Origin of the sequence: Rhodococcus pyridinivorans (genome assembly GCF_900105195.1) — a bacterium.
Classification (GTDB): Bacteria; Actinomycetota; Actinomycetes; order Mycobacteriales; family Mycobacteriaceae; genus Rhodococcus; species Rhodococcus pyridinivorans.
Genome location: NZ_FNRX01000002.1, coordinates 3,210,069 through 3,323,380, shown reverse-complemented (window position 1 = coordinate 3,323,380; position 113,312 = coordinate 3,210,069). Strand labels below are relative to the sequence as shown.

Sequence of the window (113,312 nt, the reverse complement as noted above, 5' to 3'; positions counted from 1 at the left end):
ACCGCGTCGACGGGGTCGCGGTCGACCAGCGTGTCGCCCACCTCGACGGTCAGCGGCCGGTAACGCACCTCGACGGGATAGGTGCGGCCGGAGACCTCCACGATGGGGGCAGGCGTGCCGTTCGCGCCGGCGAAGTGGCGCGCGAAACGTTCGGGATCGATCGTCGCCGAGGTGATGATCACCTTCAGGTCGGGGCGACGCGGAAGCAGCTGCGCGAGGTAGCCGAGCAGGAAGTCGATGTTGAGGCTGCGCTCGTGCGCCTCGTCGATGATGAGCGTGTCGTACTGGCGCAGCAGGCGGTCGCGCTGGATCTCGGCGAGGAGGATGCCGTCGGTCATCAGCTTGACGAGTGTCGACTCGGTGACCTGATCGTTGAAGCGCACCGTGTATCCGACGGCGTCGCCGAGCTCGGTGTCCAGTTCCTCCGCGAGTCGCTCGGCGACGGCGCGCGCGGCGATACGGCGCGGCTGGGTGTGGCCGATCAGGCCGCGAACCCCGCGCCCGAGTTCGAGGCAGATCTTCGGGATCTGCGTCGTCTTGCCCGAACCGGTCTCACCGGCGACCACTACGACCTGGTGGTCGCGGATCGCGGCGGCGATGTCGTCCTTGCGCTGCGAGACCGGTAGGTCCTCGGGATAATGGATCTCCGGGACCGACGCCGCACGGGACGCGAGCCGGGCGCGGGCGGTCTCGATCTCGGCGGCGACCTCGGTCAGCGCCTCGCCGCCCCGCGCCCGGTCGAGCCTGCGACGGAGGCGGTTCTCGTCGCGGAGGGAGACCTCGGACAGGGCAGCGCGCAGTTCGCGACGATTCGGGGCGGGGGAGATGGACATGCTGATCACACAGCCTAGCGAAACGACCCGGTCGGGGCCGGTCGGGGAGGGTAGGCAGGCCAGGTGGTCGGCCCGCCAGAGCACGCACCCGGCCGATCACTTCACCGAAGGTCTCCCGGTACGGGGCGTGGACCGTGAAGTGGGTGAACGCGTAGCGCTCCCGGCTGTGCAGGATCTGCCCGGCCATCTCGTCGACCGTGCCGATCAGCACGAACGGCGAGTCGAGCAGGTCGTCGGCCTCGGCCGCGGTGGCGATGCGGAACGTCCCCGGTGGCCTCCCCGGCAGCAGGACGGCACCCGCGACACTCACGATGTCGGCGTGGGCGGCGACGACGGAAAAGATCCGGTCGCGGTGCCTCCGACGATCAGGGGCGGACCGTAGCCGCCGAATCCGCGCCGTTGCACCGGACGGAGCACGGGCAGGTCGAATGCTTCGCGCAACGCCGCCTGCTCGTCGAAACCGGGCCCGGTGAACGATCGCTGCAGTTCCTGCACGGTGGATTCGAGACGCTCGGCGCGCTCGTCGAAGCGCTCCCACTCGATCCCGGCCGCCTCGAACTCCCATCTCATGTGGCCTGCGCCGAGGCCGACCTCGAGCCGGCCGCCGGTGAGCACATCGGTGGTCGCGATCTCGCGGGCGAGCAGTGCCGGATTCCAGAAACCGGCATCGAGCACCATCGTGCCGACCCGCAGACGCTCGGTGGCACCGGCGGCGGCGACCAGGACGGGGAACGGCGCGGGGACACCGAGATGGTCGGCCGCGTACACCGCGTCGAAACCCGCGTCCTCGACGGCGCGGCACCAGCGAACGAACACATCGGGAGACCCGACCTCGAAGATGTTGACGGAGAAGCGGAACTCGGTCATGGCACCAGGGTGGCGGGTACGGGCCTCCGGCGCCAGAGTCGTTTCCTCCGCATACGATGGCGGGTGTCGTGATCGTCGTGGACGGGAGTTGGTCGTGGGTGCGTTGTGGCACGGATTCGCCGATATGGGCGCGATCGAACGGGACGGCGCATTCGTCGTGTCGCGCGGGGAAGGCGCGTACATCTGGGACGACGCCGGCAACCGTTACCTCGATGCCACCGCCGGACTGTGGTTCACCAATGTCGGTCACGGCCGCACCGAGATCGGCGACGCGATCGCAGCGCAGGTCGCCAAGCTCGCCCACTACTCGAACTTCGGCGATCTGACCTCCGAACCCGCCGTCGAACTCGCCGAGCGTCTCGCGGGGATCGCCCCGGTCCCGGGCAGCAAGATCTTCTTCACCTCCGGTGGATCCGACTCCGTCGACTCGGCGGCCAAGCTCGCGCGGCGGTACTGGCAGGAGGTCGGGAAGCCCGGCAAGCGGCTGCTGGTCTCGCGCGAGAAGGCGTACCACGGCATGCACGTCGGCGGCACCTCGCTCGCCGGTATCCCCGTCAACGGTGAGGGCTACGGCCGCCTGTGGGAGGACACCGCGCGGGTTGCGTGGGACGACGCCAAGGCGCTGCTCGAACTCATCGATTCGGTCGGTGCCGACTCCATCGCGGCCTTCTTCTGCGAACCCGTCATCGGTGCGGGCGGGGTGTACCTGCCGCCGGACGGCTATCTCGCCGAGATCCGCGACATCTGCCGCGACCACGACATCCTGTTCGTCGTCGACGAGGTGGTCACCGGCTTCGGTCGTATCGGTGGTTCGTGGTTCGCGTCGTCGCGATTCGACCTGGAGCCCGACATGGTCACCACCGCCAAGGGACTCACCTCCGGTTACCTGCCGATGGGCGCCCTGTTCGTCGCTCCGCGCGTCGCCGAACCGTTCTTCGCCGGAGACGTGTGGTGGCGCCACGGCTACACCTACGGTGGGCACGCCGCTGCTGCGGCGGCCGCGCTCGCCAACCTCGACATCATCGAGCGTGAGAATCTGCTCGCCGAGGCGGCGCGGATCGAGCGGACTCTGCACGAGAAGCTCGCTCCGCTGGCGGACCACCCGCGGGTGGCCGAGGTGCGCAGCGGCCTCGGTGCGGTGGCGGCCGTGCAGCTCGCCGATCCGTCCGAAGCTCTCGGTTTCGTCAAAACCCTGCGGCAGCATGGGATCTCGGGACGCGCGGCCGGTCAGGGCGCGATGCAGATCTCCCCGTCGTTCGTGATGACCGACGAGCAGATCACCGATCTCGCCGACGGAATCGCCGCAGCACTCGGCTGATCCGTTCCTTCGGCCCGATCGGTACCTCGGCGAGGGGGAGTTCGGCGCTGCCGTCGCGTGCGGCGAGTGAACGGGCATAGCGCTCGTGCAACACCGAACGCACCTCGTCGGGGCTGTAGTTCCGTCGCTGTCGCTCGTTGCGGGCGGCGACAGCACCGGTCGCCGCGACTCCCACGATCCCAGCGAGTCCGACGAGCTTCCACCACTTGCCACCGCGCAGTGCCATGGGGCGACCCTAGCGGTCCGTCGGGGTCATGGGGACGACCCCAGCGGCCGTCGGGCATGGCAGGCTGACGGCATGGACACTTCGTCGGCAGATCGGTCCGCCGGTGCGCGTTCGCGTCTCACCCTCGACGAGGCCGTGGCGACGACCCGCACGGGGGACCTGTGGATCTTCCGCGGCGCCACCCCGGCCGACCGAGCAATCCAGACGCTGACCAACGCGCCGGTGAACCACGTGGGGATGACGGTCGCGCTCGAGGACCTGCCGCCGCTGATGTGGCACGCCGAGCTCGGACGCAGTCTCCCGGACATGTGGACCGGGCGGCACCAGCGCGGCGTGCAGTTGCACGACCTGCGCAGTGCGGTGCAGGTGTGGGCCGCGCGTTACGGCCAGCGCGGCTGGCTGCGGCAGGTCTCGGTGGCGGTCACCCCGGACCAGGAGGACCAGCTGCTGCGCACGATCGCGCGGCTCGACGGCACACCGTTCCCGTCGACGACGAAACTCACGGGGCGATGGTTCGCGGGCCGGCTCCCGCGCCGTCGCCGGGCGGCCGTACCGTCCGGTGGGCTCGAGAGCGCGTACTGCGCCGAAGTGGTGGGGCTGACGCTGGAGGAGATGGGGCTGCTGCGGCAACGGCACCGGGGGAGCAACTGGTACGACCCCGGCCGGTTCTGGAGCGGCGATCGGCTGCCGCTCGCTCCCGGTGTGGAGTTCGGTGGCGAGATCGAGGTCGTGCTGGACGAGGACGACCTCGCTGCCGGAAGAGCGGCGGGCTCGGCGTCGTAGGACCTGGCAGTCGGCGCAGCGAGCGCCCGTCTCGTGGTCGACGCACGACCGTCCGATAGCTGCGAAAGGTAGAGACGATAGGTCGCACTACACTGATAGGCGTGACCGATCAGAGCTACCAGCCCACCCTCTCGCAGCTGCGTGCCTTCGTCGCGGTGGCCACCTACCGCCACTTCGGCACGGCAGCAGCGCGACTCGAGGTCAGCCAGCCCACCCTGTCCCAGGGGCTGGCGGCTCTCGAGAACGGCCTCGGCGTCCAGCTCATCGAGCGGAGCACCCGCCGCGTGCTCGTGACACCGGTGGGAGCGCGCCTGCTTCCCTACGCGGAGGTGGTACTCGACGCCGCCGACGGCTTCGTCGACGCGGCTGCAGGAGTGTCCGACGGACTCTCGGGCCCGCTGCGGGTGGGCCTGATCCCCACCGTCGCGCCCTACGTCCTGCCCGAGATCCTGCCCGCACTCGACCGGGCGATGCCGGCGCTGTCGCTGCAGGTCGTCGAGGACCAGACCGCGCGTCTCCTCGACGCCCTGCGCGCCGGAACCCTCGACGTCGCCGTCCTCGCCCTGCCCGCAGACGTCTCGGGTGTCATCGAAGTGCCGCTGTACGACGAGGATTTCGTCCTCGTCCTGCCGACCGGACACGAACTCGCCGGGCGCACCGACCTCTCGGTCTCCGCGCTCGACGACGCACAACTGCTGCTGCTCGACGAAGGCCACTGCCTGCGCGACCAGACACTCGACCTGTGCCGGTCCATCGACGCGCGACCGGCACTCGGCGACACCCGCGCGACCTCCCTGTCCACCGTGGTGCGCTGCGTCGCAGGACGATTGGGCATCACCCTCGTCCCGGCCTCCGCGGTCGCCGTCGAAACTGCCCGGGGAGACCTCGAGGTCGCGCACTTCGCGGACCCGGCACCCGGCCGCCGCATCGGACTGGTGTTCCGCTCGTCGTCCCCGCGCGGAGTCGACTACCGCATCCTCGCCGAGACCATCCGCGGCTGCGTCCCGCCGACCTGCCGCCCCGTCTCCTGACGAAGACCCCCTCAGCGCCGACCACGCCGAGGCTTCCCGGGGCGCTTCCGCGCGGACGTCCCCGCCCGGCGGGACGTCTTGGGCTCGGGCGCGCGGCGCTTCGGGGTCGAGCCCTTGCGTTCGCCACGACGCGAGGTGCCGCCCGACCCGGCGTCCGGCTCGGAATCGCTGCGGCCACGGGAACTGTTGGCCGTCCGTCCCCGGACGATGCCCACGAACTCGTCGACGTGATCGGTCGTCCGGTCGGTGACCCACACGAGACCCACCTGGGACGCGGGCGCGTCGACGACGGGACGGTAGGTCAGGTCGCGGCGGTGGTACAGGCGGGCGAGCGACTGCGGCGTGACGAGCACACCCACCTCCGAGGCGACGTGCGAGATCGCGTCCTCGGTGGTCGCGGGCCGCTCGAACGCCTCCTCACCGGGTAGGGCGACCCAGTCGAGCACGTCGTCGAGCGGATGCAGCACCGTCTCGTCGGCGAGGTCGGACACCGACACCTCGTCGACCGCCGCGAACACGTGCTCCTTGGGCACCACTACGACGGAGACCTCGGTGTAGAGCGGGATGACCGACAGGCCGTCCCGCTGCAGCGGCAGGCGCAGCAGCGCGATGTCGGCGACGTCCTCGCGTAGCGGATCCGCACCGGCCGTGGGTTCGACGGGGACCAGTTCGATCGGGACGTCCGGCATCCGCTCGTTCCACACCCGCACCCACTTCGCGGGGGTGACACCCGGGACGTAGGCCAAGCGGAAGGGTTGCACGGTCGGTTCGCTCACCGAGTCAGGCTACCGCTCCCGAGGTCCGCCGCCTGCGACGATCAGCCCTCGACGATCTCGAACTCGTCGAACACCACTTCACCGGCCGCATCGGACTCGCGGAGGTTCACCTCGCCGATCAACGCCCAGCCGTGATCGCCCTGCGGATCGTGCAGGGTCTGACGCACCCGCCACAACTCGGGACCCATCTCGACGGTGAACAGCAGCGGTCCACGCGCATCGGGGCCGGTACCGATCTCGTCGTACTCGTCGAAGTACAGCTCGAGCAGGTCTTCCCAGTCCTCGGCGTCGAGACCGTCGCCGAGGGCCGCGAGTTCGTCCCAGCGTCGACGCGAGGCCAGTTCGACCCGCTTGAACATCGCGTTGCGGACCATGACCTTGAACGCGCGGACGTTCGCGGACAACGGGCGAGGGGAGTCGACGCCGAACGCGATCTGCTGGTCGTCGGATTCCACCCCGGGATGGGTGAGGGACTCCCACTCGTCGAGCAACGATGAGTCGACCTGCCGGATCAGCTCGCCGAGCCACTCGATGATGTCCTCGAGTTCCTCCGTGCGCGCGGCGTCCGGCACCGTCTGCCGCAGCGCGCGGTAGGCGTCGGCGAGATAGCGCAGGACCAGCCCCTCGGAGCGGGCCAGGCCGTAGTGCGAGACCATCTCGGAGAAGGTCATGCTGCGCTCGATCATGTCGCGCACCACCGACTTCGGGGAGAGGGGGAACTCCGACACCCAGGGATGCCCACCCCGGTACGTCTCGAAGGCCGGCTCGAGCAGCTCCACGAGCGGCTTGGGCCAGGTGATCTCCTCGAGCAGTTCCATCCGCTCGTCGTACTCGATGCCGTCGGCCTTCATCTGTGCGACGGCCTCACCGCGTGCGGCATGCTGCTGCGCCATGAGCACCTGACGGGGATCGTCGAGGGTCGATTCGATGACCGACACCACATCGAGCGCGTAGGTGGGGGAGTCGACGTCGAGCAGTTCGATCGCTGCGAGGGCGAACGGCGACAGCGGCTGGTTGAGCGCGAAGTCGCGCTGCAGGTCGACGGTGAGGCGGGCCCGGCGCCCGAACTCGTCGGGCTCGTCGAGTTGCTGCACCACACCCGCTTGGAGCAGGCCCCGGTACAGCGAGATCGCCTTGAGGATGTGCTTGCGCTGCGCCGGACGGGGTTCGTGGTTGTCCTCGAGCAGATGCCGCATCGCGTCGAAGCAGTTGCCCGGTCGCGCAATGACGTTGAGCAGCATCGAGTTGCTCACCGAGAACCGTGACTGCAGCGGTTCGGGCGACGCCGCGATCAGCTTGTCGAAGGTGCCCTCGCCCCACGAGACGAACCCTTCGGGTGCCTTCTTGCGCTGCACCTTCCGGCGCTTCTTCGGGTCGTCCCCGGCCTTGGCGAGGGCCCGGACGTTCTCGATCTCGTGCTCGGGGGCCTGTACGACGACGGTGCCCATCGTGTCGTATCCCGCGCGGCCTGCGCGACCGGCGATCTGGTGGAACTCGCGCGCCTTGAGCTGCCGGGTGCGGGTGCCGTCGAACTTCGTCAGGCCCGTGAGCAACACGGTGCGGATCGGCACGTTGATGCCGACGCCGAGCGTGTCGGTTCCGCAGATGACCTTCAGGAGCCCGTCCTGCGCGAGCTTCTCGATCAGGCGCCGGTACTTCGGCAGCATGCCCGCATGGTGCACACCGATACCGTGCCGGACGAGACGCGAGAGGGTCTTGCCGAAGCCGGTGGAGAACCGGAAGTCGCCCAGCGCGGTGGCGATCGCCTCCTTCTCGGCCTTCGTGCACATGTTCACGCTGGTCAGGGCCTGGGCGCGCTCGAGGGCCGCGGCCTGGGTGAAGTGCACGACGTAGACGGGTGCCTGATGGGTGGTGACAAGTTCTTCGATCGCTTCACCGATGGGTGCCTGCGAGTACGAGAAGGTCAACGGGACGGGTCGTTCGGAGCCCGAGACCTCCACCGTCGGCCGTCCGGTGCGGCGGGTCAGATCCTTCTGTAGGAAGGTCACGTCGCCGAGCGTCGCGGACATGAGCAGGAACTGCGCGTGCGGCAACTCGATGAGCGGAACCTGCCACGCCCACCCGCGGTCGGGTTCGGAGTAGAAGTGGAACTCGTCCATCACGACCTGGCCGATGTCGGAGTCCGGTCCCTCGCGCAACGCGAGATTCGCGACGATCTCGGCGGTCGCGCAGATGATCGGCGCTCCGGCGTTGACCGATGCGTCGCCGGTCATCATGCCGACCTTGTCGGCACCGAAGACGTCACACAGGGCGAAGAACTTCTCGCTCACGAGCGCCTTGATCGGGGCGGTGTAGAAGGTTCGCTTCCCGGCAGCGAGCGCGAAGAAGTGCGCGCCGAGCGCTACCATCGACTTTCCCGAGCCGGTGGGCGTGGCGAGGATGACGTTGGAGCCGGCGACGAGCTCCATGAGCGCTTCCTCCTGCGCCGGATACAGCGAGATGCCACGATCCGTCGTCCAGGTGGTGAACGCGTCGAACAGCGCGTCGTCGTCGACGGGGTCGGGTATCAGATCGGGAAGCAGCACTTCTCCAGGCTAGTCGGAAGGACCCGACCCACCGCCGCGGGTCGCGTGGCCCGGCGTGTAGTGCAGGTCAGGTGGCGCTGCGCTCGTCCGAACCCATCGCGCCGAGCACCGCCATGCGGGTCTCCGGGCCACCGCTGATCTGCGACTCGCTCACACCCGACACGAGGAGCCGGCGCCAGCGGTCGAGGTCGAACTCCAGAGGAGCGGTGGTCTCCAGGAAGTTCTCGACCACCCGCAGGAAGCGCAGCGGGTCGTCGCGGAACGGGAAGTGGCCGGAGCCCCGGAAGATCTCGAGACGTGAACCGGGCATGGCCGAATGCGCGAGATAGGCGTGGGCGATGGGGATGACGCTGTCGTGATCGCCCCAGATGAGCTGGACGGGAAGGTTCTCCGTCAGATAACAGCGGTCGAGCATGGTCACCACCTGACCGCGCCAGTCGACCACCGCGCGCAGCGTGCGCAAATACGCTTCGTAGGCCGTGGGGTCGGGGAGGTTCCCCAGTACGCGCACCAGATCCGAGGTGTCGTGCAGCAGGGCACCGGGCCTCAGTGGCGATCCGTTGACCCGGTTCAGCATCGCGCCGGCAGCGCGCAGGACGGGCATCGCCCCGGGCAGTCGCAGGACCCGCAGCGCTTCGCTGACGATCGGCACCGAGATCAGCCGCAGGGCAAGATGGACGTCCTTGGTGACCCCGCCGGACGCGACGAGCACCAGACGCTCGACCATGTGCGGGAACTGGTAGGCGAACTGCATCGCCACCCCGCCGCCGAGCGAATGGCCGATCACCGTGACCGATTCGATCCCGAGGACCGACAGCAGGTCGCGCATACCGTTCGCGTAGGCGGCCACCGAGTAGTCGGCCCGCGGCTTGTCGGATCGACCGTGCCCGAGCAGGTCGGGGGCGATCACGGTGTACTTCTCCGCCAGGTGCGGGATCACGTCCTGCCAGGTCGACGAGTCGTCACCGATTCCGTGTACGAGCAGCAGTGCGGGACCGCTTCCGGCCAGGCGGAACGCGCGTCGGTAACCGTGGATCGTGCGGAACACGATGCGGGGTTCGTTGTCCGGAACCGGGCGGAGCGTCCGGGCGCGCGGTGGAACCATGAGCGTCTCCTGCGACGTCGGTGATCGCGTGGTGGTAGTCAGGCTGCCCGACCCGTGGCCGAGAACCGGACACAACTACCACTGTGGCATGTCGCCGAAGCGTACATGTCTGTATGTGACGTCGACAACGACGATTGTGATGATCATGAAACATCCGGCGAACCCGCCGTGGTGTCAACGCGGAGCGGAATCGTCCCCGTCGTCCGGGTCGAACTCGCCGAATCCGCCGTCGCCGGTTCTTCCGTCGTCCGGACCGGGGAGATCGCCGCCGGGACCGGCGCCGCGCCGGTCGTATTCGGCGAGGAACCGCTCGAACTCCGCCCCGATCTCCTCACCCGTCGGCAGACTCTCGTCGGTCGGCAGGGGAGAGGTCTGCTGTTCCTGGGCGGCGACGTAGCTGTCGTATTGCCGCTCGAGCGCGTGCACCACGCCGAGGACCTCGGCATTGTCCTCGATGTGCTCGTCGATCTGCTCCCGCACCCGCGCCGCGGCCTCACCGAGCGCCTGCAGAGACAGCTCGAGGCCGCCGACCTCTGCGACGTTCGTCAGCAGCGTCTCGGCGGCCGCCGGATAGTCGGTCTGGGCGAGATAGTGCGGCACGTGCACGGAGAAGCCTACGGACTCGTGCCCGTGCTGGCCCATGCGGTATTCGAGCAGCGACGACACTCCCGCGGGCACCTGGAGCTCGCCCGACCAACGGTGGTGCCCCGCGATGAGGTCCTTGTTCGTCGAGTGCGCGGTGACCGCCAACGGCCGGGTGTGCGGGATCGCCATGGGGATCGCGTTGAGTCCGATGGTCCGCCGCACCCCGAACTGCTCGGCGAGCAACCGCACCGCGGTGATGAAACGCTCCCACTTCAGATCCGGCTCGGCACCCGCGAGCAGCAGGAACGGGGTGCCGGCCTCATCGATGAGCGCGTACAGGTTCAGTTCGGGCTCGGCGTAGTCCGAGAAGTGGTCGGCCTTGAACGTCATGAGCGGCCGACGCGACCGGTAGTCGATCAGTTCGTCGACGGCGAACGACGCGACGAGCTCGGTCTCCAGACTCTCGCGCAGGTGCGTGGTCGCCAGGCGCACCGCGTGTCCCGCGTCGGCGAAACCTTCGAGACCGTGCACGAGGACCGGCCCCTCACCTTCCGGGGAGGTGAGCTGCGGAGCCGGGAATTCCAGCTCGTACATGCGGGACTGTTCGTCCATCTGCGAACCACTCCGATCACACTTCGTCTCGGCATCTCCGCCGGGGTCACCCGACGTGGCATGGTGGTGTTCGAGTCTAATCGACGCTACGACGACCGATTCCGGGGCGCACATCCTGCCCGACGTCGACGACCGAGGGAGGTTCGGGTGACCCGACGCGACACTCGTCCGAGGCGCCGCGCATCGGCCGCCCGAAGCGCGGTGGCGACAGCGTGCCTGATGCTCGCATCCGCCTGCTCCCAGACCGTCTCCGGCGACCCCCGGCCCGAACCGGCAGCCCTGACGGGAACCGCGCCTGCACCTGCACCCGCGATTGTCCGGGCACCGGGCGAGCTGGTGCTTCCTCCCGAACGTTTTCCCGAACCGTACGTCGCGGTGGTCCTCCCACCGGAGGCCGTGGCGCAGGCAGCGCCCGACCTGACCGGGATCCAGCCCGGCTCGAAGGTCGATCCGGGCGGATGTCTGCCGCCCGCGCAGAATTACGGCCCCGAGAGCACCGCCATGGTGGTCGGTACCGACAACGCCAGTCGCGCGACGATCAGTGTCGAGGTCACCCGTTCCGCTCCGGACGTCGGCGAGTACCGCACCTATCTAACCGAGTGCTCGCAGGTGGACGCCACCGTGCGGGGGATCACCTCGACCGTCTCGACCGTCCTCGGCGACGATCCCGCCATAGCCGTCGACGGGGCCGAGACGCTGGCCCTGACCCGCACGGTCGACTCCGGCAGGGGATCGGGTGGCATGACGCAGTCGATGGCCGCGCGGATCGCGCAGATCGGGGACGTGCGTGTGACGGTCACGTACCTGTCCTTCGACGCGGCGCCGCCCGACGCCGACAATCTCGACCTCGTGTTCCGGGAGGCCGTCGACTTCGCCGCCCGCCCCTGACGGGGCCGGGCGCGCACCCTAACAGCGCTCACCGACGGGATCGTCCGTTCGGCACGGGTCGACGATGCCGGTCGCGGAGTTGTCCACAGCCGGCCGGTTCATCCCCAGAAGGCCGCGGAACGACCCCGGGAGTCGCTTTCCGCTCGGACCGATGAGCCACGGTTCGAGCATGACAACTTCCACGCCTTCGTCGTCGCATCCCCTCCGTCTCACCGATGTCGGTGACGTGATCGCCGCCCTGCCCGCCCTCATGGGCTTCCCGCCGATGCGTTCGATCGTCGTGATGTGCCTGACCCCGACGGGTGACGCTCCGACCCGCCCGAACGGGAAGGTGGCGAGTATCGGCGCCGTGATGCGACACGACCTCGTCCTGCCCCGGCCCGGAGAGTCGGTCCCGGAACCCATGCGCGCGGCGTTCCGGCGCTTCTGCGCCGTCTGTGCCCGCGAGGGCGCGGAATCTGTGGTGGCCGTTCTCGTGGACGACGACCTCATCGACCGGCACGATCCGGTGATCGCCGACGTGTGCAGGCTCGTCGACGACTTCGCCGACCATCTCGACGCCGTCGGCATCGACCTGGCGGGGGTGTACGCGCTACCGGAGATCACCGGTGGAGCGACCTGGTTCGTGCCCGGCCAGAACATCACCGGCAGCGTGGCCGATCCCGGGTCCTCGGTGGTCGCGGTGGCCCGGGTGTTCGAGGGCAGCCCGATCCGAGGCTCCCGCACCGAGCTCGCCGCACTGCTCGCGCCGTATCCGCCGGCGGTGAGGCAGGAAGTCGCGCGGTGTATCGACGAGGTCGTCGAGACCCGCGACCGCGAGTACGAACGCTGTGCCCGCGAGGGCGGCGGCGAACGCGCCGACCGTCTCGAACTCGAAACCGTGCTCGCACACATCGAGACGTACGCCGGCGGAACGGATCCCAGCGCGTCCGACATCGCCGAGCTGGCCGTCCTGCTCGCCAACCGCACGGTGCGCGACGCCGCCATGGGACTTGCGACCGGACCGCTCGCACGGCCGGCGGAGCGTCTGTGGACCGAGCTCGCCCGGGCCCTGCCCGATCCCGAGCGCGCCGATGCCGCCGCGCTTGTCGGCTTCGGCGCTTACGTGCGCGGCGACGGTCCGCTCGCCGGGGTCGCGCTCGCAGCGGCCCTCGAATCCGATCCCCGCCACCGGCTTTCGGATCTGCTCGACCAGGCCCTGCAGGCGGGACTGCGTCCCGAGTCGATCCGTGGCCTCGCGGAGACCGGACACGAGATCGCGGCGCGGCTGGGACTCGAACTGCCGCGCGGCGACGAACCGTCCTGAACCGGAGCCGTGTCCTCGATCAGCGTCGAGCAGCGTGCAGCCGGTTGCCGAGAGACCGGGTGAACTCCCACGCATCGGAGACGATCTCGTCGAGATCGGTGTGCTGGGGGTTCCACCCGAGCTCGGAGATCGCGCGGCTGCTCGAGGCGATGAGCACGGCCGGATCACCGGCACGGCGCGGCGCGTCGACCGCTGCGATCGGCAGGCCCGTGACTCGCTCGCACGCCGAGATGACCTCGCGGACGGTGAAGCCCTCTCCGCTGCCGAGGTTGTAGATGCCGTGGCGGCCGGGTTCGGACTTCGTCAGTGCCAGTACGTGCGCGTCGGCGAGATCCTTGACGTGGATGTAGTCGCGCACCGCGGTGCCGTCCTTGGTCGGCCAGTCGGTGCCGAAGACCGAGATGTGATCGCGCACACCGAGAGCGACCTGCAGCACGAGTGGGATCAGATGCGTCTCGACGACCCGGTTCTCCCCGGCACCGCCGTAGGCGCCGGCGACGTTGAAGTACCGCAGACTCGTCGCCGCGAGACCGTGAGCGTGCGCGTACGAGGAGATCGCATGATCGATGGCGAGCTTCGACGCACCGTACGGGTTGGTCGGCCGGGTGGGCGCGTCCTCGGTGATCGGCACGCTGTCGGGTTCGCCGTAGGTCGCGGCGGTGGAGGAGAACACCAACCGTGGGGTACCCGAGCGGCGGACGGCCTCGAGCAGGGCCAGGGTGGTCACCACGTTGCCTTGCCAGTACTTCTCGGGGAACTCCACCGACTCGCCGACGAGGGACTGTGCACCGAAGTGGAGGACGCCGTCGAAACGGGATCCGGAGAGCAGTTCGTCGGCGACGGCCGCGATGTCGCCCTCGACGAACTCGGCACCGGTGGGCACCGCTTCGGCGTTCCCGGTGGACAGGTCGTCGACGACCACGACGTCGTGGCCCTGCTCGAGCAACACGGTCGTGCACACGCTGCCCACATAGCCGGCGCCGCCGGTCACCAGAAGTCTCACGCTGGACATCCCCTTTTCGCACGCCCGTACCGGACATGCGAAAAGGGGCCTGGGTCAGACCTGCTTCACCTGCACGGCGTGGGCCATCTCGTCGGAAAGCTCGAAGCTGTCGTGACCGGCCACGGTGATGGACACCGAGCCCGGTCGCGTCTCGACTGTAACCCGCGCGTCCGGGACCACACCGGCCTCACGCAGTCGCGCGATGACCTCGGGGTCGGACTGGACGTACTCCGCGAGCCGGCGTACCACGACCGCGGTCGGCTTGCCGTGCGGGATGTCCGTCAACCGCACCAGCTTCTCGTCGAGGACCGCCGTGCGGTCGAGGCCGAGCTGGGCCAGTCCTGGAATGGGGTTGCCGTAGGGGGAGGTGGTCGGGTTGTTGAGCACCTCCACGAGACGGCGCTCGACCTCCTCGCTCATCACGTGTTCCCAGCGGCAGGCCTCGGCGTGCACGTTCTCCCAGTCGAGACCGATCACGTCCACGAGAAGCCGTTCCGCGAGCCGGTGCTTGCGCATGACCGAGACCGCGAGATCGCGGCCCTTCTCGGTGAGCTGCAGGTGGCGGTCGCCGGCGACCCGGAGCAGGCCGTCGCGTTCCATGCGGGCCACGGTCTGGCTGACCGTCGGTCCGCTCTGTTCGAGGCGCTCGGCAATACGCGCGCGCAGCGGCACCACGCCTTCCTCTTCCAAGTCGTAGATGGTCCGGAGATACATCTCCGTTGTATCGACCAGGTCCTTCACTCTCACACCCCTTCGTCTGGGCCGATTCTAACCGTGCGAACAGGACGGTGGGGGCGCCCTCCGAGGCTCGCATGTCCGTGGGTGGACCAGTAGCGTCTGTGTCCATGACCACGAGCTCCACCGCGGCGGGCGGTACGACACAGCTGAGCGGCGATCGGATAGTGGTGTGGAGCCCCGACTACCTCGACTACCGGTGGGGTCCGACACATCCGATGAACCCCACGCGTCTCGATCTCACGATGGCGCTGTCCCGCAGTCTCGGTCTCCTCGAAGGCGTCGAGACGGTCCGCCCGTCCCCTGCGGACGACACCGATCTGCTGCGCATCCACACCTCGTCCTACGTCGACGCGGTCAAGCGCGCGGGCTCCGCTCCGGAGGGAGCGGCACCCCCGGCCGACGCACCCCACGGTCTCGGCACCGAGGACAACCCGATCTTCCCCCGTATGCACGAGGCCAGCGCGACGCTCGCCGGGGGAACCCTCGCGGCCGCACGCGAGATCGCGAGCGGCCGGGCCCGCCGTGCGGTGAGCATCGGGGGCGGCATGCACCACGCGATGGCCGACTGGGCCGCCGGGTTCTGCGTCTACAACGACGCCGCCATCGCGATCTCGTGGCTGCTCGACCACGGCTACGACCGCATCGCCTACATCGACGTCGACGCCCACCACGGCGACGGTGTGCAGCACGCATTCCTCGGCGATCCCCGCGTCCTGACCATCTCCCTGCACCAGCATCCCGCGACGCTGTGGCCCAACACCGGGTGGTCCAGCGAGGTCGGTTCGGGTCCGGCCGAGGGCACCGCGATCAATCTGCCCGTACTGCCGGGCACCGTGGACGCGTTGTGGTTGCGCGCCTTCCATGCCGTCGTGCCGGGCGCGGTCGCGGCGTTCCGCCCCCAGATACTCATCAGTCAGTGCGGTGCCGACAGCCACCGCGAGGACCCTCTGGCCGATCTCTCCCTGACCGTCGACGGCCAGCGCGCGTCGTATCTCGCGATGCGCGATCTCGCCGACCGCTACTGCGAGGGTCGCTGGCTCGCCGTGGGCGGCGGCGGTTACGGCCTCGTGCGGGTGGTGCCGCGCGCGTGGACCCACCTGATCGCCGCGGCGCTGGACCGCGAGATCGACCTGAGCACCCCGGTTCCGGCGGACTGGAGCGAGCGCGTCGGCGCTCTCGCCCCGAGCGTCGAACTGCCCACGGTCATGGGGGAGGGCTCCGACGTCTCGTACCTGCCGTGGGACGGTCCCGGTGGCACACCGGAAACGGGGATCGCGTCCCTGGACCGCGCACTGACCCGCATCGATTCGGCGATCATCGCCACGAGGCGGGCGGCCTTCCCGCTGCTCGGCCTGGACCCGGAGGACCCCCGTGACTGACCGGCAGAATCCCTCGGCGGCACCGGACTCCGCGTCTGCGACGGGCGCGGCCCCCGCGCAGGGTGCCGGGACGACAGGGGAGACCGACCCCGCGCGCGAGGCGGCGCTGGCGCGCGCCCGCGACTATCCGCGGCACTGGGTCGCCGACGTGCTGGCCTCGGACGGCGGTGTCGTACACCTGCGGCCGATCGTCCCCGAGGACGCTGACGCGATCGTCGCCTTTCACAGCAAACTGTCCGAACGCACCCGCTATCTGCGGTACTTCGGTCCGTACCCGACGATCTCGAAGAAGGACCTGTTCAACTTCACGGTCGTCGACCACAAGTCCCGGGTGGCGTTCGTCGCGGTGCTCGGCGACGAGATCATCGCCGTCGGGCGGTACGAGGGACTCTCGCACGAGGGCGACGGTCTCTCCGCCGAGGTGGCCTTCACCGTCGCCGACGCTCACCAGGGACGCGGTCTCGGTCCGATCCTGCTCGAACATCTCGCCGGCGCGGCCGCCGAGAACGGACTGCACACCTTCGTCGCCGAGGTCCTCGCCGAGAACCGGCACATGATCACGGTCTTCCGGGAAGCCGGCTACCAGGTCAGCCGCAGCTTCGAAGGGGGAGTCGTCCGGCTCGAGTTCGCGATCGACCCCACCGAAGCCCTCGTCTCGGTCCGCAACGCCCGCGAACGCGCCGCCGAGGCGCGCAGCGTGCGCAACATCCTCGGTCCCGGCAGTGTCGCCGTCATCGGTGCCTCCACCGACAGCCGCAAGGTGGGCAACGCCGTCCTGGTGAACATGCTGCGCAGCGGGTTCACCGGGCCGGTCTACCCGGTCAACGCCGAACACCGGTCCGTCCGAGGTGTCCGCGCCTACCCGACCGTCCGCGACATCCCCGATGAGATCGATCTCGCGGTCGCCGCCGTCCCCGCCGAATCGATCGACTCGGTGCTCGACGACTGTCTCGCGAAGGGTGTCAAGGCCCTGCTCGTCGTCTCGTCCGGTTTCGGCGAGACCGGACCGGAGGGTCGCGACGCCGAGCGGCGGCTCACGCTGGCCGCGCGGTCGCACGGTATGCGACTCATCGGGCCGAATGCTCTCGGTGTCGCCAACAACGATCCCGCCATCCGACTCAACGCGACCCTCGCGCCCGTGCTCCCGGCGTCCGGCAACGTCGGTTTCTTCTGCCAGTCCGGCGCCCTCGGCATCGCGATCCTCGACGAGGCCGCCAAGACGGGTGTCGGACTGTCGTCCTTCGTCTCGGCCGGCAACCGCGCCGACCTGTCCGGCAACGACCTGCTGCAGTACTGGGACACCGATCCTGCCACCGAAGTGGTGCTGCTGTATCTGGAGAGTTTCGGCAACCCGCGCAAGTTCTCGCGCATCGCGCGGCGGGTGGCGCGCAGCAAACCGATCGTCGCCGTCAAGAGCGGCCGCCACGCGGTGCCGCCGGCGCTCGCCGCCCGGACGGGGGAGATGGACGACACCATCGTGCGATACCTGTTCGAGCAGGCCGGTGTCGTCCAGGTCGAGTCCATCGGCCAGCTCTTCGACTCGGCCCTGCTGTTCGGTTACCAGCCGCTGCCCGCGGGTCCCCGCGTCGCCGTGGTCGGCAACTCCACCGCCCTGGGTCTGCTCGCCGTCGACGCCGCCCGCGGCCAGGGTCTGCAGGCACCGGACGCGGTAGATCTCGGCGCGCAGGCGTCGCCCGAGGAATTCGCCGAAGCCGTCGCCCGGGCGCTCGACTCACCCGATGTCGACTCGGTGATCGCGGTCTTCGTCCCGCCGGTCGCCGTCGACGTCCAGCCCTACGCGCAGGCCCTGCGCGACGCCGTCGCCGGGTCGGAGAAGCCGGTGGTCACGACCTTCCTGGCGACCGAGGGTATCCCCGACGTCCTGGCCGTGCGCGGACCGGACGGCAACCCGACCCGCGGATCCGTGCCGTCCTATCCCGGTCCGGAACGAGCGGCGCTCGCCCTGGGGCGGGCGTGGCGGTACGCGAAATGGCGCAGTCGTCCGCCCTCGCAGGTCGTGCGACCGGCGGGCATCGATCCCGAGCGCGCCCGTGCGCTCGTGGACGGCTGGCTCGAGACGACTCCCGAGGGTCGCTACCTGTCGGATACCGAGGCGGCCCTGCTGCTGTCCTGCTACGGAGTCGAGGTCGCGGACTTCCGCGCCGTCACCACCGAGGAGGAGGCGGTCGCGGCGGCGGACGAGATCGGCTTCCCCGTGGCGGTCAAGGCCACCGGTGCGCAGTGGCGGCACCGGCCCGATCTGACCGGGGTCCGGCTCGATCTCGTCGACGCCGATTCGGTACGGATCGCCTATTGCGACCTGGCCGCGGTGTCGGGGGAGCCGTTGATGCACGTGCAGCGGATGGCCCACAAGGGCATCGGTTGCGCGATCCGTGTGCAGGACGACCCGTCGTTCGGTTCGCTCATCTCGTTCGGTCTCGCCGGTGTGATCTCCGACCTGCTCGGCGACCGCGCCTACCGGGTTCTTCCGCTCACGGAGGACGAGGCGGTCGAGTTGATCGACGCGCCGAAGGCGGCGCCGTTGCTCTCGGGCTATCGCAATGCCGCACCGGTGAACAAGCCGGCACTCGTCGACTTCGTCCAGAGGATCTCGGCGCTCGCCGACGACCTGCCCGAGGTGCGCGAACTGGTGTGCGAACCGGTCCTGGCCTCGGTGGTGGGAGCCGAACTCACCGACGCGCACGTGCGGATCGGGCCCGAACCGCACCCGCTCGACCTCGGACCGCGCCGTCTGCGCTGACGGCAGTCCGGCGGCCGGACACCTGCCGGAGAAGGCACCCGAACGGCAACGATCCCCGAGAACCCAGCCCGGTTCTCGGGGATCGGATACCGCTGACGCGCCCGGTCAGCTGGCGTAGGCGCGAAGGCGCTCGGCGCGGTCTCCTTCGCGGAGCTTGACCATCACTTCGCGTTCGATCTGCCGGACACGCTCACGGGACAGCCCGAAGAGCTTGCCGATCTGATCGAGGGTGCGGGGCTGGCCGTCGTCGAGGCCGTAGCGCAGGCGGATGACCTGCTGTTCGCGCTCGTCGAGCGTCGCGAGGACGCTGCGGACGTCGCTGTGCAGGAGTCCGGCGATGACGGCGGTCTCGGCGGACGTCGCCTCGGCGTCCTCGATGAAGTCGCCCAGCGGGGCCTCCTCGTCGTTGCCGACGGGCATGTCGAGGCTCACCGGGTCGCGGCTGTGGTCGAGCAGGTCGGCGATCTTCTCGACGGGGATACCCGACTCGTTGGCGAGTTCCTCGTCGGTCGCCTCGCGGCCGAGCTGCTGGTGCAGCTCACGCTTGATGCGGGCGAGCTTGTTGACCTGTTCGACGAGGTGGACGGGGAGCCGGATCGTGCGGCTCTGGTCGGCCATTCCGCGGGTGATGGCCTGACGGATCCACCACGTCGCGTAGGTCGAGAACTTGAAGCCCTTCGCGTAGTCGAACTTCTCCATCGCGCGGATCAGGCCGAGGTTGCCCTCCTGGATGAGGTCCAGCAGGGGCATACCGCGTCCGGTGTAACGCTTCGCCAGCGAGACGACGAGGCGCAGGTTCGCCTCGAGCAGGTGGCTACGAGCGGCCTGTCCTTCGCGGACGATGATCGCGAGGTCGCGCTTCTTCGCCGCCGACAGACGCTTCTTCGTCTCGAGCAGGTGCTTGGCATACAGGCCGGCCTCGATCCGCTTGGCCAATTCCACCTCGTCGGCTGCGGTGAGCAGAGCGGTCCGTCCGATGCCGTTCAGGTAGACGCGAACGAGATCGGCTGCGGGGCTCTGACCGTCCAGGTCGGAATCGAAGCGAGCGGTGGTTTCGGGGCGTGCCATGACGTGCCTCCTCATCGGTGGTGTCTCACAGGGTTCAACGACCGGCGAAGCGGTGGAGTTCCCGTCGGTCTCGGAGTACCACCGCGCTGACCTGCACTAACCCGATGAGCTCCTGAGAAGTTGCTGAGAGAACCGAATCGTGGAACCTCAGGAACGCGCCGGAGGGGGTCAGACGGGCTCGATCAACCCGTGCCGCACCAAGCCGTGCACGAGGCCCACCGATTGCGTGAGGAGGTCGTCCTCGTCCTCGCCGTGCGCGGCCGCGAGCAGCGACACGAGATCCCCGAGCGGAAGACCGTCGGCGCGCATGCCGCCGAGCAGGGCGGCCGCGAGGTCGTCCACCTCGTGCTGCCAGGCCGGACCGCCACTGCGGTGCACCCGCACGACCACCTGGTCCCACCCGTCCTCGCCGGGCAGGTGCACCCGCTCGAGGGCCGTGTCGGGCCGCACCGCGAAACGGGCGTCGAGCACCTCGTGCGTACGCAGCCAGTCGAGGCGCCGGAAGTAGTCGACCGCCTCGTCACCCAGCGCGTCGGTGAACGCGTGCCGCAGGTCCTCGGCCATCACATCGGACGGCAGGTCGGTGCGGCGCAGGTAGACGAACCCGAACCCGACGCCCTCGACGCCCTGCTCCTCGAAGTGGTCGAGCCACTGCTCGGCGCGCACCGCGACCTCCGGCTCGCGTTGATCGGCGTCACCGTCTCGCAGCCACGTCCCGACGTAGAGGGCCGGATCGGCGATATCGCGCTGCACGATCCAGGCGTCGACGCCGTGTGACGGCAGCCACGATGCGACGCGGGTCCGCCAGTCCTCGCCCTCGACGTGCACCCAGGACGCGAGCATCGCGGCGGTGCCGCCGGGATTCAGGTGTTCGGCGGCCTGCGAGATCATGAGCCGGCTGGCGCCGTCGAGGTCGAGACCGGAATCGCGGTAGCTGTGCTCGACACGTCCGGCGCTCACCACGAACGGTGGATTCGCGACGATGCGGTCGAAGGTCCGGCCGGCGACCGGCTCGAACCACGACCCCTCGAGAAGATCGATGTCGATCTCGTTCAACGCGGCGCTCGCGGCGGCCAGGGTCAGGCAGCGGGGGTTGATGTCGGTCGCGGTGACCTCGTCCGCGTGGTCCGCGGCGCGGATCGCCTGCACCCCGCAACCGGTGCCGAGATCGAGCACCGAACCGACCCGATCGGTCGGGGTGGCCTGCAGCAGCGACAGGGAGGCCTGACCGACGCCGAGGACGTGATCGGGGCGGGTCGAGACGGGCCGGATCGAGCCGTCGAGATCGGACAGCACCCAGCGGCTGCCGGTCCCGGCGTCGAGGGGCCGCAGGTCGAGAGCGGCCCGCACGCCGTCGCCGTCGCGTTCGACGAGTCCCGCCTGCACGGCCTGCTCCGTCGTCACCGGGGCGAGAGCCTGCGCGACCTCGTCCTCGGGGCAGGTGTCCTGGAGGAGGAACAGCCGCACGAGCACGCCGAGATCGCCCGCACCGCGCGCGATGCGCCGGGCAGGGACGGGTTCGCTACGCCCGAGGGCGGCGTGCGCCTCGGGGCCGAGCAGTTCCCGGACGGTGTCGAGGTCGTAGCGGCACCGGATCAGTGCGGTGCGCAGAGCCGGGCAGAGAGACAGGAGAAGGTCGCGGTCCACCACGACATTCTCGCAAGCGTCCCGTCCGGGGTCCCTGTCAGCCGTCGATCACATGGTGGCGGGACGACTCGATCGCCGGGGCATCGTCGAAGCGGCCGTCCCAGCGGCTCGGTTCGTCCTTGCGGCGCGGCGGCCGGTCGTTGGCGATGAGGACGGCGATCCACGGCAGCGGGATCGACACCCCGATGATCGCCATCGAGATCCAGGGATTGGCCCATACGCCGTACGCGATCGCCGCCAGCAGCAGGGCGGGGATGCGGACCGACATGATGGTGAGGTACTTGCGAACCCGTGCTCGGTGCTGATCCTCGAGCGACGCCTCCGCCGCGGTGATCAGAACCGGGTTGTCGGGCGATCCGTTCTCGGGGGATCCGCCGAAACCGTGAGTTCTCGCCATGTCTTCCACCTTCCCACGCCGGGCCGTCGCACGCACATACACATCCGGCCCTTCCGTGCGGCATCATGGACACGTGAGCACGGATATCAAGGAACGGCCGGATACCACCACCGACGAAACGACCGACGACGACACCCCGAAGTTCTTCCACTACGTGAAGAAGAACAAGATCGCCGAGAGTGCGGTCATGGGTACCCATGTGGTCGCGCTGTGCGGTGAGGTCTTTCCGGTGACCCGGTCGCCGAAGCCCGGCTCGCCGGTGTGCCCCGAATGCAAGAAAGTCTACGACGGTTTGCGCAAGGGCGACTGAGACACCTGGTGGAATACCTCGTCGTCCGCCGCGGCGTCGGGTGATTCTGGCGACGGTCTTGCTGCCGGCGAAGACGGTGATACTGCCTCCACCGTCAACAGTTCGGTCTGGGCCGGGGGAACTTCGGATCCCCCGGCCTTGTCGTCGTGCGAGGCAGTGTCGTCGTGCGAGGCAGTGTCGTCGTGGGGAGCAGTGTCGTCGTGGGGGGCAGGCCGATCGTCCGGCGCCGCATCCGACTCGACGGGTTTCCCGTCGATCGGCCACGACTCGGGTTGGCGATCCCCGGGCCGGATCAGGTCCGACAGCCGGATGGTCGTGGAGCTCGTCAACCGGCGGGTGAGGTTCGTCACCGGTCCGCTGTCGGGCGACGGATCACGGGCCGACTGCTCCGCGAGCCAGATCCGCCACTGCTCCAGACGCGTGGCGCGCGCCGGCCAGAACTGTTGCACCGTGGCGTTGAACTCCGCTCCGAGGACCACGGCGAACCCCAGGAAGAACGTGAACAACAGGAACGCGATCGGGGCGGCGAGCGCACCGTAGGTGTAACCCGTGGCCGCGACCCACGTCAGGTACCACCGCAGGATCACGCTCGACGCGAGGAAGAACACCCCGGCCAGCACCGCGCCACCGAGCAGTCGGTGCCACGGCAGTGACTTCGGCAGCGCCACCTTGTACAGGGTCGTCAGACCGATCAGTAGGAGCAGACCCACCGCGGGGAAGTAGAAGGTGTCGATGATCCGTGAGCCGACATCGAACCAGGCGTCGGGCAGCAACCGGCCGATCAGAGTGGGTCCGAGCGCGACGAGCGGCATCGTGAACACCGCCAGGATCAGGAAGATCACGTAGAGGAGCAGCCCGAAGATCCGCTGCCACACCGGGTGGCGATGGTCCTGCTGGTGGTGCGCTTCGACGATCGAATCCACGAACGTCGAGATCGCCGACGATCCTGCCCACAGCGACAACACGAAGCCCAACGACATCACGTCGGCGCGACCCCGACGGAGGACGTCCTCGACCGTGGGTTCGATGATCTGGTCGACCACGCTGTCGCTGAAGACCGAGCGGAGGAAGGTGACGGTCTTCGACGTGATGATCTCCACCGTGTCGGGACCGAACCAGCCACCGACGTAACCGAGACTGCCGAGCAGACCGAGCAACAGGGGCGGCAGTGAGAGGGTCTGCCAGAAGGCCGCGGTCGCCGCCTTGCTGAAGATCGAGTGGTCCCAGGCCGACGACAGGGTGTGCGTCACGACCTTCCAGCCCTTTCCGACCGCGCGGCGAACGCGGCCGGAGGGTGCCTGTGCGGGGGATCGTGGTGTGTCGTTCATCTACTTCCAGAATTCCTGAAGACACGCTCGCGTGCGCGCACAGGCAGGTGAGGGCCTCTCGAATTCTGCCACGCAGTCCTCGGAGAACCCGCCGACGCCGCGGCTTCGGCGGGTTCACGGGCTCCGAGACGATAGGCTCCATGACGGTCGGCGCCCGGACGAGTGCGGTGGCACCGACCCGAGCGAAGCGGACAAGGAGCACGAGAAACCGGTGAGCACCGAAACCGTCGGACAAGCTACGACCTCCGCCCCTGTGGCCCAGCTACGTGCCTGGCAGCGCCGCGCCCTCACCAAGTACCTCGCGACGAAGCCGCGCGACTTCCTCGCCGTCGCGACCCCGGGCGCCGGTAAGACGACCTTCGCCCTCCGGGTGGCGTCGGAGCTGCTGCGCGACCGGACGGTCGACCAGATCACGGTGGTCGCCCCCACGGAGCACCTCAAGCACCAGTGGGCGGGTGCCGCGGCCCGCATCGGCATCGCGCTCGACTCGAACTTCACGAATTCCACCGGGCAGACATCGAGCGACTACCAGGGCGTCGTGGTCACCTACGCGCAGATCGCCTCGCACCCGTTCAAGCACCGTGTGCGCACGGAGGCGCGTCGCACCCTGGTGATCCTCGACGAGATCCACCACGGTGGCGACGCGAAGAGCTGGGGTGAGGGCATTCTCGAGGCGTTCGGGGACGCGACCCGCCGTCTGGCACTGACCGGTACGCCCTTCCGCAGCGACGACAGTGCGATCCCGTTCGTGAGCTACGAACCGAACGAGGACGGTCTGCTGCAGTCCAAGGCCGACCACGCCTACGGCTACGCCGACGCACTCGCCGACGGCGTCGTGCGCCCCGTCGTATTCCTCGCGTACTCGGGCGAGGCGCGCTGGCGCACGAGTGCGGGGGAGGAGTTCACCGCGCGACTGGGAGAGCCTCTCAGCGCCGAGCAGACGGCCCGGGCGTGGCGGACGGCCCTCGACCCCCAAGGCGACTGGATTCCTGCGGTGCTGGGGGCGGCGAACACCCGTCTGCAGCAGCTGCGTGCCGGCGGCATGCCGGACGCCGGTGGGCTCGTCATCGCCACCGACCAGACCACCGCGCGTGCGTACGCGAAGATCCTCGAGTCGATCACCGGCGAGATGCCGACCGTCGTGCTCTCGGACGATCCCACCGCCTCCGACCGCATCTCGCAGTTCAGCGAGGGCAACCAGAGGTGGATGGTCGCCGTGCGCATGGTGTCCGAGGGCGTCGACGTCCCGCGACTGGCGGTGGGTGTGTACGCGACCAGCGCCTCGACCCCGTTGTTCTTCGCGCAGGCCATCGGCCGCTTCGTGCGGTCGCGCCGCAAGGGGGAGACGGCCAGTGTCTTCCTGCCGTCCGTGCCGGTGCTGCTCGAGCTCGCCAGCCAGCTCGAGGCCCAGCGCGACCACGTCCTCGGCAAGCCGCACCGGGTCAAGGAGGGCTTCGACGACGAGCTGCTCGCCGACGCGAACCGGCGCAAGGACGAGCCCGGCGAGGACGAGAAGGCCTACCACTCGCTCGGGGCGGACGCCGAACTCGATCAGGTCATCTACGACGGATCCTCTTTCGGCACCGCGACATTCGCGGGTTCCGACGAGGAGGCCGATTATCTGGGGCTCCCGGGTCTGCTCGACGCGGAACAGATGCGGGCGCTGCTGCGTCAGCGTCAGGAACAGCAGCTGAACAAGCCGAAGGCTGAACCGGCACCCACGCCGCCGCCCCAGGTGACCGAGCGTGTCGAGACCGCCGACACCCTCGCCCAGCTCCGTCGCGAACTCAACTCGCTCGTCGCGGTCGTGCACCACCGGACCAGGAAGCCGCACGGGGTGATCCACGGCGAACTGCGTCGCCAGTGCGGTGGTCCGCCGACGGCGATGGCGACCGCCGAGCAACTGCGCGACCGGATCGCGATCCTGCGCAGTTGGTGACGACGAGAACGGGCGACCACCTCGAGGTGGTCGCCCGTTCGGTCGGGTCTCGGAACCGTGGTTCCGGACGGCGGATCACACGGTGGCGTCGGACTCGCTCACGATCGTCGCTCCGAGTTCACGGAGGCGGTCGGTGTGCTCGTTCGCGTGGTGCCCGCAGAACAACAGTTCTCCGCCGGTCGGAAGGACGGCGCGGACACGAGCGGCGGCATTGCACCGATCGCAGCGATCTGCAGCGGTCAATTTCGGGCTGGTCAACGTACCGGGCATGACTCCTCCAAACTGGCCACCGCTCATATCGGGTGCCGGGGTCTGGTCCGCCGCACCGGCCGGCGCGGTGGATCTACTCTGACAGACGATTCGTATTCACGTGTTGTTCCCCTGGATGCCCAATGGTGGCGTGTTTCACGCATCGAACAGCGAAAATGCTTCGACATGGCCGTTTTCCGCACGGTGTGTTCGCTCACAGCGCAGAGCCCGAGGGGGCCGGAAACGCCCCGGACGGGCTGTCCGACGCACAATGACGCCATGACCGAGACCCTGCTGCACATCATCTCCCGCGACGACTGGGACCACTTCCGACCCCTCGGGGCGGTCGTGCCGGACTCCCTCGGGACCCAGGGTTTCGTCCACCTGTCGACCCCGCACCAGGTGCACCTGCCCGCCGACCGGTTGTACGCAGGCCGCACGGACCTCCTCCTGCTGCGCGTCGACCCGACGCGCCTCGTCGACCCGCTCCGTTTCGAACCCGGCGTACCGGAGGACCCGGAGTCGATGCGCTTTCCGCACCTCTACGGGCCCCTGCCCGTCGACGTCGTTGTGGAGGTGACGCCCTACCTGCCGGGACCGGACGGTCGGTTCCCGCCCCTCGACCGGGAGCGAGCGGATGCCGTCGGTCCGGAGGACTAGTCTTTCGACCATGATCGTCGACGTGACGCCGCTTCCCGGGATCGGTGTACGCAAGGACTTCGAACTGGCCTCCGGGCGCCGCATCGGGGTGATCACCCATCGGGACGGTCACAGCGACCTCATCATCTCGAAGGCGGGCGACCCCGACGCGTGTGCGGCCTCCCTGCCTCTCACCGTCGAGGAGGCGGCGACGCTCAGCAATCTGCTCGGTGCCCCACAGCTCGTCGCCCAGTTGCGTGACGACCACCGCGACCTGCCCGGAATCCTCACCCGCCAGCTCCACATCCACGAGGATTCACGGTTCGACGGAGCGGTACTGGGCGACACCGCGTTGCGCACCCGCACCGGTGTGTCCGTCGTGGCCGTGATGCGTGCCGGTCAGGTCATGCCGTCCCCGACACCCGACTTCGTTCTCACGGGTGGGGACATCCTGGTGACGGTCGGAACGGCCGACGGTCTCGACGCGGCCGCCAGGATCCTGCGCAACGGCTGATCCCGCAGAATGGACACGACGACACTCGCACTCATCGAACTGGGTGCGGTGTTCTTCGGACTCGGCGTCCTCGGACGGCTCGCGGCGCGGATCGGCATGTCGCCGATCCCGTTCTATCTGATCGGCGGCCTGTGCTTCGGCAATGGTGGCTTCATCCAGCTCGGCGATATCGGGGCGTTCAGTCACATCGCCAGCGAGATCGGCGTGGTCCTGCTGCTGTTGCTGCTCGGTCTCGAGTACACCGCGAACGAGTTGATCAGCGGCCTGCGACGCTCTCGGATGGCAGGCCTGCTCGACCTCGCCCTGAACGCGGTGCCGGGAGCCGCCATCGCGCTGATCCTGGGTCTCGGACCCATCGGCTCCTTCGTGCTTGCGGGTGTCACCTACATCTCGTCGTCCGGGATCGTGGCGAAGGTCCTCGCCGATCTGGGGCGCCTCGGCAACCGCGAGACACCGGTCGTCCTGTCGATCCTCGTCTTCGAGGATCTCGCGATGGCCGTCTACCTCCCGATCCTCACTGCGATCCTGGCGGGCGTGAGTCTGCTCGGCGGCCTCGAAGCCGTCGCGATCTCACTCGGTCTCGTCACCGTGGTGTTGGTGCTGGTGGTGCGATACGGGCGCTACGTCTCGGTCGTGCTCGACAGCCCCGATCGGGAAACGCTGTTGCTCAAGCTGCTCGGCGCAGCGCTGCTGGTGGCGGGGATCGCGTCGGCCCTGCAGGTGTCCGCGGCCGTGGCCGCCTTCCTGCTGGGCATCGCCATCTCCGGTTCGACGGCACACAACGCGGTCCGGGTCCTCGAACCGCTCCGCGACCTGTTCGCCGCCATCTTCTTCGTCTTCTTCGGGCTGAACACCGATCCGACGGCGATACCGCCGGTGCTCGGCTGGGCGATCCTGCTGGCCGTGCTGACCGCGCTGACGAAGCTCGTCACCGGATGGATCGCGGCGGCCCGTCACGGTATCGCCGTGATGGGCCGGGCGCGCGCCGGCGCGGCACTCATCGCCCGGGGAGAGTTTTCTATCGTGATCGCCGGGCTGGCCGTCGCCTCCGGACACGTCGACAGTCGCCTCGCGGCGATCGCTTCGGCATACGTGATGATCACCGCCGTGCTCGGTCCGGTGGCCGCGCGGGTCGTCGAACCGGTGATGCGGTTCGCATCCACACGACTCCCCGGAGGTGACGAGCGACAGCGCCTTCCCGGAGACGAACCGGAGCTTCTCTAGCGGCCCCTTCTCCAGCGGCCTTCTTCTGCTGACCTCGGGGTCCGGAACGAAGAACGAGGGCCGCCCGATCGGATGGCCCTCGTTCTTCGTGACGGATGTCAGTCGAGGTAGTCGCGCAGCACCTGCGACCGCGACGGGTGGCGCAGCTTCGACATGGTCTTCGACTCGATCTGACGGATGCGCTCGCGCGTCACGCCGTAGACCTGACCGATCTCGTCGAGGGTACGCGGCTGGCCGTCGGTGAGGCCGAAGCGCAGACGCACGACGCCCGCTTCACGCTCGGACAGGGTCTCGAGCACCGACTGCAGCTGATCCTGCAGCAGGGTGAAGGAGACGGCGTCGACGGCCACGACGGCCTCGGAGTCCTCGATGAAGTCGCCGAGCTGGCTGTCGCCCTCGTCGCCGATCGTCTGGTCGAGGGAGATGGGCTCACGCGCGTACTGCTGGATCTCCAGCACCTTCTCCGGCGTGATGTCCATTTCCTTGGCGAGCTCCTCGGGCGTGGGCTCGCGGCCCAGATCCTGGAGCAACTCGCGCTGGATACGACCGAGCTTGTTGATGACCTCGACCATGTGCACCGGGATACGGATGGTGCGGGCCTGGTCGGCCATGGCACGGGTGATGGCCTGACGGATCCACCAGGTCGCGTAGGTGGAGAACTTGTAACCCTTGGTGTAGTCGAACTTCTCGACCGCGCGGATCAGACCGAGGTTGCCTTCCTGGATCAGGTCCAGGAACGCCATGCCGCGGCCGGTGTAGCGCTTGGCGAGCGAGACGACGAGACGGAGGTTCGCCTCGAGCAGGTGGTTCTTGGCCCGGTTGCCGTCGCGGCAGATCCAGTTCAGATCGCGGCGCTGCGCGACGGGGAGCTTCTCGCCCTTCGCCGCCAGCTGCTGCAGCATGTGGGTCGCGTACAGACCGGCCTCGATGCGCTTGGCGAGCTCGACTTCCTCCTCGGCGTTGAGGAGGGCGACCTTGCCGATCTGCTTGAGGTAGGCGCGCACGGAGTCGGCCGAGGCGGTGAGCTCGGCGTCCTTGCGTGCCTGACGCAGCGCCTCGGACTCCTCCTCGTCCCAGACGAAGTCGCCCGAGGCCTTGTCCTTCTCGCTGGGCTCGTCGTCCTCGACCACCACATCCTCGGCGCCGGCGAGATCACCCTCCGAGACCTCGAGGTCTGCGAGGTCCGCTTCCTCGGTGGCGTCGAAGTCCTCGTCGCCCGAACCCGCAGCCTTCGTGGCCTTCTTTGCTGCCTTCTTCGCGGTGGTCTTCTTGGCGGCTGCCTTCTTCGCAGGAGCCTTCCTGGCGGCCGCCTTCTTCGCGGGGTCCTTCTTCGCAGCGGTCTTCTTCGCCGGCGGCTTGGCACCGGGAGCGGTGCCCTCCGCGGAGTCCGCAGCGCCTGCGACGCTCGAAGCGTCCGCAACGGGTGCCGATTCGTTGGCGGAATCAGCGGTGTGGATGTCGGTGGCTGCCACGTACGCCCTTTCGTGACGAGGTAGTGCGGCGTCGCGCCAGAGTGATTCCGGCGGAGAGGTCTGTCGGGATGAGGGCCGGTTCCGGCCTGCTGGGGACCATTGTAACGATCCCTCGGGCGGCCGATGCGCCGGACTCAGGGAGTGACACCTGTTTTCGCAGCATAAGCAGCCCCTACGATTCCCGCCGCGTTGCGCAGTTCGGCGGGGACCACCGGGGTGCGGTTGGTCAGGAGCGGGATCCACTTCTCGTGCTTGCGGCTGATGCCGCCGCCCGCGATGAACAGGTCGGGCCAGAGCAGATCCTCGAAGCGGGCGAGGACGCGCGAGACCTCCTTGGACCACTGCTTGTACGACAGGTCGTTGCGCTCCTTGACCGACGAGGCGGCGCGGTGCTCGGCCTCCTTGCCGTCGACCTCCATGTGCCCGAACTCGGTGTTGGGCAGCAGTACACCGTTGTGCAGCACGGCCGAACCGATCCCGGTGCCGAAGGTCAGGAGGATCACCACGCCGTCGGTGTCCTTGGCGGCACCGAAGCGGTCTTCGGCGATTCCCGCGGCGTCGGCGTCGTTGAGCACCGAGACGTCCCGGCCGCCGAGCACCCGCGAGAAGAGGGATCCGGCGTCGGTCCCGATCCACGACTTGTCGATGTTGGCGGCGGTGCGGGCGACACCTCCGGTGACCACGCTCGGCAGGGTCACGCCGACGGGACCCGTCCAGCCGGCTTGTTCGACGATCTGCGCCACCGTCTTCGCCACGGCCTCGGGAGTGGACGGTTGCGGAGTGAGGATCTTGATGCGGTCGCCGACCAAGCGGCCCGTGTCGAGATCCACCACGGCACCCTTGACGCCACTTCCCCCGATGTCGACTCCGAATCCGTGGTTGACGGGAGTCGCTCGGTCCGTGGGGACGTCCTGTGCCATTGCGTACTTCCTCTCGCTGGGTGGGGCCGGCTGCTCCGCTCGTGGAAACGATAGTGCCCGGTGTCACCGGGTGCGGGGTCGGTGGCGAAACCGTCGGCACTGTGTTCGGATCGGTTCGTGCACGCACAGAGAACAATCCCCGAATCCGAGTTGTCCGCGCTGAGGGATGTGGCGGTGACCGTCGCCCGTGAGGCCGCGTCCTACGTCCGTGTACGCCGGGTCGAGCTGTTCGGTCCTCCGGGCTCGGGGGAGGCCGCCAGTGTGGGGACGAAATCGACGGTGACCGATCCCGTCACCGCCGCCGACACCGAGAGTGAGGAACTCATCCGGCGTCGGCTCACGGAACTGCGGCCGGGCGACGCCTTCCTCGGCGAGGAGACCGGGGCCGACGGCGGGACGGCGACTGCCGCGAGCGGAGTCGTCTGGGTGGTCGATCCCATCGACGGCACCGTCAACTTCGTCTACGGACTCCCCGCCTCGGCGGTCTCGGTGGCCGCGCGGGTCGACGGACGCTCGGTGGCCGGTGCCGTCGTCGACATCGCCTCGGGGGAGACGTTCTCGGCGGCAGAGGGTCTCGGTGCCCATCTGGACGTCGACGGCACGCGGGTGCCGTTGCGATGCAATCCCGTGACGGATCCGCGACTGGCGCTCGTGGCGACCGGCTTCTCGTACTCGCCGGCACGACGCGCACGTCAGGGTGAGCTGGTGGCAGCGCTGCTACCGAGGGTGCGCGACATCCGGCGTGTCGGAGCGGCCGCCCTGGACCTGTGCATGGTCGCGGCCGGCAGGGTCGACGCCCACTACGAACACGGACTCGGTCCCTGGGACTGGGCGGCGGGGGCGCTCGTCGCTGCGGAAGCCGGTGCGGTGGTGCGTGTCCCGAGCGGCACCGGGGACGACGGGGAACTCACGGTCGCGGCCGCGCCGGGGATCGCGGCCGATTTCGAAACTCTGCTCGCCGAAATCGGAGCGCTCGACGCAATTCCGAATTGACCGTTTCGTCACATCATGAATTGTGGTTCGTCACCTTTTACCTCAACAGTGACGAAAAACAGGATGCACGGTCTGTGAAAAGAGATTCAGCACCGGGCATTGCGTGCGGCCGTGAGTAGATCGAGGTCGAGCGGAGCCGTCTCCTCGCCCGCCGGGACCTCGCGTAGTGCCCGCAGGACCTCTTCGGCATCCGCCCCGGGGGAGATGTCCCGGAAGTAGGTTCCCAGCGCGAGGTCGACGGTGTCGTCCTCGCGTGTGTCCTGCACCAACTCGGCGCACGGGGCGAGCAACCACACCGAGGACGCAGCAGCGCGCCCGGCCTCGCCGAAGCGGATCTGCCCCTGGCACTGCATGTTCTGGTCGACGTAGACCGGATCGTTGCCGGCCTGCACGTCGGGCGGGCTCGAGAAACCGTAATCGCTCAGCTGAGCGGCCACGTGCGTGGCCTGGCCGCGTTCGCCGTTGGCGTTGTAGACGCGCACCCGGGTGGCCGTCAGGGGAGCGGGTTCGACCTCGAGCAGCGTCGACCGGTCCACGACCTCGCCGAGCGGAGCCGGTTGCGGGCCTTCGGGGTCGGTGGCCTCGGTCGGGGGAGCGTTGCACGCCACGGTGGTCGTGACGGGCTCGGACGAGGTGAACACGGAGGACCACACGACGATCGTGCCTGCGGCGAGGACGGCACCCGCCACGGCGGCCGGGACCACCCGGCGCCGACGGAACGGGCGGCCGCGGTCATCGGTTGCGCTTCCTTCGGTGATCAGGGAAACCACGCGGCCCTGCCTCTCGTGTCATGCCGTGTTCGTCGCACTCACTGTAGAGGTCGCGGACGTGGTCGGTGGAACCGCCGACCCGAGGAAATGTCACGAGTCGTTGTGTTGTTGATGACGATTGCCAGACAATTCCCGGCGTTTCCACGCATCGATTGCATATTCGTGCGTGAGGTCGGCTATTGTTCGGCGGCCGAACCGTCCAAGAATGGGCGGTGCGGCGCGAAAACAGAGTCAATTCGGGTATGCCACAGCAATGGCACACCCGTCGGGAACTCCAACGGACGGCCGTGCGTTGCCCTGGCCGGGAGCACCGTCCGTGTCCCGGCCGGCTACCGGTACGAGTACTAGAAGGTAAGAGGAAATGGCGACTGACTACGACGCACCCCGGCGGACCGACAGCGACGATGTGTCGGAGGATTCACTCGAGGAACTGAAGGCCCGGCGCAACGAGGCCCAGTCCGCTGTGGTGGACGTCGACGAATCGGACACCGCCGAGTCCTTCGAGCTGCCCGGGGCGGATCTGTCCGGCGAAGAGCTGTCGGTGCGTGTCGTCCCGAAGCAGGCCGACGAATTCACCTGCTCGAGCTGTTTCCTGGTGCATCACCGGAGCAGACTCGCGAGCGAGGAGAACGGTGTCATGATCTGCCGGGACTGCGCAGCGTGAGGACATAGGGCAGCGTGAGGACATAGGTGCGAAACGAGGCCGGGTGACGACGATGCGCCGTGGTCACCCGCGTCTCCCTCCTGCGTGCCCCGGCGCCGCGGCAGCCTCTGCTGTTCCCGGCATCCGGGGCCGTGTCGTATCCGGGCCCTGTCGTATCCGGGGACCCGGTGCCCGTTCGAACAGTCCTACTTGCGGGTCGGATCGTCCTTGCGGCCCGACTCGTCGCAACCCAGCGCCGCGAGCAGTTCGGCAGGCCGCCGCGTGCTCACCAGCCAGTAGGGTGTCGGATCCTCCGGGTCGTCGAGCACGACGAGCGCCATGGTCCGCACCCAGGGACGGTGCTGGACGAACGCCGCCGGATCGAGCTGGCGGCCCATCGCGGCGCTCTTGGCCGACGCCGGAACCACCACACCCCGCGAGATCACGTCGACGGGCAGATGTGCGCGACCGACGACCAGTTCGCCGTCGACCACCTCGACCCGGCTGCGTGAGAGCCAGGTCAGGACCCAGATCGGGACCGGGAGCAGAAGGACGTAGGGAAGCCACGCGTACATCCCCGGGGCACCCATGTGCAGCTCGGCCGCGAGCAGGGCGGCCACACCGAGCCCGATCGGCCACCACCACCACGGCACCCACATCCGCTCCGAGAAGGTCGGAGCGTCGGCCGTCGGAGGTGTAGTCGGTGAGGTGCGCGAGGAACGGGACACACCGTAAGGATAGTCGCCTCGGCGGAGCGACCCGGCACGCGAGTAGTCTCGGACGACGTGACCGATCTTCCCCCGATACCGCTGCGCCGGCTCGATCCGGAGCTCCCCGTGCCCACTCGTGCCCACCCCGGTGACGCCGGTGTGGACCTGTGCACGTCGGTCGACGTGACCCTCGGCCCGGGGGAGCGGGCGCTCGTCGGCACCGGCATCGCCGTCGCGCTGCCCGTGGGCACGGTCGGCCTGATCCACCCGCGTTCGGGCCTCGCCGCCAAGTTCGGTCTGTCCGTCGTGAACACTCCCGGGACGGTCGACGCGGGCTACCGTGGAGAGATCAAGGTGTGTCTGATCAACCACGACACCGAGCGCGCCGTCGAACTCCGCCGAGGCGACCGCATCGCGCAGCTGCTCGTCCAGCGTGTCGAACTCGTCGAATTCGTCGAAGTGGACGAGCTCGACGACACGGCGCGGGGCAGCGGCGGATACGGATCGAGCGGCGGGCACGCCGGCCTCGTGAAGGAGGGTTCCTGACATGTTCGGACGACGCCGCAAGGACCGCGGGTCGAACATCGAGGCGACCGACGCCGCTTCCGCCGGCGACCTCGGCGCGTACGACGAGCCCGCCGACGAGGAGTACGACGAGTACGCCACCGGAAGTGCGGCCGATTCCGGCCCGTACGACATCGACGAGGTCGACGAGGAGACGGTGACCGCCTCCCGTCTCGACCTCGGATCCGTGCTCGTACCGCTGCCGGCCGGTGGTCAGATCCAGGTCGAGATGGCTCCGAACGGGACGCCGCAGAACGTCCATCTCGTGACCCAGTTCGGGCGCATCACGGTCTCCGCGTACGCCGCACCGAAGTCGCCGGGACAGTGGCGTGAGGTCGCCGCCGAGCTCGCGGAGACGCTGCGCAACGACAAGGCCGAGGTCAGCATCGAATCGGGGCCGTGGGGTCGCGAACTGCACGGCAGGACCGCGAACGCGGATCTCCGGTTCATCGGTGTCGACGGCTTCCGCTGGATGATCCGCTGCGTCGTCGCGGCGCCCTCGGGGAACGCCGGAGCCGACTCCGAACTCGTCGGGATCGCACGGTCGGTGATCTCCGGCACCGTCGTCCGTCGCGGATCCGAACCCCATCCGGTCCGTACACCGCTGCCGATCGTGTTGCCCGAGGCACTCACCCGCCAGCTCGTCGCGGCGCAGGAGCAGCAACAGCAGGCCGCCGCGCAGCAGCAACAGCAGGGCGCGGCGCGGCAGCAACAGGGCGCAGCTCCGGCGCAGCCCGCTCCGCGGACGGCCCCGCCGGAACAGCCCGCCCAGCAGACGCAGCAGGTCCCGCCCGCCCGGCAGACGCCGCCGCGCCGCGGCGAATCCGGTTCGGCGATGCAGCAACTCGGCTTCTGAGGCCGGTACCGATCATCGGTTCGGGACGGGGACGATCCTGTCGAGCGCGGCGAGGCACAACCTCCCGAGCACGGAGGGGTCGTCCCCGACCTGTTCGAGTGTCACCGTCGCGAGTTCCGCGTGAGGGATCTCCCGCGACCATTGCCGCCCCACTGCGAGCGGATGAACCGCGTCGTCCACCGCGGCGGCGATACCGACCGGCACGGTCACGGCACGCAGTTCGTCGACGTCGAGTGCCCGGTAGTGTGCGGCCTCGTCCAGCGCGGACGGGAGATCGGGCCACTGGGCGCTCCACGAACGCGTCAATTCCAGGGCGAGCCAGGGCGGACTCGACGCCGTCATCGCAGCGGTGACCGTATCGAGTCCGTGGGCGCGCAGTTCGGAGGCCGTCCACCGCGCGCTCGCGGCGGCCGGCGCCTCCCGCGGATCGCCGGTCCATGCAGGTAGGGCAGCGAGGACGCCGACGACCCGGTCCGGATTGTCGTATGCCCACCTCAACGCGACGGCTGCACCGATCGACACCCCTCCGACGAGGATCGGCCCGTTCTCGGCCGCCTCGTCGAGCGCGGTGAGATAGCTCGCCACCACACCGCGCGGATCCGGATCGACGGCGATCGGGATGATGCTCCGCCGTCGGAGTTCGGCGCCGAACGCCTTCTCGGCGAAGCATGCGTCCGAACCCGTGCCGGGAAGCACGACCGCGGTGCCGGCGGTCGGGGGGACCGGGGATTCGCTGTGGGACATGCGGACGATCCTGCACCATCGAACCCCGGAGACCGCGCTCACCTGCCCGCACAGCAGGACGACCGACGGCTGCACGCGCGTGTGCACCGTGCAACTTGTATCCGGCGAGAATGGGTCTACAGTGGCGGGCGAAGAAGAGTTCGGTGGCGCGAGATCCGTGCCCCTTCCGTACAGGAGCGTGTTATGGCTTCCCCGGCCGGCTACCTGCGTCGGCTCACACGGCGGCTCACCGAGGACATCGAAGAACTCGATGCCGAGCAGATGGCCGAATCCTCGCACTCCACGGGCGCCCTACCCGTCGTCGAATGCGCCCGCGGTCAGGAAGTGACCATGTACGGACGTCTTCGCAGTGTCGAGTCGTGTTCGCGTGCCGCTGCCGCCGTCGTCGAGGCGGAGTTCTTCGACGGGACCGACTCGATCCAGCTCGTGTGGATCGGTCGTCGGCGCATTCCGGGGATCGAGCCCGGGCGTACGTTGATGGTCCGCGGTCGTGTCGGCGAACGCGACGGACGCAAGGTGATCTACAACCCCTACTACGAGCTGCGCGAGCCCGCCTGACCTCTGTGCGCGCGGAGTGGTGCCCCTGGTGCACGCAGGGTCGTACCCCTGTGCCGGATGTGGCAGGCTCGTAGGAGTGAGCGACACCAACCAGCAGACGATGCTCGAACAACTCGGTGGGATCAGCGGGTTGGTCTATTCGACGCTGCCGGTGCTGGTGTTCGTCCCCGTCAACAGCCTGTGGGGCCTCACCGTCGCCATCTGGTCCGCGCTGGGCGTCGCCCTCGCGGTGCTCGTGTGGCGCCTGATCCAGCGCACCCCGATCCAGCCCGCGATCTCGGGCTTCTTCGGAGTCGCCCTGTGTGCCTTCATCGCTCATCGCACCGGCGACGCGAAGGGATACTTCCTCTTCGGGATCTACGCGAGCCTGGTCTACGGGGGCGCATTCCTGTTGTCCGTGCTCGTCCGCAGACCGCTCGTGGGCGTGATCTGGGGGATGCTCAACGGCCAGGGATCGCGGTGGCGTTCGCATACCACCGCGGTGCGCGCCTACGACGTCGCGACCCTCGCGTGGACCCTGGTCTTCCTCGGTCGCTATCTCGTGCAGAACCACCTCTACGACGAGGACCGCACCGGCTGGCTCGCGGTGGCCCGGATCGGCATGGGCTGGCCGCTCACTGCTCTTGCCCTGCTCGTGACCCTCTGGGCGGTCAGGCGTGCCGACCGCATCGTCGAACCCGCGCCCTCGGAGACGGTCGGTGACGCGCCGGCCGACGATCCGGCGACGGACGACGGGCTGTCGAACAAGCCCCGCGACGAGCACGGCACGCACGACGGGCAGCCTCGGCTCCCCGGTCGGCACCGGCTCCGCGACTAGCCGGCACCGGCTCCGCGACTGGTCGGCACCGGCTCTGCAACTAGTCGGCACAGACTCCGCGACTAGCGGTTCACCGCCTGCCGGAGATCGTCCTCGACGTCCTCCGCCGTGACGAACAGCAGTTCGTCCCCGCCCTCGAGCGGATCGTCCGGCTGAGGGACGATCACCCGCCCGCCGCGCAGGATCGCCACGAGTGCCGTATCGCGCGGCAGTTCCAGTTTCCGGACCGGTTTCCCGGCGAGGGCGGTGGTGTCGCGCAGGGTGACCTCCACCAGGTTCGCGCCCTTGCGCAGCGTCATCAGCCGCACCAGATCGCCCACGGTGACGGCTTCCTCGACCAGCGCCGCGAGCATGCGCGGTGTGGACACCGCGACGTCCACACCCCACGATTCGTCGAACAGCCACTCGTTGCGCGGATCGTTGACGCGGGCTACGACCCGTGGAACACCGAACTCGGTGGTCGCGAGCAGGCTGAGGACCAGGTTGGCCTTGTCGTCGCCCGTCGCCGCGATCACGACGTCGTACTGCTCGAGTCCGGTGGATTCGAGCGAGCTGAGTTCGCAGGCATCGGCGTGTACCCACGTCGCGTCCGGCACGGACTCGGGTTCTACGTGGTCGAGTTTGCGCTCGATGAGCATCACCTCGTGGGCGTTGCGCAGCAGTTCCCGCGCTATCGAGCGCCCCACCGCTCCGGCGCCGGCGATCGCCACCTTCATGTGGGCTTCCTCTCGGGTGGACGGGTCAGTTCTCGTCGACCGGCGGGTTCTCGGCGTGTGTGATCGCCTCCGAAACCGAACCGGCCACGGCCGCGATATAGACGGAGTCGTCGGCCTGCAGCACCGTCCTGCGGTCGGGCAGCAACCCGGTGCCGAACCGGATCAGGAACGCGACGCGCGAACCCGTGGCATCCTCGAGGTCGGTGACGCGTCGTCCGACCCACCCCTCGTGCACGTTCACCTCGGCGATGGCGACGGATCCGGTGGGATCGCGCCAGCGGGCGGTCTCGCTGTCGTGCGTGAGCGCATGCAGGAAACGGTCGGTGGTCCACGGCACAGTCGCCACGGTGGGGATGCCGAGCCGCTCGTACGCGGCGGCCCGCTTGGCGTCGTAGATTCTCGCGACGACGCGTTCGACGCCGAAGGTCTCGCGGGCCACGCGCGTCGAGATGATGTTCGAGTTGTCGCCGGACGAGACCGCCGCGAAGGCGTCGGCGTGTTCGATGCCGGCAGAGATCAGGACGTCGCGGTCGAAGCCCATGCCGAGCACGGTGCGACCGGGGAAGTCCGGGCCGAGTCGTCCGAACGCGCTCTCATCGCGGTCGATGACCGCGACCTCGTGGCCGAGCCGGACGAGTGCGGTGGCCACCGCCGAACCGACCCGACCGCACCCCATCACCACCACGTACACCCCAGTGGACTCCGTTCCGGTCGATCTTTCCGAGACGGACCGCTGTGGACCGCCGATCCGAACGGTACCGCGTGACGATCTTCGAGAGGTCGTGACCCGGCCGAGGGGTACTTCGGGGCCGGAACCGCATAGGCTTTGCGCGTGTCCAAGCTTTCCACCGCGGCGAAGCGGCTCGTGCTGGGTCGCCCCTTCCGCAGCGACACTCTCGGGCACGAGTTGCTGCCCAAGCGCACCGCACTGCCGGTCTTCGCCTCCGACGCGCTGTCGTCGGTCGCCTACGCACCCGAGGAGATCTTCCTCGTCCTCTCCGTCGCGGGGTTGTCCGCCTACGCCTTCTCGCCGTGGATCGGACTCGCTGTCGCCTTCGTGCTCGTGATCGTGGTCGCCGGCTACCGCCAGACCGTGCGCGCCTACCCGTCCGGCGGCGGCGACTACGAGGTCGCCACGAAGAATCTCGGGCCCACGGCAGGGCTGACCGTCGGCAGTGCGCTGCTCGTCGACTACGTCCTGACGGTCGCGGTGTCGCTGTCGTCCGCGGCGGCGACGGTCGGATCGGCCGTCCCGTTCGTCGCCCGGCACAAGGTGCTCTTCGTCGTCGTCGCGATCGTGCTGCTCACCGCGGTGAACCTGCGCGGACTCCGGCGCGCCGGCCGGGCGTTCGCCGTGCTCACCTACACCTTCGTGGGCTGCATGCTGGTGATGCTCGGGGCCGGGATGTTCCGGATCTTCGTCCTCGGCGACGACCTGCGTGCGGAGTCGGCGGACTTCGAACTCGTCGCCGAGCAGACGGATCTGACCGCGCTCGCCTTCGTCCTCCTACTCGCGCGCGCCTTCTCGTCCGGTTGCGCGGCGCTGACGGGTGTCGAGGCGATCAGCACGGGGGTGCCGGCCTTCAAGAAGCCGAAGGCACGCAACGCCGCGACGACCCTGCTGGTGCTCGGTGGCATCGCCGTCACGCTGTTCCTCGGGGTGGTCTTCCTCGCCGAGCGGCTCGGTGTGGTGGTGGCCGAGCATCCCGACACCCAGCTGCGCGGTGCACCCGAGGGTTACGAGCAGAAGACGCTGCTCTCCCAGCTGGCGCACACCGTCTTCGAGGGGGTGCCGGCCGCGTTCGTCCTGATCACGATCGTCACCGCCGTGATCCTCGTGCTCGCCGCCAACACGGCCTTCAACGGATTCCCGGTGCTCGGTTCGGTTCTCGCGCAGAACCGTTACCTGCCGCGCCAGTTCCACACCCGCGGCGACCGGCTCGCCTTCAGCAACGGCATCCTCTTCCTCGCCGGGATCGCCGTCGTCTTCGTGTGGGTCTTCGAGGCCGAGGTCACCCGGCTCATCCAGCTGTACATCGTGGGTGTGTTCGTCGCGTTCAGCCTGGGGCAGGCCGGCATGGTGCGGCACTGGACGCGGGAACTGAGCACCGAGACGGATCCGTCGGCGCTGGGCCGCATGGCGCGGTCGCGGCTGATCAACGGCGTCGGGTGCGTCTCCACGTCGGTGGTGCTGCTGGTCGTGCTGACGGGCAAGTTCGCCGCCGGGGCGTGGATCGCAGTGGTGACCATGGTCGTCGCGTTCGGGCTCATGAAGGCGATCCGGCACCACTACGACACGGTCGCCGCCGAACTCGAGAGGGCGGACTGGGACGGGGTGCTGCCCAGCCGCACCCATTCGATCGTGCTCGTCTCGACCTTGCACCTGCCCACGATGCGCGCCCTCGCCTACGCGCGGGCGACCCGCCCCGACACCCTCGAGGCGATCACCGTGAACGTCGACGACGAGAGCACCCGGCGTCTCGTACTCGAATGGGAGAAGAGCGATCTCACCGTGCCGTTGAAGGTCGTCGAGTCGCCCTACCGGGAGATCACGCGGCCCGTCCTCGACTACGTCCGCCGGGTGCGGCGCGATTCTCCCCGCGACGTCGTGACCGTCTTCATCCCCGAGTACGTGGTGGGGCACTGGTGGGAGCAACTGCTCCACAACCAGAGCGCCCTGCGGCTCAAGAGCCGGCTCCTCTTCCAGCCGGGGGTGATGGTGACGAGTGTGCCCTGGCAGCTGCGCTCGTCCGCGGACGCCGGTGCGGTGGGGCGGGCCGCCCCCAACAGGCAGGATCGACAGTTGGACAACGAGGAGGAACCGCGGTGAATCGTCAGGCACACCCGCGTACGGATTGGTCCGGCCGGAGGATCGAGGTGATCCTCGGCAATCCCGCCCACGGTGGTGCGTGTGTCGCGCGGTTCGAGGGGCGCGTCGTGTTCGTGCGGCACGGACTGCCGGGGGAGCGTGTCTTCGCTCGGGTCACCGAGGATCGGGGCGGGTCGTTCTGCTTCGCCGACGTGGAGGACGTGCTCGAGGCGTCCGAGGACCGCGTCGATCGGGTCTGCCCGATCTCCGGTCCGGGAGGGGCGGGTTGCTGCGACCTCGCGCACATGACCGTCGAGGCGCAACGCCGTTTCACGGGCGCGGTGGTGGCCGAGCAGCTGCGCCGGCTCGGTGGAGTGGACCGCGAGGTGACCGTCGAGGAGGTGCCGGGCGGTGCGTCCAACGGCACCCTGTGGCGCACCCGGGTCCGGCTCGCGGTGGACGTGGTGGGGAACCCGGGATACCGCCGGTACCGCAGCAACGAGGTCGTCCCGGAACTGGCGTGCCCGCAGATCGATCCGCACGCCTACGTCGGCCTCACCGATCGTGTGTGGCAGCCGGGAGCGGAGCTGCAGGTCGTACTCGACGCGGACGGCCGGCGGCACGTGGTGGAGATCGCACCTCCGGTCCTCTCGGGTGGTGCGCGACGGCAGGGCCGGCGCGGCGCGGCGTCGCGGCGGGCGGCGGTGAACGCGCGCCGTCCGGAGAAGGTGATCGAAGGCTCGGGACGTGTGGTCGAGCGGGTCGGCGAACGCGAGTGGCGGTTGGCGCCGACCGGTTTCTGGCAGGCCCACCGCGGTGCCGCGTCGACCTATTCGGCTGCGGTGGCCGACTGGGCGCAGACCTCGGAGGGTGCGACGGCATGGGATCTGTACGGCGGAGTGGGGGTCTTCGCGTCCGTGCTCGCAGAGCAGGTCGGTCCGTCCGGTCGGGTGGTCTCGGTCGAGTCGTCGAAGACCGCCGTGGACGACGGGATCGAGGCGCTCGCCGACCTCGGCCAGGTGTCCTTCCGTCACGGGCGCGTGGAGCGGGTGATTCCCGATCTGCCGGCTCCCGAGGTGGTCGTCCTCGACCCGCCGCGGGCGGGGGCGGGCAAGGACGTGGTGGTCGCCGTGGCCGCAGCGGGACCGCGCCGGATCCTCCACGTGGGCTGCGATCCCGCGTCCTTCGGTCGTGACGTGGGGCTGTACCGGGACCACGGATTCGAGTTGGCGGACGTCCGGGCCTTCGCGGCGTTCCCCTCCACCCATCACGTGGAGTGCATCGGACTGTTCACCCGTTGAACCGGGTTCCCGTCGCACCCGCTCGGGGCGAGGTGTGACGAGGGCCGCATCCAACAGTTGGTGTGACGTGAAAAGAGATTGCTTGTAGTACGCAACTAACCTGTATAGTTGCATGACGTAATCAATTAGTTCATTCCGACGGAGGTTCGCTGTGCCGGAAAAGGCTCAGGCCCACGAACTCGCCGACGCCATCTTCATGTTCGGTCGCACGCTGCGCGGTGCACTCGTGCACCACGACACCGATGTGCTTCCTTCCGCGCTCGTCGCGGTGCTGTTCGTGCTCGCACGGATGGGGGAGTGCCGGCCCAGCGAGCTCGCCGTCGAAATGTGCGTCAGCCAGTCGTCGTTGAGCAGACAGATCGCCGAACTCGTCGAGCGAGGCCTCGTGGATCGACATCCCGATCCCGACGATCGTCGTGCTCATCGGGTGAGTTGTTCGGTCGCGGGTATCGAGATCCTCGACATCGTGAAGAAGCGCAGGACCGAACGGCTCTCCGCAGAACTCTCGGACTGGCACGAGGACGAGATCGCAGGCGCCATCACGACGCTCGAACGTCTCACCTCCTCCCTGGCTCCGCTCGTCATCGATACTCGAAGGACCAATTCATGACCACAGTCTCCGGACAGGGAGCGCAGCCGGATGCTCCGGCAGCCGAGGAGCAGATGACGCACCGCGAGATCCTCGTCGTGCTGTCGGGCCTCCTCGCCGCCCTCTTCACGGCGCTGCTGAGCAGCACCATCGTCTCGACCGCCCTGCCGACGATCATCGCGGATCTGAACGGCACGCAGACCCAGTACGCCTGGGTCATCACGACGGCGCTGCTGGCGAACGCCGCGTCGACGCCCATCTGGGGCAAGTTCGCCGACCTGTTCAACAAGAAGCTGCTCGTCCAGCTCGGGATCCTGGTCTTCGTGATCGGCTCGGTCCTGGCCGGTATCGCGCACAACGTGCCGGTCCTGCTCGCCGCCCGCGTGATCCAGGGCATCGGCATGGGTGGTCTGACCGCTCTCGTCGTCGCGATCATCGGCAGCATCATCCCGCCCCGCCAGCGTGGCCGGTACTCCGGCTACATGGGCGCCGTCATGGCCGTCGCCATGTCGGGTGGACCCGTGCTCGGTGGTGTCATCGTCGACCTCCTCGGCTGGCGCTGGTGCTTCTACGTCTGCGTTCCGATCGCCGTTGTCGCGCTGATCCTGCTGCAGCGCACGCTGCATGTCACGACCGTCCGCAAGGAGAACGTGAGCATCGACTGGTTCGGCGCCACGCTCATCACCGCCGCGGTGAGCGTCCTGCTCGTCTGGGTGTCCTTCGCCGGCAAGGCCGGCTACTACGAGTGGATCTCGGTCGAGTCCGCCCTGTACGTCGGTGCCGGCATCGTCCTGCTCGTCGCGACGTTGATCGTCGAGACGAAGGTCGCCGATCCGATCATCCCGCTGAAGATCGTCACCGAACGCACCACCGGTCTCGCGATCATCGCGTCCGTGGCCGTCGGTATCGGTCTGTTCGGCGCCACCACCTTCCTCGGCCAGTACTTCCAGACCTCGCGGGCCTACAGCCCGACGGTCGCCGGTCTGCTCACCATCCCGATGGTCGCCGGCACGCTCGTCTCGTCGATGCTCTCCGGTGGGCTCATCACGCGCTTCGGCAAGTGGAAGGGCTTCCTGATCGGCGGCGCGATCCTGCAGATGGTCGGTTTCGGCCTGCTCGGCACGGTCGACCACCTCACCTCGCTCACGCTGATCAGCGTGTACATCGCGATCGTGGGTCTGGGCACCGGCATGCTGATGCAGAACCTCGTCCTCGCCGTGCAGAACACCGTGAGCGTGCGCAACATCGGCGCCGCAAGCAGCTCGGTCGCCTTCTTCCGCACCTTCGGTGGCGCGATCGGTGTGTCGGTGCTCGGTTCGATCCTCGCGTCCCGTGTCGCGACGATCTCCGCCGACGGTCTCGCGAAGCTCGGTGTGGACACCTCCGGCGGCGGATCGGGTGGAAGCCTCGACTTCTCCCAGCTGCCCGAGCCGGTGGCCGAAGTCATCCGTGCCGCCTACGGCGACGCGACGGCGACCCTCTTCCTCGTGGCGGCGGCGTTCGCGGTCGTTACCCTGGTGGCAGTGGTGCTGATCCCGAACCAGGCGTTGCGCACCACCATCGACCTCGTCGAGGAGAAGTCGCCGGCCGATCGCGCCGACATCTCCTCGTGAGGGTGACCTCGCTCACCGGCGGGCGATCCGTCCGCCGGTGACCAGGAGATCACGCGGAAGCGAGGCGGTGGCGGGAGACGCTCCGTTCCCGCGCTCCGTAGACTGAGGAAATCACTCGCGCGACGAGCGTGAGGCACGAGCCGGAGGGAGCTGTTCCAGTTGGGTGTTCTGTCCCGCATCCAGTCGCCCGACGATCTACGTCGACTCTCTCCTGTGGAGCTCACCGAGCTCGCGGGGGAGATCCGGGAATTCCTGGTCGAGAAGGTCGCGGCGACCGGCGGTCACCTCGGTCCCAATCTCGGCGTCGTCGAGCTGACCATCGCTCTGCACCGGGTGTTCGATTCGCCACGCGATCCGATCCTCTTCGACACCGGTCACCAGGCCTACGTCCACAAGATCCTCACCGGTCGTCGCGACGAGTTCGACGGTCTCCGGCAGAAAGGCGGGTTGTCCGGCTACCCGTGCCGCGCGGAGAGTGAACACGACTGGATCGAGTCGTCGCACGCCTCGGCGGCCCTGTCGTACGCCGACGGACTCGCCAAGGCCTATTCGCTGTCCGGACAGTCCGATCGGACCGTGGTGGCCGTGGTGGGCGACGGCGCGCTGACCGGCGGTATGTGCTGGGAGGCGCTCAACAACATCGCCGCCGGGCAGAACCGTTCGATGGTGATCGTCGTCAACGACAACGGCCGCTCCTACGCGCCCACGATCGGCGGTCTCGCCGAGCACCTCGCGGCGCTGCGCCTCAAGCCCGGCTACGAGAAGGTGCTCGACAACAGTCGGCGCATCGTCAAGCGGATCCCCTGGATCGGCTCGGCGGCCTACTCGGTGCTGCACGGCATGAAGGCCGGTGTGAAGGACGCGGTCAGCCCGCAGGTGCTCTTCACCGATCTGGGCATCAAGTATCTCGGCCCGGTCGACGGGCACGACGAGCAGGCGATGGAATCGGCGCTGCGTCGCGCGAAGGCGTACGGCGGTCCGGTCCTCGTCCACGCCGTCACCCGCAAGGGAGCGGGCTACGCGCCCGCCGAGAACCACCTCGCCGATCAGATGCACGCCACCGGCGTGATGGATCCGCGCACGGGCCGGGCGAAGTCCGCCTCCGCTCCCGACTGGACGTCGGTCTTCTCCGACGAACTCATCGCGCTGGGGGAGAAGCGGGAGGACGTCGTGGCGATCACCGCCGCGATGCCCGGACCGACCGGCCTCGCCAAGTTCGGCGAACGGTTCCCCGAGCGCACCTTCGACGTCGGCATTGCCGAACAGCACGCGGTGACGTCGGCGGCGGGTCTCGCGCTCGGCGGAATGCATCCCGTCGTCGCCGTCTACTCGACCTTCCTCAACCGCGCCTTCGACCAGTTGCTCATGGACGTCGCACTGCTTCGGCAGCCGGTCACCGTGGTGCTCGACCGGGCGGGCGTCACGGGTTCCGACGGGGCCAGTCACAACGGCATGTGGGATCTGTCCCTGCTGGGAATCGTTCCCGGCATCCGGGTCGCCGCTCCGCGCGACGGGGCGACGCTGCGAGAGGAACTCGGTGAGGCGCTCGACGTCTCCGACGGCCCGACCGTCCTCCGGTTCCCCAAAGGCTCGGTGGGAGAAGACATCCCGGCGATCGAGCGTCTCGACGGCACGGTCGACGTGCTGCGGATGCCGCCGTCGCGGTGCGGCGACGCACTGATCGTCGCGGTCGGCGCCTTCGCCGGTCTCGCGCTCGACGTCGCCGATCGTCTTTCCAGGCAGGGCATCGACGCCGCGGTCGTCGACCCGCGATGGGTGTTCCCCGTGCCCGACGCGGTGGTCGACCTCGCACGCGGCTTCCGGATCGTCGTCACAATCGAGGACAGCGGCCTCCACGGTGGTGTCGGCTCGGCGGTCTCCGCCGCGTTGCGCCGCAACGGCGTCGACGTGCCCGCCCGCGATCTCGGGGTGCCGCAGAAGTTCCTCGATCACGCCTCCCGCAACGAGATCCACGCCGAACTCGGTCTGACTGCCCAGGACGTGGCGCGTCAGGTCACCGGCTGGGTCGCCGGCCTCGACAGCGAACCCGAGGAGCGATCGCGACCGTCGGCGGTCGAGCAGTCCGACCGCGAAGCGGGCTGAGTCCGACCGACGCAGGTGAGCAAACGCCAGGGGCGGTATCCGGTGATCCGGATACCGCCCCTGGCGTCTGTATCGGTTAGCTCTGCATCTCCTCGAGTTCCATGCCCTTGGTCTCGGGGATCTTGGCCTTGACGAAGAAGAACGACAGCAGGGCGAAGAACGCGAACAGTCCGTACAGGAACCACAGGCCGACCGCGGAGGTGAGTGGTGGGAACGCCAGTGTCACCGTGAAATTCGCGATCCAGTTGGCGGCGGTACTGATACCGAGGGCCACCGCGCGCATGCGGTTCGGGAACATCTCGCCGAGCATCACCCACATGATCGGACCCCAGGTGGCGGCGAAGAAGATCACGAAGGCGTTCGCGCCGACGAGGGCGAGCGCACCCCACGGTGCCGGAAGTTCGACGTCCTCACCGTTGCCGACCGCCTGCGAGAAGGCGATCGCGGCGAGCAGCAGGCTGACGAACATGCCGATCGAACCGGTCATCAACAGCGGACGGCGACCGATCTTGTCGACGAACAGGATCGCGACGAACGTCATGACCACATTGATCACGGCGGTGATCACCGAGGTCGTGAACGACTGGTTCTCGGTGAAGCCCACCGACTTCCACAGTGTCGTCGAGTAGTAGAAGATCGCGTTGATACCGACGAACTGCTGGAAGACGGCCATCGTGATGCCGACCCACACCAGCGGCTGCAGACCGAAGACCGGGCCGCGGATGTCGCCGAAGGACGCCTTCGACTCGCGTCGCAGCGTCAACCGGATCTCGCGGACACGCTCGTCGGGCCGGAGCTCGCCCGTGACGTTGGCCAGGACGGCCGCAGCCTCTTCGTCCATGTCCTTGCCGACGAGATAGCGGGGGGACTCCGGGATCGTCAGCGCCAGTACACCGTAGAGGACGGCAGGCGCGACGCCGACGAGGAACATCCACCGCCAGGCCTCGAGATTCCACCACAGCTCGTTCGACGCTCCACCGGCGGCGTTCTGCAGCACCGCGTCGGACAGCAGGGCCGCGAAGATGCCGAGAGTGATGGCGAGCTGCTGCAGTGATGCGAGGGCGCCACGGTAGCGAGCGGGTGCGATCTCGGAGATGTAGGTCGGTGCGATGACCGACGCGATACCGATGCCGAGGCCGCCGAGCACACGCCACAGCATGAGATCGGGAACGCTGAAGGCCAGACCGGACCCGATCGACGAGATGACGAACAGGGCGGAGCCGAGGAGCATCACCCGCTTGCGGCCCCAACTGTCGGCGAGGCGTCCGGCGAACCACGCGCCGACGGCACAGCCGAGCAGGGCGATGGCGACGGCGAAACCGGTCACGAACGAACTGAGCGCGAAGTTGTCCTGGATGGAGTCGACGGCGCCGTTGATGACCGAGCTGTCGAAGCCGAACAGGAAACCGCCCACGGCCGCCGCGACGGTCACGGCGATGACTTTCGCGGCGTGTGCGGTCGATGGTTGGGTCACCGAGGAACTCCTGGATCGGACTGGCCGCGAGAGCGGGAAAAGGGTTGGACACAGTGTGTTTTCTTCAGGGGAACATTACGCCGGGGTGAACGGCCGACTCGACGTTTCCGGCGAGAACTCGCCCACAAGGCGGACTTCGAACGCGGCATGGAGTGTGGCGACGCCTCCGAGTGGGTAAGAAGTTAAGAAATATTCTCTCCGCGCCGTCGCTCTGTCTGCGACCTGCCCGAGCGGTGAGGACCTCCGCTTGACACCGTGCGATCTGGAAATACAGTCCCGTTCCATGACTCGGCGACGACCGGACGCGACCGTACGGGGTGTGGTGGGTGAAGCGGCGTTCCCGCTGACTTGACCCGGAGGTTCCTCATGGAGATCGCTCTGCCTCCGGTAGAGCACGGTGTGGTGGAACACAGCAGGGCGCTCATCGATCCCGTCACACGTTTCCGGAACACGAGCGCGTACCTCTTCCTCGTGGCGTTCGGCGACGACGAGGAACGGCGCAGGGTGGTGCGTTTCGTCGACCGCGCCCACGCACCGGTCCGCTCCGACGGATACAACGCCTTCGATCCGAGGCTCCAGTTGTGGATCGCCGCGGTGATGTTCCACGGCGGCCGCGACGTGTACGAGCGGTTCTTCGGCCTTGATGTGATGTCCAGGACGCGGCAGCCGCCGGAAGTAGATGGCACGCAGAGCAGACGGCGGAGATCAGTTCTCCGCCGTCAGGGCCTTCGCGAGTCGCGGCACGGTCAGCGCGCGCTGCCACGGCCGTGCCCCGCCCTCGGCGAAGCGGCCGTCGATGTACTCCTCGACGTCGGCCCCGTCGGAGACGTCCCAGTCCCAGCACAGGCGCCGAACGAGTTCGGGACTGATCAGGTTCTCGACGGGAACGGCGACTTCCTCGCTCAGAGCGGTGAGTTCGCCGCGCGCGAGGGCGAGACGTGCGGCCTCCTCAGGGTGGTGACGCGACCACCGGCCGGCTGGGGGAGGCCCGGTCAGGGGCGGCGTGAGAGGTGGGAGCCGGTCCTCCGGCAGTGCACGGGCCCGCTCGATCGCGTTGAACCACGCACGGGAGGAACGCCGCTGCCGCGGACCGCCGAAAACCGGAAGCTCCTGCAACTGTTCGACGCTCGTGGGATTCGCCTCCGCGGCGGCGATGATCGCGGAGTCGGGAAGGATGCGCCCCGGGGCGATGTCACGCCGGGCGGCGATCTCGTCGCGGGTGGTCCACAGTTCCCGGACGATCGCCAGGCGGCGTCGGTCCTTGATCGCGTGGATCTTGGACGTGCGCCGCCACCGATCGGGCTTCGGAGCGGGCGGCCCCGCGAGCCGGATGTGCTCGAATTCCTGAGCGGCCCACTCGGTCTTGTTCTGCCGCTCGAGTTCGCGCGCCATCGCGTCGCGGAGTTCCACGAGCGGTTCGACGTCGAGCGCGGCGTAGTTGAGCCACGAGTCGGGAAGCGGTCGCGTCGACCAGTCCGCCGCACCGTGGCCCTTGCGCAGTTCGAGGCCGAGGGTCTCGGCCACGATCGCGGCGAGACCGACGCGGGGGAATCCGGCGAGACGACCGGCGAGTTCGGTGTCGTACAACTTCGCCGGACGGAGTCCGAGTTCGGCCAGGCCGGGGAGATCCTGGTCGGCGGAATGCAGGACCCATTCGAGGTCGTTGATCACCTCGGTCAGGGGAGCGAGGTCGTCCCGCGTGGGAATGGGATCGAGCAGCACCGTGCCGGCGCCGTCACGACGGAGCTGTACGAGATAGGCGCGCCCGGAGTAGCGGTAGCCCGATGCGCGTTCGGCGTCGACGGCGAGCGGGCCGTGTCCCTGCGCGAGCATCGCTGCCGCGTCGGCGACCCCGCGCGCCGTGGTGACGACCTTCGGGACGCCGTCGCGGGGTTCGAGGAGCGGCACCGTGGTCACGCTCGTGCTCTTCTGCTCGTCCTCGTCGTTCTGTGCCGGCATGGGCGTGACTCTAGCGGTGTCGTCCCCGTGTGCAATTCCGTTCCTGTCCGGAACGTCCGATCGGTGGACACGCACGGACCCGCTCGACGCCTCGCGAACTCCCCTCGGAACACCGTCACCTCTCCTGCGAGACGACATCGTCGCGCTCCACATCCGATGTGAGGATGTCGTCGTTCTCCGCGCCGGCCGCGAGGATGAGGTCCTCGAGGGCGGGGGAGAAGTCGTCGACGAGTTTCCACAGGTCGGGGACGAGATCGGGACACGAGATCAGACCGATGTCGAGCCTGCCGTCGAGGGAGAGCACCGTGATGTTGAGCGCTGCGCCGTGGAAGATCGGGCCGAAGGGGTACATCGCCGTCATGCGGGCGCCCAGGAAGTACAGCGGCACGGGAGGTCCGGGCACGTTGGAGATAACGAGGTTGTGGATCACCGGGTGCCGGTCGGCGAGCCGCAGTCCGGCGTAGGCGCGCATCGCGGGGGCGAACACGGCCGCGCCGAGGAACTGGGACCAGTCCTGCAGCAGGTTCGCGCCGAGGTCGGCGTTGTGTTCCTTGGCCACCGCGTTCGCTTCCGAGAGTGCCCGCAGCCGCTCTGCGGGGTCGGCGATGTGTGTGTGGAGGTCGGCGAACATCGCCGAGACCTGGTTGCGTCCCGGCCGATCCGACCTGCCGTGGACCGAGACCGGGATCATCCCGATGAGCGGGGAGTCGGGCAGCTCGCTGCGCCGCTCCAGATATCGGCGTAGCGCGCCGGCGCACACCGCCATCACCACGTCGTTGACGGTGACGCCGAAGACGTTCTTCACCAGCTTCACGTCGTCGAGGTTCAGCTCGGCGAAGCCGACGGTGCGGTGTCCGGTGATGGTGGAGTTGAACGGGGTGCGCGGCGCCGTGAACGGCGCGGGCATGGCGTCGCCGCGTCGGGCGCGGGCGATCCAGGAGGTCAGCGATGTGACCGCGCCGGGAAGGATCCGCAGCAGGTGGAGAGGCCGGCGGGCGACGTTGAGGGCTCCGGCGATCGCGATGGCGAGATCGTTCGCGTCGCCGGCACCCCACTGCACCGGTTCGGGCCGGGGATCGGCCGGGTCGAGGCTGCACAGCTGCGCGATGAGTGCGGCACCGGAGACCCCGTCCACTCCGGCGTGATGCATTTTCGCGATGACGGCGATCCTGCCGTCGTCGAGACCGTCGACGAACCACATCTCCCATAGTGGCCGGGAGCGATCCAGGGGTTGCGCGGCGATGTGTCCGCACAGCTCCGCGAGCTCGGTCCGGCCGCCCGGGGCGGGCACGCCGACGTGGTGGACGTGCCGGTCGAGGTCGAAGTCGTGGTCGTCGACCCAGACCGGATGGTCGAGGTTGAACCTGCTGTCGGCGAGCTTCATCCGGAACTGGGGTACGGCGGTGAGGCGCGCTTCGAGTTCGTTGCGCAGTCTCACGTAGTCGTAGCCGCCCGGGACGGTGGACGGATCCAGCACGATCAGCCCGCAGATGTGGAGGAGCTGACTGGGGGTCTCGAGGTAGAGGAAACCGGCATCGAGCCCGCTGAGGCGCTGCATGGAATCAAGAGTAGAACAGGTTCTAGAAATCCGGTCGGATTGCAGCGGTTTTCACCGCTGGAGTCGCGCAACCCCCGCCGGAGGCAGACCCGCGGCATATGCGAGGACGTCACAGAACGCCTCCACGTGCAGGGTCAGCATGTCGGACTGCGGAGTCCACGACGCGCGCAGTTCCAGTTGGTGGGCGCGTCCCGGGCCCGCGATGTCCCCGAACCGCACGGAGGTCGTCGCCGTCACCGTGCCGCCCAGCGCCGTGAGCGGTTCACCGTGCGCGGCGAGGGCGTCGACGAGCCAACTCCACGCGACCTCCGGCAGCAGCGAGTCCGCTGCCAGGCTCTCGTCGACGTCGGCCTGGATGTACGAGACGAGCCGGGTGGTCCCGTGCCACGCCTCGTCGCCGTCGGGGTCGTAGAGCAGGATGAGACGGCCGAACGCGTCGCCCTCCGACTGCTCGGTCACCCCCTCCGTCTCGTCGTGCAGGACCTCGGCGCCCAGTGCATAGCTGTAGGGAGCGAGCCGTTGCGGGGGTCGGATCGGCCCGACCTCGATCTCCGGGCGCACGGTAGCCGCGTTCATCGCATCGACTGCGGAACGGAAGCGGGCCGGCTCGGCGGGCGAGGTGGTCACCGAGCGGAGGTTAGTGCCGGTGACGCACCGCACGCGGGAGGCGCGCCGATTCCGGTGGGCGGCGCGGTCGTGGCAGCATGGGCAGCGGGTCCGCGCCACACGTCTCGGTCCGGGACCCGACAGACGCTGCCCTGCGCGACGGCGCGCAGTGCCCGAAGAACGAGGATCGATGACCGGCTTGGAGAACACGAACGTCGGCTCTGCGGTGCCCGCGGAGTACCCCGCGCGAAGGATCCTGCCGCATGCGCCCCTGCTGGCGGCCGCGCGCGGTGAGCGGCCCGTCCACCGGCCCGTGTGGTTCATGCGTCAGGCCGGCCGCTCCCTGCCCGAGTACCGGGAGATCCGGGCCGGCGTCGGCATGCTCGAATCGTGCTTCGACCCCGAGCTCGTCTGCGAGATCACGATGCAGCCGGTGCGGCGGCACAAGGTCGACGCTGCCATCCTGTTCTCCGACATCGTCGTCCCGCTCAAGGCGGCAGGTATCGACCTCGACATCGTCGCCGGGACGGGCCCGGTCGTCGCGAACCCCGTCCGTACCGCCGCCGATGTCGCCGCGCTGCCGTCCCTCGAGGCCGAGGAGGTCGGGGCGGTCGCCCGCGCGGTCGGTCTGCTGACCCGCGAACTCGGCGACACCCCGCTCATCGGCTTCGCGGGGGCGCCCTTCACCTTGGCGTCCTATCTCGTCGAGGGCGGACCCAGCCGCAACCACGAGCACACCAAGGCGCTCATGCACGCCGACCCGAAGACCTGGCACGCGCTCCTCGGCAAGCTCACCGATGTCGCTATCGGCTTCCTGCGCGCGCAGATCGGCGCCGGTGTCGACGCCGTCCAGCTCTTCGACTCGTGGGCGGGCGCCCTCTCGCTCGCCGACTACCGCGAGTACGTCCTGCCGCACTCCGAGCGTGTCTTCGCCGAGATCGCCGGTGCGCGGGTGCCGCGCATCCACTTCGGTGTCGGCACCGGTGAGCTCCTCGGCGCCATGGGTGAGGCGGGCGCCGACGTGGTCGGCGTCGACTGGCGCATCCCGCTCGACGTCGCCGCGACCCGCGTCGGCCCCGGCAAGGCCCTGCAGGGCAACCTCGACCCCGCGATTCTGTTCGCGGGCCGGGAGGTCGTCGAACGCGAGGTGCGCCGCATCGTCGCCGAGGCCGACCGTGCTCTCGAGGCCGGCGCCATCGGACACATCTTCAATCTCGGTCACGGCGTGCTGCCCGACACCGATCCCGATGCCATCACCCGAGTGGTCGAGCTGGTGCATTCGCTGTGACCCCGCCGACGGTCGCGGTCGTCGGCGGTGGGATCAGCGGGCTCGTCGCCGCGTATCGGCTGCGTCGTTCGCTCGGCGCCGCCGCCCGCATCGTCGTGCTCGAGCGATCGTCGCGGCTCGGCGGCAAGCTCCGCACGGTCCCGCTCGCGGGTGATCCTGTCGACGTCGGCGCCGAGGCGTTCATCGCACGCCGACCCGAGGTGGTCGCGCTCGTCGAGGAACTCGGCCTGAGCGCCCACATCGTCCACCCCTCGGCTGCCCGTCCGCTCCTGTACGCCGACGCGCGACTGCATCCGCTGCCGGCGGGCACGCTCATGGGCATCCCCGCCTCGGCGCAGGCCGTGGAGGGTCTCGTCGACGACGAGACCCTGGCGCGCATTGCCGCCGAACCCACAGTGCCGTTCCACTGGGACCGGGACTCCGACGTCTCCGTCGCGGATCTCGTCCGATCACGCTTCGGTGAGCAGGTGGTGCAGCGCAGCGTCGACCCGCTGCTCGGTGGGGTGTACTCGGGGCTGTCCGACACCGCGGGTGTCCGTGCCACCGTCCCGACGCTCGCCGCGGCCCTCGACGCCGGCGCGACGAGCCTGAGCGACGCCGTCGCCCGCGCTCTGCCCCCGAAGTCGGACGCCCCGGTCTTCGGGACGCTGCGCGAGGGCTACGGCGTGCTGATCCAAGCCCTCGTCCGTGAGGCCGACGCCGAGTTCCTCTACGGCACAGCCGCATCCGGACTGAAGCGCAGCGGTGGCCGGTGGTCGGTCGATCCGCTCGGCGAGGTCGACGGTGTGGTGCTCGCCGTGCCCGCCCCGGACGCCGCCCGGCTGCTCTCCGACAGTGTCCGATCCGCCGCGCAGTGCGTCGCGCAGATCCCGCTCGCCTCGTCGGTGGTGGTCGCGCTCGCGTTGCCGCACGACGCCGGCCTGCCGCAGAACTCCGGGATCCTCGTCGCGACGGGGGAGGAACTGTCGGCGAAGGCCTTCACGCTGTCGAGCCGCAAGTGGCCGCACCTCGCCGAACGTCCCGTCGCACTCGCGCGCGCGTCGTTCGGACGGTTCGGCGACGACGCGCTCGTCGACGCGTCCGAGGCCGACCTGATTGCGCTGGCCCGCGCGGATCTCGCGACCGTCACCGGAGTCGACGCCGAACCGGTGGCCGCCTTCGTGCAGCGGTGGCACGGCGGGCTGCCGCAGTACCGCGAACACCACGGCGAGATCGTCGCCGCCTTCGAGGCCGAGATCGCAGGGATCGACGGACTCGAGGTCGCCGGCGCGATGCTGCACGGTGTGGGTGTACCCGCATGTGTCGCAACAGGCACGGCTGCAGCCGCACGCCTGACTGCACGAATGGAAGGATGAACGTCATGGCACGTCTCGACTACGACAAGCTCAATTCCACTCTCCGTTACACGATGTGGTCGGTCTTCCAGGTCCGGCCCGGCGTCCTCGGCGACGACCGCGCCGCGGCGATCGAGGACGCGAAAGCGTTCTTCGCCCGCTTCGACGACACCGACGTGATCGTGCGCGGTATCTACGATGTGGCCGGCACCCGCGCGGACGCCGATTTCATGATCTGGACGCACGCCGAGCACATCGAGGATCTGCAGAAGCTGTACGCCGACTTCCGGCGCACCACGATCCTCGGCCGCGCGAGCACCCCGGTCTGGTCGAACACCGCACTGCACCGACCCGCGGAGTTCAACAAGAGCCACCTGCCCGCCTTCATCGCGGGGGAGGAGCCGGGCAACTACGTGTGCGTGTACCCCTTCGTGCGGTCCTACGAGTGGTACCTCCTGCCCGACGAGCAGCGTCGCAAGATGCTCGCCGACCACGGCATGGCGGCCCGCGGCTACCCCGATGTCCGCGCCAACACCGTTCCGGCCTTCGCGCTCGGTGACTACGAGTGGATCCTCGCCTTCGAGGCGCCGGAACTGCACCGCATCGTCGATCTCATGCGCGACCTGCGTGCCACCGACGCGCGCCTGCACGTCCGGGAGGAGACCCCCTTCTTCACCGGACCGCGGGTCGACGTCGAAGCCCTCGTCGCGTCGCTGCCCTGACGTGACCTCGACGAGCGCGGTGCCACCCGAGGGAGAAGGTCGTCTGTTCTCCCAGATGGCGCACTGGGGGATGTTCTCGGCGCAGGCACGCGACGGCGAGGTCGTCGCCGTGCGGCCCTACGCCGGGGACCGCGACCCCTCACCGATCCTGGGGAACATCCCCGGATCGGTGCGGCACCGTGCTCGCATCGCCGGTCCGGCCGTCCGGCGCGGCTGGCTCGAGAACGGACCGGGACCGAGCACACGACGCGGCGACGACGAGTACGTCGCGGTCTCGTGGGACGAACTCACCGAGATCCTCGCGGGCGACCTGCAGCGCGTAAAGGACCGGCACGGCAACCGGGCGATCTTCGGCGGCTCCTACGGCTGGTCCGCCCCGGGCCGGTTCCACCACGCACAGAGCCAGGTGCACCGCTTCCTGAAGATGTTCGGCGGCTACACCCGCTCGGTGCACTCCTACTCGCTCGGCGCGACCGGCGTGATCATGCCGCACGTCGTAGGCACCCACTGGAAACTGTTCGCGCGCTCGACCTCCTGGGAGGTCATCGCCCGCGAGACCGATCTGATGGTGTGCTTCGGCGGGATCCCGCTGAAGAACACCGCCGTCAACGACGGCGGCACGAGCGATCACCCCACCCGCGACGCCCTCGACCGGATGCGGGCCCGCGGCGGACGGATCGTCTCGTTCAGCCCGATCCGCAGCGACGTGCACGGTGAGCACGAGTGGCTCGCGCCCCGGCCGGGCACCGACGTCGCGATCATGCTCGCCCTCGGTTATGTCCTGGCCACCGAGGGTCTGGCCGACCGTGAGTTCCTCGACCGCTACTGCACCGGTTACGACCGCTTCGAGGAGTACCTGCTCGGCCGCACCGACGGCGTCCCGAAGACCCCCGAGTGGGCCGCCGGACTGTCGGGCATCCCGGCCGGAACCCTCGTCGACCTCGCGCGACGCATGGCCCGTGGCCGCACCCTGGTGTCGGTCACATGGTCGCTGCAACGCGTGCGGCACGGCGAGCAGGCGCCCTGGGCGGGCGTGACCCTCGCCGCGATGCTCGGCCAACTCGGCGTTCCCGGGGGCGGTTTCGGCCACGGCTACGGTTCGATGAACGAACCCGGTCTCGCGCCCGTCCCGTATCCGCTGCCCACCCTGTTCCAGGGCAACAACGACGTCGAGGACTTCATCCCCGTCGCCGCGATCTCCGACCTGCTGTTGCGACCGGGGGAGCAGTTCGACTACGACGGCCGTCGCCTGACCTTCCCGGACATCCGGCTCGTGTACTGGGCGGGTGGCAATCCCTTCCACCACCACCAGGACATCGGCCGGCTCCGCCGCGCCCTGCAGCGGCCCGACACGATCGTCGTCCACGACCCGTACTGGACGCCGATGGCCAAGCACGCCGACATCGTCGTGCCGTCGACCACGGCGCTCGAGCGCGACGACCTGACGTGCACGCGCAACGATCCGCTGCTCGTCGCGATGCAGGCTGCCGTCCCACGCTTCGCCGACGCCCGCGACGACTACGACACCTGCACCGCTCTCGCCCACCGCCTCGGCTTCGGCGAGCAGTTCACCGAGGGCCGGACCTCCCGGGAGTGGCTCGAACACCTCTACGAGCAGTGGCGCGGTTTCGTCCTCGCCGACGACCGGCGCACCGAGGACCCGCCGCCCTTCGACGACTTCTGGTACGGCGGACCGGTCCGGATGCGGACCGAGGACGATCTGACCCTCTTCGAGGACTTCCGGTCCGATCCCGCGGCGAACCCGCTGCGGACTCCCAGCGGACTGCTCGAGATCTTCTCCGCCGATATCGACTCGTTCGGCTACGACGACTGCGCCGGGCACCCCACCTGGTACGAACCCGACGAATGGCTCGGCTCCCCGCGGGTCGAACGGTTCCCACTGCACCTGATCGCCAATCAGCCGGCCACGCGCCTGCACGGGCAGCTCGATCACGGCCCGGTGAGCCAGGCGTCGAAGATCCGTGGCCGTGAACCGATCCGGATGCGTCCCGACGACGCTGTCGCGCGAGGTCTGGAAGCCGGCGACATCGTCCGCGTCTTCAACGATCGTGGTTCGTGCCTCGCCGGGGTGGTCCTCGACGACGGTCTGCTGCCGAACGTCGTCCAGCTCGCGACGGGAGCCTGGTACGACCCGCTGGATCCGTCCGATCCCGGATCGATGTGCGTGCACGGGAACGCGAACGTGCTCACCCCCGACGTCGGCACGTCGTCGCTGTCCCACGGATGCACGGGGCAGCACGTGCTCGTCGACGTCGAGCGGTTCGACGGCGAGTTGCCGCCCATCCGGGCCTACGATCCGCCGGTCGTCCGGCAGCGCTGAGCGGTCACAGGCCGAGTGACGACTGGACCTCACGCAGGGTGGCCGCGGAGGCGGCCAGCCCCGCTTCCTCCTCCGACGACAACGGCACATCGAGCACGGTGTGCGCGCCGCGCGCGTCGACGACGGTGGGAAGCGAGAGGCAGACGTCCTGCAGGCCGTGCCGCCCGGTTTGCAGCGTCGACACCGCGAGCACCCGGCGCTGGTTCCGCAGCACGGCCTCCACGATGCGGGCACTCGACAGTCCGATCGCGAGATTCGTGGCGCCCTTGCCGCGGATGATCTCGTAGGCGCTGCGCACGACCTCCTCGAAGAGTTCGGCGCGGGTGTCCGGTCCGAAGACGGGTCGTCCGTCGACGGCGAAGGACTCCACCGGCACGCCGCCGATCGTCGCACTCGACCACAGGGCGACCTCCGAGTCGCCGTGTTCCCCCACGACGAACGCGTGAACGTTCTCGACCGCGACGTCGGCGCGGTGGGCGAGCAGATACCGCAGCCGGCCGGAATCGAGCACCGTGCCCGACCCGAAGATCCGGCCGTCCGAGACGCCGGTCGCCGCGATCGCGGCGCGGGTGACGATGTCGACCGGATTACTGACGAAGACGATCACTGCATCGGGGGAGACGGACAGCAGGCCGGGAGTCAGGTCCCGTGTCAGGGCGACGTTCGCCGCCGCGAGATCCAGACGTGACTGGCCGGGATGCTGCTTGGCCCCCGCGGTCACGACGATCAGATCGGAACCGGCGGTGACCGCGATGTCGTCGCTGCCCTCGATCCGGCACGACGGCGCGAACTGCGTGCCGTGGTTCAGGTCCAGGACCTCCGCGCGCACCTTCGCGGAGTTCGTGTCGAACAGCGCGATCGCGTCTGCCGAACCCCTGAGTAGACATGCATACGCCACCGCGGTACCGACGCTCCCGGCGCCGACGACGGACAGCTTCGTGTGTCGCCGGATTCTCGTACCCGTCTCAGCCATGCGAGACATTGTGGCAAGCCGGCCCCTCGGTCGGTAGCCTCGCGCCACATGACTCGGTCCGCATCGGGACATTCCCTGCGAGCGGCCGGCCCGCCGCGATGGCGGCGATGCGACTGCTCGAGGAGATCTAGCCGAGCCGACCTGCCACTGTCGCTCAGCCGTTAGCCTCGGGACATGGCCGAGACCCCCTTCGATGCCGTCCTGTTCGACTTCTCCGGCACCCTGTTCCGGCTCGAGGAGGACGAGAGCTGGCTCGCGGACGTCACCGACCACGAGGGCAGACCCTTCGACGTGCACCGGCAGGCCGAACTCATGCGGCGGCTGACGCAACCCGTCGGGCAGCCCGTCGAGATGGACGCCGACGAGCACCACGCGTGGACCAACCGCGACCGCGAACCGCGCTGGCACCGCGAGGCCTACCTGACGGTGCTGCGCAGATCGGGCGTGGCCGATCCCGAACAGGCACAGGCGCTCTACGAGAAGGTGACCGACCCCGACTGCTGGACCGTCTATCCCGACACCGTCCCCGTCATCGAGGCGCTCGCTGGAGACGGGATCGCCGTCGGCGTGGTGAGCAACATCGCCTTCGACCTGCGGCCGGCCTTCGCGCGGCTCGGTATCGACGACCTCGTGTCGGTGTTCGCGCTGTCCTTCGAGGTGGGCGCCGTCAAGCCCGAACCGGAGATCTTCCGCCACGCCGTCGACAGACTCGGTGTCGACCCGCGACGGACGCTGATGATCGGCGACAGCGAGAAGGCGGACGGTGCCGCCCGGTCGATCGGATGCGCGTTCGAACTCGTCGAACCGACACCGACCACCGAGCGGCACGACGCACTGTGGACCGCGCTGGCCGCGGCCGGGATCACTCCGACCGAACCAGGCGCAGGGAGATCGAGTTGATGCAGTACCGCTTGTCGGTGGGCGTCGGGTAACCCTCGCCCTCGAAGACGTGCCCGAGATGGCTGTGGCACGTCGCGCACACCACCTCGATGCGCCGCATGCCCAGCGAGTTGTCCTCGCGCAGGATCACGGCGTCGGAGTCGGCGGGGTCGAAGAACGACGGCCACCCGCAGTGGGAGTGGAACTTCTCGGTGCTGCGGAACAGTTCGGCACCGCACGCGCGGCATTCGTAGATGCCCGCGGTCTCGGTGTCGGTGTACTCGCCGACGAAGGGACGCTCGGTGCCGGCCTGACGCAACACGGCGAATTCGGCGGGAGTGAGCTTCGCGCGCCATTCCTCGTCGGTGTGGACGACCTTGGGTGCGGGTTCGGATCGAGGAGCAGACGTCATGATCTCCACGCTAACCGCGCTCGGCGCGCGCGTCACGTCTGCACCGGCACGGACGATCACGTCCGTGCGGGCTGCTTCTCCTCGAGCAGGTGCGACGGTTCGATGCCGTCCGCCAGGCGCCCTTCGCGCTTCGCGACGAGGTAACGGTCGAGCAGGACGGCGAAGACGACGATGAGCAGCAGCGACCAGCCGAAGGTTGTCTTCATGTACTCCGCCGCGCGCCCGGCCTCCACCCACCGGTTCGACAGCCACGAGTCGTAGCTCAGGAAGCCGTAGACGGCGAGCCAGGCGGGCCAGTTCCGCATCACGGAGTTCGGCAGCAGCACCGTCATCAGCAGAGGGAACAGCATCATCGAGTAGTACATCTGGCCGAGCGATCCGAGCAGGAACGAAGCCGCGAGCAACACACCGCCGGCGGTGCACACGAAGAACACCTCGTCGTGGCGGCAGTAGCGGTAGAGCAACCACACCGACACCGCGACCATCACCGCGAGCACCGCCCGCAGACCGAAGATCAGCCAGGCCGGGAGCCCGTAGTACATGCCGTTGCCGACGATCGCGCTGTTGAAGTAGTCGCGGGACTCGAGCAGGTACGGCACGGTGTGCTCGACGAACTGCCACGCGTCGACCGACAGGGGCCACGCGATGATCGTCAGCGCGATCGGGACACCCGCGGCGGTGATGAAGACCTTCCACTGTCCGCGCACGAGCGGGAGCAACAGCAGGGGAGCGAGGATCGGTTTGACGGCGAAGGTCAGGCCGAGCGCAGCCCCCGCCCACAGATCACGTCGTTTGAGCAGCAGCGTCAGGAACGCGATCTCGCCGAGCAGGACGAGACCGTTGATGTTCGTGAAGACGAGCGTGTTCGTCACCGTCTCGGACGCGAACGCGGCGAAGACCAGCACCGGCGCGATCGGCGAATCGAGTCGCAGACCGAACATGCGCAGCAACAGGTAGAGCGCGACGAGGATCGCGATCGCATTGGCGAGGATGAACAACCACCGCGACCGCTCGGGGTCGATCACCGCGATCGGGGCGATCAACAACGTGCCGGAAGGCGGATAGAGGTAGTGGGGATCGACCCACTGGAACTCGGCGGTGTACACCGGCCGGCGGTTGAGGAAGGCCAGCGCGGCGTTGTAGACCGGGGTGAAGTCGTCCGTCCGGAACCCGTTGACCGCTTTGATTACGACCCGGTGCAGAACCGTCAGTATGGCAAGGGGCCACACCACAGCCTTGACCACCTCGGCGGTCGTGCGTGCGGTCCGGGGTTCGAGACTTCTGAGGAACACTACGGCACGGTACACCGCGGGCCTGCGGACCCGTGCACACGCCCTGCCTCCGACCGGGGAACGTCACGCGGGGCACAGGCTCCCGTTGGGTGGAAGTTCTCCGTCGGACAGATAGGTCTCCACCCGGGCCTGCACGCATCCCGAGTGCAGGACCGCCGAGTAACCGGCACCCTGCCACGACAGTGACGCCCAGGCGATACCGCCTGCGGTGAGCACACCGGTCACCGACTCCACGCCGGCATTGCCCACGACCGGGTCCGCGGCCCCCGAGGAGACGAGCACGGGCACGTCGAGCGCCGCCGGCAGCGGCGGGGGAGGCAGGCTCGGCCACGCCGCACATGCCGTCAGGCCCGTCGCCAGATCCGCGCCGTACAGCGGATAGAGGGTGGACCAACTCCGGGCGAGATCGCCCGCGTGGGTCGGGGTCGGCCAGCGCTGTCCGTCGCTGCACCGGGCGACGAACTGACCGTCCGTCGAGAGCCTCTCCTCGGCCACACCGACCAGTTCGATGAGCGGCATGACATCGCCGTCCTGCGCGGCTGCGAGGACGTCCGCCACCTCACGGACGCGGGCCTGCAGATCGGCGCGCGGCGTGCCGAGGACACCCGTCAGCGCCGTGAGGAAAGAATTGGCCGAGACCGGCGCGAGTTCACCCTCGGTGGCCTGCTCGTGCAGATCCTCGATCGCCGCGCGCGGATCGTCGCCCAGGGCGCAGTCGAGGGCGGTGCACTGCCGGGCGAAGGCATCGACGGCGGCCTCCGCGCCGCGGGCCTGCGACTCGGCCATGAGTTCGGCGTCGGCGGTGGCCGCGGCGGGGGAGTCGAGGACGAGACGGCCGACCGCGCCCGGATAGGCGGCGGCGTAGGCGAGCGCGACCGTCGCACCGTTCCCCACCCCGAGGAGACCGATCCGGTCCACGCCCCATGCCTGCCGGAGGCGTTCGATGTCGTCGGCGGCGTGTGATGCGCCGAACATCAGCTGCTGCGGCTGCAGGTAGTCGGTGCACGAGACGGTCGCCTGACGACCCAGATCGGCGACGCGTTCGGGTGCATCGCCGGTGCGGCCGAATTGTCCGAGATCGCCGAGACCGCGACGATCAGCAGGAAAGATGCAGTCGATCGCGAGCGAGTTGCCGATCCCGCGCCGATCCACCGCGACGATCGGACGCATCGCCAGTGCACCCGACATCGCGCCGGTCGCCATGGCGGTCAGTGCGCGCGTCGACGCGACGTCGGCGCCGGTCGTGAGAACCAGCGGCGCCACGTCGGTGGGGGTGTCGGGCAGTCGTGCGCGCATGACTGCCAGCGGGAAGGTGCCCGTCACGGTGCCGGCCGCATCGATCGGGGCGACGACCTCCGCGCACTCGAGAACGAGGCCCTGGGCACCCGGCGGTGCGTCGAACGAGGAGAGCGTCTCGTCCGTGCAGTTCCGCCACGCCGGTTCGGCCGACGGCACCGGAAGTTCGGGTACCTCGGTCTCGTCCTGCGGGGTCCCGTCGACGGCGACACCGGGATCGTCGCGCACCACGGCGACGTCGGGACGTATCGACGGTCCTGCTCCGCACGCGGTCGACGCCGCGGCAACCGTGATCAACATCGCGGCGATCACTCCCGATCTGCGCATGCGCACAGCCTGCCAGGTTCACCGGCGGCCGCGCGCAACCGGTGGTCGAGCGGCCGATCCGAAGTGTCCTCCCGGTGCATGACGCCGAGGTGAACGCCGTGTGAAGTAGGTCGCATTCCGGATTCGAGTGAGGATCCGAGCATGATGCGGTCGTACCCTGGGCTGATGCACGAACGTCTCGTCGACCGCAATCCGGTGGTGCCTGCAGACCAGTTGGTGGCGCAGATGGTGCCCCCCGCGATGTTCGACGAGGTGAGCTTCGAGTCGTACATTCCGGATCCGAACGAGCCGAGCCAGGCGGCCGCGGTGACGACCGCTGCGGAGTTCGTCGGCAAGATCGGGAAGATCCGCGGCGGCAAGCGCGGCCTGTTCGGCCGCCGCTCCCAGCCGCAGGGGGCCGGCCTCTACCTCGACGGCGGCTTCGGCGTGGGCAAGACCCACCTGCTCGCCTCGATCTTCCACAGCGCACCCGCGCCCAAGGCCTTCGGCACGTTCGTCGAGCTCACCCACGTCGTCGGCGCCCTCGGATTCAACAAGGCCGTCGAGGAGCTGTCGAACCACAGCGTGCTGTGCATCGACGAGTTCGAACTCGACGATCCGGGCGACACCATGCTCGTCTCGCGCCTGCTGACCGAACTGTCGGCCCGCGGCGTCTCGATCGTCGCGACCTCCAACACGCTCCCCGGCCAGCTGGGTGAGGGACGGTTCGCGGCACAGGACTTCCTGCGCGAGATCAAGAAGCTCGCGTCGATCTTCGAGACCATCCGCGTCGACGGCCCCGACTACCGTCACCGCGACCTGCCGCCTGCACCCGATCCGGTCGACTCGGCAGAGCTCACCGAGCGCGCCGACGCGATCCCGGGTGCGACGCTCGACGACTTCGACGAGCTGTGCGCGCACCTGAGCACGCTGCACCCGTCCCGTTACGGCAAGCTCGTCGAGGGTGTCCCCGCCGTCTTCCTCGAGGGTGTGCACCCGGCGAAGGACCAGTCGGTGGCCCTACGTCTGGTGGTCCTCGCCGACCGCATGTACGACGCGAGCATCCCCGTGACGGTCTCCGGCGCCAAGCTCGACGAGATCTTCACGCCCGAGATGCTCGCGGGCGGCTACCGCAAGAAGTACCTGCGCGCGACGTCCCGTCTGCTGGCGCTGTCCCGATTCGAGGTTGCCGCGGGCTGATCGGATACCCGGCGCTCATGCGCGCCGGGTCGACCTTCACCCCATCACCGGCTCACCGGCCGGCATCCCTTCGGAGGGTGCGCTGCATGACGAAATCGTCGTGCGTCTGCGCCCCCACGACGAACGTGCGCGTGCCCACCACCTCGAAGCCCTGCTTCTCGTAGAAGCGCCGGGCGCGGGTGTTCTCCTGGTTGACGCCGAGCCACAGGCCCACACGCCCGAGTGTGTGGGCCCGCGCGACGATCGCATCCATGAGCGCCGCAGAGATTCCGGAACCGTGATGGCCCGGCATCACGTACAGCTTGCTGATCTCGATCGCCGGCCGCGCCGTGATCATCGCGTCGATCGCCGGATCCTCGGGAGCGGCGTCCACTGCCATCAGATAACCGACGATCTCCTCACCCGCGCGCGCCTCGAGAACGATGCGTTCGGGGGAGGACAGGTACTCGGCGAACTTCTCCGCGCTGAGGGTGCGCTCGATGAAGTCGGCGATGTCGTCCTCGGCGGCGTCCTGAGGGCAGGCGAGCGGGAAGGTCGCGGCGGCGACCTGAGCGATTGCCTCGGCGTCCCAGATGCCCGCCTCGTCGACGGAGACTGCTTCTTCGAGTGGTGGCATGGACATGCACCCCAGTGAAGCACTCGGACGGGACAATACGGCAGGTGCCCCGCGTGTCGATGCGAGACGGAGACACGAGCCCGGACGCGAGACGGAGAAGGGTCCGGATATGGCTGAACCCCAGCCTTGGATGGGGGGTCATGGCTGGGGTTCGACACCATCGGGGGGATGGCAACATCCACGCTACATGAGGGATCCCTCAGGTTCCAGCGACCGTGGTCACGGTTGCGTCACACGGTCCCGTGGATGCGACTTGCACGAAATGTCGGTGCGTTGTACCGTCGCGGCTATGAAGCGCGTACTCGTAGTTCACCGCCGTAGCGGGGTCTGATTCGGACCGACCCCTCGCTGCGGGTCGTTGAGCTACGCGTCGGTCCTTCCTTCTCGTGGAAGACCACTACGAACGATGAACGCCTTCACCTCCTTCTCGGGTTTCGCTCCGATGTTCCCCTCTGGCACCCCTGATGCCGATCCGTTCTTCGCCCGCTACGGACGCGGCCTTCCTCGGGGATTGCGCGAGGAAGCCTCCGGCATGAGTTGGACGGAGTTCGAATCCACCTACGGTGCGCAGCACGGCCCGGTCCGCCTCGGTGGCTGGACCGCGACGGCCCTGGGTGCGGGACGCAGCGCCTTCGAGGCGACGATCGCGATCGGCGACACGATCCATACGGCATCCGCCACGACCTGCGGACCGATCGCCGCGATGACCGCGATGCTGTACGACCTCGGGCTGAACATCGAGATCCTGTCGTTCCACCGCCACGACCTCGGTGAGATGTCCGCGACCTTCCTGCTGTGCCGCTCCGGCGAGCGCACGACCTGGGTGATGGGCACGGGCGAGACCGGCAACGAGTCGTCGCTGCGGGCGATGATCGCGGGGATCAACACGCTCGGCGCGTGACGCGCCGGTCCGGTGCGGGGGAATACCTCCGCACCGGATCACCCGTTGCCGGATTCTCACCGGGTGGCCCGGACGATCGGCGGTCTCCACGAACGAATGCGTCTCCACGAACGAATGAAGGCTCCCTTCGAAATTCGAAGGGAGCCTTCATCTTCTGTGCGCGATACTGGGATTGAACCAGTGACCTCTTCCGTGTCAGGGAAGCGCTCTCCCGCTGAGCTAATCGCGCCGGCATGGTGATCGCCGGAATGGAGCGGATGACGGGATTCGAACCCGCGACCCTCACCTTGGCAAGGTGATGCGCTACCAGCTGCGCTACATCCGCATGTGCACGTTCTTTCGGTGAACCGGCTCGGCCCACGTGCTGGTCGAACCTGGTGCGCGATACTGGGATTGAACCAGTGACCTCTTCCGTGTCAGGGAAGCGCTCTCCCGCTGAGCTAATCGCGCGAGGTGGAGACGGGAATCGAACCCGTGTGCACGGCTTTGCAGGCCGTTGCCTCACCACTCGGCCACTCCACCGTAAAAGGTCGAGTCCAACCTCTCGAGCGGATGACGGGATTCGAACCCGCGACCCTCACCTTGGCAAGGTGATGCGCTACCAGCTGCGCTACATCCGCATTCGCACCGTTCGGCGTCGTGCTCTCCGTGGTGCGGTTCAAAACAGTAGCCGAGCATCTACGAAACGCACAAATCCGCAGGTCAACGGCAGAAAACCGGCAGATTTCGCGAAGGTGACGGGCTGATGACCCCTGCGGGAGGCGACGAATAGGGCTTCGGAGGCCGAGCCCGCGTCCCCCGCTCGTGTCGCTCCGGCCGACACTTGCGTTCCCCGGTCCTCCCGAGTTGAGGGCCGTCCACGTCCCGGGGCTCCGGGTGCGCCTTCTCGTCTCTACGAGCACGGTCTCCTGCCCGCTCGCGTACGCGCGCGAGAGGCGCCACCCGAACGCGCTGCACGGAACATCCGCGTCGAAACGCTGGGACCAGGCGATTCGTCTTCATGGCGGGAGCGTGTTAGTGTTCCATCTCGTTCGAGCCGCTGCGGAGCGGCCCGGTCCCGTGGCTCAGTGGAAGAGCGTCCCGTTCACACCGGGGAGGTCGCTGGTTCGATCCCAGCCGGGACCACTGAGATCGGCAGTGACGAAAGGCACCCCCGCAGGGGTGCCTTTTTTCGTACCTTGATGAAATCGTTGAGCGTGCGTGGCGCCCGGTCGGGTGGTCGCCCGCGAGCGCTTGTTTCCTTCGAACCGCAACGGCCCCCTCGGGCCCGACCACGCGTGTCGTGTGGGCACAGCTGTGGTGCTTGTGGCCGAAGTGCGCGTAGTGATGGCAGGATCGTGGTCGTCGAGGAGGGCACGTCCGGATGAGCGTTGCGGACAGCGAATGGCCGGTCGTGGGGGCGACCGGAGCGAGATTCGGATCCGGTCGGTCCCGTCGACGTCGGCGGCCGGCGGATCACGCCGTGCCGGTACGGAATCACCGCGAGCCGGGCCCCGTCGTGGACGAGGTCACGGCAGCCGAGATGTACCGTCCCGCAGCGCAGCCGGTCGACACAGCGCAGCCGGTCGACAGAGCGTTGTCGGTCGACAGAGCGTTGTCGGGCGGTGCAGCGCAGCCGGCCGGCCGGAATGCGGGCACCGGGACCAGTGTGGGAATCGAGGACATGAACCAGTCAGAGACGTCGTCGTTCGTGCGCCCGTTCGTGCGGAGCGGGGGACGCACCCGAGCCGAGGTGGAGCTGCCTCTCGAAGTGCTCGTGTCGGCCGTCCCCTCCGCGATGGGCAGTGAGTCCGGTCCGGCGATGGACGAGCATCGCCTCGTGCTGGCGTTGTGCGCCCAGCCGAGATCGATCATGGAGATCGCGGCCCTCGCGCAGATCCCGCTCGGTGTCGCGCGCGTGCTCGTCGGGGATCTCGCGGCGACCGGCGAGATCACCGTGCACCGCACGGCCGACAAGGTGGGACCGAACGTCGAACTGCTCGAACGGGTGCTGACGGGTCTCAACCACCTCTGAGTTTCTCCGCTCGGCTCCCTGTGTTCGCTGCCCGGGCGGATGTCGATAGCATGATGAAGTTGCCGTGTGCTCGCGATCGTCGACCGCAGCACGCGTCCGGCGACGACCACGTATCAGGCATCGAGCCGAGGAGTCCGTCACAGTGACCACGCCCGCATCCGCGAAACCAGCCACGATCGTCCGGGTGCCCGCGGGGACCACTGCGGGCGCGGCGGTCCGTGACGCGGGTCTGCCCACCAAGGGACCCGAGACGATCGTGGTCGTCCGCGACTCGGAAGGCACGCTGCACGATCTTTCGTGGACGCCGGAATCGGACGTCGAGGTCGAGGCCGTCGGCGCCGACACCGAGGACGGTCGCAGCGTCATCCGCCACTCGGCCGCCCACGTGCTCGCACAGGCCGTGCAGCAGGAGTTCCCGGAGGCGAAGCTCGGCATCGGCCCGCCCATCCGCGACGGCTTCTACTACGACTTCCAGGTCGAGCGTCCCTTCACGCCCGAAGATCTCGCGAAGCTCGAGAAGCGGATGAAGAAGATCGTCAAGGATGCCCAGCGCTTCTCGCGTCGCGTCGTCGACAGCCTCGAGGACGCCCGCGAGGAATTGAAGGACGAACCGTTCAAACTCGAACTCATCGACGACAAGGCAGGAAGCAGTGACTTCGAGCCGGACCCCGAGGTGATGGAGGTCGGCGGCAAGGAACTGACCATCTACGACAACCTCAACCCCCGCACGGGTGAGCTCGTCTGGAAGGACCTGTGCCGCGGCCCGCACGTGCCCACCACCAAGTTCATCCCGGCGTTCAAGCTCACGCGCAGTTCCGCGGCCTACTGGCGCGGCGACCAGGACAACGCCGGCCTGCAGCGCATCTACGGCACGGCCTGGGAGTCCACCGAGGCGCTCGACGCGCACCTCGAACTCCTCGCCGAGGCCGAGCGCCGCGACCACCGCAAGCTCGGCACCGAACTCGACCTGTTCTCGTTTCCCGACGAGCTCGGCTCGGGACTGCCGGTCTTCCATCCGAAGGGCGGCATCATCCGCCAGGAGATGGAGAACTACTCGCGTCAGCGGCACGTCGAGGCCGGCTACGAGTTCGTGTACTCGCCGCACATCACCAAGGGCCACCTCTACGAGGTCTCCGGTCACCTCGACTGGTACCGCGACGGCATGTTCCCGGCGATGCACATCGACGAGGAGCTCAACGAGGACGGCACGGTTCGCAAGCCGGGTCAGGACTACTACCTCAAGCCGATGAACTGCCCGATGCACGACCTGATCTTCCGTTCGCGAGGCCGCTCGTACCGCGAGCTGCCGCTTCGCATGTTCGAGTTCGGATCCGTCTACCGCTACGAGAAGTCCGGTGTGATCCACGGGCTCACCCGTGTGCGCGGCATGACGCAGGACGACGCGCACATCTTCTGCACCCCGGAGCAGATGCGCGACGAGCTCACCAGCGTCCTGAAGTTCATCCTCGACCTGCTGAAGGATTACGGGCTCGACGACTACTACCTCGAACTGTCGACGAAGAATCCCAAGAAGTTCGTCGGCAGCGACGAGCTGTGGGACGTCGCGACCGACACCCTGCGCGAGGTCGCCGAGGCCTCGGGTCTGCACCTCGTCCCCGATCCGGGCGGTGCGGCCTTCTACGGTCCGAAAATCTCGGTGCAGGTCAAGGACGCCCTGGGCCGCAGCTGGCAGATGTCGACGATCCAGCTCGACTTCAATCTGCCGGAGCGATTCGAGCTCGAGTACACCGGCACCGACGGGGCGAAACACCGGCCCGTCATGATCCACCGGGCGCTCTTCGGGTCGATCGAGAGGTTCTTCGGCGTGCTCACCGAGCACTACGCCGGTGCCTTCCCGGCGTGGCTCTCGCCCGTCCAGGTCGTGGGCATTCCTGTGGCCGCGGACTTCGAGGACCACTTGTTCGACGTCGTGGGCAAGCTGAAGGCTCAGGGGATCCGGGCCGAGGTCGACGTCTCCGACGACCGTATGCAGAAGAAGATCCGCACCCACACCACGCAGAAGGTGCCGTTCATGCTGCTCGCCGGTGAGCGCGACGTCGCGGCGGGCGCGGTCAGTTTCCGTTTCCGCGACGGCACGCAGGTCAACGGCGTGCCGGTCGACGAGGCCGTGCGGATCGTGACCGAATGGGTCCGTCGCCGCGAGAACGCCTCGCCCACCGCCGAGCTCGTCGGTTCCGGTGGGGAAGGCAGCCCGTCGTGACGGGCGATCGCATTCCGGGGCCGGCCGACATCCCCGCGACCGACGACAGTCCCGCGTCGATGGTCGATCGCGGTGTGGGGGAGTCCGACCACCTGCAGCGCCTGTGGTCGCCGCACCGGATGTCGTACATCACCGAGTCCCCGCGAGGTCGCGACGAGCCGTACGAACCCTTTACCGATATCCCGAAGATGTCCGACGAGGAAGGTCTCGTCGTCGCTCGCGGCGAAACGGTGTACGCGGTGCTCAACCTGTACCCGTACAACCCGGGGCACCTGATGGTCGTACCGTATCGCCGGGTGGCCAACCTCGAGGACCTGACGCCCGAGGAGAGCGCCGAACTCATGCAGTTCGCGCAGCGGGCGCTCCGCGTCATCAAGCGCGTCTCGCGTCCGCACGGCTTCAACGTCGGCCTCAACCTCGGTGCCGCGGCGGGAGGCTCGCTGGCCGAGCATCTCCACCTGCACGTCGTGCCGCGCTGGGGCGGCGACGCCAACTTCATCACCGTCCTCGGTGGGTCGAAGGTCATGGTGCAGTTGCTGCGCGACACCCGTGCACTGCTCGCCTCGGCATGGGACGAGTGACAGCCTTCCCCGAGTCGTCGCGATCGCATCGTACGGCCGTGGTGCCGTTCGCGTGTCGATCCGCTGCGGGCCGACTGCGCATTCCCGGCCCTACTCGTGGCAGGATCGGATTCCGGACACAACGGTCGGACAGGAAGACAGGGGTCGCGGGATGCTGAGCTTCTTCGGGCGTGCGTCGGTGTCGAAGGTCACCGCGCCGCTCGGCAAGGCGCTGATCCGTACCGGCCTGACTCCGGACGCCGTCACAGTCGTCGGCACCGTCGCCACGATCGCCGCCGCCGTGACCCTGTTCCCCATGGGACACCTGTTCTGGGGTGCGATGGTCATCTGGCTGTTCGTCATGTTCGACATGCTCGACGGAGCCATGGCCCGGGCCCGCGGTGGCGGAACGCGCTTCGGCGCGGTTCTCGACGCGACCTGCGACCGGGTCGCCGACGGAGCGATCTTCGCCGGTCTCGCGTGGTGGGCCGTCTACCACGAGCAGAGCCGTCCGCTGTTCGTCGCCACCCTGCTCTGTCTGGTGACCTCGCAGGTCATCTCGTACGCGAAGGCGCGGGCCGAAGCGAGTGGACTGTCCGCCGACGGCGGTCTGATCGAACGACCCGACCGGCTCGTGATCGTGCTCGTCGGCGCCGGTCTCACCGGCCTCGGACTCGACTGGGCGATCCACATCGCCATGTGGCTGCTCGTCGTCGGATCGGTGATCACCGTCTTCCAGCGGGTGCTCGCCGTCCGCAACTCCGCGGGTGCGCGCGAACTGCTTCCCATCACGCCCCCGGCCGGGGGGACGACGGAGACCCGGGACGACGGGGGAGCACAGTGAGTGTCGGCGAGAAGGCGTCCGATCTCGCGTACGCGGGTGGCTGGCGCCTGGTCCGGGCACTGCCCGACGGCGTCGCGCGACGGTTGTTCGACGCCGGCGCCGACCATGCGGCGCGCCGTGGCGGCGGACCGCAGCAACTGCGCCGCAACCTCGCGCGGGTGCTCGGGGTGCAGCCGCACGAGGTGCCCGACGATCTGATCCGCCGGTCGGTCCGGTCCTACGCGCGCTACTGGCGCGAGGCGTTCCGCCTGCCATCGATGGATCTCGACGCGACCGCGAAGTCGATCGATTCGTCCATCGAGGGCCGTGAGCACATCGAGGCGGCGCTCGCCGCCGGTCGCGGCGCGATCCTGGCGCTGCCCCACAGTGGGAACTGGGATCTCGCCGGCGTGTGGTGCGTCCGCTACTTCGGCGGATTGACCACGGTCGCCGAGCGCCTGCGTCCGGAGTCCCTCTACCGCCGTTTCGTGGACTACCGCGAGGGTCTCGGTTTCGAGATCTTCCCCTCGAGCGGCGGGGAGACGCCGCCGTTCGGGGAGCTTGCCGCGCGGTTGCGCGACAACCGGATCGTGTGCCTGCTCGGCGAACGCGACCTCGCCCGCAAGGGAGTGCCGGTCACCTTCTTCGGCGAACCCACCCGCATGCCCGCCGGACCGGCGAAACTGGCCATCGACACCGGTGCGGCACTGTTGCCGGTGCACTGCTGGTTCACCGAGGACGGCTGGGGGTTCCGCGTGGATCCGGAGCTCGACGTGAGTGTCGGGATCGACGCTGCCACACAGGCCCTCGCCGACCGGTTCGCCGCCAACATCGCCGCCCACCCCGAGGACTGGCACATGCTGCAGCCGTTGTGGCTCGACGACTTGTCGGAGGCTCGCCGCGCCCGGATGGAGGCGTAGGTGAGGATCGGGATGGTCTGCCCGTACTCCTTCGACGTTCCCGGTGGAGTACAGGCACACGTCGTGGATCTCGCGGAGGTCCTCATCGGCCGCGGGCACGAGGTGAGTGTGCTGGCACCCGCGTCGGAGACGACGCCCCTGCCCGACTTCGTCGTCTCCGCCGGTCGCGCCGTCGCGATCCCGTACAACGGGTCCGTCGCGCGCCTGAGTTTCGGTCCGGTCTCCTATGCCCGGGTCCGCCGGTGGATCAACGACAACGATTTCGACGTCCTCCACATCCACGAACCGAACGCGCCGAGCCTGTCGATGCTCGCGCTCAAGGTGGCGGAAGGACCGATCGTCGCGACCTTCCACACGTCGACGACGAAATCGCTGGTGCTCAGCACCTTCCAGGGTGTCCTGCAGCCCTATCTCGAGAAGATCAGCGGCCGGATCGCGGTGTCCGAGCTGGCCCGGCGGTGGCAGGTCACCTCTCTCGGTGCCGATGCGGTCGAGATCCCCAACGGTGTGGACGTGCCGTTCTTCCGGCACGCCCCGCTGCTGCCGGGCTACCCGCGAGCGGGCCGCACGGTGCTCTTCCTCGGCCGGTACGACGAACCCCGCAAGGGCATGGAGATCCTGCTCGGCGCGTTGCCGGCGCTCGTCGCCCGACATCCCGACATCGAGATCCTCGTGGTCGGGCGCGGTGACGAGGACCGCTTGCGGAAGGAAGCGGGACGCTACTTCCGGCACTTGCGGCTGCTCGGGCAGGTCGACGACGACGAGAAGGCGTCCGCGATGCGCAGCGCCGACGTGTACTGCGCGCCGAACCTCGGTGGTGAGAGCTTCGGCATCGTGCTCGTCGAGGCCATGGCCGCGGGGACGGCGGTCGTCGCCTCCCAGCTCGACGCCTTCCGCCGGGTACTGCGCGACGGGCAGGCCGGGGTCCTCGTCCCGGTCGCCGATGCCGATGCGCTCGCGCGTGGACTCCTCGAGGTCCTCGACGACGACGACCGCCGGCAGGCATTGGTCGACTTCGGATCCACGGTGGTCGAAGCGTACGACTGGCCGGTGGTCGCAGATCAGATCCTGCGGGTCTACGAGACCGTCACCGTCGGTGCCGGCCCGGTGCGGGAGGTCCGGTCGTGACCGTCAGCGCGGTGACGATCCTCGTCCTGTCGCTGATCGCCGCCGTGGTCGTGGCGATCAGTGTGTGGGCCTATTCCACCGCCAACCGACTCGACCGCCTCCATGTGCGCTCGGATCTGTCCTGGCAGGCACTCGATGCGGCCCTGGCGCGTCGCGCGGCGGTCGTGCGGAGCATCGTGGCGTCGATCCCGGTCCCGGAGGGACGCACACTCGCCCTGCTCGCCGATACTGCCGAACGTGCGGACCGCGCCCGGCGCGAGGAGGCCGAGAACGCGTTGTCGGCCTCCTTGGCACGGCTCGAGACCGGCCGGCTGCGCCCCCAACTCGTGGCCGAGCTCGCCGACGCGGAGGCGCGGGTGCTCATCGCCCGTCGTTTCCACAACGACGCGGTGCGCGACACCCTGGCGTTGCGCACCCGACGGCCGGTCCGCTGGTTGCACCTCGGGGGAACCGCGCCGCTGCCCACCTATTTCGAGATTGCCGAGCGGGCGGGTGCGGTCGCCACCGCGCCTCCGGCCGTTCCCGGCACGTCCCCTTCCTCAGGAGCGGCCCCTGCTCCCGCTTCGCGGACCACCCCGGTGCCGGATCGGGCACGCACGTCGGCTCGCGTCGTCGTGCTCGACGAGGACGGCCGGGTCCTGCTGCTGCGCGGACACGACCCCGCGGTGCCCGAGCGGCACTTCTGGTTCACGATCGGTGGCGCCGTCGAGCCCGGCGAGGACCTGGCGACGGCCGCGCTCCGGGAGCTCGCCGAGGAGACCGGTCTGCGGGTCGAGCGCGACCTCCTGTGCGGGCCGATGTGGCGGCGCGTGGCCGTCTTCCCGTTCAACGGTGAGGTCCTGCACTCGGAGGAGCTGTTCTTCTCGGTGCGGGTGCCGTCCTTCGAACCCGCTGCAGACGGCTTCACCGATCTCGAACGGAGCATGCGCCTCGACCATCGCTGGTTCGACGACGACGAACTGCAGGCGCTGGTGCGGTCCGGGAACCCGGTCTACCCGCACGATCTGCCCGAGCTCCTCGATGAGGCGAGGCAGGTTGCGACGCGGCGGCTGGAGCCCGAGATCCGCGCGATCCGGTGAAATTTTGAACCCTTTCGGTCCGGCCGCAGGGCCTCTCACGTAGAGATCCAGTTCGCGAAACTGGACGGTTCCTTTGGGGAATGCGCGGGATCTTCAGTGCCCGTCCGAGGAGTGGACCGGTGTGCGGCAGTCCAGTTGTTCCGAACTGGCTATAGGACCGGCTCGGCTGCGCCCCTAGGCTCGGTTCCGCTGCCCGTCGCCCGTGCGCCGGCAGCTTTCGCCGATCCGTCCACCGAGGAGGACTCCCATCGTGACCAGCCCCGACACCGCCCCCGTCACCGGTACCGCCCGCGTCAAGCGTGGCATGGCCGAGATGCTCAAGGGCGGGGTGATCATGGACGTGGTGACCCCCGAACAGGCGAAGATCGCCGAGGACGCCGGCGCGGTGGCGGTCATGGCCCTCGAACGCGTGCCCGCCGACATCCGCGCGCAGGGCGGCGTGTCGCGCATGAGCGATCCCGACATGATCGACGGCATCATCGAGGCCGTCTCGATCCCCGTCATGGCCAAGGCGCGCATCGGCCACTTCGTCGAAGCGCAGGTCCTGCAGGCCCTCGGGGTCGACTACATCGACGAGTCGGAGGTGCTCACCCCCGCCGACTACGAGAACCACATCGACAAGTTCGCGTTCACCGTGCCGTTCGTGTGCGGCGCAACGAATCTCGGTGAGGCACTGCGCCGTATCAACGAAGGCGCGGCGATGATCCGCTCCAAGGGCGAGGCCGGCACCGGCGACGTCTCGAACGCCACGACCCACATGCGCCGGATCCGCCAGGAGATCCGGCGCCTGAGCTCGCTTCCCGAGGACGAGCTCTACGTCGCCGCCAAGGAATTGCAGGCCCCCTACGACCTCGTCGTCGAGGTCGCCCGCGCCGGCAAGCTGCCCGTCACCCTCTTCACCGCCGGTGGCATCGCCACCCCCGCCGACGCCGCGATGATGATGCAGCTCGGGGCGGAGGGCGTGTTCGTCGGATCCGGAATCTTCAAGTCGGGCAACCCCGCCCAGCGTGCGGCCGCGATCGTCAAGGCCACCACCTTCCACGACGATCCCGACGTGCTCGCGAAGGTCTCGCGGGGCCTCGGCGAGGCGATGGTCGGTATCAACGTCGACGAGATCCCGCAGCCCCACCGGCTCGCCGAACGCGGCTGGTGATCGTTCTACCGGGGCGCGTGCAGGGCGAGCAGGGCGACGTCGTCCTGCACGCCCGCCCCGAGCGTCGCGAGCGCCTCGCGGACGGCCCCGACCGCTTCCGCCGCGCTCGTCGGTTTCGATGCGAGGACGTGCTCGAGGAGCCGGTCCTCCCCGAAGCGTTCACGGGTCTCACCGGAGACGAGAGCCTCGGTCACCCCGTCGGTGTACAGCAGCAGCGTGTCGCCGGGGCGCAGCGCGAAGGTGTGCTCGACGAGCCGCGGCGTGGGCAGCATTCCGATCAGCTGTCCGCCGATCGTGGGGAGATAGTCGACGTTGCCGTTCGCGCGCACGAGGAGCGGCGGCGGATGCCCACCCGAGGCGAGACGGATGTCGACCCGTCCGGTGTCCGGATCGGGCGCGACCGTGCCGAAGGTGAGCGTGCAGAAGGGGGCTCGCGTTTCGCTGTCGCGTTCGTCGAGCAGGGTGGTGTTGAGCGTCCTGAGCGCCGCGGACGGGACCGTCTCGTAGACCGCCGCGGCGCGCAGCGTGTAGCGGACGATCGACGTCACCGCCGCTGCGCGAGCGCCCTTTCCACACACATCGCCGAGGAACAGCCCCCACGTGCCGGCGCGCGCGGGGAACAGGTCGTAGAAGTCGCCGCCGACCTCGTCGGGGGACGCGATGTGGTAGTACGCGTCGACCTCGAGTCCCGGTACCGCGGGCAGGCTCGGCGGAAGAAGGGTCGCCTGGAGTGTGGCGTTGATCGTGCGGAGCCGCTCACGCTCGAGTTCGGCCTCGCGACGGGCACGGAGCAGTTCCGTCTCGTAGGCGCGGCGCTCGCGGGCATCGAACAGCATCGTGCGGATCAGCGTGGGCCTGCCCTCGGCGTCCGGCTCGACCACCGAGGCGGCCAGGACCGGCAGCCGGGTCCGGTCGGCACGGACGAGTTCGAGGGCGATCCCGTTGATCTGTCCGTGCATGAGGAGGAGCGGCGCGTAGTGGGTCTCGTGGTAGATGCGGCCGCCCACGCTGAGAAGGTCCGAGAAGTACCGCTTGCCGACCAGTTCGTCGCTCGTGAACCCGAGCCAGTCCGTCAAGGTCCGGTTGATCTCCGTGATCCGGCCGTCCGGGAGCGTCGTCAGGAATCCGCACGGCGCGTTGTCGTACAGCGCATCGCCGTGTCGGATACGGGGATCGAGGGTTCGATCGGTCGTCGCCGTCACCCCGATCGGCGCGCGAACGCCGCGATCGCGGCTGCTGTCTCTTCGGGTGCGCTGAGCTGCGGGCAGTGGCCGGTCGCGTTCAGGGTCACGAGTTCGCTCCCGGGGATCTGCTCGTGAACGAAGGCACCGACCTCGCGCGGAGCGATCGCATCGTGGGCGCACTGGGCGACGAGCGTGGGCACCGACACCGCGGCCAGGTCGGAGCGGTTGTCGGACAGGAAGGTCACCCGGGCGAAGACGCGCGCCACCTCGGGATCCGTGCGGCAGAAGATCTCGGCGAGTTCGTCGCCGAGCTCCGGTCGCTCGGGATTGCCCATGATGACCGGCGCCATCGACTCGGTCCAGCCCAGATAGTTCGCCTCGAGGGATTCGAGCAGCTCGTCGATGTCGTCGGTGCTGAACCCACCTCGGTATCCGCTGGCCGGATCGTCGATGAAGCGCGGGGACGGCGCGAGCAGCACGAGACCGGAGAAGACCTCCGGGGCAGCGGCCGCCGCGAGGACACCGATCGATGCGCTCACCGAGTGGCCGACGAAGAGCACCTGCCCGAGATCCAGGCTCCGGCACAGGTCCACGACGTCCTCGGCGTAGGTCTCCATCCGCGAGTAGCGCTGGGAGTCCCAGGCGGTCGCATCGGAACGCCCGGAGCCGACGTGGTCGAACCGCACCACGGTGAAGTCGGGTTCGAGCAGCGGGATCATCAGGCGCCACAGGTGCTGGTCGCAGCCGAAACCGTGCGCGAGGACGACCACCGGGCCCTGTCGGTTGCCCGTGATCGTCACGCTGTTCCTGCGCACCATATCGGTGACTTGTCGCATTGCACCCCCTCCGTTCTCCCGAGGGTGTCATATTCGCTACTCGATAGCGATCCCGGTTCTCTCGCCACCTTCCGGGGACACGGCGTTCGGCACACCTCCGTGCAGCTAGCCTTCTTGCGTACGGTGCACAGAAGGAGTTCCCATGGCGAAGATCGAGCAGATCCTGGCGCTCGAACAGATCGAGAACGACATCTTCCGGGGCATAGCGACGGAGACGTTGCTGCCGCGGACGTTCGGTGGTCAGGTGGCCGGTCAGGCGCTCGTGTCGGCGGTCCGCACTGTCGATCCCGCATTCGGGGTCCACTCGCTGCACGGCTACTTCCTCCGGCCGGGGAACCCGACGATGCAGATCGTCTACCTCGTCGACCGGATCCGCGACGGCCGCTCCTTCTGCACCCGGCGCGTGACGGCCGTCCAGGACGGCAAGGCGATCTTCACGATGTCGGCGTCGTTCCACGTACGCGACGAGGGGATCGAGCACCAGGACACGATTCCGCGGGTGCCGGCTCCGGAGGAACTGCCCGATCCGGAGACTGTGGTCGACGACGCGACCCTGCTGTGGGCGAAGAAGGAATGGGCCGAATGGGACTTCCGGTTCGTTCCCCGCGACCGGATGGACTCGTCGAGCAGGATGGCTGCACAGCAGCAGCTGTGGTTCAAGTCCCGCGAGATCCTCCCCGACGACCCGGTCTTCCACGTGTGCACGCTCGCGTACATGAGCGACATGACGTTGCTCGGCTCGGCGAGTGTCGGCCACGACGACGAACGGACGCAGGGTGCATCGCTGGACCACGCGATGTGGTTCCTGCGGCCGTTCCGCGCCGACGACTGGCTGCTTTACGACCAGACGTCACCCTCCGCCGGGCTGGGGCGCGCACTGACCCAGGGGCGGATCTTCGATCGCAACGGCAACATGGTCGCGGCGGTGGTGCAGGAAGGACTCACGCGGTACCTGCGCGAGTCCTGAACGAGGGCGTCCCCGACGAAGACGTCCCTACAAAGTGCCTGCGCATCGGCGACCCCGAACGGACAGGCAGGCAACGGTGACCATTTCCTCTCCCACGATCGGCGTCCTGGCATTGCAGGGCGACGTCCGCGAACATCGCAGCGCTCTCGAGGAGGCAGGCGCGCGGACGATCGCGGTGCGTCGCGAACGCGAACTCGACGAGGTCGACGGCATCGTCCTTCCGGGAGGCGAATCCACTACGGTCAGCTGTCTGCTGCGTGTGTTCGATCTGCTCGAACCGCTGCGGGCCCGGTTGGAGGCCGGGCTGCCCGCCTACGGTTCGTGTGCCGGCATGATCCTGCTCGCCTCCCGGGTGCTCGACACCACCGAGGACGCCGAACACCTCGACGCCCTCGACATCGTGGTGCGCCGCAACGCCTTCGGCCGGCAGGTCGACTCGTTCGAGACCGACCTGCCGATGACGGGTCTCGGCGACGGGCCGGTGCGCGCGGTGTTCATCCGAGCCCCGTGGGTGGAGGAGATCGGGCCCGACGTGGAGGTCCTGGCCACGGTTCCGGACGGGCCGGCGGCGGGCCGGGTGGTCGCAGTGCGGCAGGGCGCTGTGATCGCGACGTCCTTCCACCCCGAGATCACCGGTGACCATCGCGTGCACCGGCTGTTCGTGGAGACCGTGCGCTCGGCGACCCGACCTCGGGTGCGCCCGACGGCCTCGGCGACATGACGACACGGCCACCGTGCCGGTGGCTCACACCGGGAGCGAGTAGAATCGACTCTCCGACCTGTCGGTTGACGCCGACCACACTTCTCCGGAAGGGGCTCGAAGCGAATGAGCGGCCACTCCAAATGGGCCACCACCAAGCACAAGAAGGCGGTCATCGATGCCAAGCGCGGCAAGATGTTCGCGAAGCTCATCAAGAACATCGAGGTGGCGGCTCGGACCGGTGGTGGCGACCCGGCGGGTAACCCGACCCTGTTCGACGCCATCCAGAAGGCGAAGAAGAGCTCGGTCCCGAACGACAACATCGAGCGTGCCCGCAAGCGTGGCGGCGGTGAGGAAGCCGGCGGTGCCGACTGGCAGACCATCACCTACGAGGGCTACGGCCCCAACGGTGTCGCGCTGCTCATCGAGTGTCTGACCGACAACCGCAACCGCGCCGCGGGCGAGGTCCGCACGGCGATGACCCGCAACGGCGGCAACATGGCCGATCCGGGTTCGGTCGCCTACCTGTTCACCCGCAAAGGCGTCGTCGTGCTCGAGAAGAACGGCCGCTCCGAGGACGAGATCCTCGAGGTCGTCCTCGAAGCGGGTGCCGAGGAAATCAACGATCTCGGCGACTCCTTCGAGATCGTCTCCGAGGCGTCCGACCTGATCGCCGTGCGTACGGCTCTCGTCGACGCCGGCATCGACTACGACTCGGCCGACCCCGATTTCCGGGCGTCCGTCGAGGTGCCGGTCGACGCCGAGGGTGCACGCAAGGTCATGAAGCTGGTCGACGCGCTCGAAGACTGCGACGACGTGCAGAACGTCTACACGAACGTCGACATCTCCGACGACGTCCTCGCCGAACTCGACGCCTGAGCGACGCTCTCGTCGTAGTCGTCCACGAGCGACGCTCGTCGTACTTGTCACAGCGGCCGGGGTCGCGTGTCGGTCTCCCGGCACCCGATCCCGGCCGCTATGCTCTCGAACAGGCGTTCGCAATCGTGCGAAGCAAGGTCGGGTCCGTCGAAGGCGTCGGAAACCCGGCCGTATTCGGGTGTCGAGAGGTGAGTCGGGTGCGCGTGATGGGTGTCGACCCCGGTCTGACCCGATGTGGTCTGGGGATGGTCGACACGGGACGCGGACGCGACGTGATCCCCGTCGCCGTCGGTGTCATCCGCACCTCGCCCGAACTCGACCTCGAGCACCGGCTCCTCAAGGTCTCCGACTCGGTCGAGGAGTGGATGGACCGCTACAAGCCCGACGTCGTCGCGATCGAGCGCGTGTTCTCCCAGCACAACGTGCGCACCGCGATGGGCACCGCGCAGGCCGGCGGCGTCGTCGCCCTGGCTGCGGCGCGTCGCTCGATCCCGGTCATGTTCCACACGCCGAGCGAGGTGAAGGCCGCGGTCACCGGCAGTGGCACGGCCGACAAGAAGCAGGTGACCACGATGATCACCCGCATCCTCAAGCTCGACGCCGCGCCGAAGCCCGCCGACGCCGCCGACGCGCTCGCGCTGGCCGTCGCACACTGTTGGCGGGCCCCGCTGATCGCCAGACTCGCGGCCGCCGAAGCTGCGGCCGCCCAGCAGAAGAAACGCTACGAGGAGCGGCTGCGCGAACAGTCGGCCGCACGGAAGGCAGGTAGCCGGTGATCGCCTCGGTACACGGCGAGGTACTCGACATAGCCCTCGACCACGTGGTGATCGAGGCGGGTGGGATCGGCTATCGGATCAACACCACACCTGCGACCCTCGCCGGTCTCCGGCGCGGCGAGCAGGCCAGACTCGCCACCGCGATGATCGTGCGCGAGGACTCCATGACGCTGTACGGCTTCGTGGACGCCGAGGCGCGCGAACTGTTCGGCCTGCTGCAGACGGTCAGCGGCGTCGGCCCCCGGCTCGCCATGGCCACGCTCGCCGTCCTCGAACCCGATGCGCTGCGGGCGGCTCTCGCCGACGGCAACACCGCAGCGCTGACGCGGGTACCCGGGATCGGCAAGCGTGGCGCCGAACGCATGATCGTCGAACTGCGCGACAAGGTCGCGGCCTTCGGCGCCACGGGATCGTCGCCTGTCGCGGCCGGTGCCTCGCCGCTGCGCGACCAGATCGTCGAGGCGCTGGTCGGCCTCGGATTCACGCCGCGTCAGGCCGAACCGGCCGCCGACAAGGTCCTTGCCGAGGAGCCGGGCGCCGACGTCTCGACGGCACTGCGCTCGGCGCTCAAGCTGCTGGGTAGGTCGCGGTGACCGACGAGTACCGTGAGTTCGAGGCCTCAGGAGCGGCCCGCGAATTCGATGCTGCATCGGCCGACCGCGAGCGGTCGCCGGTCACGGCGGAGCATCTGCCCTCCGACAGCGACATCGAGACCAGTCTGCGCCCGACCAGTCTCGACGACTTCATCGGGCAACCGCGGGTCCGCGAACAGCTGCAGCTCGTTCTGCGAGGAGCGAAGCTGCGCGGCGGCACTCCCGATCACATCCTCCTGTCCGGTCCGCCCGGTCTCGGCAAGACGTCGATGGCGATGATCATCGCCGCCGAACTCGGCACGTCACTGAGACTGACCTCCGGTCCCGCGCTCGAACGCGCCGGTGATCTCGCTGCGATGCTGTCGAACCTCGCGGAGGGCGACGTGCTGTTCATCGACGAGATCCACCGCATCGCCCGACCGGCCGAGGAGATGCTGTATCTGGCGATGGAGGACTTCCGCGTCGACGTCGTGGTGGGCAAGGGGCCCGGCGCGACGTCCATCCCGCTCGAGGTCGCACCCTTCACCCTCGTCGGCGCGACCACCCGTTCCGGTGCCCTCACCGGCCCGCTGCGCGACCGGTTCGGTTTCACTGCGCACATGGACTTCTACGAGCCCCCCGAGCTGCAGCGCATCCTGCACCGCTCCGCATCGATCCTCGGGATCGCTCTCCGCGACGACGCCGCCGCGGAGATCGCCGGTCGCTCCCGCGGCACGCCGCGTATCGCCAACCGGTTGCTGCGCCGCGTCCGCGACTACGCCGACGTGCGCGCCGACGGTGTCGTGACCCGGGCCGTGGCCCAGGCCGCGCTCGAGGTGTACGACGTCGACCCGATCGGTCTCGATCGTCTCGATCGCGCCGTTCTCGGCGCACTCGTCCGCAGTTTCGGTGGTGGCCCGGTCGGCGTGTCGACACTCGCGGTGGCCGTGGGGGAGGAGCCCGCCACCGTCGAGGAGGTGTGCGAGCCGTTCCTGGTCCGTGCCGGCATGGTCGCGCGCACTCCGCGCGGACGTGTGGCCACGCAGGCCGCTTGGTTGCAGCTCGGCCTCACCCCGCCGCCGGAGGCCGCCACCGGGGGCATCGAGGTGCGTGCGCGCGAACCACAGCTCGAGCTGTTCGAGGACGACCCGGACACGACCCTCGAGGGCGGTGTCGATCCGTCCGACCCGGACGATCCGGACGTACGGAGGTAGGGCCCTCGCCCGGGGAATGGCACACTGGTCTACTGCGTCGGTCCGTGCAGGCCGATCCCGACGTCGTGGTGACGCATGCGCCACCACGACCCGCTGGTGTCGCTCGCGTCACCACCCACCGACAACGACCGAGGACTGACTTCAACGATGGAACTGCTCTTCCCTCTCCTGATCCTGGCACTGCTCGTCCCGACCTTCCTGGGCGTGCGGCGTCAGAAGAAGGAGATGCAGAAGGTGACGGCGCTGCAGGACTCCCTGCGCATCGGCGACCGCGTGATGACCACCGCGGGTCTGCACGCCACGGTGGCCGCCCTCGCCGACGACACCGTCGATCTCGAGATCGCGCCGGGTGTCGTCACGACCTGGTCGCGTCTGGTCATCCGGGAGCGCGTCGAGACCGAGACCCCGCAGGATCCGGATCTGCTCCGCAAGGACGACGATGCGAACCCGCCGGAGGGACGTCCGACCGAGTACTGACAGCCGATTCGCGACGCACGGTTTCGGCACCGGAGTCTCCGGTGCCGGTGCCGAGCGCCGCGCGACTGCACCCGACCACCACTCACTCGCATCGAGGAGACTGACAGACCGTGGCACCTTCCAACGGATCGGTGCATCCCGTGCGCGCTCTCGCCCTGTTCGGGGTGATTCTCGCCGCGTTGTATGCACTGGTCTTCTTCACCGGGGACAAGTCGCCCACCCCGAAGCTGGGCATCGACCTGCAGGGTGGCACCCGCGTCACCCTCACCGCGCGAACCCCCGACGGGAGCAGCCCGAGTCCGGACAGCCTCCGCCAGGCCCAGCAGATCATCGAGACCCGCGTCAACGGGCTCGGTGTGTCGGGTTCGGAGGTGATCGTCGAGGGCGACAACCTCGTGATCACCGTCCCGGGTGAGGACAGCGCCCAGGCCAGGACGCTGGGCCAGACCGCCCGGCTGTACATCAGGCCGGTGATCGGGGGACCGATCGACGCGAACATGACCGCCGAGGATCTCGCCGAGCAGCCCGGTGCCGGTACCCCCGAGGGCGGGCTGCCCGCAGAACCGGCCCCTGCCGAACCGGCACCCGGTGAACCCGCGCCGGCCGACCAGGCTCCGCCCGCCGACGCACCCGAACCGCAGGGACGTCCGTTCCCCGCGCAGGATCCCACCGCGCCCACCGACGCCCCGGCACCGGCCGAGACGCCCGAGGCCCCCGTCGAGGCGCCCCAGGCTCCGGCCGAGCCCTCCGGAGCACCCGACGCTCCCGAGAACGACGGCTCGCTCACGCCGCAGGAACAGGCGGCTGCAGACATCGCCACGGCCAAGGCCACCCGTCAGAGCGAGGACCCCGCCGTGCAGCAGGCGGCGGCTCTCGCCCTCGACTGCTCCGCGGCCGACCCGCTCGCCGGCAACGACGACCCGGCGCTTCCGCTCGTCGCGTGCTCGACCGACGGCACCGCGATCTACCTGCTGGGCCCGAGCATCATCGACGGCCAGCAGATCGAGGACGCGACCTCCGGTTTCAATCAGCAGCAGTCGCGCTACGAGGTCAGCCTGACCTTCGACAGCGAGGGCAGCAATACGTGGGCGCAGTTCACCGCCGCGAACATCGGTCAGCAGGCCGCCTTCGTGCTCGACTCGAAGGTCGTCAGCGCGCCCGTGATCCAGGGCGCCACCCCCGCCGGCAGCGCCACCTCGATCACCGGCCAGTTCACGAGTACGCAGGCCGCAGAGCTGGCGAACACCCTCAAGTACGGGTCGTTGCCGCTGTCGTTCGTGGCATCCGAAGCCGAGACCGTCTCCGCCACTCTGGGTCTGGCTTCGCTCGAGGCCGGGCTGATCGCCGGTGCGGTGGGTCTGGCGCTGGTGCTCCTGTTCTGCCTCGCGTACTACCGGATGCTCGGACTGCTCACCGCGCTGTCGCTCGTTCTCTCGGGAATGGCGGTCTACGCGGTCATGGTGCTGCTCGGCAGATACATCGGGTTCACGCTCGACCTCGCCGGCGTCGCCGGTCTGATCATCGGTATCGGCATGACCGCCGACTCGTTCGTCGTGTTCTTCGAACGGATCAAGGACGAGATCCGCGAGGGGCGGAGTTTCCGTTCCGCGGTGCCGCGCGGCTGGGCACGGGCCCGCCGCACGATTCTCTCCGGTAACGCGGTCAGCTTCATCGCCGCCGCCGTGCTCTACGTCCTGGCCGTCGGTCAGGTCCGCGGCTTCGCGTTCACCCTCGGCCTCACCACGATCCTCGACGTCGTCGTCGTGTTCCTGGTGACCTGGCCGCTGGTGTTCCTGGCCTCGAAGTCGAAGTTCTGGTCCAAGCCGAGCGTGAACGGTCTGGGCGCGATCCAGCAGGTGGCCGACGAGCGTCGTCTCGTCGCCGCGACCGCTGCGAAGGAGGCGTGACGATGACCGACACGACCACGACGACGGCCGCGCCGCAGCACAGCCGACTGTCCCGTCTGTACACCGGCACGGGCGCCTTCGAGATCGTCGGACGCCGCAAGCGGTGGTACATCGTCACCGCGGTGATCGTGTTGATCGCCCTGCTCAGCATGCTGCTGCGCGGATTCAGCTGGGGTATCGACTTCGAGGGCGGCACCCGCATCCAGATGCCGGCCGTGCCGGGCGTCTCCGTCGAGGAAGTCGAGACCGTCTTCAGCGACACCATCGGCTTCGAACCCGAGGCGGTGCAGACTGTCGGCGCCGGCGACGGAGCGACCGTCCAGATCCGGTCGGAGACTCTCGACGGCGAGCAGGTCGCCGAGCTGCAGACCGCGCTGTTCGAGGAGTTCCAGCCCGCCGGGCCGGACGGTGAGCCGTCCCGCAACTCGATCAGCGTCGCCGACGTCAGCGAGACGTGGGGAAGCCAGATCACCAACAAGGCGCTCATCGCGCTGGTGGTCTTCCTCGTCATCGTCAGCATCTACATCACGATCCGATACCAGCGGAACATGGCGATCGCAGCGATCACCGCCCTGTTCTTCGACATCATCGTGACAGCGGGTGTCTACGCCCTCGTCGGCTTCGAGGTCAGTCCTGCGACCGTCATCGGTCTGCTCACGATCCTCGGTTTCTCGCTCTACGACACGGTCGTCGTCTTCGACAAGGTCGAGGAGAACACCCGCGGCATCCTGCACCTGCACCGCCGCACCTACGCCGAGCAGGCCAACCTCGCCGTCAACCAGACGCTCATGCGCTCGATCAACACCACGATCATCTCGGTGTTGCCGGTGCTGGCGCTGATGGTCATCGCGGTGTGGCTCCTCGGTGTGGGCACGCTCAAGGACCTCGCCCTCGTCCAGTTGGTCGGCATCGTCGTCGGTACCTTCTCGTCGATCTTCTTCGCGACCCCGTTGCTGGTTACGCTCGAGGAATGGCGTGGTCCGGTCGCGAAGCACACCCGCAAGGTGCTCGCCAAGCGGGAGGAGGCCGCCGCCCGCGCGGCGAAGGCCGGGACGACGGCCGGATCACAGTCGGCCGACGCGGTCGACGCAAAGGTGGTGCCGACGGTGCAGGGCGCCGGACCCCTGCCCGACCGGGCGACGGTCCGTCGCGGCCCTGCCCCCGGGGCACGACCCACCGGAAAGCGCGGCAAGAGAAGGTCCTGACATGGCGGTGAGCGAGCGGAACGACCCGACGACGAGGCGGTCGCCGAGGCGCCGCGGCACGCTCCTCGCGTGCGCGGCGGTGGCCTCGACACTCGCGTTCTCCACCGTCGCGTGCGGCACGGACGAGGAACCGGTGCACTTGATCGGGTACGCGATCGACAACACGGTGACGACCTACAACGCGAACACCGTCGACGGTGCGGCCTCGGGCGCGCGCCAGGCGTTCGCCCGGGTGCTGCCGGGCTTCGGCTACGTCGGTCCGCAGGGCCGGGTGATCGCGGACACCGACATCGGCACTGCCTCGGTCGTGCCCGGTGAGGGGCTCACCGTGCAGTACCGCCTGTCGCCGGACGCGGTCTACTCCGACGGTGTGCCCATGTCCTGCGACGACCTCGTCCTGGCCTGGGCTGCGTCGAGCGGACGCTTCACCGCTCCCGACGAGTCCGGCGAGCAGGTCCCGCTGTTCGACGCTGCCCATCGTGGTGGTTACGCCGACATCGACCGGGTCGACTGTCAGCCCGGGTCGAAGGAGGCCACCGTCGTCTTCCGACCCGGCCGCGAGGACACGAACTGGAAGGCGCTGTTCGGGGCCACCGAGCTGATGCCGGCCCACGTGGCGGCAGGAAGGTCGGGTGTGTCCGACCTGGTCGGAGCGATCACGGCGAACGACACCGAGGCCGTCCGGCGCATCGCGGAGTTCTGGAACACCGGCTGGACCCTCACCCCGGGTGAGATCGATCCGGCGCTGTTCCCGTCCGCGGGCCCGTACCGCCTCGAGTCGTACACCGCCGAGGACGGCCTGACGCTCGTCGCGAACGAGCGGTGGTGGGGGAACGCCCCGGGCACCGACCGCATCGTCGTCTGGCCGCGCGGCACCGACACGTCCGCGGCCGCGGAGGACGGCCGCATCCACGTCGTCGACGTGGCCGAGGGATCCGTCGGCCACAGCAACCTCGGCGACGGCGCCGACGTCTCCACCGTCGTCTCACGCAACCTCGAACAACTGGTGTTCGCCACGAGCGGTGTCTTCCAGGACCCGGCGGCGCGCCGCGCCGTCGCCCTGTGCACGCCTCGCACACAGCTGTTCGACGAACTCGGCGTGTCCGACGAGTCGAACGGCGTCACGGGCCCGATCACCTCGCGGCTCCTGGCGCCCGACTCGCCGCTGTACCCGCAGACCGTGCCGACCGCCGAAGGCTACGCCGAGGTCGACATCGCCGCCGCGCGTTCCGAACGTGAGGCCTCCGGTCAGGACCGCATGCAGGTCCGCATCGGCTATCTCGGACCGGACGAGCGCCGCGCGCGCACCGTCGAGTTGATCGGCGAATCCTGCCGTGAGGCGGGCATCGAGATCGTCGACGCCGGCTCCGACACCTTCACGCCGTCGCAGCTGACGGCGGGGGAGGTCGACGCGATCCTCGTCGGGACGGCCACGGCCGCCGGTGCCGGTGGCGCCGCCGACATGGAGCACGCCCGCGACGCACTGCACTCCGGGGCCGGCAGCAACGTCGGCGGTTATTCGATCGGCCGCGTCGACGAACTGCTCGACGGCCTGCTCGTGGCGAAGGACAACGCGGCCATCGCGGGACTCGCGACCGAGGCCGAACGCATCCTGTGGGGCGACGTTCCCACCCTGCCCCTGTTCGCGCAGCCCCGCACGATCGGGTTCGCGGCGGGAATGCATGCCGGGGTGCCCAACCCGACGACCGCGGGTGCGGGCTGGAACATGGACCGGTGGATACTCGGAGGATGAGCGCTCAACGGATCGGCGATACGCGGCTCGTCGAAGAAGCTGCCGTGGCCGTGGCCGAACACACCCGATGGGTCGACGATTTCCCGACCGCGGGTGTCCGTTTCGCCGACCTGACGCCCGTCTTCGCCGACGGACCGTCCTTCTCGGCCGTGATCGCGGCGCTGGCCTCCGCGGCACCCGACGCCGAACTCGTCGCCGGTATCGATGCGCGCGGCTTCCTCCTCGGCGGCGGCATCGCCCGCACCCTGGGGGTGGGCGTGCTCGCCGTCCGCAAGGCGGGCAAACTCCCGCCGCCCGTCCAGACCTGTGAATACAGCCTCGAATACGGCACCGCCGCGATCGAGATCCCGGGCGACTGGATGGCCCTGCAGGGCCGCAAGGTGCTCGTCGTCGACGACGTCCTTGCGACCGGCGGAACCCTCGCCGCCACCGTCGAACTGCTCGAACGCGTCGGCGCCGAGGTCGTCGGGATCACCGTCGTCACCGAGATCGAAGCCCTCGGCGGCCGGACGCGACTGCAGAAGTACCCGCTGACGTCTCTCATGCGGATCTGAGGGATAGAGTTGCCACAGGTGCCGGTGAACCCGCCGGGCCCGTACGGTCCGGACATGCGCATCGGTGACGAACCGGGTTCGCAGCCGCGACGGGAGGTTGAGGCATGACCCAGAATCTCGATCGGTCCCACAATTCCGGTCAGAACCCGACCCCCACACCGGCATCGACCTCCGCGTCGAGGCGGGTACGCGCGCGCCTGGCACGACGCATCACCGGTCAGCGGGGCACGAGCCTCAAGCCGGTCCTCGAGCCGCTGGTCACCATCCACCGCGAGCTGTACCCGAAGGCCGACCTCTCGCAGCTGCAGCGGGCCTACGACGTCGCGGAGGAACGGCACGCCAGCCAGAAGCGCAAGTCCGGCGATCCCTACATCACCCACCCGCTGGCGGTCGCCACGATCCTCGCCGAACTCGGCATGGACACCACGACCCTCGTCGCGGCACTGCTCCACGACACCGTCGAGGACACCGGGTATACGCTCGAGCAGCTCACCGCGGAGTTCGGTGAAGAGGTCGCGCATCTCGTCGACGGCGTCACCAAACTCGACAAGGTCGTGCTCGGTTCGGCCGCCGAGGGCGAGACCATCCGCAAGATGATCATCGCGATGGCGCGCGACCCCCGGGTGCTCGTCATCAAGGTCGCCGACCGTCTGCACAACATGCGGACCATGCGCTTCCTGCCTCCCGAGAAGCAGGCCCGCAAGGCACGCGAGACCCTCGAGGTCATCGCCCCGCTGGCCCACCGCCTCGGGATGGCGACGGTCAAGTGGGAGCTCGAGGACCTCGCCTTCGCGATCCTTCATCCGAAGAAGTACGAGGAGATCGTCCGGCTCGTCGCGACCCGCGCACCGTCGCGCGACACCTACCTGGCCACCGTCCGTGACGAGATCGGACGGACACTCTCCGCGTCGCGGATCGACGCGGTCGTCGAGGGCCGGCCCAAGCACTACTGGTCGATCTACCAGAAGATGATCGTCAAGGGCCGCGACTTCGACGACATCCACGACCTGGTCGGCGTGCGCATCCTGTGCAACGAGATCCGCGACTGCTACGCGGCCGTCGGTGTCGTGCACTCGCTGTGGCAGCCCATGGCGGGACGGTTCAAGGACTACATCGCCCAGCCCCGCTACGGCGTCTACCAGTCGCTGCACACCACCGTCATCGGTCCCGAGGGCAAGCCGCTCGAGGTGCAGATCCGCACGCACGAGATGCACCGCACCGCAGAATTCGGCATCGCCGCGCACTGGCGGTACAAGGAGACCAAGGGACGCCACTCGGGTGATGTCGCCGAGCTCGACGACATGGCCTGGATGCGGCAGCTCCTCGACTGGCAGCGGGAAGCGGCCGACCCGGGGGAGTTCCTCGAATCGCTCCGTTACGACCTGGCGGTCAAGGAGATCTTCGTCTTCACGCCCAAGGGCGACGTGATCACGCTGCCTTCCGGCTCGACGCCCGTGGACTTCGCGTACGCCGTGCACACCGAGGTCGGGCACCGCTGCATCGGAGCCCGCGTCAACGGCCGCCTCGTCGCCCTCGAACGCAAGCTCGAGAACGGCGAGGTCGTGGAGGTCTTCACCTCCAAGGACCCCAACGCCGGCCCGAGCCGCGACTGGCAGTCGTTCGTCGTCTCACCCCGCGCCAAGGCGAAGATCCGGCAGTGGTTCGCCAAGGAACGTCGCGAGGAGGCCCTCGAATCCGGCAAGGACGCCATCGCGAAGGAGGTCCGTCGCGTCGGTCTGCCGCTGCAGCGCCTGATGAACGCCGACCTGATGGTCACGGTCGCCAAGGAACTGCGGTACGCCGACGTCTCGGCGCTGTACACCGCGGTCGGTGAGCACCACGTCTCGGCGCACCACGTCGTGCAACGGCTGGTCGCGCTGCTTGGTGGCGTCGGTGGCGTCGAAGAGGAACTGGCCGAGCGGTCCACACCGTCGACCATCCCGACCCGCTCGCGGAACAGCGGCGACTCCGGTGTCCTCGTGCCGGGCGCACCGGGCACGGTCTCGAAGCTCGCCAAGTGCTGCACGCCCGTCCCCGGCGACGAGATCATGGGCTTCGTGACCCGCACCGGAGCGGTGAGCGTGCACCGCACCGACTGCACCAACGCCGGGTCGCTGCGGGAGCAGTCGGAGCGCATCATCGAGGTGCAGTGGGCGCCCTCGCCGTCGTCGGTGTTCCTCGTCGCGATCCAGATCGAAGCTCTCGACCGGCACCGTCTGCTGTCCGACGTGACGAAGGCACTCGCCGACGAGAAGGTCAACATCCTGTCGGCCTCCGTGACGACCACAGGCGATCGGGTCGCGGTGAGCCGGTTCACCTTCGAGATGGGCGACCCGAAACATCTCGGGCACGTGCTCAACGTCGTCCGCAACGTCGAGGGCGTCTACGACGTGTACCGGGTGACCTCGGCAGCCTGACCGAATCCGTCTCGGTCTCGCGCCGGACGACGACGTCCCGCTCCGGAATCTCCGGGACGGGACGTCCGTACGTTCCGTGCGAACGGGGGTGTCAGGACCCGACGGTCACCGACTCGATCTGCACCGCGCGGTTGGGGGCACCGCCGCCGGCCGCCATCGATCCGTCGTCGCCCTCCGCCGCGACCTCCTCGATCACGGCGAGTCCGGCCTCGTCGACCGTCCCGAAGACCGTGTAGGTGGGGGGAAGCTGCGAATCCTCGTAGACCAGGAAGAACTGGCTGCCGTTGCTGCCGGGCCGGCCCGTGTTGGCCATCGCGACCGTGCCGCGCGGGTAGATCACCGGCTGGCGCAGCTGGGCGTCGCCGGGTGCGTACACGTTCTCCGGGTACTCGGTGTCGAAGCCGTAACCCGGCCCGCCCGTGCCGGTGCCCGTCGGGTCGCCGCACTGCAGCACCTGCAGACCCGGTGAGGTCACCAGCCGGTGGCAGGGCGTGTCGTCGAAGTAGCCCTGCTCCGCGAGGGACACGAAGCTGTTGACCGTGCACGGTGCCGCGGCACGGTCGAGTTCGACGCCGATCACGCCGACGCTGGTGGTGATCTGCGCGGCAGCAGCGCCGGTGGCGGAGACGTCGTCCGAGGCGGGGGCGGTCACGTCGCGTGCGGCGTCACCCGAGGCGTCGTAGGTGCACGAGACGGAGTCGGTGCCGCTGGGTCGCTCCGGTAGTTCGCCCGTGTAGGCGGGGGACTGCCGGTCGGCGGCGGACGCCGGTGCCGACGAGCTCGCGGCGGTATCGGTGGACGAATCGTCGGAGCACCCCGTGAGCAGGAGTGCCAGCCCGGCGCCGGCGGCGAGGGCGGTGCGCAATCGGATCATCAGTCCATCCTGACCGACGTGAGGGTGGTCTCCAGCGCGGGGGCACCGTCGGCGGCTCCGCCTGCGACGCCGGCCGCGGCGATCTTGTCGAGGGTCGCGAGACCGGTCTCGTCGATCGTGCCGAAGACGGTGTACTGCGGCGGCAGCACCGAATCGCCGTACACCAGGAAGAACTGGCTGCCATTGGTGTCCGGGCCGGCGTTGGCCATCGCGAGGGTGCCACGCGGATAGGTCATCGGTTCCTGCGCGGCGGGATCGTCGGCGGCGAACTGATCGGTGGGGAACTCGTTGGCGAACTGGTATCCCGGACCGCCCGACCCGCTACCCGACGGGTCGCCGCACTGCAGGACCTGCAGGGACGGCGAGGTGGTCAGCCGGTGGCAGGGCGTGTCGTCGAAGTAGTTCTGCGAGGCCAGCGACAGGAAACTGTTGACGGTGCACGGCGAATCGTCGTTGTGCAGGATCAGGCCGATGTTCCCCTGGCTCGTCTCCATGCTGACGCTGATGTCCGTGTTGCCCTCACCGGTGGTGCGGATGCCCTCGGTGCGCGGCGGCTCTGCCGGCTTCGACGGTTCGCGGCCGTCCGCGGTGTAGGAGCAGCTCACCGTCTCGGGCAACGGCTCGGACCGGCCGTCGGGGAGCGCGGCGTACTCCATTTCCGAACCCGAGGTGTCGTTCGACGCCGCCTCGGTGGCCGTGTCGTCGCCCCGGTCGACCGCCCACAGAGCAACACCGGCGCCGACGACCACGATCACTCCGAGCGCGGACAGCGCGATCGTCATGCGGCGCCGCTTGCGCTCGCGTTCGGCTCGACGCTCGAGCTGCCGTTCGAGTTTGCGTTTCGCGGCCTGGCGCCGTTGTGCGTTGCTCGGCACTGCAGTAGTCCTCCCGTGAACGATCGATGTGGTCCAACCGACTTCGAAGCAGACCCGAGTCTGCCACCCGGGACCGGCAACCCGCGGGCAGGGCGCAACGCATAGTCTGTAGGAGACCTCGAAGGCTTCCACCCGTAGGAGCGATGCTCGTGCTCGTGACCGGATTCCCTGCCGGGATGTTCCAGACCAACTGCTACATCCTCGCGCAGGACAACGCGAAGGAGTGCGTCATCGTCGATCCCGGCCAGGACGCCGCCGAGCCGCTCGTGGAGTTCCTCACCGGATCCGATCTCACGCCCCGGGCGGTGCTGCTCACGCACGGTCACCTCGACCACATGTGGTCGGCGCAGCCGGTGGCCGACCGGTACGGGATCCCCGTCTACATCCACCCCGACGACCGGATGATGCTCACCGATCCGCTGCAGGGCATGGGGTCGAGCCTCGCCCCCTTCCTCGACGGCGTCGAGTTCGTCGAACCGCAGCAGGTCGTGGAGTTCGGCGACGGAGACGAGATCGAACACGCCGGAATCGAGTTCGTCGTCGACCACACGCCCGGACATACCCGCGGCTCGGTCGTCCTGCGCACGCGCACCACCACCCCGGACGGGGCCGCCCTGAACGTCGCGCTCACCGGCGACACCCTGTTCCAGGGGTCGATCGGCCGCACCGACCTGCCCGGCGGCGACCACGCGCAACTGCTCGACTCGATCGCGCGCAAGCTGCTCGTGCTCGACGACGGCACCAACATCCTCCCCGGACACGGCGGAGCGAGCACGATCGGGCAGGAGCGGGAGTCGAATCCCTTCCTCACCGGCCTGGCAGAATCCCGCTGACGGCACGAACACCGCGATCCGTCCGGTGACCAACCGAGAGAATCCCGAGAGAAGGCAGTACCAGTGAGCAAGGCCTCCACGTTTTCGGCGCCGAAGGGTGTGCCCGATTACGTTCCCCCGCAGTCGGCGGAGTTCGTGGCGGTGCGGGACGGTCTGACCCGTGCCGCACGCCTGGCGGGGTACGGGCACGTCGAACTGCCCATCTTCGAGGACACCGGCCTGTTCGCTCGCGGCGTCGGCGAGTCCACCGACGTCGTCACGAAGGAGATGTACACCTTCGCCGATCGCGGTGAGCGCTCGGTCACGCTGCGTCCCGAGGGCACCGCAGGCGTGATGCGCGCGGTGATCGAGCACGGTCTCGACCGCGGTCAGCTCCCCGTGAAGTTGTCCTATTCCGGGCCGTTCTTCCGCTACGAGCGCCCCCAGGCGGGCCGCTACCGTCAGCTCCAGCAGGTCGGCGTCGAGGCGATCGGCATCGACGATCCCGCGCTCGACGCCGAGGTCATCGCGGTTGCCGACGCAGGATTCCGGTCGCTCGGACTCGACGGATTCCGCCTCGAGATCACCTCGCTCGGCGACGAGACCTGCCGTCCGCAGTACCGGGAGAAGCTGCAGCAGTTCCTGTTCGCCCTCCCGCTCGACGAGGAGACGCGCCGCCGCGCCGAGATCAACCCGCTGCGCGTGCTCGACGACAAGCGCCCCGAGGTCCGCGAGATGACCGCCGACGCGCCGCTGATGCTCGACCATCTCTCGGACACCGCTCGCGCACACTTCGACGAGGTACTCGCCCACCTCGACGCGATCGGCGTCCCGTACGTCGTCAATCCGCGCATGGTGCGCGGCCTCGACTACTACACGAAGACCACCTTCGAGTTCGTCCACGACGGGCTCGGCGCCCAGTCCGGCATCGGTGGTGGTGGCCGCTACGACGGGCTCATGGAACAGCTCGGCGGCCAGCCGCTCTCGGGCATCGGTTTCGGGATCGGCGTCGACCGCACGGTTCTCGCGCTCGCCGCCGAGGGCAAGACCGCCGGCAGCCCCGCGCGGTGCGAGGTGTACGGGGTGCCGATGGGCGACGCCGCCAAGGTCGCCCTCGTGCCCATCGCGCACAAACTGCGCGCCGCGGGTGTCCGCGTCGACCTCGCATACGGTGGGCGCGGCCTCAAGGGCGCCATGAAGGCGGCCGACAAGTCCGGTGCCGTCGTCGCGCTCGTGCTCGGTGACCGCGAACTCGAGGCAGGTGAGGTCGTCGTCAAGGATCTGCGCAACGGCGAGCAGCACAGCGTTGCACTCACGGACGTCGTCGCCCGTGTGGGTGAGGTCGTTGCCGGCGCATGACGACCGGGACGGTGCCGCCGTCCCGCTCGATCTGATCCCGTCCCGGCTGCTCCGGCCACGCGCCCGCAGGATCGCGCTGCTCGCGCTCGCCGTCGGCGTCGTCCTCGGCGTTCTGGTCTGGATCGTCGCGCCCGGATGGGTCGCGCTGCTCGTCGGGGCCGTCTTCGCGGTGCCGCCGGCCGTCGGTGCGTTCCTGGCCACGCGTCGGCACCTGCTGCTGCGCGGCACCGTCGTCACGCTGTCGGGGGCGTTCCGGTCGCGCAGTGTCGATCTCGCGCGACTCGCCGGTGTCGAACTGATCGTCCGGGTGGGCGGAGTATCGCAGGCCGTCGTGCGCGTCAACGACGGTGAGCACAATCTCGTGTCGGTCCCGCTCGCCCTGTACGCCAACGGCGGCGGTCGCGAACTCGACGTGCTGGCCCTGCGAAAGCTCGCGGATGCGCTCGCCACCAGCGAGATCGCTCCGGCGGCGGCGATCTCGTCGGTGCTCGTCGAACAGTTGCGGGCCGAGGCCCGCGACGCCGCGCTCGGCGAACGCCCGCTCTACCGGGCGATCGAACTCGCGCGCGGCGCCGGCCGGGTGCCGCAGACGACGCTGACCGACCACGAGGTCGCCTCCCTCGTCGACTGACAGGCTCGTCCGATCGACGAGTAATGCTCAGCGGTCGTCGTGCGAACCGATCACGGCGGGAACGACCAACGGCAGTTCGCCGACGACCTCGGTGCCCTCCGCGGCGGCACTCAGCAGACGGGTGGGGGAGCGGTGCTCCTCGTCGTCGGACCCGCGAGCGGACGTCGCGGGGACCATCCCGCCGGTCGAGGGTGCCCTTCCCATCGCGCTCGCGCCGGTCGTGGCCGGCGTACTCCCGCCCGAGCCCGGGGCGGTCGGAATCGGAGCGGCGGCAGGCACACCCGCAGTTCCGAACGCGGCCCCCGCGGTGCCGTGACCGGTGACCACTCCGGCCGACACCGTTCCGGCCGATCCCGCGACCGCCGCACCGACGGTCGGAACCGCCGCGTGTGCGGTGGGCGCGGTCGCCGCGTAGGCGGTGGGAGTGGTCGCGGCGTGCGCGGCGGCCGTGAACGGCGCTGCGACACTCGACGCGACATCGGTTGCGGCCGTGGCGACCGTGCGCATCTCCTGCACGCCGGCCACGGCCACCGGCGCGGGCACGGGAATCGGCGTGGTCAGCGCCGTCATCGCGGCGGTGTGGACCGTCAGCTCGCCCCGGGTACGCGCAACGACGGCCAGGGCAGCCTGGAGATGCTGCGCGGCGGACGCCAACAGGGCGACCTGGCCCGGCGGCGTCGCGAGAGCCGGTGCGGCCGCCATCGCCGTGGTCACGAACGACTGTGCGATGCCGGTCAATTCGATGTTGCCGCGTTCGACGGTCGCCGTGGCGGCGCGGGTTACGTCGCCGATCCGGTCGCCGCGGTCGGCCAGTTCGAGGGCCGACTGCTGCGCGCGCACACCGTGACCTGCGGCCTCGTCGGCCGTTGCTCCCTCCCACGACTCCGGAAGTGCGTGCAGCGCACTGCGTCCGAGCATCGTGGCGGTCTCGAGCAGACGCGACCCCTGCTGCAGGATCGCCGACGGATCGAGCGAGTCGAGGATACCGGTGCCGAACATCGAGCAGAGTTCGGTGAGCGGCCGCACGATCGTCTCGAGATCGGGCAGCACCGGTACCGGAATCGATTCGAGCAGCTCGACGATCGAATTCGCCTCGAGGACGGGCAGACCCGGCTCGGGAAGAACGGGTTCCGGAAGTACCGGCAGCGGTGCGTCGAGGACCGGTCCGATCGGCGACGCGCGGAGAGCGTCGAGAACGGTCGGTGACGCTGCGGGTGTTGCGGTGTCGATGACCGATCCCTGCATCACAGTCCTCCCGCAGCGTCGGCCAGCGCCGAAGCCGTTCCGGTGTCGGTCGTTTCGTAACCGGTGGCCGCCTCGTGTGCTGCGATGCCGTTGGACGCGTAGGCCCACGACAGTTGCGCGACGGCACTGGTGTGCTCGGATTGGGCCGCGGCGAACACCGCGAGGAACTCTCCGCCGATGAGTCCCAGAGCCGGACTCAACGCGGAGATGTTGGCCTGCAGATCGAACGTCCCCGCCTGCGCCACCTGCTCGGCCGCACGAAGATTCGTGGCCCCGAACGCTCGAATACCATCGGGCACCACCCGGATTCCGGCACCGGGAAACAGACCGCTCATCGAACCCCCCATCGAAGATCAGTGTGGCGAGCACTGTAACTCGAGCGCACCGGGCGAGCCACCGGACCCTCGGCCGCCTGTGGATGAACGGATGGGAATGCCGATGCATTCGTTGCACCGCGAGTGCGCTCCGTCCGATCGACCACGATGCCGAACGATCTGTTGACAGCGAATAGCACACATGTTCGACTGGGGGTATGAGGTGGGCGGGTCAGACTGTGGATGCGGACGACGGAGCTCTGCCGGGCCTCGAACGGGCCGGTCTCGTCCGTAGTGTCCGCACCCCGGAGTTCGAGGGAGTCACCTTCCATGAGGTGCTGTGCAAGAGCGCGCTGAACAGGACGCCGGAGGCCTCCCGGTTGCCGTTCCGGTACACCGTCAACACGTTCCGGGGCTGCACCCATGCCTGCCGGTACTGCTTCGCCCGGCCCACGCACGAGTACCTCGATCTCGACGGCGGGCACGACTTCGACTCGCAACTGGTCGTCAAGACCAACGTCGCCGCCGTCCTGCGCCGCGAACTCGCGCGACGATCCTGGACCCGGGAACACGTGGCGCTCGGTACCAACACCGATCCCTACCAACGGGCAGAGGGGCGCTACCGGCTGATGCCCGGAGTCATCCGGGCGTTCGCCGAATCCGGCACCCCCTTCTCCATTCTCACGAAGGGCACGCTGCTGCGCCGCGATCTTCCGCTGCTGTCGCTGGCGGCCGGTCAGGTCGATGTGTCGGTCGCGGTGTCGCTCCCGATCGGCGATCCCGAACTGGCCGCGCACATCGAACCGGGCACGCCGTCACCGAAGGCCCGTCTCGATCTCGTGAAGGCGGTCGTCGACGCCGGATTGTCGTGCCACGTCATGGTCGCTCCGGTGCTGCCCTTCCTCACCGACTCGCGACAGCACCTCGACACGCTGTTCGGCTCCCTCGCCGCCGCCGGCGCGTCGGGGGTCACCGTAATACCGCTGCACCTGCGCGGCTCGACCCGCGGGTGGTTCCTGTCGTGGCTCGCGCAGGAGCATCCTGCCCTCATGAGACGCTATCGCCGCCTCTACGGACGGGGCGCGTACGTTGCTCCGGAGTACTCGCAGTGGTTGGACGAGCGGGTCGCGCCCCTGCTCGAACGTCACCGCCTCGGGGTCCGGGCGTCCGCTCGGCGTGAGGAGAGGGGTGCGCTGCGCGCCGACGAACGCGTCCCCGAACCCGAGGCGGCGCTCACCCTGTTCTGAGACAGTTCGTGGGCGGCGCGTCAGTCGTCGTATGCGAGCCGGACCTTCTCGAACGCCACGCGCGATGCTTCGGAGATCGGTTGCGAGCCGCCTTCGGCGGCGGTGCCGACGTCCACCGAGTCGGCGAGCGCGACGCACCGGCCGTGCTGGAACAGGGCCGAGCCGATCACCACCGACGATGTCCCGATGCGGTGGACACCGGTGGCGATGACGATGTCGTGCGGATAGAACACCTCGGCCAGGAAGTTGATCTCGATCTTCGCGAGTACCGCACGCTCGAAGGGGTAGGTATCGCCCAAGGTCGACGACACGGCCTCCATGACGAGGACGCGGGCCTGCTCGAAGTAGCGGGCGATCGAGACGTTGTTGATGTGCCCGAGCGCGTCGGTGTCGCCGAACAGGGGCGTGATCGTGCGCTGCAACGGATACAGGTCGAGCGAGGTGCGTCGCGGGTCGTGCCGCATGGGAGGTACCGCCTTCGGAGGTCGTGGCTGTGACCCGGTCAACATATCCGTGATCCGATCGACGTCCCGCTCCGGAGGTGCGGGCGGAGTTCGCTTCGGGGCGGAGGCCTACCGTCTGCCGTCGATCATGCGATCGCGCATGCGGGCGAAGACCTCGGTCATGGGGGCGATGTCGGCGGGGGAGAGCAGGTCGAACATGTTCTCGCGGACCGCCCCGACGTGGCCGGGACCCGCCTCGGCGAGTCTCGCGTAGCCGACGTCCGTGAGTTCGGCCCACGCGCCGCGTCGGTCGGATTCGCACTCCACGCGCCGCACCCACCCCGCGTTCTCCATGCGGGAGACGGCGCGGGTGATGCCGCTGCGGGTCGTGGTGCTCGCGTCCGCGAGGTCGCGCATGCGCATCCGGCGGTCGGGTGCCTCGGACAGCAGGACCAGGATCTCGAAGTCGGTGAAGGAGATGTCGGAGTCCCGCAGTAGCTGCTTGTCGAGATTCTGGAACAGCAGGCGCGTCGCATCCAGATAGGCGCGCCACAGGCGCTGTTCGTCGTCGCTGAGCCACTTCGCGTCTCCCATGATCCCCAGTGTACCCGCGTTAGTTGACTGCGCAATCAAATGTGACACAATGGATAGGGTCGACCGACGGACCACCGAGAGGAGTCGAGCGGCATGAGCAACACCGACACCCGTCCCGAGGAGATCCGCTGCCGGACGGAGGACCTCCCCATCCGCGACCCGCTCCGCCCCCGCGTGGAGATCATCACCTCGCGTGAGGTCCCGCTCGGTGGCCCCCGGGCCATGCCCGTGCGCCGTACGCTTCCGCAACGGCAGCGTTCGCTGATCGGCGCGTGGTGCTTCGTCGACCATTACGGCCCCGACGACGTCTCCCGCACCGGCGGCATGGACGTCGCACCGCACCCCCACACCGGTCTGCAGACGGTGTCGTGGCTGTTCACCGGCGAGATCGAACACCGCGACAGTCACGGCGTGCACGCGATGGTCCGGCCGGGGGAGTTGAACCTCATGACCGGAGGCCACGGAATCTGTCACTCCGAGGTCTCCACCTCCGCGACCACGACACTGCACGGCGTGCAGTTGTGGGTGGCCCTGCCCGACGCACATCGCGATGCGCCCCGCGACTTCCAGCACCACGTGCCGCCGGTCGTTCGGGTGCCCGGTGCAGAGGTCAAGGTCTTCCTCGGTTCGCTCGCCGGCGAGGAGTCGCCCGTGACGACGTACACCCCGCTGCTCGGCGCAGAGATCGTCCTGGACCCCGCGGCGAGCATCACCCTTGACGTCGACCCGTCGTTCGAGCACGGGGTGCTCGTCGACACCGGTACGGTCGCGCTGTTCGGCACCGTGCTCACGCGAGCCGCCCTCGGCTACACCGGAACCGGCGTGCCGGCCCTCGAACTGACCAACACCACCGACGAACCCGCACGTATCGTCCTCCTCGGCGGAACACCCCTCGGCGAGGAGATCGTGATGTGGTGGAACTTCGTCGGCCGCGACCACGACGAGATCGTCGCCTACCGGGACGCCTGGGAACGCGGGTGCGATCGGTTCGGCCGCGTCTCCGGCTACACCGGGAGGGTCGAGCGTCTCCCGGCGCCGCCCCTGCCCCAGGCGCGTATCCGCCCCCGCCGCAATCCGCCCACCGCCGATCCGAACTGCCCGACACAGGACCCCGCATGAGCACCGCACCGATTCTCGACGTCCGCCGCGCGGACGACCGCCTCCACACGAAGATCGACTGGCTCGATTCGAGGCACTCCTTCTCGTTCGGCCACCACTACGATCCCGACAACACGCATTTCGGGATGCTGATGGTCAACAACGACGACATCGTCCGCCCGGGAAGCGGTTTCGACACTCACCCGCACCGCGACATGGAGATCGTCACCTGGGTGCTCCGCGGATCGCTCGTGCATCAGGACTCGACGGGGCATTCCGGGGTGATCTACCCGGGTCTCGCGCAGCGCATGAGCGCGGGCTCGGGGATCCTCCACTCCGAGAAGAACGACTCGTGGCGTCATCCCGGTGCCACTGCGTCGTATGCCGCCGAGCACGACGAACCGGTGCGGTTCGTGCAGATGTGGGTGCTGCCGGACGAAGCCGGGATCGAGCCGGGCTACGAACAACTCGAGATCGACGACGAACTGCTCTCCGGCGGACTCGTGCCGGTCGCATCCGGAATGGACGCCTACGCCGACCATTCCGCCATCCGCATCCGCAACAGATATGCCGCCATGCACGTCGCGCGGATGCGTCCGGATCGCCCCGTGACGCTGCCGGACGCACCCTTCGTGCACCTCTTCGTCGCCCGGGGCGAAGCCGCACTCGAGGGAGCCGGACCTCTCGCCCAAGGAGACGCAGCGCGGATCGCCGGAGGTGGCGGCCGACAGCTCACCACAGCCACCGGCGCCGAGATCATCGTCTGGGAGATGCACGCCGCACTCGGACACTCCTGAACGGTCCCGGCCGGGGCAGGAAACGACGTCAGGCCCGTCCCGGAGATCCGGGACGGGCCTGACGTCGGTACGTCAGCTCGTGGCGCCGCTCATCGGCAGCAGCCGGGCCAGGACGTCCGAGAGGGTGATCAATCCGACGATCCGTCCGTTCTCGGTGACGGTGACCAGATGGTTCCTGGTCTCCCGCATCGTCGTCAGCGCCTCGTAGACCGGCGTCGCGGCGTCGATCGTCAGCGCGGGGCGCATCAGTTCGGTCGCCGTGGTTCCGGGTGCGGCCTGGAGACTGTCGCGCACGTGCACGACACCGTCCACGTGGCCGTTGTCGCGCACGAGCAACCGGAGGTGCCCGGTGCGATGGGCCGTCTCACGGATCTCGACGGCCGTCGAGGTCGGCTTCACGCTGCTCGGCTCGGCCTGCGGCGTGACGATCTCGCCGAGCGTGAGCGTCTCGAGCTCCAGCGCGCTGCTCAGGTGCCCGTGATAGCGCTCGTCGAGCGTGCCGACGGTGGCCGAGTGCTCGACCAGGTGCCGCAGCGCATCGGGATCCTGACCTTCGGCGACCTGATCCACCGGGTCCACACCGACCTTTCGCAGACACCAGTTCGCCATATGATTCAACCGGACGATCAACGGCCGGGTCACCCACATGAACGCGCGCATCGGCAGCGCCAGCATCGTGGCGGACTTCTCCGGGTGGGCGATCGCCCACGACTTCGGTGCCATCTCGCCGACGACGAGGTGCAGGAACGTCACGATGATCAGCGCAAGGACGAAGCCGGCCACGTCCGCGAGCCACAGCGGCGCGCCCCAGTTCTCGAACAACGGCGTGAGCCAGTGGTGCACCGCGGGTTTCGTCGTCGCACCGAGTGCGAGCGTGCACACCGTGATACCGAGCTGGGATCCCGCGAGGAGCACTGACAGTTCGGACGCGCTGCGCAGGGCGGCCCGCGCCGAGCGGCTCGACGTCGCTGCGTCCTCGAGTCGGTGTCGTCGCGCCGCGATGAGCGCGAACTCGACCGCGACGAAGAACGCGCTGGCGGCGATCAGGCCGATCGTCACCACCGCGACGACCACAGGATTACTCATTGCCGGTCACCTCGTCCGTCAGAACGGTCACGCGCACGGACGACGGCACGTGCTTGTCGATGTCGCGTACCTCGGCCACCAGGGTCCTGTGGATCGGGCCGTCCCCGTTCAGCAGTTCGGCGGGATCCGGATCCAGTGTGATCCGGACGGTGTCACCCACCTCGGGGAGGCCACCGAACTCGGTGATGACCAAGCCGGCGAGCGTCTCGTAGTCGCCCTCGGGCAGTTCGTGGTCGAGGGTGCGGGCCACCTCGTCGATGTGTGCGTCGCCGCGGACGATCCAGCCGTCGCCCTCGGGGCGGATGACCTCGGCGGCCATCGCAGAATCGTGCTCGTCGGCGATCTCGCCGACCAGTTCCTCCGCGATGTCCTCGAGGGTGACGACGCCGGCGAACCCGCCGTACTCGTCGATCACCAGTGCCATCTCGTCCTCGGCCCGGGCCAGTTCGGTGAGAACCTCCGGCAGTGCCAGCGTGGCCGGCACGATCACGGGGGGGCGGCAGACCCCCGCGGCCGTGCCCGTCGGGGTGTCGAGGCCGAGGAGGTCGTGCAGGTGCACGACACCGCGCAGATCGTCGGACGAGGTGCCCACCACGGGGTATCGGGTGTGCCCCTCGCTCATCTTGTCGAGGATGGTGGCGACCGGCTCGTCCAGTTCGACGACGTCGACCCGCGACCGCGGGATCATCGCGTGTTCGGCGGTCCGGGTCGGGAACTCGAGGATTCGATCGAGGAGGGTGGACAATTCCGGCGGAAGTTCGCCGGTCTCGCGCGACGCGGCCACGATGTGTTCGAGGTCGCGCGGTGTCGCGGAGTGCTCGACGTCGTGCACCGGCTCGATGCGCAATGCCCGCAGCAGGAGATTCGACGACGCGTCGAAGAGTTTGATCAGCCATCCGAAGACGGCGAGATAGGCGCTCGTCGACAGGGCGAGGCGGCGTGCGACCGGTTCGGGACGGGCAATGGCGAGGTTCTTCGGTACCAGTTCACCGAAGACCATCTGGACCACCGTCGAGAAGAGCACGGCCAGCACGGTGCCGACGGCGACACCCACCGCGGTGGGGATGCCCACCCCGCCGAGCAGTTCGCCGAGACCGCTACCGATCAGCGGTTCCGCGACGTAGCCGACGAGCAGGCCGGTGACGGTGATGCCGAGCTGAGCGCCCGAAAGCATGAAGGAGGTGCGGCGGGTGACCGCCAGTGCGCGGGCTGCAGCCGAGTCACCGCCTTCGGCGCGGGCCTTCAGGCGGGAGCGGTCGACGGCCATGTACGCGAATTCCTGCGCGACGAAGTAGCCGGTCAGTGCAGTGATGGCGAGAACGACAAGAATGCCGGCCGCGATTCCGAGGGCGGTCAGCACTTCGGGGACCGGGCTCGGGTGACGAGCAGAGCGTCATATCTGGGCGGGACGGGTCTTCGAGGTTTTCGCTTGGGGCGTTTCATGACTCCCTCGGGGTCGGGTGGGCAGGTGTACTTACAGGATAGGACGAACGGACACCGGCGGAAGTTCCCCCCGCGGGGTGGAGATATGGTCACAAGGCGATCTTGTAATATGGGAATCTTCCCCGAATAGGCCGTATTGTCCGGCCTGGAAACTCCCCGAATAATACGACATATCGGGCCGATTTTCACCGAACTCTCCATATTTCCCCTGCTAGGGCCGATTTGTGTTCCGGATTACAATTCTTCGCGCTGCGCAGCTGTCGAATGCAGGTAACAATTGAATCGCGTGTCGACGCGAGTCGTCACAACTTCGATGTCGTTCCATTGATGGGAGAAGCCCGTGCCTGCACTCGAGTTCCTTGTCGACCTCTTCGGTAACCTGTCCGACCTGTTCGACGTGCTGAACTTCTTCACCGGTTCTGCTGATGCGGCCGGCGATGCGTTCGGCAGCAGCCAGGCCTGAGCCTCGCAGACTCGAAGGCCCGCGGGTTGATCCCGCGGGCCTTCGTCGTGTCCGGACACGGTCGTGTCCGTCCGGCCAGAGGGTGGAGTGCCGCACCCGCCCTCGGCCGCCGTTCTCGACCTCCATCCTCGAACACGGAAACCGACGTTTGGGTTCGTTCGGTCACGGCTAACCGGGGAATGTAATTCGGACCACTCGACCCGAACGGACGTTCGGTGAGAGGACGCGGAACATGACCTCTCGAACCCCAAGCCCCGGCCGTGGCTCGATGACGGCAACACCGGTGCAGACTGCGGCGCTCGTGGTGGGCGCTGTCTTCCTCCTGGTGGGCATCCTCGGCTTCATCCCGGGGGTCACGTCGGACTACGATCAACTCTCGGGCGCAGGCCATCATTCCGAAGCCATGCTCCTGGGGATCTTCCAGGTCTCCATCCTGCACAACATCGTGCACCTGTTGTTCGGTGTCCTGGGGCTCGCTGCGGCCCGGGCCGTGGCAACCGCCCGCAGTTTCCTGATCATCGGCGGTGCGATCTACCTGGTGCTTTGGATCTACGGCCTGATCATCGACAAGGACAGCGGCGCCAACTTCGTGCCGGTGAACTCCGCGGACGACTGGCTGCACTTCGTCCTGGGTGTGGGCATGATCGCGCTCGGTGTGCTCCTGACACGCACGCGGACCACCCCGGGCACGGTTCGCCCCTAATCCGTACCCACCCGTCGTGATGACGGGATCCGGAAGAACCCGTGGCCCCTCACGCCACGGGTTCTTCGGCATGGGCAGGTACGGGCTCTGCCGGTGCGGGGTCGTCGACCTTCAGCACCCCCGACTCGGCGACTGCATCGAGCGACAGTGTCCGATAGCCCTCGCTGTCGAACAGGACGGTGACGCGATCGTGCTCGCAGGTCATCACCACTCCCGGTCCCCACTCGGCATGCACGACATGCGTGTTCGGGGCGAACACGGACGTCTCGCAGTACGCCGGGGCAGTATCGGCGCCCCGAAGCACGGATACCGTCGCAACCTCGTCGGACGCGCCGTCCCGGCAGGTGTCGCACCGGCCGCAGGGGTCGGACAGCGTCTCGCCGAAGTACCCGAGCAGGAACCGGCGGCGGCAACCGCGAGTCTCGGCGTAGCCCCGCATCATCTCGACCCGCGATCGGTCCAGTCGTTCGCCCGACGCGGCCGTCTCGCGTGCGTGCTCGACCGCCTTCCGTCGGGGGATGTCGGCGGCGGAGAGTCCACGCCGGCCGGAGACGAGCGCTCCGCACCGTTCGAGCAGGTTCACCGCGTTGGCCAGTCTCCGCCCCCGCACGTCGAGCTCGGTACGCAGCCGTCCGAGCCTCATCGGCGACGCGGAGCGGACCGCCGAGAACACCCGGCCGATCAGCTCCTCGTCGGGGTTGTGGGTGGTGAAGAAGGTCGCGAGCGACAAATCCTCGGGACGGTAGAACATCAGGACGGTGGCCGGCTCCCCGTCGCGTCCGGCGCGCCCGATCTGCTGGTAGTAGGAATCGACCGAGTCCGGTATCGAGGCGTGCACGACGAAACGCACGTCCGGCTTGTCGATGCCCATACCGAAGGCGGAGGTCGCCACCACGACATCGCAGCGACCGTCGAGGAATCCGAGGTGAACGTCCCCGCGCTCGGCCGCGCGCATCCCGGCGTGATACGGGCACGCGTCGATCCCGCGTTCACGCAGGGCCTCGGCGTATCGCTCGGTGTCCTTGCGGGTCGCGGCGTACAGAATGCCGGGACCGGGCAGGGACGCCACGGCCTCGACGACGGCGCGTCGCTTCTCGCCGTCGTCAGTGTGCCTGCGCACCTCGATGTCGAGATTCGGGCGGTCGAAACCACCGGCGACGACGAGCGGATCCCGCATGCGCAACGCCTCGACGATGTCCTCGCGGACCGGGGGTGAGGCGGTGGCGGTGAGCGCGACGACGGGTGGCCGGCCCAGGGCCTCGGCCACGTCTCCCAGGCGTAGATATTCCGGCCTGAAGTCATGGCCCCACATGGCGACACAGTGCGCTTCGTCGACGACGATGAGCGAGACCTCCACGCTTCTCAGACGCTCCAGGACCTCGTCCTTGGTGAGCTGCTCGGGGGCGAGGAAGACGTAGTCGGCATCGTGTTCGAGCACGGCCCGCCAGTTCGCCTCGTTCTCCGACTCGCACTGGCGCGAATTGATCGCGACCGCCTCGGGTGCCTCCGAGTGGTCCAGACCGGCGATCTGATCGTTCTGGAGCGCGATCAAGGGCGAGACGACGACCGTCACCCCCGGTAGCAGCAGCGAGGGCACCTGATAGATCGCGGACTTCCCGGAGCCGGTGGCCATCACGGCGAGGACGTCGCGTCCGCCCAGCAGCGGAACCATCGCGTCCAGTTGTTCGGGACGCAGCGTGTCCCAGCCGAACACCTTCTGCGCGGCGGCGCAGAGTTCCTCGCGTGCATCCTCCGATGCAATGTCGGACGACGACCGATACATCTTGTGCTGCAAGTGGACTCCAGAACTCGGAAGGGACTGCGCGCGCAGGGTGCCCTCCGCTTACCCGAGGACGTGCCCGCCCCAAACTGTTGCGAGATCCCGGCGCCGTGTCGACCCGGCGGGGTGTGGGTACCCGCGAGCCAGACGTGCCGAGGAGGAGATATGAACGACGCTCGACCCCTCGCTCTGGTGACCGGAGCATCGCGAGGCATAGGCCGGGAGTTGGCGGCCCTGTTCGCGGCCGACGGATACGACCTCGTGCTCGCGGCGAGATCGGACACTCTGGACGAGGTCGCCGCAGACCTGCGGACGTCCGGCGCGGAGGTGGTGTCGGTCCACGCGGATCTGAGGACTCCGGAAGGGGTCCGGGCGGTCCACGAGGCTGCGACGGCCGGAGGTCGCGTCCCGGCGGCGGCTGCGCTCGACGCCGGTGTCGGGATCGGCGGGGCGTTCGTCGACGCAGAGCTCGGGGACGTCCTCTCGATCGTCGACGTCAACGTGCGCTCGACGGTGCATCTGGCGCACCTGCTGCTGAACGACATGCTGCGGGCGGGCTCGGGCCGGATGCTCGTCACCTCGTCGGTGGTGTCGAAGATGCCCGGCCCCTACCAGGCCGTGTACAACGCGTCCAAGGCCTTCGTGCAGTCCTTCACCGACGGCGTCCGCAAGGAACTCGACGGTAGCGGGGTCACGCTCACCGCGATGCTCCCCGGTGCCACCGACACCCACTTTTTCGCACGTGCCGGGATGCTCGACACGATCCTCGGGAAGGCGCCCAAGGACGATCCTGCGCACGTCGCGCGCGACGGTTATGCCGCTCTGATGCGCGGCGAGGCGACTGTGGTGCCCGGCTCCGTGCTCGCGAAATCCATGGCGGTCTTCGGCACGGTGGCGCCCGACGCGGTGACCTCGGCGGTTCACCGGGTCCTGGCCAAGCCTCGATCGGGGCGATGATCCGCGACGGCAGGACCGCTCAGTCGGATCGCGTCCGCACTGCCGGGCGGGTGGGGTGGTCGTAGCGCACCAGGACGTCCGCGTCCGCTCCTGCATGTTCGAGCACCGCGTCATGTTCGAGCACCGCGTCGATCGTCCAGTGATCCTCGGGGCGCGTGCGCCTTTCGAGCGCGCCCCGGGACATCGTCAGGACGACGGTGACATCGAAGTCGAGACCACGGCCGAGAAGCATAGGGCCGGCGACGACGAGGATCTGGTCCTCCGCCGCTCGACGCGGGCGCTCGCGCGCCGAACGGTCGGTGCGTTCGTCCCACAGCCGCGGAAGCCATCGTCGATGTTCGTGTACCGCGCGCAGCACCTCTCGGTCGACCGCGGCGTAGTCGAACCAGTCGTGGCGGTAGCTGTACGGATCGGTCCGTCCGTGCTCGAGTCGGAGCGATGCGGGCCGGACGAAATCGTGGAGGTCGACGACGTCCGCTGCGCGGCCCCGCGTTCTCAGTTCCGTCGCGACACGCTGTGCGAATTCCACCGGGTCTGCCGCGTCCGGTGCGCTCACGGCGATGCACACGCTTCCGGTGAGCGCCTCGGCGCGATCGGCGACGGAGGCCGTGAGTATCTCGGGGGTCAGGGGAGTGAAGGCGGGCATCGCTCGCCGTTCACGCCCATCCGCGTATGGGGGTCACCAGGGCGGCGTGTCGTTCCCGTCCGGTACCGGGGTGTCGAGAAGCCGGTCGAGCCAGAGCACCGCCTCGACCAGCGCTTCCATCTGCGACGCCCAGTCCATGGCGAAGACCACTTCGTCGAGTTCGCTGCGGGCCGCGACCGAGTCGCCGGCGAGCGCGTCGACGACCGCTTTCATCACGGTGCTCTCCGGCTGCGGGAGTTCCTCCGGCCGGACGTGACGGCCGCTCTCGGTCCGGATGGTCAGTTCGAAGCTCTCGTCGCCACGCACCTGCGGGCCGATCTTGTCGACGACGACGTCGGCGATCGTCGAGACCGTCCACCTCAGCACGTTCCCGTAGAGCGGGGGAGTGATCTGTGACGGCGGGTTCGAACCGGGGCTCGACACCAGCGCCGCGACCTCTTCGGTCAGTTCGCTGTAGCCGTTCTCGTGTGCGAGAGCGAGAAGGCGTCCTCCCATCACCGCGTCGCTGCGTGTGATTCCGGCTCGTTCTTCGTGCATGCAGAACGAATGCCCCGTTTTGTGTCCCATCACACATCGCGGTCGCGACGGGTGTGCTAGCGCCATGGTCACGAGAGTGAGGAAAATCACATTCGCGGGCTATCCTGAGGTCATGAAGCACATCGCCACTGGTCCGAAGGATGTCACGGTCGGTGTCGGGGACACGATCGAACTGCATCTCCCTGAGAACACCTCCCGGGACTACTGCTGGTCGACGTCGAGGGTCGGAGAGGGGCTCGTCCTTCGCGACATCCGATTCCTGCCGTCGAAGAACCCGTTGCCGGGAGGGACCGGCGAGCGGGTCTTCTGTTTCAAGGCGCGCCGCGCCGGTACCTGGCCCATCTCGCTGCGCATGCGGAAGCATGCCGACCTGGTCGCCGACCGCGCGAACATGACCGTCACCGTCGCGTGACGGCGTCCCGGCGCTCGCTCTGCGGTTCACGACACCGCGGAACTCAGCGCAGTGCCGGCGGGTTGTCGAGATCGCGTGCCGAGTAGGTGTCACACGCGTCGACCCGGCCGGTGCGGTATCCGGCCAGGAACCAGGCCTGACGCTGCTCGGACGACCCGTGAGTCCATCCCTCCGGGTTCACCCGGCCGGTGGCGGCCCGCTGGATCCGGTCGTCGCCGACGGCCGACGCGGCCGACAGTGCGTCGCGGATGTCGGCGTCGGTGAGCGGCACGAGGAAGGGCTCTCCGGTGGTCGGCTCGGGCAGCTTGTCGGCATGGTAGGCCCACACCCCGGCGTAGCAGTCGGCCTGCAGTTCCGTACGGACAGCGCCGGATTCGGGGCCGCGCGGGTCGGCCTGTGCGCGACCGAGATCGCCGAGCTGGTTCTGCAGGTGGTGCCCGAACTCGTGGGCGACGACGTATTCCTGCGCGAGCGGACCTCCACTGGCGCCGAACCGTGTCTCGAGTTCGTCGAAGAAGCTGGTGTCGAAGTAGGCGGTCCGGTCCGCCGGGCAGTAGAAGGGCCCGATGTCGCTGGTGGCGTTGCCGCAACCGGTGGACGTGGCCGAGGTGAAGATCTCGACCTCCGGCTGCACATAGGCCACGCCGGTCTGTGTCGCGAACTGCTGCTCCCACACCGAGTCGAGCGACCCGACGGTGTAGAGCACCCGGCAGTCGACGTTCTCGTTCGCGGCGCTGCCACCGACCTCGCACTGTTCGAGTGCGCTCTCGGCTTGCGGATCGCCGGAGGTGTCGGGCATTCCCGAGCCGAGCAGCGAGGACGGATCGCCGCCGAACAGCAGCGCCAGGATGATGACGATCAGGCCGCCGGCCCCGCCACCGAGAGCGAGCTTTCCGCCACGCCCACCGCCGCCGGTACGGACACGGCCCGCATCCATGCGTGCACCTTCTCTGAACGTCATCGCCGCCGCTTTCTCCTGTGTTCGTCGGATTCGGACAAGCTTGGCACGAACTATTCGGTACGGGTGCGCTCGGGCCGATCGTGTCTTTCGTAGGATTACAGCCGACGAACCCGTCGCTGATCGTTTCGAAAGGAATTCCGTGCTGCGCACCCATCTCGCCGGCTCGTTGCGAGCCGAGCACGCCGAGCAGACAGTCACCCTCACCGGTTGGGTTGCCCGGCGACGCGATCACGGCGGGGTCATCTTCATCGACCTGCGCGACGCCTCGGGTGTCTCGCAGGTGGTCTTCCGCAGCGCCGGCGTCCTCGAGCAGGCGCACCGGCTCCGCGCGGAGTACTGCGTCCGGATCACCGGCAAGGTGGAGGTCCGCCCCGAGGGCAACCAGAACTTCGAGATCCCGACCGGTGCGATCGAGGTCGACGCCTCCGAGCTCGTGGTTCTCAACGAGGCCGCCCCGCTGCCGTTCCAGCTCGACGATCAGGTCGGCGAGGAAGCGCGCCTGAAGTACCGCTACCTGGATCTGCGTCGCGAGAAGCCGGGCAAGACCATCCGTCTGCGCAGCAAGGTCAACGCTGCTGCCCGCGCGGTGCTCGCCCACCACGAGTTCGTGGAGGTCGAGACCCCGACCCTCACCCGCTCCACGCCGGAGGGTGCGCGCGACTTCCTGGTCCCGGCCCGCCTGCAGCCCGGTAACTTCTACGCTCTGCCGCAGTCCCCGCAGCTGTTCAAGCAGCTGCTCATGGTCGGTGGCATCGAGCGCTACTACCAGATCGCCCGCTGCTACCGCGACGAGGACTTCCGCGCCGACCGTCAGCCCGAGTTCACCCAGCTCGACATCGAGATGGCGTTCGTCAATCAGGACGACGTGATCCTCCTCGCCGAAGAGGTGCTGCACGCGTTGTGGCGCCTGGTGGGCTACGAACTCGAGACCCCGATCCCGCGGATGACCTACGCCGAGGCCATGCGCCGTTTCGGCACCGACAAGCCGGATCTGCGTTTCGGCATCGAACTCGTGGAGTGCAAGGAGTTCTTCAAGGACACCACCTTCCGCGTCTTCCAGGCCGAGTACGTCGGTGCCGTCGTCATGCCCGGTGGCGCGAGCCAGCCGCGTCGTCAGCTCGACGCATGGCAGGAGTGGGCCAAGCAGCGCGGTGCCAAGGGTCTCGCCTACGTGCTCGTCGGTGAGGACGGCACGTTGAGCGGTCCGGTCGCCAAGAACCTCACCGACGCCGAACGCGAGGGTCTCGCCGCGCACGTGGGCGCGAACCCCGGCGACTGCATCTTCTTCGCCGCCGGTCCCACCAAGCAGATGCGTGCACTGCTCGCCGCCGCCCGCGACGAGATCGCCCGCAAGCTCGATCTGATCGATCCGAACGCATGGGCGTTCGTGTGGGTGGTCGACGCCCCGCTGTTCGAGCCGGCGGCCGACGCGACCGCGAGCGGTGATGTGGCCCTCGGTCATTCGGCGTGGACCGCGGTGCACCACGCGTTCACCTCGCCCAAGCCCGAGTACATCGACACCTTCGATACCGATCCGGGTTCGGCGCTGGCGTACGCCTACGACATCGTCTGCAACGGCAACGAGATCGGTGGCGGCTCGATCCGTATCCACCGCCCCGACATCCAGGAACGGGTGTTCAAGGTGATGGGCATCTCGGAGGAGGAAGCGAACGAGAAGTTCGGCTTCCTGCTCGAGGCGTTCAAGTACGGCGCGCCCCCGCACGGCGGCATCGCCTTCGGCTGGGACCGTATCACCGCGCTGCTCGCCGGGATGGACTCGATCCGCGAGGTCATCGCGTTCCCCAAGTCCGGTGGCGGTGTCGATCCGCTGACCGATGCACCCGGCCCGATCACGCCGGAGCAGCGCAAGGAGACAGGCATCGACTTCGTGCCCGAACCCGAGACCGAGGGCGCTGACAAGGCCTGATCACCCGTAGCTGTCGATGGCGCGGTGTCGCCCGTCTCCGGACGGGGGCACCGCGCCGTCGTGTGTGCCGTCCGGTGGTGCTCCCGAGTGAGGTTCGTGGGCCCGATGAGGTTTGTGAGGATCCTGCCCGGGTACTCCGTCGGTCCGGCGCCAACGGGGGCGACGGATCGAGGAGGTATCCATGGCCGACGCACGCGTGATCTTCTACAAGCCGCTCGCTCTCGCAGCCAGTGTGGGAGGAGGCATCCTCGCCGGAGCCGTCTTCAACCAAGTGTGGAAGAAGGTCGGCGGCAGTGACGAACGGCCCGAACCTCAGGATCTGTCGCAGCGCACCCGGGACGTGCTGATCGCGGCCGCCCTCCAGGGTCTGATCTTCGGTGTCGTGAAGGCTGCGGTAGATCGTGGCACCGCCCGTGGTTTTCAGAAGGTGACACACGTTTCACCGGAATGATCGTGACGTGTCCCGATCGTGATCGGCGTCCGAGGAGCGGAGCGGCCGGGGCGCGGACGGGGACACACCCGGATGAACAGCGATTTCCCCTCGCAAAGCAGACAAAAGTGACCTGGTGGGCCGGGCACGGGTGAAGAAGGTCCTGCTCGATCCGAGCATTGTGGAGGACCTCGTCGTGACCGAGAACCTGTAGATTGGGCAGTGATGACCGCAACATTGGCAGACCCCGTGTCCGAGGTGGTTCACGCCGCCGAAGCGCTGCTCACCCGCCGTACCGGCGCCACGGTGACCCTGACCGATCCGGTGGATCTCGGGGGCAGTGGCCGCTCGATGGTCGTACGGGTACGAGTGGCCGCCAATCCGTTCTCGCTCCCGCGCACTCTTGTCCTCAAGCAGGTACCGCCCTCGCGTGGCACCGGCCACGTCGACTTCCGCGGTTCCGAGACGGACGAGCAGATCGCCTTCCTCCGCGAGGCGGTCTCCTACCAGTTCACGACGGCCCTCGCGAAGGATCACCGTCCGGGTGCCGAACTGCTCGCCTACGACTTCGACGCTCGCCTGCTGGTCCTCAGCGACCTCGGCGACGCGACCACCCTGTCGGAGGTGCTCCGCAACAGTTCCGAGGCCGCCGGGAACACCCTGATGGCCCTGGCTCAGGCACTCGGACGCATGCATGCGGCGACCGTCGGCCGCGAGGAGGACTTCGCGGCGCTGCTGCGTCGCGCCGACGTCGCGCGGGTCGCCGACGCCGTGTCCCAGCAGGCCCTCGATGCCGTGCGGGGTGTGCCCGAGCTCCTCGAGGCCGACTTCGGCCTGTCGGTGCCCGAGTCGGTACGCGAGCGTGCCGAGCGGGCGTCCAAGCTGTTCACCGGCGGGCGTTTCCGGGCCTTCAGCCCGTCCGACCTGTGCCC

At 68.7% G+C, this 113,312-nt stretch carries 106 protein-coding genes, 6 tRNA genes and 2 pseudogenes (2 of these 114 cut by a window edge); 65 read left to right on the top strand and 49 right to left on the bottom strand.

Annotated features, from left to right (window positions below):
- Both hrpA and BLV31_RS15740 read right to left on the bottom strand, forming a co-directional pair.
- Positions 1 to 833, bottom strand: partial view of an ATP-dependent RNA helicase HrpA gene (gene hrpA / locus BLV31_RS15745; protein ID WP_064060798.1) — the 5' end (the start) only. It extends 3,061 nt beyond the left edge of the window; 833 of the gene's 3,894 nt are visible here — the first part of the coding sequence; its start codon is at positions 831 to 833; the stop codon falls past the left edge of the window.
- Between the two features lie 73 nt (positions 834 to 906).
- Positions 907 to 1,700, bottom strand: a pseudogene (locus tag BLV31_RS15740) (LLM class flavin-dependent oxidoreductase); the annotation flags it as partial.
- Between the two features lie 124 nt (positions 1,701 to 1,824).
- Between BLV31_RS15740 and BLV31_RS15735 the strand changes: the two are divergent.
- Positions 1,825 to 3,018: an aminotransferase family protein gene (locus tag BLV31_RS15735; RefSeq protein ID WP_064060813.1), complete on the top strand. Its 1,194-nt coding sequence runs from the start codon at positions 1,825 to 1,827 to the stop codon at positions 3,016 to 3,018.
- On the opposite strand, the gene BLV31_RS15730 is transcribed toward BLV31_RS15735, so the two are convergent.
- Positions 2,978 to 3,244: a hypothetical protein gene (locus BLV31_RS15730; RefSeq protein ID WP_006551320.1), complete on the bottom strand. Its 267-nt coding sequence runs from the start codon at positions 3,242 to 3,244 to the stop codon at positions 2,978 to 2,980. The two genes, BLV31_RS15735 and BLV31_RS15730, sit on opposite strands and share 41 nt — an antisense overlap.
- Positions 3,245 to 3,316: 72 nt before the next feature.
- On the opposite strand from BLV31_RS15730, the gene BLV31_RS15725 reads away from it, so the two are divergent.
- Together BLV31_RS15725 and BLV31_RS15720 are read left to right on the top strand one after the other, a co-directional pair.
- Positions 3,317 to 4,027: a hypothetical protein gene (locus BLV31_RS15725; protein ID WP_006551321.1), complete on the top strand. Its 711-nt coding sequence runs from the start codon at positions 3,317 to 3,319 to the stop codon at positions 4,025 to 4,027.
- Positions 4,028 to 4,128: 101 nt separating this feature from the next.
- Positions 4,129 to 5,058, top strand: coding sequence for a hydrogen peroxide-inducible genes activator (locus tag BLV31_RS15720; RefSeq protein ID WP_064060799.1), 930 nt, complete (start codon positions 4,129 to 4,131; stop codon positions 5,056 to 5,058).
- Positions 5,059 to 5,069: 11 nt separating this feature from the next.
- On the opposite strand, the gene BLV31_RS15715 is transcribed toward BLV31_RS15720, so the two are convergent.
- The 4 genes from BLV31_RS15715 to BLV31_RS15700 form a co-directional block, all read right to left on the bottom strand.
- The gene (locus tag BLV31_RS15715; RefSeq protein WP_064060800.1) at positions 5,070 to 5,834 is read right to left on the bottom strand and encodes a LysR family substrate-binding domain-containing protein; all 765 of its coding nucleotides are present in this window, start codon (positions 5,832 to 5,834) and stop codon (positions 5,070 to 5,072) included.
- A gap of 41 nt (positions 5,835 to 5,875) precedes the next feature.
- Entirely contained in the window at positions 5,876 to 8,380 is a 2,505-nt protein-coding gene (locus BLV31_RS15710) for a DEAD/DEAH box helicase (protein WP_006551324.1), read from the bottom strand.
- A 67-nt stretch (positions 8,381 to 8,447) separates the two neighbouring features.
- Positions 8,448 to 9,485 (bottom strand): alpha/beta fold hydrolase, encoded by a 1,038-nt coding sequence (locus tag BLV31_RS15705; RefSeq protein WP_006551325.1) that lies wholly within the window; start codon positions 9,483 to 9,485, stop codon positions 8,448 to 8,450.
- 174 nt (positions 9,486 to 9,659) lie between these two features.
- Complete coding sequence (locus BLV31_RS15700) at positions 9,660 to 10,682, bottom strand: proteasome assembly chaperone family protein (protein WP_024100699.1); 1,023 nt, start codon at positions 10,680 to 10,682, stop codon at positions 9,660 to 9,662.
- A 147-nt stretch (positions 10,683 to 10,829) separates the two neighbouring features.
- On the opposite strand from BLV31_RS15700, the gene BLV31_RS15695 reads away from it, so the two are divergent.
- On the top strand, positions 10,830 to 11,570 hold the full coding sequence (locus BLV31_RS15695) for a DUF5642 family protein (RefSeq protein ID WP_231913184.1): 741 nt from the start codon (positions 10,830 to 10,832) through the stop codon (positions 11,568 to 11,570).
- A 169-nt stretch (positions 11,571 to 11,739) separates the two neighbouring features.
- Positions 11,740 to 12,876, top strand: coding sequence for a DUF4192 domain-containing protein (locus BLV31_RS15690; RefSeq protein ID WP_024100702.1), 1,137 nt, complete (start codon positions 11,740 to 11,742; stop codon positions 12,874 to 12,876).
- Between the two features lie 19 nt (positions 12,877 to 12,895).
- On the opposite strand, the gene galE is transcribed toward BLV31_RS15690, so the two are convergent.
- Both galE and BLV31_RS15680 read right to left on the bottom strand, forming a co-directional pair.
- Positions 12,896 to 13,888, bottom strand: coding sequence for a UDP-glucose 4-epimerase GalE (galE, locus tag BLV31_RS15685; RefSeq protein WP_174556272.1), 993 nt, complete (start codon positions 13,886 to 13,888; stop codon positions 12,896 to 12,898).
- Between the two features lie 45 nt (positions 13,889 to 13,933).
- Complete coding sequence (locus BLV31_RS15680; RefSeq protein WP_006551330.1) at positions 13,934 to 14,620, bottom strand: iron-dependent transcriptional repressor DtxR; 687 nt, start codon at positions 14,618 to 14,620, stop codon at positions 13,934 to 13,936.
- Positions 14,621 to 14,724: 104 nt separating this feature from the next.
- Here BLV31_RS15680 and BLV31_RS15675 point away from each other — a divergent pair, with 104 nt between their 5' ends.
- Together BLV31_RS15675 and BLV31_RS15670 are read left to right on the top strand one after the other, a co-directional pair.
- On the top strand, positions 14,725 to 15,996 hold the full coding sequence (locus BLV31_RS15675) for an acetoin utilization protein AcuC (RefSeq protein ID WP_006551331.1): 1,272 nt from the start codon (positions 14,725 to 14,727) through the stop codon (positions 15,994 to 15,996).
- Positions 15,997 to 16,102: 106 nt separating this feature from the next.
- Positions 16,103 to 18,757, top strand: coding sequence for a bifunctional acetate--CoA ligase family protein/GNAT family N-acetyltransferase (locus tag BLV31_RS15670; protein ID WP_051424908.1), 2,655 nt, complete (start codon positions 16,103 to 16,105; stop codon positions 18,755 to 18,757).
- A 105-nt stretch (positions 18,758 to 18,862) separates the two neighbouring features.
- Here BLV31_RS15670 and BLV31_RS15665 read toward each other — a convergent pair whose 3' ends face one another.
- The 3 genes from BLV31_RS15665 to BLV31_RS15655 all read right to left on the bottom strand — a co-directional run bounded on the left by BLV31_RS15665 (position 18,863) and on the right by BLV31_RS15655 (position 21,869).
- Complete coding sequence (locus BLV31_RS15665) at positions 18,863 to 19,825, bottom strand: sigma-70 family RNA polymerase sigma factor (RefSeq protein ID WP_006551332.1); 963 nt, start codon at positions 19,823 to 19,825, stop codon at positions 18,863 to 18,865.
- A gap of 168 nt (positions 19,826 to 19,993) precedes the next feature.
- Complete coding sequence (locus BLV31_RS15660) at positions 19,994 to 21,472, bottom strand: DUF7782 domain-containing protein (protein ID WP_064060801.1); 1,479 nt, start codon at positions 21,470 to 21,472, stop codon at positions 19,994 to 19,996.
- A 37-nt stretch (positions 21,473 to 21,509) separates the two neighbouring features.
- Positions 21,510 to 21,869, bottom strand: a complete 360-nt coding sequence (locus BLV31_RS15655) for a DUF3099 domain-containing protein (RefSeq protein WP_006551334.1) — start codon at positions 21,867 to 21,869, stop codon at positions 21,510 to 21,512.
- A gap of 73 nt (positions 21,870 to 21,942) precedes the next feature.
- Here BLV31_RS15655 and BLV31_RS15650 point away from each other — a divergent pair, with 73 nt between their 5' ends.
- On the top strand, positions 21,943 to 22,179 hold the full coding sequence (locus BLV31_RS15650) for a DUF3039 domain-containing protein (protein WP_006551335.1): 237 nt from the start codon (positions 21,943 to 21,945) through the stop codon (positions 22,177 to 22,179).
- Here BLV31_RS15650 and BLV31_RS15645 read toward each other — a convergent pair.
- Positions 22,152 to 23,507, bottom strand: coding sequence for a YihY/virulence factor BrkB family protein (locus BLV31_RS15645; protein ID WP_019289204.1), 1,356 nt, complete (start codon positions 23,505 to 23,507; stop codon positions 22,152 to 22,154). The two genes, BLV31_RS15650 and BLV31_RS15645, sit on opposite strands and share 28 nt — an antisense overlap.
- 211 nt (positions 23,508 to 23,718) lie before the next feature.
- Here BLV31_RS15645 and BLV31_RS15640 point away from each other — a divergent pair, with 211 nt between their 5' ends.
- A complete protein-coding gene (locus BLV31_RS15640) occupies positions 23,719 to 25,446 on the top strand; it encodes a DEAD/DEAH box helicase (RefSeq protein WP_024100707.1) in 1,728 nt (575 codons plus the stop codon).
- A 75-nt stretch (positions 25,447 to 25,521) separates the two neighbouring features.
- Here BLV31_RS15640 and BLV31_RS15635 read toward each other — a convergent pair whose 3' ends face one another.
- A complete protein-coding gene (locus BLV31_RS15635; RefSeq protein ID WP_006551338.1) occupies positions 25,522 to 25,716 on the bottom strand; it encodes a DUF7455 domain-containing protein in 195 nt (64 codons plus the stop codon).
- Between the two features lie 258 nt (positions 25,717 to 25,974).
- Here BLV31_RS15635 and BLV31_RS15630 point away from each other — a divergent pair, with 258 nt between their 5' ends.
- Genes BLV31_RS15630 through BLV31_RS15620 form a run of 3 tightly spaced genes read left to right on the top strand, consistent with a single transcriptional unit; the run spans position 25,975 to position 28,072 of the window.
- Positions 25,975 to 26,355: a DUF952 domain-containing protein gene (locus BLV31_RS15630; RefSeq protein ID WP_006551339.1), complete on the top strand. Its 381-nt coding sequence runs from the start codon at positions 25,975 to 25,977 to the stop codon at positions 26,353 to 26,355.
- Between the two features lie 10 nt (positions 26,356 to 26,365).
- Complete coding sequence (locus BLV31_RS15625; protein WP_064060802.1) at positions 26,366 to 26,848, top strand: cation:proton antiporter regulatory subunit; 483 nt, start codon at positions 26,366 to 26,368, stop codon at positions 26,846 to 26,848.
- A gap of 9 nt (positions 26,849 to 26,857) precedes the next feature.
- Positions 26,858 to 28,072 carry a cation:proton antiporter gene (locus BLV31_RS15620; protein ID WP_064060803.1) on the top strand — a complete coding sequence of 405 codons (1,215 nt, stop codon included), beginning with the start codon at positions 26,858 to 26,860 and terminating at the stop codon, positions 28,070 to 28,072.
- Between the two features lie 98 nt (positions 28,073 to 28,170).
- Here BLV31_RS15620 and BLV31_RS15615 read toward each other — a convergent pair whose 3' ends face one another.
- On the bottom strand, positions 28,171 to 29,544 hold the full coding sequence (locus tag BLV31_RS15615; protein WP_064060804.1) for an RNA polymerase sigma factor: 1,374 nt from the start codon (positions 29,542 to 29,544) through the stop codon (positions 28,171 to 28,173).
- 134 nt (positions 29,545 to 29,678) lie between these two features.
- Positions 29,679 to 30,464: a polyphosphate--glucose phosphotransferase gene (gene ppgK / locus BLV31_RS15610; protein WP_064060805.1), complete on the bottom strand. Its 786-nt coding sequence runs from the start codon at positions 30,462 to 30,464 to the stop codon at positions 29,679 to 29,681.
- 99 nt (positions 30,465 to 30,563) lie between these two features.
- On the opposite strand from ppgK, the gene BLV31_RS15605 reads away from it, so the two are divergent.
- A complete protein-coding gene (locus BLV31_RS15605; protein WP_051121554.1) occupies positions 30,564 to 31,457 on the top strand; it encodes an inositol monophosphatase family protein in 894 nt (297 codons plus the stop codon).
- 86 nt (positions 31,458 to 31,543) lie between these two features.
- On the opposite strand, the gene cei is transcribed toward BLV31_RS15605, so the two are convergent.
- The gene (gene cei, locus BLV31_RS15600; RefSeq protein ID WP_006551345.1) at positions 31,544 to 32,227 is read right to left on the bottom strand and encodes an envelope integrity protein Cei; all 684 of its coding nucleotides are present in this window, start codon (positions 32,225 to 32,227) and stop codon (positions 31,544 to 31,546) included.
- Positions 32,228 to 32,588: 361 nt separating this feature from the next.
- On the opposite strand from cei, the gene BLV31_RS15595 reads away from it, so the two are divergent.
- Positions 32,589 to 32,891 carry a DUF4193 domain-containing protein gene (locus BLV31_RS15595; RefSeq protein ID WP_006551346.1) on the top strand — a complete coding sequence of 101 codons (303 nt, stop codon included), beginning with the start codon at positions 32,589 to 32,591 and terminating at the stop codon, positions 32,889 to 32,891.
- 185 nt (positions 32,892 to 33,076) lie between these two features.
- Here the strand turns inward: BLV31_RS15595 and BLV31_RS15590 are convergent, their stop codons facing one another.
- Positions 33,077 to 33,529, bottom strand: coding sequence for a DUF3093 domain-containing protein (locus tag BLV31_RS15590; RefSeq protein ID WP_006551347.1), 453 nt, complete (start codon positions 33,527 to 33,529; stop codon positions 33,077 to 33,079).
- 126 nt (positions 33,530 to 33,655) lie between these two features.
- Between BLV31_RS15590 and dut the strand changes: the two genes are divergently transcribed.
- Positions 33,656 to 34,126: a dUTP diphosphatase gene (dut, locus tag BLV31_RS15585; RefSeq protein WP_006551348.1), complete on the top strand. Its 471-nt coding sequence runs from the start codon at positions 33,656 to 33,658 to the stop codon at positions 34,124 to 34,126.
- A gap of 1 nt (position 34,127) precedes the next feature.
- A complete protein-coding gene (locus tag BLV31_RS15580; RefSeq protein WP_064060806.1) occupies positions 34,128 to 35,000 on the top strand; it encodes a DUF3710 domain-containing protein in 873 nt (290 codons plus the stop codon).
- Positions 35,001 to 35,012: 12 nt separating this feature from the next.
- Here BLV31_RS15580 and BLV31_RS15575 read toward each other — a convergent pair whose 3' ends face one another.
- Positions 35,013 to 35,744: an alpha/beta fold hydrolase gene (locus BLV31_RS15575; protein WP_064060815.1), complete on the bottom strand. Its 732-nt coding sequence runs from the start codon at positions 35,742 to 35,744 to the stop codon at positions 35,013 to 35,015.
- Positions 35,745 to 35,927: 183 nt separating this feature from the next.
- Between BLV31_RS15575 and BLV31_RS15570 the strand changes: the two genes are divergently transcribed.
- Together BLV31_RS15570 and BLV31_RS15565 are read left to right on the top strand one after the other, a co-directional pair.
- Positions 35,928 to 36,302 carry an OB-fold nucleic acid binding domain-containing protein gene (locus tag BLV31_RS15570; protein ID WP_006551351.1) on the top strand — a complete coding sequence of 125 codons (375 nt, stop codon included), beginning with the start codon at positions 35,928 to 35,930 and terminating at the stop codon, positions 36,300 to 36,302.
- A 76-nt stretch (positions 36,303 to 36,378) separates the two neighbouring features.
- A complete protein-coding gene (locus tag BLV31_RS15565; protein ID WP_006551352.1) occupies positions 36,379 to 37,119 on the top strand; it encodes a DUF3159 domain-containing protein in 741 nt (246 codons plus the stop codon).
- Between the two features lie 62 nt (positions 37,120 to 37,181).
- On the opposite strand, the gene BLV31_RS15560 is transcribed toward BLV31_RS15565, so the two are convergent.
- Positions 37,182 to 37,835, bottom strand: a complete 654-nt coding sequence (locus tag BLV31_RS15560; RefSeq protein ID WP_016694461.1) for a potassium channel family protein — start codon at positions 37,833 to 37,835, stop codon at positions 37,182 to 37,184.
- 25 nt (positions 37,836 to 37,860) lie between these two features.
- Positions 37,861 to 38,526, bottom strand: coding sequence for a potassium channel family protein (locus tag BLV31_RS15555; protein ID WP_064060807.1), 666 nt, complete (start codon positions 38,524 to 38,526; stop codon positions 37,861 to 37,863).
- Between the two features lie 141 nt (positions 38,527 to 38,667).
- Here BLV31_RS15555 and BLV31_RS15550 point away from each other — a divergent pair, with 141 nt between their 5' ends.
- The 5 genes from BLV31_RS15550 (at position 38,668) to dxs (ending at position 46,250) form a co-directional block, all read left to right on the top strand.
- Complete coding sequence (locus tag BLV31_RS15550) at positions 38,668 to 40,665, top strand: APC family permease (RefSeq protein ID WP_024100727.1); 1,998 nt, start codon at positions 38,668 to 38,670, stop codon at positions 40,663 to 40,665.
- Complete coding sequence (locus BLV31_RS15545; RefSeq protein WP_064060808.1) at positions 40,662 to 41,945, top strand: class I SAM-dependent RNA methyltransferase; 1,284 nt, start codon at positions 40,662 to 40,664, stop codon at positions 41,943 to 41,945. Before BLV31_RS15550 ends, BLV31_RS15545 begins: the two co-directional genes overlap by 4 nt.
- A gap of 151 nt (positions 41,946 to 42,096) precedes the next feature.
- Entirely contained in the window at positions 42,097 to 42,555 is a 459-nt protein-coding gene (locus tag BLV31_RS15540) for a MarR family winged helix-turn-helix transcriptional regulator (protein WP_006551357.1), read from the top strand.
- Positions 42,552 to 44,147 carry an MDR family MFS transporter gene (locus BLV31_RS15535; protein WP_006551358.1) on the top strand — a complete coding sequence of 532 codons (1,596 nt, stop codon included), beginning with the start codon at positions 42,552 to 42,554 and terminating at the stop codon, positions 44,145 to 44,147. The genes BLV31_RS15540 and BLV31_RS15535 overlap by 4 nt, the downstream gene beginning before the upstream one ends.
- A gap of 159 nt (positions 44,148 to 44,306) precedes the next feature.
- Positions 44,307 to 46,250 carry a 1-deoxy-D-xylulose-5-phosphate synthase gene (gene dxs / locus BLV31_RS15530; RefSeq protein WP_072740497.1) on the top strand — a complete coding sequence of 648 codons (1,944 nt, stop codon included), beginning with the start codon at positions 44,307 to 44,309 and terminating at the stop codon, positions 46,248 to 46,250.
- 76 nt (positions 46,251 to 46,326) lie between these two features.
- Here the strand turns inward: dxs and BLV31_RS15525 are convergent, their stop codons facing one another.
- Positions 46,327 to 47,724, bottom strand: a complete 1,398-nt coding sequence (locus tag BLV31_RS15525; protein ID WP_064060809.1) for a sugar porter family MFS transporter — start codon at positions 47,722 to 47,724, stop codon at positions 46,327 to 46,329.
- 366 nt (positions 47,725 to 48,090) lie between these two features.
- Between BLV31_RS15525 and BLV31_RS25460 the strand changes: the two are divergent.
- Positions 48,091 to 48,306, top strand: a pseudogene (locus BLV31_RS25460) (oxygenase MpaB family protein); the annotation flags it as partial.
- A 123-nt stretch (positions 48,307 to 48,429) separates the two neighbouring features.
- On the opposite strand, the gene BLV31_RS15515 reads toward BLV31_RS25460, so the two are convergent.
- The 3 genes from BLV31_RS15515 to BLV31_RS15505 all read right to left on the bottom strand — a co-directional run bounded on the left by BLV31_RS15515 (position 48,430) and on the right by BLV31_RS15505 (position 51,868).
- Positions 48,430 to 49,683, bottom strand: coding sequence for an HRDC domain-containing protein (locus BLV31_RS15515; protein WP_064060810.1), 1,254 nt, complete (start codon positions 49,681 to 49,683; stop codon positions 48,430 to 48,432).
- A gap of 115 nt (positions 49,684 to 49,798) precedes the next feature.
- Positions 49,799 to 51,241 carry a WS/DGAT/MGAT family O-acyltransferase gene (locus BLV31_RS15510; RefSeq protein ID WP_019289223.1) on the bottom strand — a complete coding sequence of 481 codons (1,443 nt, stop codon included), beginning with the start codon at positions 51,239 to 51,241 and terminating at the stop codon, positions 49,799 to 49,801.
- A gap of 51 nt (positions 51,242 to 51,292) precedes the next feature.
- Positions 51,293 to 51,868 (bottom strand): DUF3000 domain-containing protein, encoded by a 576-nt coding sequence (locus BLV31_RS15505; RefSeq protein ID WP_064060816.1) that lies wholly within the window; start codon positions 51,866 to 51,868, stop codon positions 51,293 to 51,295.
- Positions 51,869 to 52,037: 169 nt separating this feature from the next.
- Between BLV31_RS15505 and hemE the strand changes: the two genes are divergently transcribed.
- From hemE to BLV31_RS15485, 4 genes are read left to right on the top strand one after another with little or no spacing between them, the layout of a single operon-like run.
- Positions 52,038 to 53,135: a uroporphyrinogen decarboxylase gene (gene hemE / locus BLV31_RS15500; protein ID WP_064060811.1), complete on the top strand. Its 1,098-nt coding sequence runs from the start codon at positions 52,038 to 52,040 to the stop codon at positions 53,133 to 53,135.
- On the top strand, positions 53,132 to 54,490 hold the full coding sequence (locus BLV31_RS15495) for a protoporphyrinogen oxidase (RefSeq protein ID WP_019289226.1): 1,359 nt from the start codon (positions 53,132 to 53,134) through the stop codon (positions 54,488 to 54,490). The genes hemE and BLV31_RS15495 overlap by 4 nt, the downstream gene beginning before the upstream one ends.
- 5 nt (positions 54,491 to 54,495) lie before the next feature.
- Entirely contained in the window at positions 54,496 to 55,191 is a 696-nt protein-coding gene (hemQ, locus tag BLV31_RS15490) for a hydrogen peroxide-dependent heme synthase (RefSeq protein WP_024100734.1), read from the top strand.
- Between the two features lie 55 nt (positions 55,192 to 55,246).
- A complete protein-coding gene (locus BLV31_RS15485) occupies positions 55,247 to 57,532 on the top strand; it encodes a molybdopterin-dependent oxidoreductase (protein WP_064060817.1) in 2,286 nt (761 codons plus the stop codon).
- 4 nt (positions 57,533 to 57,536) lie between these two features.
- Here BLV31_RS15485 and BLV31_RS15480 read toward each other — a convergent pair whose 3' ends face one another.
- The gene (locus BLV31_RS15480; RefSeq protein WP_006551368.1) at positions 57,537 to 58,505 is read right to left on the bottom strand and encodes an L-lactate dehydrogenase; all 969 of its coding nucleotides are present in this window, start codon (positions 58,503 to 58,505) and stop codon (positions 57,537 to 57,539) included.
- 174 nt (positions 58,506 to 58,679) lie between these two features.
- Here BLV31_RS15480 and BLV31_RS15475 point away from each other — a divergent pair, with 174 nt between their 5' ends.
- Positions 58,680 to 59,405, top strand: coding sequence for an HAD family hydrolase (locus BLV31_RS15475; protein WP_019289229.1), 726 nt, complete (start codon positions 58,680 to 58,682; stop codon positions 59,403 to 59,405).
- Here the strand turns inward: BLV31_RS15475 and msrB are convergent.
- From msrB to BLV31_RS15460, 3 genes are all read right to left on the bottom strand, one after another.
- Positions 59,368 to 59,796, bottom strand: a complete 429-nt coding sequence (msrB, locus tag BLV31_RS15470; protein ID WP_037216658.1) for a peptide-methionine (R)-S-oxide reductase MsrB — start codon at positions 59,794 to 59,796, stop codon at positions 59,368 to 59,370. The two genes, BLV31_RS15475 and msrB, sit on opposite strands and share 38 nt — an antisense overlap.
- 56 nt (positions 59,797 to 59,852) lie before the next feature.
- Entirely contained in the window at positions 59,853 to 61,088 is a 1,236-nt protein-coding gene (locus BLV31_RS15465) for a glycosyltransferase family 87 protein (RefSeq protein WP_230809471.1), read from the bottom strand.
- A gap of 63 nt (positions 61,089 to 61,151) precedes the next feature.
- Entirely contained in the window at positions 61,152 to 62,711 is a 1,560-nt protein-coding gene (locus BLV31_RS15460) for an alpha/beta fold hydrolase (RefSeq protein WP_024100738.1), read from the bottom strand.
- 165 nt (positions 62,712 to 62,876) lie between these two features.
- Between BLV31_RS15460 and zapE the strand changes: the two genes are divergently transcribed.
- Positions 62,877 to 63,890, top strand: coding sequence for a cell division protein ZapE (gene zapE / locus BLV31_RS15455; RefSeq protein ID WP_006551373.1), 1,014 nt, complete (start codon positions 62,877 to 62,879; stop codon positions 63,888 to 63,890).
- A 52-nt stretch (positions 63,891 to 63,942) separates the two neighbouring features.
- Here zapE and BLV31_RS15450 read toward each other — a convergent pair whose 3' ends face one another.
- The gene (locus tag BLV31_RS15450) at positions 63,943 to 64,512 is read right to left on the bottom strand and encodes a GNAT family N-acetyltransferase (RefSeq protein ID WP_006551374.1); all 570 of its coding nucleotides are present in this window, start codon (positions 64,510 to 64,512) and stop codon (positions 63,943 to 63,945) included.
- 400 nt (positions 64,513 to 64,912) lie between these two features.
- Between BLV31_RS15450 and BLV31_RS15445 the strand changes: the two genes are divergently transcribed.
- Positions 64,913 to 65,407: a 2-isopropylmalate synthase gene (locus BLV31_RS15445; protein ID WP_006551375.1), complete on the top strand. Its 495-nt coding sequence runs from the start codon at positions 64,913 to 64,915 to the stop codon at positions 65,405 to 65,407.
- A 157-nt stretch (positions 65,408 to 65,564) separates the two neighbouring features.
- On the opposite strand, the gene BLV31_RS15440 is transcribed toward BLV31_RS15445, so the two are convergent.
- The 5 genes from BLV31_RS15440 to BLV31_RS15420 form a co-directional block, all read right to left on the bottom strand.
- Positions 65,565 to 65,636, bottom strand: a tRNA-Val gene (locus BLV31_RS15440).
- Positions 65,637 to 65,656: 20 nt separating this feature from the next.
- Positions 65,657 to 65,732: transfer RNA gene (locus BLV31_RS15435), tRNA-Gly, on the bottom strand.
- Between the two features lie 50 nt (positions 65,733 to 65,782).
- Positions 65,783 to 65,857, bottom strand: a tRNA-Val gene (locus BLV31_RS15430).
- 1 nt (position 65,858) lies between these two features.
- Positions 65,859 to 65,929, bottom strand: a tRNA-Cys gene (locus tag BLV31_RS15425).
- 25 nt (positions 65,930 to 65,954) lie between these two features.
- A tRNA-Gly gene (locus tag BLV31_RS15420) sits at positions 65,955 to 66,027 on the bottom strand.
- A 433-nt stretch (positions 66,028 to 66,460) separates the two neighbouring features.
- Here BLV31_RS15420 and BLV31_RS15415 point away from each other — a divergent pair.
- The 9 genes from BLV31_RS15415 (at position 66,461) to pdxS (ending at position 75,305) form a co-directional block, all read left to right on the top strand.
- Positions 66,461 to 66,532 (top strand) — tRNA-Val (locus BLV31_RS15415).
- Between the two features lie 238 nt (positions 66,533 to 66,770).
- The gene (locus BLV31_RS15410) at positions 66,771 to 67,421 is read left to right on the top strand and encodes a DUF742 domain-containing protein (RefSeq protein WP_006551376.1); all 651 of its coding nucleotides are present in this window, start codon (positions 66,771 to 66,773) and stop codon (positions 67,419 to 67,421) included.
- A gap of 142 nt (positions 67,422 to 67,563) precedes the next feature.
- Positions 67,564 to 69,642, top strand: a complete 2,079-nt coding sequence (gene thrS / locus BLV31_RS15405) for a threonine--tRNA ligase (protein WP_006551377.1) — start codon at positions 67,564 to 67,566, stop codon at positions 69,640 to 69,642.
- A 59-nt stretch (positions 69,643 to 69,701) separates the two neighbouring features.
- Positions 69,702 to 70,223 carry an ATP adenylyltransferase gene (locus BLV31_RS15400; RefSeq protein ID WP_051121556.1) on the top strand — a complete coding sequence of 174 codons (522 nt, stop codon included), beginning with the start codon at positions 69,702 to 69,704 and terminating at the stop codon, positions 70,221 to 70,223.
- A gap of 151 nt (positions 70,224 to 70,374) precedes the next feature.
- Positions 70,375 to 71,046 carry a phosphatidylinositol phosphate synthase gene (gene pgsA, locus BLV31_RS15395; protein ID WP_006551379.1) on the top strand — a complete coding sequence of 224 codons (672 nt, stop codon included), beginning with the start codon at positions 70,375 to 70,377 and terminating at the stop codon, positions 71,044 to 71,046.
- On the top strand, positions 71,043 to 71,945 hold the full coding sequence (locus BLV31_RS15390) for a phosphatidylinositol mannoside acyltransferase (RefSeq protein WP_006551380.1): 903 nt from the start codon (positions 71,043 to 71,045) through the stop codon (positions 71,943 to 71,945). The genes pgsA and BLV31_RS15390 overlap by 4 nt, the downstream gene beginning before the upstream one ends.
- The gene (locus BLV31_RS15385) at positions 71,946 to 73,073 is read left to right on the top strand and encodes a glycosyltransferase family 4 protein (RefSeq protein ID WP_024100742.1); all 1,128 of its coding nucleotides are present in this window, start codon (positions 71,946 to 71,948) and stop codon (positions 73,071 to 73,073) included.
- Positions 73,070 to 74,152 (top strand): NUDIX hydrolase, encoded by a 1,083-nt coding sequence (locus BLV31_RS15380; RefSeq protein ID WP_064060271.1) that lies wholly within the window; start codon positions 73,070 to 73,072, stop codon positions 74,150 to 74,152. The genes BLV31_RS15385 and BLV31_RS15380 overlap by 4 nt, the downstream gene beginning before the upstream one ends.
- A 250-nt stretch (positions 74,153 to 74,402) precedes the next feature.
- On the top strand, positions 74,403 to 75,305 hold the full coding sequence (gene pdxS, locus BLV31_RS15375; RefSeq protein WP_006551383.1) for a pyridoxal 5'-phosphate synthase lyase subunit PdxS: 903 nt from the start codon (positions 74,403 to 74,405) through the stop codon (positions 75,303 to 75,305).
- Between the two features lie 5 nt (positions 75,306 to 75,310).
- Here the strand turns inward: pdxS and BLV31_RS15370 are convergent, their stop codons facing one another.
- Complete coding sequence (locus BLV31_RS15370; RefSeq protein WP_064060272.1) at positions 75,311 to 76,507, bottom strand: SpoIIE family protein phosphatase; 1,197 nt, start codon at positions 76,505 to 76,507, stop codon at positions 75,311 to 75,313.
- Positions 76,504 to 77,325 carry an alpha/beta fold hydrolase gene (locus BLV31_RS15365; RefSeq protein WP_033096572.1) on the bottom strand — a complete coding sequence of 274 codons (822 nt, stop codon included), beginning with the start codon at positions 77,323 to 77,325 and terminating at the stop codon, positions 76,504 to 76,506. The genes BLV31_RS15370 and BLV31_RS15365 overlap by 4 nt, the downstream gene beginning before the upstream one ends.
- A 142-nt stretch (positions 77,326 to 77,467) precedes the next feature.
- Here BLV31_RS15365 and BLV31_RS15360 point away from each other — a divergent pair, with 142 nt between their 5' ends.
- The 12 genes from BLV31_RS15360 (at position 77,468) to BLV31_RS15305 (ending at position 90,746) form a co-directional block, all read left to right on the top strand.
- On the top strand, positions 77,468 to 78,292 hold the full coding sequence (locus tag BLV31_RS15360; protein WP_006551386.1) for an acyl-CoA thioesterase: 825 nt from the start codon (positions 77,468 to 77,470) through the stop codon (positions 78,290 to 78,292).
- A gap of 82 nt (positions 78,293 to 78,374) precedes the next feature.
- The gene (gene pdxT / locus BLV31_RS15355; RefSeq protein ID WP_064060337.1) at positions 78,375 to 79,013 is read left to right on the top strand and encodes a pyridoxal 5'-phosphate synthase glutaminase subunit PdxT; all 639 of its coding nucleotides are present in this window, start codon (positions 78,375 to 78,377) and stop codon (positions 79,011 to 79,013) included.
- A 105-nt stretch (positions 79,014 to 79,118) separates the two neighbouring features.
- On the top strand, positions 79,119 to 79,871 hold the full coding sequence (locus BLV31_RS15350; protein ID WP_006551388.1) for a YebC/PmpR family DNA-binding transcriptional regulator: 753 nt from the start codon (positions 79,119 to 79,121) through the stop codon (positions 79,869 to 79,871).
- Between the two features lie 197 nt (positions 79,872 to 80,068).
- Positions 80,069 to 80,647 carry a crossover junction endodeoxyribonuclease RuvC gene (ruvC, locus tag BLV31_RS15345; protein WP_033096573.1) on the top strand — a complete coding sequence of 193 codons (579 nt, stop codon included), beginning with the start codon at positions 80,069 to 80,071 and terminating at the stop codon, positions 80,645 to 80,647.
- Positions 80,644 to 81,240, top strand: coding sequence for a Holliday junction branch migration protein RuvA (gene ruvA / locus BLV31_RS15340; protein WP_006551390.1), 597 nt, complete (start codon positions 80,644 to 80,646; stop codon positions 81,238 to 81,240). Before ruvC ends, ruvA begins: the two co-directional genes overlap by 4 nt.
- Positions 81,241 to 81,335: 95 nt before the next feature.
- Positions 81,336 to 82,433, top strand: a complete 1,098-nt coding sequence (gene ruvB / locus BLV31_RS15335; protein WP_230809613.1) for a Holliday junction branch migration DNA helicase RuvB — start codon at positions 81,336 to 81,338, stop codon at positions 82,431 to 82,433.
- Between the two features lie 147 nt (positions 82,434 to 82,580).
- A complete protein-coding gene (yajC, locus tag BLV31_RS15330; RefSeq protein WP_006551392.1) occupies positions 82,581 to 82,910 on the top strand; it encodes a preprotein translocase subunit YajC in 330 nt (109 codons plus the stop codon).
- A gap of 110 nt (positions 82,911 to 83,020) precedes the next feature.
- Positions 83,021 to 84,817 (top strand): protein translocase subunit SecD, encoded by a 1,797-nt coding sequence (gene secD, locus BLV31_RS15325; protein WP_064060273.1) that lies wholly within the window; start codon positions 83,021 to 83,023, stop codon positions 84,815 to 84,817.
- A 2-nt stretch (positions 84,818 to 84,819) separates the two neighbouring features.
- Positions 84,820 to 86,022, top strand: a complete 1,203-nt coding sequence (gene secF, locus BLV31_RS15320; protein ID WP_230809464.1) for a protein translocase subunit SecF — start codon at positions 84,820 to 84,822, stop codon at positions 86,020 to 86,022.
- A 1-nt stretch (position 86,023) separates the two neighbouring features.
- On the top strand, positions 86,024 to 87,775 hold the full coding sequence (locus tag BLV31_RS15315; RefSeq protein WP_081263364.1) for an ABC transporter substrate-binding protein: 1,752 nt from the start codon (positions 86,024 to 86,026) through the stop codon (positions 87,773 to 87,775).
- Positions 87,772 to 88,329, top strand: a complete 558-nt coding sequence (locus tag BLV31_RS15310) for an adenine phosphoribosyltransferase (protein WP_006551396.1) — start codon at positions 87,772 to 87,774, stop codon at positions 88,327 to 88,329. The genes BLV31_RS15315 and BLV31_RS15310 overlap by 4 nt, the downstream gene beginning before the upstream one ends.
- A gap of 104 nt (positions 88,330 to 88,433) precedes the next feature.
- Positions 88,434 to 90,746: a RelA/SpoT family protein gene (locus BLV31_RS15305; RefSeq protein WP_006551397.1), complete on the top strand. Its 2,313-nt coding sequence runs from the start codon at positions 88,434 to 88,436 to the stop codon at positions 90,744 to 90,746.
- A 91-nt stretch (positions 90,747 to 90,837) separates the two neighbouring features.
- On the opposite strand, the gene BLV31_RS15300 is transcribed toward BLV31_RS15305, so the two are convergent.
- On the bottom strand, positions 90,838 to 91,620 hold the full coding sequence (locus BLV31_RS15300) for a peptidylprolyl isomerase (protein WP_006551398.1): 783 nt from the start codon (positions 91,618 to 91,620) through the stop codon (positions 90,838 to 90,840).
- On the bottom strand, positions 91,620 to 92,495 hold the full coding sequence (locus BLV31_RS15295) for a peptidylprolyl isomerase (RefSeq protein WP_006551399.1): 876 nt from the start codon (positions 92,493 to 92,495) through the stop codon (positions 91,620 to 91,622). The genes BLV31_RS15300 and BLV31_RS15295 overlap by 1 nt, the downstream gene beginning before the upstream one ends.
- Before the next feature lie 149 nt (positions 92,496 to 92,644).
- Between BLV31_RS15295 and BLV31_RS15290 the strand changes: the two genes are divergently transcribed.
- The 3 genes from BLV31_RS15290 (at position 92,645) to BLV31_RS15280 (ending at position 95,297) form a co-directional block, all read left to right on the top strand.
- Positions 92,645 to 93,328, top strand: coding sequence for an MBL fold metallo-hydrolase (locus BLV31_RS15290; protein WP_183079234.1), 684 nt, complete (start codon positions 92,645 to 92,647; stop codon positions 93,326 to 93,328).
- A 63-nt stretch (positions 93,329 to 93,391) separates the two neighbouring features.
- Positions 93,392 to 94,666 (top strand): histidine--tRNA ligase, encoded by a 1,275-nt coding sequence (gene hisS / locus BLV31_RS15285; protein ID WP_006551401.1) that lies wholly within the window; start codon positions 93,392 to 93,394, stop codon positions 94,664 to 94,666.
- Positions 94,653 to 95,297: a hypothetical protein gene (locus BLV31_RS15280; protein WP_170318498.1), complete on the top strand. Its 645-nt coding sequence runs from the start codon at positions 94,653 to 94,655 to the stop codon at positions 95,295 to 95,297. The genes hisS and BLV31_RS15280 overlap by 14 nt, the downstream gene beginning before the upstream one ends.
- Before the next feature lie 27 nt (positions 95,298 to 95,324).
- On the opposite strand, the gene BLV31_RS15275 is transcribed toward BLV31_RS15280, so the two are convergent.
- Positions 95,325 to 96,542 (bottom strand): hypothetical protein, encoded by a 1,218-nt coding sequence (locus BLV31_RS15275; RefSeq protein ID WP_064060339.1) that lies wholly within the window; start codon positions 96,540 to 96,542, stop codon positions 95,325 to 95,327.
- Entirely contained in the window at positions 96,542 to 96,877 is a 336-nt protein-coding gene (locus BLV31_RS15270) for a type VII secretion target (protein WP_006551405.1), read from the bottom strand. The genes BLV31_RS15275 and BLV31_RS15270 overlap by 1 nt, the downstream gene beginning before the upstream one ends.
- A gap of 197 nt (positions 96,878 to 97,074) precedes the next feature.
- Here BLV31_RS15270 and BLV31_RS15265 point away from each other — a divergent pair, with 197 nt between their 5' ends.
- Positions 97,075 to 98,103: an Rv2578c family radical SAM protein gene (locus tag BLV31_RS15265; RefSeq protein ID WP_024100755.1), complete on the top strand. Its 1,029-nt coding sequence runs from the start codon at positions 97,075 to 97,077 to the stop codon at positions 98,101 to 98,103.
- Positions 98,104 to 98,123: 20 nt separating this feature from the next.
- Here BLV31_RS15265 and BLV31_RS15260 read toward each other — a convergent pair whose 3' ends face one another.
- On the bottom strand, positions 98,124 to 98,567 hold the full coding sequence (locus BLV31_RS15260; RefSeq protein ID WP_006551407.1) for an acyl-CoA thioesterase: 444 nt from the start codon (positions 98,565 to 98,567) through the stop codon (positions 98,124 to 98,126).
- A 108-nt stretch (positions 98,568 to 98,675) separates the two neighbouring features.
- On the bottom strand, positions 98,676 to 99,140 hold the full coding sequence (locus tag BLV31_RS15255) for a MarR family winged helix-turn-helix transcriptional regulator (protein ID WP_006551408.1): 465 nt from the start codon (positions 99,138 to 99,140) through the stop codon (positions 98,676 to 98,678).
- Positions 99,141 to 99,233: 93 nt separating this feature from the next.
- Between BLV31_RS15255 and BLV31_RS15250 the strand changes: the two genes are divergently transcribed.
- Both BLV31_RS15250 and BLV31_RS15245 read left to right on the top strand, forming a co-directional pair.
- On the top strand, positions 99,234 to 100,259 hold the full coding sequence (locus BLV31_RS15250; protein WP_064060274.1) for a pirin family protein: 1,026 nt from the start codon (positions 99,234 to 99,236) through the stop codon (positions 100,257 to 100,259).
- Entirely contained in the window at positions 100,256 to 101,035 is a 780-nt protein-coding gene (locus BLV31_RS15245) for a pirin family protein (RefSeq protein WP_006551410.1), read from the top strand. The genes BLV31_RS15250 and BLV31_RS15245 overlap by 4 nt, the downstream gene beginning before the upstream one ends.
- Positions 101,036 to 101,107: 72 nt before the next feature.
- On the opposite strand, the gene BLV31_RS15240 is transcribed toward BLV31_RS15245, so the two are convergent.
- Entirely contained in the window at positions 101,108 to 102,121 is a 1,014-nt protein-coding gene (locus tag BLV31_RS15240; RefSeq protein WP_170318499.1) for a hemolysin family protein, read from the bottom strand.
- Positions 102,114 to 103,481, bottom strand: coding sequence for a hemolysin family protein (locus BLV31_RS15235; protein WP_006551412.1), 1,368 nt, complete (start codon positions 103,479 to 103,481; stop codon positions 102,114 to 102,116). Before BLV31_RS15235 ends, BLV31_RS15240 begins: the two co-directional genes overlap by 8 nt.
- Positions 103,482 to 103,904: 423 nt before the next feature.
- Here BLV31_RS15235 and BLV31_RS25720 point away from each other — a divergent pair, with 423 nt between their 5' ends.
- Positions 103,905 to 104,027 carry a hypothetical protein gene (locus BLV31_RS25720; protein WP_016933989.1) on the top strand — a complete coding sequence of 41 codons (123 nt, stop codon included), beginning with the start codon at positions 103,905 to 103,907 and terminating at the stop codon, positions 104,025 to 104,027.
- Positions 104,028 to 104,295: 268 nt separating this feature from the next.
- Positions 104,296 to 104,730 carry a DUF4383 domain-containing protein gene (locus BLV31_RS15230; protein WP_060653197.1) on the top strand — a complete coding sequence of 145 codons (435 nt, stop codon included), beginning with the start codon at positions 104,296 to 104,298 and terminating at the stop codon, positions 104,728 to 104,730.
- Positions 104,731 to 104,779: 49 nt separating this feature from the next.
- Here BLV31_RS15230 and BLV31_RS15225 read toward each other — a convergent pair whose 3' ends face one another.
- A complete protein-coding gene (locus BLV31_RS15225) occupies positions 104,780 to 106,513 on the bottom strand; it encodes a RecQ family ATP-dependent DNA helicase (RefSeq protein ID WP_064060276.1) in 1,734 nt (577 codons plus the stop codon).
- Between the two features lie 162 nt (positions 106,514 to 106,675).
- On the opposite strand from BLV31_RS15225, the gene BLV31_RS15220 reads away from it, so the two are divergent.
- The gene (locus BLV31_RS15220) at positions 106,676 to 107,467 is read left to right on the top strand and encodes an SDR family NAD(P)-dependent oxidoreductase (protein ID WP_064060277.1); all 792 of its coding nucleotides are present in this window, start codon (positions 106,676 to 106,678) and stop codon (positions 107,465 to 107,467) included.
- Positions 107,468 to 107,486: 19 nt separating this feature from the next.
- Here the strand turns inward: BLV31_RS15220 and BLV31_RS15215 are convergent, their stop codons facing one another.
- Both BLV31_RS15215 and BLV31_RS15210 read right to left on the bottom strand, forming a co-directional pair.
- Entirely contained in the window at positions 107,487 to 108,113 is a 627-nt protein-coding gene (locus BLV31_RS15215) for a nucleoside/nucleotide kinase family protein (protein WP_006551417.1), read from the bottom strand.
- A gap of 33 nt (positions 108,114 to 108,146) precedes the next feature.
- Positions 108,147 to 108,650, bottom strand: a complete 504-nt coding sequence (locus BLV31_RS15210) for a hypothetical protein (RefSeq protein ID WP_064060278.1) — start codon at positions 108,648 to 108,650, stop codon at positions 108,147 to 108,149.
- Between the two features lie 112 nt (positions 108,651 to 108,762).
- Here BLV31_RS15210 and BLV31_RS15205 point away from each other — a divergent pair, with 112 nt between their 5' ends.
- On the top strand, positions 108,763 to 109,062 hold the full coding sequence (locus BLV31_RS15205) for a protease inhibitor I42 family protein (RefSeq protein WP_006551419.1): 300 nt from the start codon (positions 108,763 to 108,765) through the stop codon (positions 109,060 to 109,062).
- A gap of 43 nt (positions 109,063 to 109,105) precedes the next feature.
- Here the strand turns inward: BLV31_RS15205 and ypfJ are convergent, their stop codons facing one another.
- Positions 109,106 to 110,023, bottom strand: a complete 918-nt coding sequence (ypfJ, locus tag BLV31_RS15200; protein WP_064060279.1) for a KPN_02809 family neutral zinc metallopeptidase — start codon at positions 110,021 to 110,023, stop codon at positions 109,106 to 109,108.
- Positions 110,024 to 110,162: 139 nt separating this feature from the next.
- Here ypfJ and aspS point away from each other — a divergent pair, with 139 nt between their 5' ends.
- From aspS to BLV31_RS15185, 3 genes are all read left to right on the top strand, one after another.
- Complete coding sequence (gene aspS, locus BLV31_RS15195; protein ID WP_064060280.1) at positions 110,163 to 111,950, top strand: aspartate--tRNA ligase; 1,788 nt, start codon at positions 110,163 to 110,165, stop codon at positions 111,948 to 111,950.
- A gap of 181 nt (positions 111,951 to 112,131) precedes the next feature.
- A complete protein-coding gene (locus BLV31_RS15190; protein WP_006551422.1) occupies positions 112,132 to 112,401 on the top strand; it encodes a DUF4235 domain-containing protein in 270 nt (89 codons plus the stop codon).
- Between the two features lie 204 nt (positions 112,402 to 112,605).
- Positions 112,606 to 113,312 carry the 5' portion of a kinase gene (locus tag BLV31_RS15185; protein WP_033096583.1) on the top strand. It continues 457 nt past the right edge of the window, so only the first 707 of its 1,164 coding nucleotides appear in the window; its start codon is at positions 112,606 to 112,608; its stop codon lies beyond the right edge, outside the window.

What these genes read in the sequence shown, in the direction of transcription:
- yajC (WP_006551392.1), top strand. Translation starts at nt 82,581, where the DNA reads ATGGAACTGCTCTTCCCTCTCCTGATCCTGGCACTGCTCGTCCCGACC.
- BLV31_RS15300 (WP_006551398.1), bottom strand. Translation starts at nt 91,620, where the DNA reads ATGATCCGATTGCGCACCGCCCTCGCCGCCGGCGCCGGGCTGGCACTC.
- BLV31_RS15365 (WP_033096572.1), bottom strand. Translation starts at nt 77,325, where the DNA reads ATGCGACAAGTCACCGATATGGTGCGCAGGAACAGCGTGACGATCACG.
- pgsA (WP_006551379.1), top strand. Translation starts at nt 70,375, where the DNA reads ATGCTGAGCTTCTTCGGGCGTGCGTCGGTGTCGAAGGTCACCGCGCCG.
- hemQ (WP_024100734.1), top strand. Translation starts at nt 54,496, where the DNA reads ATGGCACGTCTCGACTACGACAAGCTCAATTCCACTCTCCGTTACACG.
- BLV31_RS15725 (WP_006551321.1), top strand. Translation starts at nt 3,317, where the DNA reads ATGGACACTTCGTCGGCAGATCGGTCCGCCGGTGCGCGTTCGCGTCTC.
- msrB (WP_037216658.1), bottom strand. Translation starts at nt 59,796, where the DNA reads ATGACGTCTGCTCCTCGATCCGAACCCGCACCCAAGGTCGTCCACACC.
- BLV31_RS15275 (WP_064060339.1), bottom strand. Translation starts at nt 96,542, where the DNA reads ATGCAGGGATCGGTCATCGACACCGCAACACCCGCAGCGTCACCGACC.
- BLV31_RS15705 (WP_006551325.1), bottom strand. Translation starts at nt 9,485, where the DNA reads ATGGTTCCACCGCGCGCCCGGACGCTCCGCCCGGTTCCGGACAACGAA.
- BLV31_RS15515 (WP_064060810.1), bottom strand. Translation starts at nt 49,683, where the DNA reads ATGCCGGCACAGAACGACGAGGACGAGCAGAAGAGCACGAGCGTGACC.
- BLV31_RS15475 (WP_019289229.1), top strand. Translation starts at nt 58,680, where the DNA reads ATGGCCGAGACCCCCTTCGATGCCGTCCTGTTCGACTTCTCCGGCACC.
- ppgK (WP_064060805.1), bottom strand. Translation starts at nt 30,464, where the DNA reads ATGGCACAGGACGTCCCCACGGACCGAGCGACTCCCGTCAACCACGGA.
- zapE (WP_006551373.1), top strand. Translation starts at nt 62,877, where the DNA reads ATGCACGAACGTCTCGTCGACCGCAATCCGGTGGTGCCTGCAGACCAG.
- BLV31_RS15215 (WP_006551417.1), bottom strand. Translation starts at nt 108,113, where the DNA reads ATGCCCGCCTTCACTCCCCTGACCCCCGAGATACTCACGGCCTCCGTC.
- BLV31_RS15560 (WP_016694461.1), bottom strand. Translation starts at nt 37,835, where the DNA reads ATGAAGGTGGCGATCGCCGGCGCCGGAGCGGTGGGGCGCTCGATAGCG.
- BLV31_RS15450 (WP_006551374.1), bottom strand. Translation starts at nt 64,512, where the DNA reads ATGTCCATGCCACCACTCGAAGAAGCAGTCTCCGTCGACGAGGCGGGC.
- BLV31_RS15240 (WP_170318499.1), bottom strand. Translation starts at nt 102,121, where the DNA reads ATGAGTAATCCTGTGGTCGTCGCGGTGGTGACGATCGGCCTGATCGCC.
- BLV31_RS15575 (WP_064060815.1), bottom strand. Translation starts at nt 35,744, where the DNA reads ATGTCCCACAGCGAATCCCCGGTCCCCCCGACCGCCGGCACCGCGGTC.
- BLV31_RS15655 (WP_006551334.1), bottom strand. Translation starts at nt 21,869, where the DNA reads ATGGCGAGAACTCACGGTTTCGGCGGATCCCCCGAGAACGGATCGCCC.
- BLV31_RS15690 (WP_024100702.1), top strand. Translation starts at nt 11,740, where the DNA reads ATGACAACTTCCACGCCTTCGTCGTCGCATCCCCTCCGTCTCACCGAT.
- BLV31_RS15225 (WP_064060276.1), bottom strand. Translation starts at nt 106,513, where the DNA reads ATGTATCGGTCGTCGTCCGACATTGCATCGGAGGATGCACGCGAGGAA.
- BLV31_RS15230 (WP_060653197.1), top strand. Translation starts at nt 104,296, where the DNA reads ATGACGGCAACACCGGTGCAGACTGCGGCGCTCGTGGTGGGCGCTGTC.
- BLV31_RS15535 (WP_006551358.1), top strand. Translation starts at nt 42,552, where the DNA reads ATGACCACAGTCTCCGGACAGGGAGCGCAGCCGGATGCTCCGGCAGCC.
- BLV31_RS15620 (WP_064060803.1), top strand. Translation starts at nt 26,858, where the DNA reads ATGGACACGACGACACTCGCACTCATCGAACTGGGTGCGGTGTTCTTC.
- BLV31_RS15445 (WP_006551375.1), top strand. Translation starts at nt 64,913, where the DNA reads ATGAACGCCTTCACCTCCTTCTCGGGTTTCGCTCCGATGTTCCCCTCT.
- BLV31_RS15255 (WP_006551408.1), bottom strand. Translation starts at nt 99,140, where the DNA reads ATGGGAGACGCGAAGTGGCTCAGCGACGACGAACAGCGCCTGTGGCGC.
- BLV31_RS15220 (WP_064060277.1), top strand. Translation starts at nt 106,676, where the DNA reads ATGAACGACGCTCGACCCCTCGCTCTGGTGACCGGAGCATCGCGAGGC.
- BLV31_RS15210 (WP_064060278.1), bottom strand. Translation starts at nt 108,650, where the DNA reads ATGCACGAAGAACGAGCCGGAATCACACGCAGCGACGCGGTGATGGGA.
- BLV31_RS15580 (WP_064060806.1), top strand. Translation starts at nt 34,128, where the DNA reads ATGTTCGGACGACGCCGCAAGGACCGCGGGTCGAACATCGAGGCGACC.
- BLV31_RS15205 (WP_006551419.1), top strand. Translation starts at nt 108,763, where the DNA reads ATGAAGCACATCGCCACTGGTCCGAAGGATGTCACGGTCGGTGTCGGG.
- BLV31_RS15270 (WP_006551405.1), bottom strand. Translation starts at nt 96,877, where the DNA reads ATGAGCGGTCTGTTTCCCGGTGCCGGAATCCGGGTGGTGCCCGATGGT.
- BLV31_RS15400 (WP_051121556.1), top strand. Translation starts at nt 69,702, where the DNA reads ATGGTCGATCGCGGTGTGGGGGAGTCCGACCACCTGCAGCGCCTGTGG.
- BLV31_RS15310 (WP_006551396.1), top strand. Translation starts at nt 87,772, where the DNA reads ATGAGCGCTCAACGGATCGGCGATACGCGGCTCGTCGAAGAAGCTGCC.
- BLV31_RS15645 (WP_019289204.1), bottom strand. Translation starts at nt 23,507, where the DNA reads ATGAACGACACACCACGATCCCCCGCACAGGCACCCTCCGGCCGCGTT.
- BLV31_RS15245 (WP_006551410.1), top strand. Translation starts at nt 100,256, where the DNA reads ATGAGCACCGCACCGATTCTCGACGTCCGCCGCGCGGACGACCGCCTC.
- BLV31_RS15250 (WP_064060274.1), top strand. Translation starts at nt 99,234, where the DNA reads ATGAGCAACACCGACACCCGTCCCGAGGAGATCCGCTGCCGGACGGAG.
- BLV31_RS15730 (WP_006551320.1), bottom strand. Translation starts at nt 3,244, where the DNA reads ATGGCACTGCGCGGTGGCAAGTGGTGGAAGCTCGTCGGACTCGCTGGG.
- secF (WP_230809464.1), top strand. Translation starts at nt 84,820, where the DNA reads ATGACCGACACGACCACGACGACGGCCGCGCCGCAGCACAGCCGACTG.
- BLV31_RS15410 (WP_006551376.1), top strand. Translation starts at nt 66,771, where the DNA reads ATGAGCGTTGCGGACAGCGAATGGCCGGTCGTGGGGGCGACCGGAGCG.
- BLV31_RS15305 (WP_006551397.1), top strand. Translation starts at nt 88,434, where the DNA reads ATGACCCAGAATCTCGATCGGTCCCACAATTCCGGTCAGAACCCGACC.
- BLV31_RS15485 (WP_064060817.1), top strand. Translation starts at nt 55,247, where the DNA reads ATGGCGCACTGGGGGATGTTCTCGGCGCAGGCACGCGACGGCGAGGTC.
- BLV31_RS15460 (WP_024100738.1), bottom strand. Translation starts at nt 62,711, where the DNA reads ATGCGCAGATCGGGAGTGATCGCCGCGATGTTGATCACGGTTGCCGCG.
- BLV31_RS15260 (WP_006551407.1), bottom strand. Translation starts at nt 98,567, where the DNA reads ATGCGGCACGACCCGCGACGCACCTCGCTCGACCTGTATCCGTTGCAG.
- BLV31_RS15735 (WP_064060813.1), top strand. Translation starts at nt 1,825, where the DNA reads ATGGGCGCGATCGAACGGGACGGCGCATTCGTCGTGTCGCGCGGGGAA.
- BLV31_RS15635 (WP_006551338.1), bottom strand. Translation starts at nt 25,716, where the DNA reads ATGCCCGGTACGTTGACCAGCCCGAAATTGACCGCTGCAGATCGCTGC.
- BLV31_RS15595 (WP_006551346.1), top strand. Translation starts at nt 32,589, where the DNA reads ATGGCGACTGACTACGACGCACCCCGGCGGACCGACAGCGACGATGTG.
- galE (WP_174556272.1), bottom strand. Translation starts at nt 13,888, where the DNA reads ATGTCCAGCGTGAGACTTCTGGTGACCGGCGGCGCCGGCTATGTGGGC.
- BLV31_RS15315 (WP_081263364.1), top strand. Translation starts at nt 86,024, where the DNA reads ATGGCGGTGAGCGAGCGGAACGACCCGACGACGAGGCGGTCGCCGAGG.
- BLV31_RS15700 (WP_024100699.1), bottom strand. Translation starts at nt 10,682, where the DNA reads ATGGACGAACAGTCCCGCATGTACGAGCTGGAATTCCCGGCTCCGCAG.
- BLV31_RS15665 (WP_006551332.1), bottom strand. Translation starts at nt 19,825, where the DNA reads ATGGCACGCCCCGAAACCACCGCTCGCTTCGATTCCGACCTGGACGGT.
- BLV31_RS15350 (WP_006551388.1), top strand. Translation starts at nt 79,119, where the DNA reads ATGAGCGGCCACTCCAAATGGGCCACCACCAAGCACAAGAAGGCGGTC.
- BLV31_RS15590 (WP_006551347.1), bottom strand. Translation starts at nt 33,529, where the DNA reads ATGTGGGTGCCGTGGTGGTGGTGGCCGATCGGGCTCGGTGTGGCCGCC.
- BLV31_RS15570 (WP_006551351.1), top strand. Translation starts at nt 35,928, where the DNA reads ATGGCTTCCCCGGCCGGCTACCTGCGTCGGCTCACACGGCGGCTCACC.
- BLV31_RS15190 (WP_006551422.1), top strand. Translation starts at nt 112,132, where the DNA reads ATGGCCGACGCACGCGTGATCTTCTACAAGCCGCTCGCTCTCGCAGCC.
- BLV31_RS15675 (WP_006551331.1), top strand. Translation starts at nt 14,725, where the DNA reads ATGACCACGAGCTCCACCGCGGCGGGCGGTACGACACAGCTGAGCGGC.
- BLV31_RS15630 (WP_006551339.1), top strand. Translation starts at nt 25,975, where the DNA reads ATGACCGAGACCCTGCTGCACATCATCTCCCGCGACGACTGGGACCAC.
- BLV31_RS15360 (WP_006551386.1), top strand. Translation starts at nt 77,468, where the DNA reads ATGGCGAAGATCGAGCAGATCCTGGCGCTCGAACAGATCGAGAACGAC.
- BLV31_RS15480 (WP_006551368.1), bottom strand. Translation starts at nt 58,505, where the DNA reads ATGGCTGAGACGGGTACGAGAATCCGGCGACACACGAAGCTGTCCGTC.
- hemE (WP_064060811.1), top strand. Translation starts at nt 52,038, where the DNA reads ATGACCGGCTTGGAGAACACGAACGTCGGCTCTGCGGTGCCCGCGGAG.
- BLV31_RS15265 (WP_024100755.1), top strand. Translation starts at nt 97,075, where the DNA reads ATGAGGTGGGCGGGTCAGACTGTGGATGCGGACGACGGAGCTCTGCCG.
- BLV31_RS15625 (WP_064060802.1), top strand. Translation starts at nt 26,366, where the DNA reads ATGATCGTCGACGTGACGCCGCTTCCCGGGATCGGTGTACGCAAGGAC.
- ypfJ (WP_064060279.1), bottom strand. Translation starts at nt 110,023, where the DNA reads ATGACGTTCAGAGAAGGTGCACGCATGGATGCGGGCCGTGTCCGTACC.
- BLV31_RS15510 (WP_019289223.1), bottom strand. Translation starts at nt 51,241, where the DNA reads ATGCAGCGCCTCAGCGGGCTCGATGCCGGTTTCCTCTACCTCGAGACC.